Annotated in this window: 84 protein-coding genes (1 of these 84 cut by a window edge); 54 read left to right on the top strand and 30 right to left on the bottom strand. The window is 40.0% G+C overall.

Features of this window, described 5'->3' with window-relative positions:
- Window positions 1-358, top strand: the final stretch of a protein-coding gene (locus BM015_RS05765) for an SDR family NAD(P)-dependent oxidoreductase (protein WP_090655816.1). 437 nt of this gene lie to the left of the window's left edge; 358 of the gene's 795 nt are visible here — the last part of the coding sequence; its start codon lies off the left edge, out of view; its stop codon occupies window positions 356-358.
- Window positions 359-426: 68 nt separating this feature from the next.
- On the opposite strand, the gene BM015_RS05770 is transcribed toward BM015_RS05765, so the two are convergent.
- The 5 genes from BM015_RS05770 to BM015_RS05790 all read right to left on the bottom strand — a co-directional run bounded on the left by BM015_RS05770 (window position 427) and on the right by BM015_RS05790 (window position 6,048).
- Window positions 427-2,025, bottom strand: coding sequence for a L,D-transpeptidase family protein (locus BM015_RS05770; RefSeq protein ID WP_090655821.1), 1,599 nt, complete (start codon window positions 2,023-2,025; stop codon window positions 427-429).
- A gap of 92 nt (window positions 2,026-2,117) precedes the next feature.
- The gene (locus BM015_RS05775; RefSeq protein WP_090655824.1) at window positions 2,118-3,308 is read right to left on the bottom strand and encodes an acetyltransferase domain-containing protein; all 1,191 of its coding nucleotides are present in this window, start codon (window positions 3,306-3,308) and stop codon (window positions 2,118-2,120) included.
- Between the two features lie 145 nt (window positions 3,309-3,453).
- The gene (locus BM015_RS05780) at window positions 3,454-3,663 is read right to left on the bottom strand and encodes a dodecin family protein (protein ID WP_090655827.1); all 210 of its coding nucleotides are present in this window, start codon (window positions 3,661-3,663) and stop codon (window positions 3,454-3,456) included.
- Window positions 3,664-3,808: 145 nt separating this feature from the next.
- Window positions 3,809-5,302, bottom strand: coding sequence for a sensor histidine kinase (locus tag BM015_RS05785; RefSeq protein WP_090655829.1), 1,494 nt, complete (start codon window positions 5,300-5,302; stop codon window positions 3,809-3,811).
- 38 nt (window positions 5,303-5,340) lie between these two features.
- Complete coding sequence (locus BM015_RS05790) at window positions 5,341-6,048, bottom strand: response regulator transcription factor (RefSeq protein ID WP_090655832.1); 708 nt, start codon at window positions 6,046-6,048, stop codon at window positions 5,341-5,343.
- Window positions 6,049-6,739: 691 nt separating this feature from the next.
- Between BM015_RS05790 and BM015_RS05795 the strand changes: the two genes are divergently transcribed.
- Window positions 6,740-8,023, top strand: coding sequence for an NAD(P)/FAD-dependent oxidoreductase (locus BM015_RS05795; RefSeq protein ID WP_090655834.1), 1,284 nt, complete (start codon window positions 6,740-6,742; stop codon window positions 8,021-8,023).
- Window positions 8,024-8,173: 150 nt separating this feature from the next.
- Here BM015_RS05795 and BM015_RS05800 read toward each other — a convergent pair whose 3' ends face one another.
- Together BM015_RS05800 and BM015_RS05805 are read right to left on the bottom strand one after the other, a co-directional pair.
- Window positions 8,174-9,595, bottom strand: coding sequence for an MFS transporter (locus BM015_RS05800; protein WP_090655837.1), 1,422 nt, complete (start codon window positions 9,593-9,595; stop codon window positions 8,174-8,176).
- 486 nt (window positions 9,596-10,081) lie between these two features.
- Window positions 10,082-12,379: a DUF5703 domain-containing protein gene (locus BM015_RS05805; protein ID WP_090655840.1), complete on the bottom strand. Its 2,298-nt coding sequence runs from the start codon at window positions 12,377-12,379 to the stop codon at window positions 10,082-10,084.
- A gap of 221 nt (window positions 12,380-12,600) precedes the next feature.
- Here BM015_RS05805 and BM015_RS05810 point away from each other — a divergent pair, with 221 nt between their 5' ends.
- The 36 genes from BM015_RS05810 to BM015_RS05985 all read left to right on the top strand — a co-directional run bounded on the left by BM015_RS05810 (window position 12,601) and on the right by BM015_RS05985 (window position 73,031).
- Window positions 12,601-14,985, top strand: coding sequence for a glycoside hydrolase family 2 TIM barrel-domain containing protein (locus tag BM015_RS05810; protein WP_245751244.1), 2,385 nt, complete (start codon window positions 12,601-12,603; stop codon window positions 14,983-14,985).
- A 393-nt stretch (window positions 14,986-15,378) separates the two neighbouring features.
- Complete coding sequence (locus BM015_RS05815) at window positions 15,379-16,383, top strand: glycosylase (RefSeq protein WP_218148438.1); 1,005 nt, start codon at window positions 15,379-15,381, stop codon at window positions 16,381-16,383.
- Window positions 16,384-16,638: 255 nt separating this feature from the next.
- Window positions 16,639-17,085, top strand: coding sequence for a MaoC family dehydratase (locus tag BM015_RS05820; RefSeq protein ID WP_090655845.1), 447 nt, complete (start codon window positions 16,639-16,641; stop codon window positions 17,083-17,085).
- Window positions 17,082-18,242, top strand: a complete 1,161-nt coding sequence (locus BM015_RS05825) for an extracellular solute-binding protein (RefSeq protein ID WP_090655848.1) — start codon at window positions 17,082-17,084, stop codon at window positions 18,240-18,242. The genes BM015_RS05820 and BM015_RS05825 overlap by 4 nt, the downstream gene beginning before the upstream one ends.
- Complete coding sequence (locus BM015_RS05830; protein ID WP_090655852.1) at window positions 18,239-19,411, top strand: CaiB/BaiF CoA transferase family protein; 1,173 nt, start codon at window positions 18,239-18,241, stop codon at window positions 19,409-19,411. Before BM015_RS05825 ends, BM015_RS05830 begins: the two co-directional genes overlap by 4 nt.
- Window positions 19,408-20,553, top strand: coding sequence for a CaiB/BaiF CoA transferase family protein (locus BM015_RS05835; RefSeq protein ID WP_090655856.1), 1,146 nt, complete (start codon window positions 19,408-19,410; stop codon window positions 20,551-20,553). Before BM015_RS05830 ends, BM015_RS05835 begins: the two co-directional genes overlap by 4 nt.
- Window positions 20,554-20,575: 22 nt before the next feature.
- Complete coding sequence (locus tag BM015_RS05840; protein ID WP_245751246.1) at window positions 20,576-21,418, top strand: amidohydrolase family protein; 843 nt, start codon at window positions 20,576-20,578, stop codon at window positions 21,416-21,418.
- 93 nt (window positions 21,419-21,511) lie between these two features.
- A complete protein-coding gene (locus BM015_RS05845; RefSeq protein WP_245751248.1) occupies window positions 21,512-22,591 on the top strand; it encodes a Gfo/Idh/MocA family protein in 1,080 nt (359 codons plus the stop codon).
- A 203-nt stretch (window positions 22,592-22,794) separates the two neighbouring features.
- The gene (locus tag BM015_RS05850) at window positions 22,795-23,703 is read left to right on the top strand and encodes an AraC family transcriptional regulator (RefSeq protein WP_090655862.1); all 909 of its coding nucleotides are present in this window, start codon (window positions 22,795-22,797) and stop codon (window positions 23,701-23,703) included.
- A 191-nt stretch (window positions 23,704-23,894) separates the two neighbouring features.
- The gene (locus tag BM015_RS05855; protein WP_090655866.1) at window positions 23,895-26,630 is read left to right on the top strand and encodes an alpha-d-galacturonidase; all 2,736 of its coding nucleotides are present in this window, start codon (window positions 23,895-23,897) and stop codon (window positions 26,628-26,630) included.
- A 6-nt stretch (window positions 26,631-26,636) separates the two neighbouring features.
- A complete protein-coding gene (locus BM015_RS05860; RefSeq protein WP_090655868.1) occupies window positions 26,637-29,444 on the top strand; it encodes a glycoside hydrolase family 95 protein in 2,808 nt (935 codons plus the stop codon).
- Window positions 29,441-31,213 (top strand): glycoside hydrolase family 2 protein, encoded by a 1,773-nt coding sequence (locus BM015_RS05865; RefSeq protein WP_090655871.1) that lies wholly within the window; start codon window positions 29,441-29,443, stop codon window positions 31,211-31,213. Before BM015_RS05860 ends, BM015_RS05865 begins: the two co-directional genes overlap by 4 nt.
- An 89-nt stretch (window positions 31,214-31,302) precedes the next feature.
- Entirely contained in the window at window positions 31,303-32,994 is a 1,692-nt protein-coding gene (locus tag BM015_RS05870; protein ID WP_177191826.1) for a malectin domain-containing carbohydrate-binding protein, read from the top strand.
- A gap of 6 nt (window positions 32,995-33,000) precedes the next feature.
- Window positions 33,001-33,654: a DUF3826 domain-containing protein gene (locus tag BM015_RS05875; RefSeq protein ID WP_090655877.1), complete on the top strand. Its 654-nt coding sequence runs from the start codon at window positions 33,001-33,003 to the stop codon at window positions 33,652-33,654.
- Window positions 33,655-33,812: 158 nt separating this feature from the next.
- Window positions 33,813-37,025 (top strand): SusC/RagA family TonB-linked outer membrane protein, encoded by a 3,213-nt coding sequence (locus tag BM015_RS05880; RefSeq protein WP_090655881.1) that lies wholly within the window; start codon window positions 33,813-33,815, stop codon window positions 37,023-37,025.
- Window positions 37,026-37,036: 11 nt separating this feature from the next.
- On the top strand, window positions 37,037-38,839 hold the full coding sequence (locus tag BM015_RS05885; RefSeq protein WP_090655884.1) for a RagB/SusD family nutrient uptake outer membrane protein: 1,803 nt from the start codon (window positions 37,037-37,039) through the stop codon (window positions 38,837-38,839).
- Window positions 38,840-38,983: 144 nt separating this feature from the next.
- Complete coding sequence (locus BM015_RS05890; RefSeq protein ID WP_245751249.1) at window positions 38,984-40,654, top strand: pectate lyase family protein; 1,671 nt, start codon at window positions 38,984-38,986, stop codon at window positions 40,652-40,654.
- 20 nt (window positions 40,655-40,674) lie between these two features.
- The gene (locus BM015_RS05895) at window positions 40,675-43,824 is read left to right on the top strand and encodes a DUF6298 domain-containing protein (RefSeq protein ID WP_090655887.1); all 3,150 of its coding nucleotides are present in this window, start codon (window positions 40,675-40,677) and stop codon (window positions 43,822-43,824) included.
- 72 nt (window positions 43,825-43,896) lie between these two features.
- Window positions 43,897-45,282, top strand: a complete 1,386-nt coding sequence (locus BM015_RS05900) for a glycoside hydrolase family 140 protein (RefSeq protein WP_090655889.1) — start codon at window positions 43,897-43,899, stop codon at window positions 45,280-45,282.
- Between the two features lie 35 nt (window positions 45,283-45,317).
- Complete coding sequence (locus BM015_RS05905) at window positions 45,318-46,232, top strand: glycoside hydrolase family 43 protein (protein ID WP_090655892.1); 915 nt, start codon at window positions 45,318-45,320, stop codon at window positions 46,230-46,232.
- 2 nt (window positions 46,233-46,234) lie between these two features.
- A complete protein-coding gene (locus tag BM015_RS05910) occupies window positions 46,235-46,993 on the top strand; it encodes an SGNH/GDSL hydrolase family protein (RefSeq protein ID WP_090655895.1) in 759 nt (252 codons plus the stop codon).
- Window positions 46,993-48,843 (top strand): exo-alpha-sialidase, encoded by a 1,851-nt coding sequence (locus BM015_RS05915; RefSeq protein ID WP_245751251.1) that lies wholly within the window; start codon window positions 46,993-46,995, stop codon window positions 48,841-48,843. Before BM015_RS05910 ends, BM015_RS05915 begins: the two co-directional genes overlap by 1 nt.
- A 2-nt stretch (window positions 48,844-48,845) precedes the next feature.
- Window positions 48,846-50,396: an MGH1-like glycoside hydrolase domain-containing protein gene (locus BM015_RS05920; RefSeq protein ID WP_143075765.1), complete on the top strand. Its 1,551-nt coding sequence runs from the start codon at window positions 48,846-48,848 to the stop codon at window positions 50,394-50,396.
- A gap of 73 nt (window positions 50,397-50,469) precedes the next feature.
- A complete protein-coding gene (locus BM015_RS05925; protein ID WP_090656200.1) occupies window positions 50,470-51,132 on the top strand; it encodes a DUF3826 domain-containing protein in 663 nt (220 codons plus the stop codon).
- Between the two features lie 5 nt (window positions 51,133-51,137).
- Complete coding sequence (locus tag BM015_RS05930) at window positions 51,138-52,211, top strand: sialidase family protein (RefSeq protein ID WP_090655898.1); 1,074 nt, start codon at window positions 51,138-51,140, stop codon at window positions 52,209-52,211.
- A gap of 29 nt (window positions 52,212-52,240) precedes the next feature.
- The gene (locus BM015_RS05935) at window positions 52,241-53,818 is read left to right on the top strand and encodes a sodium:solute symporter family protein (protein ID WP_090655901.1); all 1,578 of its coding nucleotides are present in this window, start codon (window positions 52,241-52,243) and stop codon (window positions 53,816-53,818) included.
- A 63-nt stretch (window positions 53,819-53,881) separates the two neighbouring features.
- Window positions 53,882-54,838, top strand: coding sequence for a dihydrodipicolinate synthase family protein (locus BM015_RS05940; RefSeq protein ID WP_090655904.1), 957 nt, complete (start codon window positions 53,882-53,884; stop codon window positions 54,836-54,838).
- 5 nt (window positions 54,839-54,843) lie between these two features.
- Window positions 54,844-56,244, top strand: coding sequence for a DUF4974 domain-containing protein (locus BM015_RS05945; RefSeq protein ID WP_090655906.1), 1,401 nt, complete (start codon window positions 54,844-54,846; stop codon window positions 56,242-56,244).
- A complete protein-coding gene (locus tag BM015_RS05950; RefSeq protein WP_090655909.1) occupies window positions 56,244-57,104 on the top strand; it encodes a sugar phosphate isomerase/epimerase family protein in 861 nt (286 codons plus the stop codon). Before BM015_RS05945 ends, BM015_RS05950 begins: the two co-directional genes overlap by 1 nt.
- Before the next feature lie 35 nt (window positions 57,105-57,139).
- Window positions 57,140-59,911: a glycoside hydrolase family 2 protein gene (locus BM015_RS05955; protein WP_245751253.1), complete on the top strand. Its 2,772-nt coding sequence runs from the start codon at window positions 57,140-57,142 to the stop codon at window positions 59,909-59,911.
- A gap of 191 nt (window positions 59,912-60,102) precedes the next feature.
- Window positions 60,103-62,616, top strand: coding sequence for an L-rhamnose mutarotase (locus tag BM015_RS05960; RefSeq protein WP_090655915.1), 2,514 nt, complete (start codon window positions 60,103-60,105; stop codon window positions 62,614-62,616).
- Window positions 62,617-62,622: 6 nt separating this feature from the next.
- Entirely contained in the window at window positions 62,623-63,711 is a 1,089-nt protein-coding gene (locus BM015_RS05965; protein ID WP_090655918.1) for a Gfo/Idh/MocA family protein, read from the top strand.
- A 2-nt stretch (window positions 63,712-63,713) separates the two neighbouring features.
- Entirely contained in the window at window positions 63,714-65,291 is a 1,578-nt protein-coding gene (locus BM015_RS05970; protein WP_090655921.1) for a sodium:solute symporter family transporter, read from the top strand.
- Between the two features lie 143 nt (window positions 65,292-65,434).
- Window positions 65,435-67,552 (top strand): alpha-L-rhamnosidase-related protein, encoded by a 2,118-nt coding sequence (locus tag BM015_RS05975; protein ID WP_090655924.1) that lies wholly within the window; start codon window positions 65,435-65,437, stop codon window positions 67,550-67,552.
- 2 nt (window positions 67,553-67,554) lie between these two features.
- Complete coding sequence (locus BM015_RS05980; protein WP_090655927.1) at window positions 67,555-69,564, top strand: aceric acid hydrolase; 2,010 nt, start codon at window positions 67,555-67,557, stop codon at window positions 69,562-69,564.
- A 188-nt stretch (window positions 69,565-69,752) separates the two neighbouring features.
- Window positions 69,753-73,031: a glycoside hydrolase family 2 TIM barrel-domain containing protein gene (locus BM015_RS05985; RefSeq protein WP_090655930.1), complete on the top strand. Its 3,279-nt coding sequence runs from the start codon at window positions 69,753-69,755 to the stop codon at window positions 73,029-73,031.
- 121 nt (window positions 73,032-73,152) lie between these two features.
- Here BM015_RS05985 and uxaC read toward each other — a convergent pair whose 3' ends face one another.
- The 3 genes from uxaC to BM015_RS06000 all read right to left on the bottom strand — a co-directional run bounded on the left by uxaC (window position 73,153) and on the right by BM015_RS06000 (window position 77,821).
- Window positions 73,153-74,571 carry a glucuronate isomerase gene (uxaC, locus tag BM015_RS05990; RefSeq protein ID WP_090655933.1) on the bottom strand — a complete coding sequence of 473 codons (1,419 nt, stop codon included), beginning with the start codon at window positions 74,569-74,571 and terminating at the stop codon, window positions 73,153-73,155.
- A 72-nt stretch (window positions 74,572-74,643) separates the two neighbouring features.
- A complete protein-coding gene (locus BM015_RS05995; RefSeq protein WP_090655936.1) occupies window positions 74,644-76,296 on the bottom strand; it encodes a UxaA family hydrolase in 1,653 nt (550 codons plus the stop codon).
- The gene (locus BM015_RS06000; protein ID WP_090655939.1) at window positions 76,286-77,821 is read right to left on the bottom strand and encodes a tagaturonate reductase; all 1,536 of its coding nucleotides are present in this window, start codon (window positions 77,819-77,821) and stop codon (window positions 76,286-76,288) included. Before BM015_RS06000 ends, BM015_RS05995 begins: the two co-directional genes overlap by 11 nt.
- Window positions 77,822-78,185: 364 nt before the next feature.
- On the opposite strand from BM015_RS06000, the gene BM015_RS06005 reads away from it, so the two are divergent.
- Window positions 78,186-79,220 carry a LacI family DNA-binding transcriptional regulator gene (locus BM015_RS06005; protein ID WP_090655942.1) on the top strand — a complete coding sequence of 345 codons (1,035 nt, stop codon included), beginning with the start codon at window positions 78,186-78,188 and terminating at the stop codon, window positions 79,218-79,220.
- Between the two features lie 171 nt (window positions 79,221-79,391).
- Here the strand turns inward: BM015_RS06005 and BM015_RS06010 are convergent, their stop codons facing one another.
- Both BM015_RS06010 and BM015_RS06015 read right to left on the bottom strand, forming a co-directional pair.
- Window positions 79,392-81,284, bottom strand: coding sequence for a glycoside hydrolase family 88 protein (locus BM015_RS06010; RefSeq protein ID WP_090655945.1), 1,893 nt, complete (start codon window positions 81,282-81,284; stop codon window positions 79,392-79,394).
- 199 nt (window positions 81,285-81,483) lie between these two features.
- Entirely contained in the window at window positions 81,484-83,103 is a 1,620-nt protein-coding gene (locus BM015_RS06015) for a glycoside hydrolase family 28 protein (RefSeq protein ID WP_090655948.1), read from the bottom strand.
- A gap of 325 nt (window positions 83,104-83,428) precedes the next feature.
- On the opposite strand from BM015_RS06015, the gene BM015_RS06020 reads away from it, so the two are divergent.
- From BM015_RS06020 to msrB, 3 genes are all read left to right on the top strand, one after another.
- Window positions 83,429-84,727, top strand: coding sequence for a spondin domain-containing protein (locus BM015_RS06020; protein ID WP_090655951.1), 1,299 nt, complete (start codon window positions 83,429-83,431; stop codon window positions 84,725-84,727).
- A 60-nt stretch (window positions 84,728-84,787) separates the two neighbouring features.
- Window positions 84,788-85,498, top strand: a complete 711-nt coding sequence (gene msrA, locus BM015_RS06025) for a peptide-methionine (S)-S-oxide reductase MsrA (protein ID WP_317040519.1) — start codon at window positions 84,788-84,790, stop codon at window positions 85,496-85,498.
- 208 nt (window positions 85,499-85,706) lie between these two features.
- A complete protein-coding gene (gene msrB / locus BM015_RS06030) occupies window positions 85,707-86,237 on the top strand; it encodes a peptide-methionine (R)-S-oxide reductase MsrB (RefSeq protein WP_090655956.1) in 531 nt (176 codons plus the stop codon).
- A 15-nt stretch (window positions 86,238-86,252) separates the two neighbouring features.
- Here the strand turns inward: msrB and BM015_RS22050 are convergent, their stop codons facing one another.
- The 13 genes from BM015_RS22050 to BM015_RS06095 form a co-directional block, all read right to left on the bottom strand.
- On the bottom strand, window positions 86,253-86,624 hold the full coding sequence (locus BM015_RS22050; RefSeq protein ID WP_143075766.1) for a DoxX family protein: 372 nt from the start codon (window positions 86,622-86,624) through the stop codon (window positions 86,253-86,255).
- Between the two features lie 70 nt (window positions 86,625-86,694).
- Window positions 86,695-87,258 carry a Crp/Fnr family transcriptional regulator gene (locus tag BM015_RS06040; protein WP_090655963.1) on the bottom strand — a complete coding sequence of 188 codons (564 nt, stop codon included), beginning with the start codon at window positions 87,256-87,258 and terminating at the stop codon, window positions 86,695-86,697.
- 87 nt (window positions 87,259-87,345) lie between these two features.
- A complete protein-coding gene (locus tag BM015_RS06045; protein WP_090655966.1) occupies window positions 87,346-87,693 on the bottom strand; it encodes a DUF488 domain-containing protein in 348 nt (115 codons plus the stop codon).
- Between the two features lie 2 nt (window positions 87,694-87,695).
- Window positions 87,696-88,085, bottom strand: coding sequence for a group III truncated hemoglobin (locus BM015_RS06050; protein ID WP_090655969.1), 390 nt, complete (start codon window positions 88,083-88,085; stop codon window positions 87,696-87,698).
- 4 nt (window positions 88,086-88,089) lie between these two features.
- Window positions 88,090-88,380, bottom strand: coding sequence for a cupin domain-containing protein (locus BM015_RS06055; protein WP_090655972.1), 291 nt, complete (start codon window positions 88,378-88,380; stop codon window positions 88,090-88,092).
- A gap of 54 nt (window positions 88,381-88,434) precedes the next feature.
- Window positions 88,435-89,571 carry a copper-containing nitrite reductase gene (nirK, locus tag BM015_RS06060; RefSeq protein ID WP_218148439.1) on the bottom strand — a complete coding sequence of 379 codons (1,137 nt, stop codon included), beginning with the start codon at window positions 89,569-89,571 and terminating at the stop codon, window positions 88,435-88,437.
- 69 nt (window positions 89,572-89,640) lie between these two features.
- A complete protein-coding gene (locus BM015_RS06065; protein WP_090655975.1) occupies window positions 89,641-90,408 on the bottom strand; it encodes an ABC transporter permease subunit in 768 nt (255 codons plus the stop codon).
- Window positions 90,405-91,118 (bottom strand): ABC transporter ATP-binding protein, encoded by a 714-nt coding sequence (locus BM015_RS06070; RefSeq protein WP_090655978.1) that lies wholly within the window; start codon window positions 91,116-91,118, stop codon window positions 90,405-90,407. The genes BM015_RS06065 and BM015_RS06070 overlap by 4 nt, the downstream gene beginning before the upstream one ends.
- Complete coding sequence (gene nosD, locus BM015_RS06075; protein WP_090655981.1) at window positions 91,115-92,359, bottom strand: nitrous oxide reductase family maturation protein NosD; 1,245 nt, start codon at window positions 92,357-92,359, stop codon at window positions 91,115-91,117. Before nosD ends, BM015_RS06070 begins: the two co-directional genes overlap by 4 nt.
- Before the next feature lie 38 nt (window positions 92,360-92,397).
- On the bottom strand, window positions 92,398-92,832 hold the full coding sequence (locus BM015_RS06080) for a nitrous oxide reductase accessory protein NosL (RefSeq protein WP_177191827.1): 435 nt from the start codon (window positions 92,830-92,832) through the stop codon (window positions 92,398-92,400).
- The gene (locus BM015_RS06085; protein ID WP_090655987.1) at window positions 92,829-93,425 is read right to left on the bottom strand and encodes a hypothetical protein; all 597 of its coding nucleotides are present in this window, start codon (window positions 93,423-93,425) and stop codon (window positions 92,829-92,831) included. Before BM015_RS06085 ends, BM015_RS06080 begins: the two co-directional genes overlap by 4 nt.
- A gap of 234 nt (window positions 93,426-93,659) precedes the next feature.
- Window positions 93,660-95,660, bottom strand: a complete 2,001-nt coding sequence (gene nosZ, locus BM015_RS06090; protein WP_090655990.1) for a Sec-dependent nitrous-oxide reductase — start codon at window positions 95,658-95,660, stop codon at window positions 93,660-93,662.
- 21 nt (window positions 95,661-95,681) lie between these two features.
- Window positions 95,682-96,161: a c-type cytochrome gene (locus BM015_RS06095; RefSeq protein WP_090656209.1), complete on the bottom strand. Its 480-nt coding sequence runs from the start codon at window positions 96,159-96,161 to the stop codon at window positions 95,682-95,684.
- Between the two features lie 154 nt (window positions 96,162-96,315).
- Here BM015_RS06095 and BM015_RS06100 point away from each other — a divergent pair, with 154 nt between their 5' ends.
- Both BM015_RS06100 and BM015_RS06105 read left to right on the top strand, forming a co-directional pair.
- Complete coding sequence (locus tag BM015_RS06100; protein WP_090655994.1) at window positions 96,316-96,909, top strand: Crp/Fnr family transcriptional regulator; 594 nt, start codon at window positions 96,316-96,318, stop codon at window positions 96,907-96,909.
- A 45-nt stretch (window positions 96,910-96,954) separates the two neighbouring features.
- Entirely contained in the window at window positions 96,955-98,187 is a 1,233-nt protein-coding gene (locus tag BM015_RS06105; protein WP_090655997.1) for a hypothetical protein, read from the top strand.
- A gap of 85 nt (window positions 98,188-98,272) precedes the next feature.
- Here the strand turns inward: BM015_RS06105 and BM015_RS06110 are convergent, their stop codons facing one another.
- Window positions 98,273-98,737: a pyridoxamine 5'-phosphate oxidase family protein gene (locus BM015_RS06110; protein WP_090656000.1), complete on the bottom strand. Its 465-nt coding sequence runs from the start codon at window positions 98,735-98,737 to the stop codon at window positions 98,273-98,275.
- A 196-nt stretch (window positions 98,738-98,933) separates the two neighbouring features.
- Here BM015_RS06110 and BM015_RS06115 point away from each other — a divergent pair, with 196 nt between their 5' ends.
- Together BM015_RS06115 and BM015_RS06120 are read left to right on the top strand one after the other, a co-directional pair.
- A complete protein-coding gene (locus BM015_RS06115; RefSeq protein WP_090656004.1) occupies window positions 98,934-99,719 on the top strand; it encodes a universal stress protein in 786 nt (261 codons plus the stop codon).
- Window positions 99,720-99,725: 6 nt separating this feature from the next.
- Window positions 99,726-100,091 (top strand): hypothetical protein, encoded by a 366-nt coding sequence (locus BM015_RS06120; protein WP_090656007.1) that lies wholly within the window; start codon window positions 99,726-99,728, stop codon window positions 100,089-100,091.
- Window positions 100,092-100,228: 137 nt separating this feature from the next.
- On the opposite strand, the gene BM015_RS06125 is transcribed toward BM015_RS06120, so the two are convergent.
- The gene (locus BM015_RS06125) at window positions 100,229-101,554 is read right to left on the bottom strand and encodes a Gfo/Idh/MocA family protein (protein WP_090656010.1); all 1,326 of its coding nucleotides are present in this window, start codon (window positions 101,552-101,554) and stop codon (window positions 100,229-100,231) included.
- A 507-nt stretch (window positions 101,555-102,061) separates the two neighbouring features.
- Between BM015_RS06125 and BM015_RS06130 the strand changes: the two genes are divergently transcribed.
- Window positions 102,062-102,724, top strand: coding sequence for a peroxiredoxin (locus tag BM015_RS06130; protein ID WP_090656013.1), 663 nt, complete (start codon window positions 102,062-102,064; stop codon window positions 102,722-102,724).
- Between the two features lie 129 nt (window positions 102,725-102,853).
- Here the strand turns inward: BM015_RS06130 and BM015_RS06135 are convergent, their stop codons facing one another.
- Window positions 102,854-105,340, bottom strand: a complete 2,487-nt coding sequence (locus BM015_RS06135) for a DUF5686 family protein (protein ID WP_090656016.1) — start codon at window positions 105,338-105,340, stop codon at window positions 102,854-102,856.
- Window positions 105,341-105,559: 219 nt separating this feature from the next.
- On the opposite strand from BM015_RS06135, the gene BM015_RS06140 reads away from it, so the two are divergent.
- The 6 genes from BM015_RS06140 (at window position 105,560) to BM015_RS06160 (ending at window position 111,278) form a co-directional block, all read left to right on the top strand.
- Window positions 105,560-106,117 (top strand): YciE/YciF ferroxidase family protein, encoded by a 558-nt coding sequence (locus tag BM015_RS06140; RefSeq protein WP_090656212.1) that lies wholly within the window; start codon window positions 105,560-105,562, stop codon window positions 106,115-106,117.
- Window positions 106,118-106,162: 45 nt separating this feature from the next.
- On the top strand, window positions 106,163-106,333 hold the full coding sequence (locus BM015_RS21520) for a hypothetical protein (RefSeq protein WP_177191828.1): 171 nt from the start codon (window positions 106,163-106,165) through the stop codon (window positions 106,331-106,333).
- A gap of 75 nt (window positions 106,334-106,408) precedes the next feature.
- The gene (locus tag BM015_RS06145) at window positions 106,409-107,380 is read left to right on the top strand and encodes a YihY/virulence factor BrkB family protein (protein WP_090656019.1); all 972 of its coding nucleotides are present in this window, start codon (window positions 106,409-106,411) and stop codon (window positions 107,378-107,380) included.
- 128 nt (window positions 107,381-107,508) lie between these two features.
- On the top strand, window positions 107,509-109,602 hold the full coding sequence (locus BM015_RS06150) for an endonuclease MutS2 (RefSeq protein WP_090656021.1): 2,094 nt from the start codon (window positions 107,509-107,511) through the stop codon (window positions 109,600-109,602).
- 17 nt (window positions 109,603-109,619) lie between these two features.
- Window positions 109,620-110,015, top strand: a complete 396-nt coding sequence (locus BM015_RS06155; protein ID WP_090656024.1) for a response regulator — start codon at window positions 109,620-109,622, stop codon at window positions 110,013-110,015.
- A 78-nt stretch (window positions 110,016-110,093) separates the two neighbouring features.
- Window positions 110,094-111,278, top strand: coding sequence for an acyl-CoA dehydrogenase family protein (locus tag BM015_RS06160; protein ID WP_090656027.1), 1,185 nt, complete (start codon window positions 110,094-110,096; stop codon window positions 111,276-111,278).
- A gap of 66 nt (window positions 111,279-111,344) precedes the next feature.
- Here the strand turns inward: BM015_RS06160 and BM015_RS06165 are convergent, their stop codons facing one another.
- Both BM015_RS06165 and BM015_RS06170 read right to left on the bottom strand, forming a co-directional pair.
- On the bottom strand, window positions 111,345-112,031 hold the full coding sequence (locus BM015_RS06165; protein ID WP_090656030.1) for a 2-C-methyl-D-erythritol 4-phosphate cytidylyltransferase: 687 nt from the start codon (window positions 112,029-112,031) through the stop codon (window positions 111,345-111,347).
- Between the two features lie 130 nt (window positions 112,032-112,161).
- Window positions 112,162-113,670: a serine hydrolase gene (locus tag BM015_RS06170; protein ID WP_090656036.1), complete on the bottom strand. Its 1,509-nt coding sequence runs from the start codon at window positions 113,668-113,670 to the stop codon at window positions 112,162-112,164.
- 281 nt (window positions 113,671-113,951) lie between these two features.
- Between BM015_RS06170 and BM015_RS06175 the strand changes: the two genes are divergently transcribed.
- On the top strand, window positions 113,952-115,316 hold the full coding sequence (locus BM015_RS06175) for a dipeptidase (RefSeq protein ID WP_090656039.1): 1,365 nt from the start codon (window positions 113,952-113,954) through the stop codon (window positions 115,314-115,316).
- Window positions 115,317-115,343: the final 27 nt, after the last annotated feature.

Here is a 115,343-nt window from a genome sequence, read left to right on the forward strand (position 1 = left end):
AATTCCTGAAGAGATGATACATTACGGCATGACCAAAACAGCGCAGCTTGCTGTAAGCCGTGGCCTTGCTGAACTTACAAAGGGTACCAATGTTACGGTGAATACTATATTGCCCGGCCCCACAAAATCTGAAGGCGTTGGCGGGTTTATTGAAAGCCTTTCCAAAGAACAAAACAAACCAATTGACGAAGTGGAGAAGGATTTTTTTAAAACTATGCGCCCCACATCAATTATACAACGCTTTGCAACCACAGAGGAAGTAGCCAACCTTATAACTTACATTGCAAGCCCGCTTTCATCTGCAACAAACGGCGCTGCATTAAGAGTTGATGGCGGCGTTATAAAAGCTGCCGTATAAATTATTGTATAATAAATAAGCCAGGAAAATTGTATTATTTCCTGGCTTATTATTTTAACCGGTTTATATCAATTCTGCACGAGCATATTGTATAAACGGTCATCGTTTTTATAAATGTCTTTTCTGAAATTCACTTCACCGTTACCATCAATATAAGCCGTAAAATAACCGATATAAACGGGTATGGTTTGCGTGAGTGTAACCCATTTTTCTTTGCCTGCCCGCATAGCTGCATCTATTTTTTCAGGCGTCCATTCAGGGTTTCGCCTCAATACTCTTATAGCAAGATCACGTGGTTTTGCCACGCGGATACATCCATGACTGAATGCACGATTGGTTTCATTAAACAAAGATTTGGAAGGCGTATCGTGCAGGTAAATATTGTTTGAATTGGGAAAAAGAAATTTTACAAGGCCAAGGGAATTTCTTGGCCCGGGCTTTTGCCGCACATGACCGCCATTCCATTCCATGTTATGCGCAGCAAGATAATTTTTATTACGCGCCATGCCGGGTTTTATCTCCTTATTAATAATGCTTTGCGGCACATTCCAGTAAGGGCTGAATACAACATATTTCATATCGCCGCTAAAGATTACTGTTTTTGTCATGGGCGTGCCAACAACAACGCCGCACCTCCAAACCGGTTTTGCATTTTCATAATACACCAGCGTATATTCAGGAATATTTACAAGAATAAATTCTTTGGTTACAGTAGTGTCTTCGGGTATCCATCGCAAACGCTCCATGTTTACCATTATTTGTTCAATGCGCTTTTTTGCAGGGATATTCAGCTCTGTAATAAGATCGTTGGAGAGCAGAGAATCCTGTTTTAAACCATATACATCTTTAAGCCTGCGCACAACACCCGCAAGGTTTTTATCATAGATGTTGCCGGCAGAATCAGCAGCCAGAATATATCCTAACTGTATCAGCCTTTTTCGAACGATTGCAACTATCGCTGAAGAATCTTTTTGTTTGATAGATTTTTTTATAGCGGGGATAATTATTTCATCATCTTTCGATTCAATATCCCGGTAATGTGCAAGGGCCTTTTTTAAACCATCGTATTGAAGGCCTATTACATCGCCTCTCGGTTCGCCAATGTTGCCTGAGCTTAAATTATTGGCAAGCAAGGTGGAATAAGATAATTTTTTTCGCGGCAGGTACCAGTTAATTGAATCTGCTTTGCCATTAAGCGTTCCGGCATATATTTTCTTCGCATAATAAAAATATTCGCCTGTAAGCATTAATTCGGTTGTAATATCAGGTGCACGCAGGTCGGTTGTATGCAATAATTCTTCAAGTGTGTCTTTATATGGAATATCAGCCGTTACGCCTTCTTGCTTTACTTCGTTAAGGCTGGAAGTAAGCGCACTTGCCGTTTCAATCAGGCCGTTCTTATCATACCATGCATAGTTATAATTATTGGCACGATAAAATGTGTCAAATTCTTTACTGAACTGTTTAAAAAGCGGCATGCTGTCGAGAAACTCCCGTATGTGATTACTATCGAATTTTATTCCTGAATTAAGGTTAAAACTTCCCGGCGCCATCTCTTTGTGAACAGTTTTTTCTTTGGAGGCTTTATCCTTATTTTCAGAATTGCAGGAATAAAGAAATAATAGCACTATACAAAATGAACCCAATGCGAATTTGAATTTGAGCATACATGCATATTTAAAAATATTCTTTGTAATTGAAAACGATTATAGGTGAAAGTATTTATAAATCAAATTCAGTTTAAACATTTGCGGCGGGGTTACAGGTAACTCAACCACCATTGTGAATGGGTTTTCCGGTAAGTATCAAACCATTTGCAGGGTTTATATAAAACAAAAATTACCGTTATCCATAAAACATATACTATTCCCAGGCTAAAACCAAAATGCTGCGGGCGAAACAGGAACGGCGAATTCATATCAACAATATCTTTTGACGTGTGGCCTGAAACAAAAAACAGTATAACGCATATAACATGTATCAGGAAAAAATGCAGCACATAATAAAAGAATGGCACCCTTCCATACATAGCTGCAATGCCGGAAAATTTATTTTGAACTGTTTCTGTTAATGCAAGCAAAACAATTACCGGTCCAAGCGTCATACATAAATAACAAAGTGACGGCGGATATTTTGATGTATTTAGAAAAGATAAAAATGTATAAAGGCCATTCTTTTGTATTGACCAATGGCTGGGGTCTCCATATAGATTAACGTACCTTAAAACGATAAAGAAAATAATAACTGCAAAGCCAATAGTGAGTATTGTTTTTCTTCTTTTAACATCATCGGGCTCCTGGTATAATTTGCCGAAGCCATATCCTAAAAACATTACACCAGTCCACGGAAGAATAGCATACAGGTCAAGTATAAAACGTGTTTCGCCATATTTAAAAACAGTGCCGAAGGCTGTGAACAAAATGCTCCATATTACATGCCCGGGCCCCTGTTGCGGCAACTGAACATAATCAAGTATATTATGCCCGAAAAATAAAACAGCGCCAATTATAACAATCAGTTTTATGGAAGTTCTTACAAGCAGCCCCATCAATATCATGCTCCATCCTATTACCCAAATAACCTGCAAAAAAATAATGTTGTAAAGCGGGTTAAAAGAAAATATAAGCGACATAATTACTATTTCAACAATCAACAGCCATAACCCTCGTTTCATTAAAAAGATGCTTAATTCCTTCCGGCTTTTACGCTTGCCTGCAAGAAAAGCAGAAGTGCCTGATAAAAACACGAATGCCGGCGCACAAAAATGTGTTATCCATCTTGTGAAAAATAATATGGGTGTTGTTGTATCAAAATTTAACGGGTCTTCAGTCATGGCGGTAGCATGAAAAAAATCGCGGGTATGATCAAGCGCCATAATAAGCATTACGATGCCGCGTAAAATATCTATTGACTGAACGCGTTGTTTTGTTTGCTGTAAAGCAGGTAACATAAATGGTGTTTGGAATGGCAAGGTAAACATTCATTCACTGCTATATTATTGGTTTTGCTTGTAAATAAAAAATGCACGGATATAATTATCCGTGCACTGTTGATGTTGACCGCAGGCGTTATCCTTCACCTGCTACCACTTAAGACTATCTTTGTTCATCGAGTCGGAAAGAAATTTTGCATATTACACCATACGTGCTGATCTTGCCATCTTTTACATGTGCTTTAATATTTTTTACAAATACGGAATCAATATTGTGCACTGTTTTGGAAGCTTCCTGCACTGCTGACTGCAGCGCATCTTCAATGCTTTTTTCTGATGAAGCAATTACTTCGATAACTTTTACAATTGGCATAGAGCAATGTTTTAAGTGAATTAATTCATTCAGAATAGCAATTACTATACCGTTATTTTATACTTACCGGTGAGATTATAAAACCGCTTAGCGATTCATGAAGAACATTTGGATTTATAATGTTTAACAGAAGAGAACACCAGGCTTATATATAATTAACCGCAGTGGAATTTATAGTGGGCAACACAAACCTGAAAGCCGTTCCTTTCCCCGGTTCGCTCATTACTTCAATTGTAGTTTGATGCAGCTCTAATATTTTCTTTACAATGGCAAGGCCAATGCCAATGCCTTTTTTAGACGAGGCTTCTTTTCCAAGCTGCTTATAACGTTCAAAAATGTAAGCCTGGTCTTCAGGCGCAATGCCAATGCCGGTATCGGCAACCTGTACTTTAATGCCGGAATTTGTTTCTGATAACTGGATGGTAATGTTACCGCCATCAGGCGTGAACTTAAAAGCATTATCCAGCAAATTTTGAAATACTCTTTCCGTTAATGCAATATCAGCAAACACCCGCGGAAGATTCGATGGCGCCTGCATGTTTAAATGAATATTTTTTTCGCCGGCTTTTAACTGGTAGCTCATTAAAATATCGGAAGCAAGCTCACCAATGAAAAATGCTTCTTTTTCAGGCGTTACCAAATTGGCTTCCAGCTTGGCATATTGAAATAACTGTTCAACAAGCCCTGATAATTTTTTGGCGCTGTCGTGCACAATGCCCAGGTATTTTTCTTTATCATTTTCTGAAAGCACATTTTTTTTCATCATTAATGTTTCCACATATCCCTGCATGATAGAAAGTGGAGTGCGCAGGTCGTGCGATACATTTGCAATTAACTCCTGCCTGAATTTATCGGTGGCCGTTATCTTATCAAAATTATCAACGATCACATCCGCCATTTCATTGAATGTAGTGCTCAGCATTCCCAAATCGCCTGAAGCATTTCCTTCAATGCGGGCAGAATAATCGCCTTCCTTAAAACGCTTTACCACCGAAGTAATTTTAGAGATACTGCCTGTTATTAAAAAGAAAGTAACAACGCCAACAAAAAATGCTACCAATAATGCTGCAAAGAAAATATAAGTGCTGAGGCGGAAATAAAATTGGCTGTTTATTGAGCTTAGAATTTCTTTTTGTTTTTCACTTGCCAGCACTGCATAAACATAACCTGTAAGCCTTCCGTTTTCATATACAGGCGCGGCTGAAAAAATACTGGGCTTACCGGGTTGTTTTGGATTATCACCCATAGGCCGGTGCATGGCATCTGCAGCAAGCCATTGCTTAACGGTATTAATGTTTACATGATGCACCTGCACCGTTGTGTCAGGCACCACATAATCTGTGATATTGCCTGCCGTATCCAATAAATACACTTCCACGCTTGGGTTGGCAACCATGGTAGAATGTATGATGTCGTGCGTAACGGCCGTATCTGGTTTGCCGTTTTTAAGAGGTTGTGTGAATGTGGCAAGATGCTGCGCTATATCTCCATACAATTCCTGGTGCGCTGTAGTATAATACGATTTGGAAAACCGGGAAGCTATCATTACAAATACAACACCCAATACAACAAGCAGTGCTGTGAATACGGCTGTGATCTTCCAGAACAATAAATTGCCTTTTATTTTTTTTGCCGGCATTGTATCATTTTTATAAACGTGCAGTAAGCCGCAAACGCTTACAATTCTTCATTAAACCTGTAACCAACACCCCATGTAGTTAAAATGTATTTTGGATTGGAAACATCATCTTCAATCTTTCCGCGCAAACGGTTAATGTGGCTATTCACCGTATGCTCATAGCCTTCAAAATCATAGCCCCAAACAAGGTTTAATAAACGTTTGCGGCTGTAACTTTTGCCGGGGTTGGAGGCCAGCAATGCCATCAGTTCAAACTCTCTCGGCGAAAGCTCCACCCTCATATTATTAAGCGTAACTTTTCGCTTGTCCAGGTCAATTTCCAGGCCGCTATATGTTATAACAGAAGATGCAGGCGCTGCATCCTGCAAAGCATCGCTGTCTTCTTTCCTGCGAAAAATAACTTTGACCCTTGCAATAAATTCTCTTACGCTGAAAGGTTTGGTGAGGTAATCATCGGCGCCTGTTTCAAGGCCCATTACTTTATCAATTTCTTCTGATTTCGCTGTAAGCATAAGGATAGGTGTAAGCCTGTCGGTTTGCCTTATCTTCCTGCAAATTTCCATGCCGTTAAGGCCAGGCAGCATAATATCAAGAATAATTAAATCGAATTGTTCTTCTTTGGCAATTGCCAAACCTTTTTGGCCGTTGGTTTCAGATACAATCCTGCAGCCCAGGTCGTAAAGATGTATGGTGAGCAGTTCCACGATGTTGGCATCATCTTCTATTATTAAAACTTTTTTATCCATAATTACATGCACAAAGTTGATGAATAAACCTAACCAGCATTCACTGTGATACTTTTGTTATAAATCAGAAAAACACAGGCGTTATTGTAAGCTCTTTCTATCGTAAAAAACTTTTTTTTTAAAATTACGGTTTAAACCGCCTGAATGAAATAGCAGTTGTAATCATGCATGGTTTTTATCCCGGTTGCTTGCTGAACATTAAGTACGAAGTCAGTTTGCTTATTTTCTTTCCGTAAATGAAACACATCACAAAAAACGAAATTCATTCATGTATTTTTTTCTGCGATTTGCTTTTGTTCGCTTATGTTATTATTTATTGTTTTATTGTTATTGCATAATGTTAAAGCTAACATTATTGCAACGAAAATCATTTTAACCATTACCTGTTATTTTTTTAACGGTTTATAGTAAAGTATCACAGCGCCAAAGCTGAAAGCCTTTGTCTGTATAGGTTCATGTGTAATTTATTGGAAACGTGGCATGATAATACCAGTGTATTATTATTAAATAATCAAAAAATTCTGGAAATGAAATATGTGAGGTTTACACCCTTACAAAGGCTGAAAAATATTCAATACATAAAAGATGAATAAATTTATACCGGCTGTTACTTTTTGATAATGAAATATTTGACTGGTTTTTGTTACGGAATATTGTTCAGCCATTTTCTTTAAACAAAAATTTTTTTTCAATGGCTTCTTCAGGTATTAAACATGTAGTAGTAATTGGCGGTGGCTTTGCAGGGTTGAACTTTATTAAGGCGCTGGCCAATGATAAACACTATACAATCACGCTGGTTGATAAAAATAATTACAACCAATTCACACCATTGGTTTACCAGGTGGCGACCGGCTTCCTTGAACCTTCCAATATCAGCTACCCGTTCAGGAAGTTTCTAAGAAAAAGAAAGAATATCAGGTTCCATTTAGGTGAACTAACAAAAATTGATGCAGCGGCGCATAGAGTTTATATAAATAATGTCATACTTGAATATGACTATCTCGTGCTGGCATTTGGTTCCATATCCAACTTCTTTGGCAATGATACTTTGAAGAGTAATACAATACCCATGAAAACTTTAACGGATGGGCTGGGCATGCGGAATACTTTATTGCAATCGCTGGAAGAAGCCTGCAATACAACGGATGAAACGCTGCGGAAAAAATTATTAACGATTGTTGTGGCAGGCGGCGGGCCCACAGGCGTTGAAGTATCAGGCATGTTGGGCGAAATGAGAAAGGACATTATTCAAAAAGATTATCCTGAATTAAAGAATGCAATGGGTGATATTTATATTGTTGACGGGGCGAAAGCATTACTGAGCCAGATGAGTGAACAGGCGCAGCTTGATGCAACAAAAACGCTGGAAAAATTAGGCATAAAAATCATTACAAACACATTCATCAATAGCTATGAAAACGATGAAGTGAAATTATCGGGTGGCAACATTATTCAAACAAAAAATCTTATCTGGGCTGCCGGTGTAACGGGGAATGTAATTGAAGGTATTCCTCCATCTGCTTACGGCCATGGTAAAAGAATAATGGTGGATGAATATAATCATGTAGCAGAGCTGGATGATGTGTATGCCGTTGGTGATAATTGTTTGCTTGCAGGAGATAAAAAGTTTCCAAACGGGCACGCACAGTTGGCGCAACCTGCCATTCAGCAGGGGAGGCATCTTGCAAAAAATTTTAAAGCCCTGGCAAAAGGAAAAGCGCAACAGCCTTTTGCTTATTATGATAAAGGCGTAATGGCTATTATAGGGAAAAACTATGCAGTGGTTGACCTTACAAAACCAAAAATGCATGTAAAAGGTTTTCCCGCATTGTTTGTTTGGCTGTTCATACACATTGCTTCTTTAATTGCATTTGATAATAAATTAAAGACCTTATACAATTGGATAATAGCATATTTTACAAAAGACCAATCGCTGAGAATGGTAATTAAAACAAATGATAAAATACAGCGCTGAATTGTTTCTTATGCAGCAGTATGGCCTCCTGCATCAGCACATTTTAAACACATACCGATGGGATAATTTCGAACCGCGGTTTGAAATTGCAACAAAAAAACTATTGGCTTCCTGTAGCTTCACAGCCAGGTATAAATTTGTTCAGTCAATTTATCTGATGCTTGTAACACTATTCTCATTCGGTACCAGTATTTTCATTATTACCCAGGCAAGTATGTAAGCTACCGCACAAAACGAAAACATAATCGTATAACCAGTCTGGATATGTCCCAGGGCTTCATAATGATCAAAAAGTGCCCCGCCCACCTTGGAGATTACCACGCCGCCAATACCACCTGCCATACCGCCGATGCCTACCACTGAGCCCACCGCTTTTTTAGGAAACATATCTGAAACCGTTGTAAAGATGTTGGCGCTCCATGCCTGGTGTGCAGAAGCCCCGATGCCTATTAATATCACCGGCACCCAATAACTGATATAACCCAGTGGCTGGGCTGCCAGCACAACCAAAGGAATGAGTGCAATTACAAGCATAGCCTTCAGGCGGGCATCATAGGCAGCCAAACCTTTTCTCATAAAATAAACCGGAAACCATCCTCCTCCTATGCTTCCAAACATGGTCATGCTATACAACGTTGCCAGCGGCAGCATAATCTGCGTTTTCTCCATGCCATACTGCGCTTTCAGGTAAGCCGGCAACCAGAAAAGAAAGAACCACCATACCCCGTCGGTTAAAAACTTGCCCACCACAAAAGACCATGTTTGCCGGAAGCCAAGCAATGAAATCCAGGAAATTTTCTGCTGTTCGCTATTTGACTCCGTGTTTGTTTCCCGGTTCCTTTCTTTATCTGCCGCCTTATCATCTTTATCACTGTTGATGTAATCCAATTCCGCTGCAGACAAACGTTTTTGTTTTTCCGGTTTATTGTAAAGAAAATACCAGAAAAAAAGCCATAAGAATCCCACGCCTGCAACCACCAGGAAAGCCGCCTGCCAACCCCAGTTTACTTCTATCCAGGGCACAGTTAGCGGTGCCAGTATAGCCCCGATATTAGCGCCTGAATTAAAAATGCCGGTAGCTAAGGAACGTTCTTTTTTTGGAAAGTATTCAGCAGTGGCCTTAATGGCAGCAGGAAAGTTTCCTGCTTCTCCAATGGCCAGCACCATGCGCCCAAACATAAAACCAACCACCGATACAGAGAGTGAAGTAATACCCAGCAAACCAAAAAAAGTAGCGAGGCTTTGTCCTATTGGAATGGCTAGCGCATGCAATAATGCGCCCACCGACCATATAATGATGGCCCAGGTATAACCTCGTTTTGTTCCTAACCTGTCAATAATACGGCCGGCAAAGAGCATGGCAATGGCATAAGCAAACTGGAAGATGGAAGTGATGTTTGCATAATCATTGTTTGTCCAGTTATATTGTTCTGCCAGGCTTGGTTGCAGCAGGCTCAGTACCTGCCTGTCCAGGTAGTTTACTGTAGTGGCAAAAAACAGCAGGGCACAAATTGTCCACCGGTAATTCCCTGTTTTTGCAGTGTTTCTTTTTATGTTTAAGTGGCCATTCATTTTTTACTTGTTTATATAATTACATCAACTCCATTGTTTTTTTAAGTGTTGAATGCTTTTAATGTTCGCGTGTTTTCATAACAGCTTAAGATGAGACGGCAACGCATTTTAATTTAAACTGTGCTAATGCTTAATTATATGCTCATAAGCATTGCTATAATCATTTTATTAAAAACTTAGAATAATAAATTGCAAATACAAACCTGGAACAGTTTCGATAGTTATATAGCAATACGTTCATCAATGTTGAAGCAAGACTATATATCTTTTGATGATTGGCAAAAGGAATGAGACGCTTTATTTACGGAAACGATTGCGATGGTATGGACGTTGATAGGTTCATAATTTTAATTGCAATTGAAAATTAAATCTGAACGAACATTAGCAGCCGTAATGTGTGTTTTTAAGTTACCGGAAGGTTTAAAGGAGGCTACTTCCCGGGTGCCCAGCTTTGAAACAAAAAAACTCTGCCAATGGATTTATTAATTACTTCAGCAGCACCCGTACATATTTCCTTCTTTCAGCAGGCATTACATTTAACGAAATTAATTTTCCATCTTTCAAAGCCGCTTCTACTGTTGTATTATGTGGTGCATGCAGCTTAAATGAAACGTCTTTATCTTTTGGCCATGCGCGAAATAAATAAATGTTCTCATCATCCGCCTGTAGCAGCATTTCCTGCAAACCTATCATGGCAGTACCGCCCCAATTCATATCGGGTGTCCAGTCATATCCCGGCCCAAAGAATGCAGCAAACCGGTGTTTACCTGAAGTAAGCTTCTCCTTTGTCAGATTAAATGCTTCATCTGTTAAACCAAGCCTTGCAGCAAATATATTTTCCTGCCGCCACCCTTTTGCGCTTTTATTATTCATTACCTGCGGATCATATTTGTAAGTGTTGATAGCAGTATCCAAACCTGGTTTTCCAATGCCATAAATGCGCCAGGGAAACACAGGATATAACTGTGGAATTTCTGTATTATTAATGCGTTGCCAGGTTTGTGCCGGCGCTATTGTTGTATGCCCGTTAATATTGGTAAATGGGATAGGAGGAATGCGTTTCAATATAGAATCATATTTTTTATACAAAGAGGAATCAAGGTATGATGAAGGCAGTGCAAGCAGCTTTTGTAAAATAGTTTGCATGGCGGCTATAACCGTTGTTGAATTATACGTCATCTTATACGTTTCTGCTGCCGAAGTTGGATAGAAAATATAATGGCCGGTGCTGTCGAAAGCTTTAACGCCGCGCTGTTTGGCAAGCATAGTATAATGCTGATCAAAAAAATCAATACAGCTTTTTACAAATGGAATGTAAGAAGATATGTCATCATTGTTATAATGCCATGTTTCCAGCATCATGTTGCAGAATTCAAAAACGGTTTCCCATGTATATTCAAGCCAGGCATTGTATTCAACGCCTTTATCAGAATTTTCAGGGCGTTTTAAACCATATTCAAAAACATTCGGCAGGCCAAAATTTTCAAGCTGCTCTGTGAAGCAAGCTCCATCATGGTTCCAGTAAACCTTACTTCTCAGTTCTGCATTTTTTTGAATTCTTGTATAGAAATCAAACTGGGGTTTCATCATATCAAAATCGCCGCTTTTCAACATGCCAAAGTAAACCAGGCGCTGGTTTTGAGCCGTAAATGTTCCCCCGCCCCATAGCCTGAAATCGGGCGAAAAATGATAACTGCTTTCTACATACACCGGGTCGAATGTGAACAGCCCGCCGTTAAATTTTGTAGGGTACTTCCCATACACATTACAACCAAGCATATAACGCAGCAACTGGTAGTTAATACTCATGGCGCTATCGGCGCCGTTTATATAAATATAGCTCTTGTTCCAGTATGTATGCCACCAGCTAACTGTTTCTGCAAAAGCATCTTTTTGTTTTTTTGCTAATTGGTAAATTTCAGTAAGATCATCCATCCATGTTTGAATGTCTTTTGTTTGTTCAGCGTTTAAAACAACAGTTATGTTTTGTTTGCGTACCGGTTTTGTTGTTTGTAAAGAATAAGACTTATAATAGCTGTCGGCATATTTTCCTGAATCTATTGCTGAAGCCCGCATACCGCTTGCCAGCATCATCCCGCCAAACGTATTGTTGATAATGGGGTTGAATAATTCAGGTTTCACTGAATTCATACCTTCTTTTTCAACGGTATAGTCAAAAATGTTTTGTACATCATTTCTGTTGCGGTGATAAAAGATAACGGCATTATTATAATAAGCAACTGAATCTTTATAAGTAATAACATCAAAAGACTGCTTCACCTTATAAGAAGTTGAGCGAAGCTCCGGCGCTTCTGTTATTATATGATCTTTATATCGCCAGGTTTCAAAAGAAGCCTGTATGTTCACTGGCCTTTTGCTTTTAACATCAGCATGAATAACCGGCTTAAAAACATCAACCCATACAACAACTTTAATATCTTTTGTTGTAATCACCACATTACCATCTTTAATATTTAAAACTTGTTTAAAGGATGCATCATTAAATGGATCAGGTGAAATTTTTATGCGAATGCGCCCTGGTTTAAACATGGCATTGTTTTCATCAAAGGTCCCGCCCTGTGCCATATAAAAAAGTATATCGCCTTTTTCAACCCAAACATTTAAACCAATATTACCACCGCCGCAGGGCATAGATTCAGATGCATTTTTACTCTGCGTATTCCATTCAACATTGCAGGAAGTTATGCCTGCATTTTGGCTAACTGCTTTCTGGCAAATCAATATCAGCAATAATTGCAAACCTGTATATAAAATAAACCGCATAAGGCAAATCATTCTGATTCAATATTACAAATACTTGGCAAGTAATAAAATGCATTCCTGCGCATAGTTAAATAATCCATGTGTTCAGTTATAACTTCCATTGGCTAAAGTATCTGCCCATTCTACTTTTACATCACAGTAGTTAATACTAAAATTTTTTACAGCAATCGATACCGGGGTAGTGAGTCTTCGCTTGCCCTTTTTTATTTTTATGTTTATGTATGAAAAAGATTTTTGCTATTGCCATATTGATTAGCAGCTTTGGTCATATGCATGCCCAAACCAATAACTATGTTTTATTTGATGATGACTGGCTGTTTTATCGTGGCGCCGCCCAGGGGGCTGAAGCCATAAATTTTGATGATAAAGATTGGCGTAAAACAGATTTACCACACGACTGGAGCATTGAAAATATTCCCTATACAAATTCACCTTTTGCAAAAAATGCAACAGGCCAGGCAAGCACGGGGTTTACAGAAAATGGCATCGGCTGGTACAGGAAATTATTCACCGTTCCTTCTTCATACAACAATAAAAAAATTTATATACAGTTTGATGGTGTATATATGAATTGCAAGGTTTGGCTGAATGGAAAAAGTTTAGGCAGGCATCCTTATGGCTATACATCTTTCTATTTTGATATCACTGATAAATTAAGGAAGGACACAGTTAATATACTTGCTGTTGAAGTGAAAAATGAAGGTGAGAACAGCAGGTGGTATGCGGGCTCAGGCATTTACCGCCATGTATGGTTAAGGGCTGTTGAACCTGTTCATATTGATAATTGGGGAACATATATTACAACGGCAAACGCAACCGGTAAATCTGCAACAGTAAATATTATTACATCAATAAAAAATGCTTCATCAAATAATAATGCTGTTAAACTTGTAACAAATATTATAGATTCGTCCGGTAAGCAGGTTGCTGTTGTTACAACGTCTCAAAACATAAGCGGGGATAGCGTTTCAGCTATCAGCCAGTCTGCACAAATTAATGAACCTGCATTGTGGTCTGCTGATCATCCATCCTTATACAAAGCGCTGACTGAAGTATTTGTTGACGATAAAAAAACAGATACCTATATAACTTCTTTCGGCATCCGCACTATTTCTTTTTCTGCAGATAAGGGCTTTTTGCTTAACGGTGTTTCAACAAAATTAAAAGGAGGCTGCATTCATCATGATAACGGCCCGCTTGGCGCAAAAGCTTATGATGATGCCGAAATAAGAAAGATAAAATTATTGAAAGATGCGGGCTATAATGCCATTCGCAGCGCACACAATCCGCCTTCACCTGCATTGCTCAATGCCTGCGACAGTTTAGGCATGCTGGTGATTGATGAGGCATTTGATACATGGAACGATCCGAAAAACCCGCTTGATTATAATTTATATTTTAATGACTGGTGGCAGCGTGATATAAAAAGCATGATTGAACGCGACCGCAATCATCCATCCGTTATTATGTGGAGTATAGGCAATGAAATTCCCCACCGCGAAAAACCTGAAGTGGCCGTTGTTGCAAAAAAATTGTCAGCTTATGTAAAGCAATTGGACAATACAAGGCCCGTAACTGCCGGTGTAAATGGTATTGATAAAGACAAAGATGATTTTATATCGGCGCTTGATGTGGCCGGCTACAATTATGCTGTTGATAAATATGAAAGCGATCACAAACGTTTGCCTTCTCGCATTATGTTTGCCTCAGAGTCTTTTCCGTTGGATGCATTTGATTACTGGATGGCTGTGAAAGATAATAATTATGTTATTGGTGATTTTGTATGGACGGCGTACGACTATATTGGCGAAGCAAGCATTGGCTGGCTGGGCTATCCGCAAACGCAGGCATTTTATCCCTGGAACCTTGCTTATTGCGGCGATATTAACATCTGCGGATGGAAGCGGCCGCAATCTTATTACCGCGATGCTTTATGGAAAGAGAACCAAGTTTCAATATTTGTTGAACCGCCAACAGCTTCATTCCCTGCAAATAAAAATAAAGCAGGCTGGAGCCGCTGGGAATGGAATGATGTTGTTGCAAGATGGAACTGGAAAGGCTATGAAAATAAGCCTTTGAATGTAGTTGTATATTCATCCTGCGATGAAGTGGAATTGTTTTTAAACAATAAATCTTTAGGCAGAAAAAAAACAACGAGGGCTGAAAAATACCTTGCAATATTTAGTGTGCCATACACAACAGGCGAATTGAAAGCGATAGGTTATACCAACAATAAAAAGGTGAATGAATCCATATTAAAAACGGCAGGCAATGTAACGGGGCTAAATATTACAGCAGATAGACAAGTTGTGCGTGCTAATAACCAGGATTTGATTTATATAAATATTGAAGCGATTGATAAAAACGGAACCATTAACCCTGAAGCGAATATGCCGCTGACATTTAACGTAAGTGGCGCAGGAACAATTGCTGGTGTTGGCAATGCTGATCCAACAAGCGTGGAAAGCAATCAATCGAATAAGCGCAAAACCTGGCGCGGCAAATGCTTGCTGATTGTAAAATCCGGAAAGCAAAAAGGGGAAATTCACATTACTGCAACATCGGGCAATATTAAAAGCAGGGAATTAATAATTAAAGTTGATTGATGTTGTTGTTTTATAGATAAAGTTGTTTATACTTATTTTAACCGCATAGAAACAAAGTAATTACTCAGGGAAATGTATTTAGCATTAAGTAAAGTACAAAGTGCATCAAAGCATTTTCATCAAAGATGAAAACCTTTGTGCCGCTTTTGTCCTTGCCTATGCTAAAAAACTATATATCTATGTGGTTTGTTTCAAAAGTTTAAACAGGCCCGATGTTATAATTCCGGCCAATGCAAAAACCGGTTCAGCTTTATAGCAACTACATCAATTGGTTCAATAGGTATTATTTGAAATGAATAAAACATGAAGCATTTAATAATTGTTATAATAAGCTGCTTATTTTTTCAGCATATCATCGCTCAATCAAATTATAAACCCGTTAGTCCGCAAATAATGCAACAAGTTTATGAAGAAGTGAAAACACCTTATAAATATGGGCTTGTTGTAACAGCGCCGGACTCAGCCGGTAAAACAGACTGCCCCACTGTTTTCAGGCACAACAATGCATGGTATATGAGTTATATTTTTTTTGATGGCAAAGGTTATGAAACATGGCTTGCGCAAAGCGATGATTTATTGCATTGGAAAACTTTGGGCAAACTTTTATCTTTTTCAAAAGATACAAGTTTATGGGATGCGCAGCAGAAAGCGGGTTATGCTGTACTGCAGGATGACCAGTGGAATGGCAGCTATCAGTTATTGCAGTATGATGATAAATACTGGATGACCTATATCGGCGGAAAAGAGAATGGATATGAAGCAGGTGATTTAAGTATTGGCATAGCTTATACAAATATTGATATTTCGGGGCCGCATGAATGGCAAACGCTGCCGCAGCCTGTTTTAACCAAAAATGATAAAGATGTGCGCTGGTGGGAAAACAGGAAGCTGTTTAAAAGCACGGTGATTTGGGATAAGTCAAAAACAACAGGCCATCCGTTTGTAATGTATTATAATGCTAACGGCGATACAACACACGTAGCTAAAACGCAGTGGTTTGAGCGTATCGGCATGGCGGTATCTGATGATATGAAACATTGGGAGCGCTATCAAAATAATCCTGTATTAATGCATGAACAAGGCATAACCGGCGACCCACAGATACAAAAGATTGGCAACCTGTGGGTGATGTTTTATTTTGGCGCTTTCTGGAAAAATAAAGATGGCGCTTTCAACCGCTTTGCCTGTTCGTATGATATGGTGCATTGGACAGACTGGACAGGCGATGACCTTATTAAGCCATCCGTAGATTATGATAAACGTTTTGCGCATAAATCTTTTGTGTTGAAATATAATGGCATTGTATATCATTTTTATTGCGCGGTTGATGATAAGGATCATCGCGGTATTGCTGTGGCAACATCAAAAGACTTTGGCAAAAGCAATCTTCATTTCTAAATGTTTATATTGATGTACACCACTTGTTTAGCATGATAAAATGTTGTTTAAAGAAAAGGGATACCGAAAAAAGTATCCTTTCGTTTGAAAGCTTATTAATAACTGCCTGCAGGTTTAAAGAAAGCAGTTTCTATGATTAACAATAATCTCCTGCGATGGCCTTTAGTAAAATAATCCATCTCCTTATTATTATCTGTCATTGTTTACGGATTAGGCCCAACGTACTTTGTAACTGATTTTTATGATGATATAATTATGTTGCAATTAAAGTATTTTGACGATTATGCCATTGATGAAAAACGCACTTCTCAAGGGCGCACCATAACGGAAACCGATATTATTTTACATGCGGGCCAAACAGGCGATTTCTTCCCGCACCATGTTGATGAAGAATGGTGTAAAACGCAACCTTTCAAAAGAAGGATTGCACATGGCACACTTATTTTCAGTATTGGCATTGGCCTTACTGCGAATGTTATCAACGAAGCTTCTATGACGTATGGTTATGACAGGCTGCGTTTTATCAACCCAGTGTTTATCGGCGACACTATTCATGCGGTGGTTACCATCTCTTCAAAAAAAGAGCATAAAAAACCAGGGTATGGATTGGTAACAGAAAGGGTGGAAGTGGTTAACCAGGAAGGCGCAATTGTTATGGCCTGCGAACATCTTTTATTGGTTAAGAAAAAGATATTGGAATGACTGAATTGAAAGGCATAACCTGGAACCATAGCAGGGGTTTTACGCCATTGCAGGCATGTTGCCAGCGTTACCAGGATAAGTATAAGAATATACAGGTTGAATGGCATAAACGATCGTTGCAGGCTTTTGCAGATTTTTCTGTGGAGGATTTATCTAAGCAATATGATGTTTTAATAATAGATCATCCTTCAGTTGGTGAAGCGTTTCACAGCAATTGTTTTATTCATTTCAATGAATATATAAACAAAGATGTATTAAATGAACTTGCTGCAAATTCCACCGGCTTATCTTATCAAAGTTATACATATAAAAATGCACAGCTTGCCTTGCCCGTTGATGCGGCAGCGCCGGCGAGCAGTTTGCGTAAAGACTTATTTCTGCAACATAATGAAGCCGTTCCGCAAACATGGGAACAATTAATTGCGTTAGCTGATAAAGGCAAGGTTGCGCTGCCTGCCATTCCTATTGACATGCTGATGAATTTTTATATGCTTTGCATTGCCTGTGGCAATACACCTTTTTCAAACAATAAAGAAGTGATTGACGATGAAACAGGAGAAAATGCCTTACAATTAATGGCTGGATTGTACAGCAGGCTTGATGAAAAAATGTTCCATTGCAATCCGATAGCTATTGCTGAACTGATGAGCTTAACGGATGAATATTGGTATTGCCCGTTCAGCTATGGTTATTCAAATTATACACGAAAGAATTATGCTGAAAAGCTTTTAACATACAATGACGTTGTTAGTTATAGCGGCGCCAAACTCTGCCCAACCTTAGGCGGCACCGGCATTGCTGTTTCTGCACACAGTAAACATATTACTGAAGCGGTACACATTGCAATGATGCTGGCTTCAGAAAGTATTCAATCAGGCCTGTATGTTGAACATGGCGGGCAACCGGCACACATAAAAGCCTGGCAGAGTGATTACGCAAATAACCTTACCAATAATTATTTTATTGATACATTACCTGCACTTCAAAGGGCCTGGCTGAGGCCGCGTTATCACGGCTATTTGCAATTCCAGGATGAAGCAGGATATGTTTTACATGAGCATTTACATAAGCAAACATCATCTTCTAAAAACATAATGCCGCTATTAAACAAATTGTACAGGAAAAGTCAGGCTAATGAAAAATCAATAACAGTATGAAAAACCGTTTACCATTAAAAGGCGTTACCATACTTGAGTTCAGCCAGTATTTATCGGGCCCTTCTGCCGGCTTAAGGCTTGCAGATTTTGGGGCGCGTGTTATAAAAATTGAGCGCCCGGAAACAGGTGATGCAGGCCGAAAGCTTGCTATTAAAAACATGTGGGCAGGGAGCGATTCGTTGTTGTTCAATACCATTAACCGCAATAAAGAAAGCGCTGTTGCCGATCTTAAAAATGAAGATGACCGCCTGTTTATACAGGCGCTTATAAAAAAGGCCGATGTAATTACGCATAACTTCAGGCCGGGTGTTATGGAAAAATACGGACTTGGTTATAATGAAGTAAAAAAGATCAATGCTTCCATTATTTATGCAAGCATTAGCGGTTATGGAAACACAGGCCCGTGGAAAAATTTGCCTGGCCAGGATTTATTACTGCAGGCAGTAAGCGGGCTGGCTTATACAACGGGGAACCATAGCGATGCGCCTGTACCATTTGGCCTGTCAATTGGCGATTATATGGCGGGCTCACATTTGGCGCAAGGTATTCTTGCAGCGCTTATACGCAGGCATAAAACCAAACAGCCTGCATTGATTGAAGTGAGCTTGCTGGAAAGCATTCTTGATTTTCAATTTGAATTACTTACTACATTTTATGCAAACGGCATACAGCCCAAACGCAGTGAAATAAGTAACGGCAATCCTTTACTGGCGCCGCCTTACGGTATTTATAAAACGAAAGACGGTTACATTGCCATTGCAATGACCAATCTTGATGTGTTGGCGCATGCATTGGATTGCGATGCCATATTGCTTTATGAACAGGAGCATGTTTTTATACAGCGCGATGCCATAAAAAAATTATTGGCAGATCATCTTGCAACACACATAACAACTTACTGGCTTGAAAAATTACACCGGCAAAAAATATGGGCCATACAGGTGCTTAACTGGAAACAGTTGCGGGCAGAAGAAGCATATAAAGGCTTAAAGACTGAACAACACGTTGAATTAAACAATGGCGGTTCATTCATCACAACAAGGTGCCCGGTAAAAATAAATGGCGAATATTTATTTTCTGCAGCAAAAGCGCCTGCATTAGGCGAACATAATCAAAAAATAAAACAGGAAATAAACAGCACAATTAAAAAGATTAAAAGTATAGCATGAGATTACTGGAAGATATACTGGTATTGGATTTCAGTCAGTTCTTATCAGGCCCGTCAGCGAGTTTAAGGCTGGCTGATATGGGTGCACGGGTTATTAAAATTGAAAAGCCTGCAACCGGCGACATCTGCCGTTATTTGTATGTGTCTGATACAAAGATTGAAGGCGAATCAACCATCTTTCATGCCATTAACCGCAATAAAGAAAGTTATGCGGCTGATATAAAAAACGAAACTGATTTCAGCAAAATAAAGCAGCTTATAAAAAAAGCCGATGTAATGATGCATAATTTCAGACCGGGTGTTATGCAGCGGCTTGGCCTGCATTACGAAGCTGTTAAAGAAATAAATCCCAATATTGTTTATGCGGAGATAAGCGGCTATGGAGATGCAGGCCCATGGAAAAACTTGCCGGGACAGGATCTCTTATTGCAGTCCGTATCGGGATTAACCTGGCTGAGCAATAATAAAAATACCGATCCAACACCTATGGGTGTTGCAGTTGTTGATATTGTTGCCGGAGCACATTTAACCCAGGGAATACTGGCAGCATTATATCAACGCACAATAACCAATGAAGGAGCGCTGGTGCAGGTAAGCATGCTGGAAAGTATTTTGGATTTTCAGTTTGAAGTACTCACCTGCTTTTATAATGATGGCGGGCAGTTGCCTGCACGTTCTGCTGTAAACAACGCCAATGCCTATATTGCCGCGCCGTATGGTATTTATAAAACAGATGATGGTTTTCTTGCGCTGTCAATGACGGATATTCTTCAGCTTGGCAAACTGCTGCAATGCGATGCCTTGCTGCATTATACTGATGCATCACAATGGTATAATAAACGCGATGAAATAAAATCAATAATAGCTGAACGGCTGATGGATGGTTCAACTGATACATGGTTGAATATATTGCGCACAAAAGATGTATGGTGTGCGAAGGTGTTAGATTATGAATTGTTGATGCAGGAAGAAGGATACCAGTGCCTGCAAATGGAGCTGGAAGTAAAAACATCAGCGGGCTTAACTGTTAAAACAACACGTTGCCCTATCCGTGTTGATGGCAAGTTGTTAACTTCACATAAAGGCGCGCCTTTGCTGGGTGAAGATACATTTGCTATAGATAAAGAATTCTGCATACGGTAAGGCGCATTAATCGCTAATTTTTATGATTGATACGCATGTGCACACATGGAATTTTAAACGTGCTGAATACGAATGGCTGAAGCATAATACCACTATACTCAACCGCAATTATTTGATTGACGAACTGGAAACAGAACGCAAAGCAGCAGGCATTACAAAAGGTGTATTGGTGCAGGCTGCAAACACCATCGAAGAAACTAATTACCTGCTGGAAACAGCGCTGAAAACGGAATGGATTAAAGGCGTTGTTGGCTGGTTGCCGTTAACGAACCCTGAACAATCGGAAAAAATTTTATCATCCCAATATATACACCAATCCTACATAAAAGGCGTTCGTCATTTGATACATGATGAACCTGATGCCAGGTGGTTATTACAACCGGAAGTACTGGAAAGTTTGCAGTTGCTTGTAGATTACAATTTAACGTATGATGTAGTTGGCATTTTAGATGAGCATTTAAAATGTGCTGTAACAATAGCTGAAAAAATGCCTTCCTTAAAGCTGGTCATAGATCATCTTAACCATCCGCAGGTTGGTATAAATGAACATGCAAGCAACTGGTTTGCATTAATGAAAGAAGCCGCACAGCATAAAAATATGTATGCAAAAATTTCAGGGCTTGGCACTTGTATTGAAAAAAACAATACATGGAATGCAGATGACATAAAACCATATATTGAATTTGCATTGGAAACGTTTGGCACTGACCGCTGCTTTTGCGGCGGCGACTGGCCGGTATCGTTGCTGGCCGGAAGCTATGCACATACATGGAATGTTTATAAAGAAGTGTTGTCATCGTTGCTTTGTGAAGATGATCTTAAAAAAGTGTATGATGAAAACGCCGTATTATGTTATAACCTCTAAAATTTTATTTTAGCTGCCATTAAAAAAGCCAGGCCGGTTTAAAATATAAACCGGCAAACAACATAAAACAATCATTCAATAAAACGATTATAATTGTCATCGCCGTTCACAATAAACCAGTCAGTGCACATAGCCAAAGAAACGTTGCCAATTTATATTATTGGTGCGGGTGGCATTGTGCGGGATGCACATTTGCCGGCTTATAAAAAAGCCGGTTTTACCGTAGCAGGTATTTATGATATTGACCATACAAAAGCGCATGCGCTTGCAAAACAATCCGGCATACCAACTGTATTTGAAACGATTGATGAAATGCATGTCGCTGCGGGTGTTGGCTGTGTGTATGATGTAGCGGTGCCTGCCAGTAAATTAATGCAGGTATTGCAGCAACTGCCTGCGGGCTGCAATGTGCTCATGCAAAAACCAATGGGCGAAAACCTTGCTGATGCAAAAGCAATTGTTGCATATACCGAAGCCAATAACATGCGGGCGGGCGTCAACTTTCAATTACGTTATGCACCATATATCAATGCAGCACGGAGTATTATTCAGCAAAAGCTGATAGGCGATATTTATGATATAATGATTAACATCAACGTATTTACGCCCTGGCATTTATGGAGCTTTTTGTTTGAATCGCCGCGTGTTGAAATACTTTACCACAGCATACATTATATTGATCTTATACGAAACATTTTAGGTAACCCTGCGGGTATGTTTGCCCGGACATTCAGCCATCCCGTAATGCGGGAATTATCGTCTGTGCGCAGCGATATTTTAATGGATTATGGCCACGAAATCCGCGCTGTAATTCATACTAACCATACGCATGATTATGGTTTGCACAACCAGCATTCCTTTATAAAAATTGAAGGGGCCAGCGGCGCTATAAAAATCAATATTGGTTCATTAATGAATTACCCTGCGGGCGTAGATGATGCGTTTGAATACATTATTAAAGATGAAAGCAATAGCAACGAATGGCAACAAATTAAATTGGAAGGTTCCTGGTTTCCCGATGCGTTCATGGGCTCGATGAATGAATTGATGCTTGCGGCTACAGGTAAAAAATCAATGCCTGGCAATTCGGTGCAGGATGCATTATATACCATGGCTTGCGTTGAAGCTGCGTATGAATCTGATAAGCGGGCTTCCGTTACATTAAATATTTAATTTTCGGTTACGGGCTTCTGTGCGTTGTGGCAGCTTCGTTGCGTCGCATTACCGTCATCTGCATATTTTTGTGGCAACTGCGGGCTGCTGTTCCAGGCATTATATTAGTATCAGGAAATCGCTGTTAAACAGAGGCACAAAAGTTATAAAACAATATTCCATCTTTTTGCTTAAGCTTGCATTACTTTCAAATTGATTGCTGTATGACTGCAAACCAACAGGCAGGCTCACAAAAAAATATTTGGTATGGATTGGGCCGTCAAAGAATTGAGATACCAAAATCCGTTTTAAAAGCATTGATTTCAAAGAATGTTTTTATGAGCAATCTTTACCTGCATGGGTTGGGATATTATCCAAAAGCGGAAGGCCATTATACCTATCGCAAGAAGGGCCTGAAAGAAAATTTTCTTTTTTACTGCACAGATGGTTCCGGTTTTTATAAAATAAAAGATAAGACCTGTAAAGTTGCCGCCAACCAGTTTTTTTTCCTGCCGCAAAATGTTGAGCATGCTTATGGAAGCGATGAAAAAGATCCGTGGACAATTTACTGGATACATTTTGGCGGCGAAGGGTTAGCCGCTTTTAATGCAATGAATATTATTGAAAAGCATTTTGAACCGGCACACATAAAAAGCAGTGAACAAATATTTGCTTTGTTTGAAAAGATGTATAAAACCCTTGAACTTGGTTACAGCTATGAAAATCTTTTGTTTGTAAACATGTGCCTCAGCCAGTTTATATCTTACTTTATATATAATGGCAAACATTTTACATCGAAGCAAACTGATACAAACGATTGTGTAGATAAAGCCATTTTATTTATGCAGGAAAATATTTATAAGAATATTTCTTTACAGGAACTGGCCAGCACCTATAATTATTCACCTTCCCGCTTTTCAGCATTATTTAAACAAAAAACAGGTTATGCGCCTATTGATTATTTCATACAAATGAAAATGCAACGCGCCAGCCAAAAGCTCGACCTGAGCAATGATTCAGTAAAAGCCATAGCCATAGAAATGGGTTTTGATGACCCTTATTATTTTACACGAAGGTTTACAAAAATTATTGGTGTTTCCCCAACCAAATACAGGAGTTTGCAGAAAGATTAGGCTGTGAATTGTGAGCTTCACGCCGCAAGCTGCAAGTTGTGCACATCAAATTCCGGTTATCACAACATTTCAACAAATCAACCCGATCAACTTCTCTCTTTTTAGTAAGATAATCCATGCTTCTGCCTGTATATGTTATTTTAAGGCTGATTGCAACAGCTTAGTTTAGCCTTTTAAATAACGATTGTATTTTGAAAAGGATTTTGCTAAACGTTTTATTCTTCTGTACGCTGCACTGCGTAAATGCTTCTGCGCATAAATATGCTGTTTATACAGAACCTCAACAGAACGCAAGGATTGAATATGGCATCTCTAAATTGCAGGCTGCATTAAGTTCAATTAATAGTAATGTAATTGTTGTTCACGGACAATCAAAAGACTTGCAGGCCAATTCAATTGTAATTGGTTTTATTAATGATGAAATTGTTCAGTCTGCAATTAAACAACAGGGTTTTAAAATTGATGAAGCGCCCGGCAAAGAAGGCTTTATTATCCATTCTTCCAATAACATTACGGTTATTACCGGCGCCGATGCTTCCGGCGTTATGTATGGTTGCTTTGAGTTGGCAGACAGCATTAATCTCAATAAAAAATTACCTGTACAGCTTACCATAAAAGATCAGCCGCAAATGGTTATGCGTGGCGCTTGCGTGGGTTTGCAAAAGCCTTATTTGCTTCCCGGAAGAGCGGTGTATGAATACCCGTTAACAGAAGAAACTTTTCCCTGGTTCTATAATAAAAAGCTTTGGGTTCGTTATCTCGATTCACTTGCTGAATATCGTTGCAACAGTTTGTATTTATGGAATGGCCATCCGTTTGCTTCGCTGGTTAAAGTAAAAGATTATCCTTACGCTGTTGAAGTGGATGAAGCAACATTTAAAAAGAATGAAGATATGTACCGCTTTCTTGCCGAAGAAGCAGACAGGCGCGGTATTTGGCTGATACAATCTTTTTATAATATCATTGTTTCAAAACCCTTTGCAGAACATCATCATCTTAAAACGCAGGACAGGGACCGGCATATTATTCCCGTTATCGCAGATTATACAAGAAAATCCATTGCGGCCTTTGTTGAAAAATATCCAAACGTTGGTTTGCTGATAACGCTTGGCGAAGCTATGGAAGGCGCCGGCCAGGATGATATAGACTGGTTTACCAAAACAATTATTCCCGGTGTAAAAGATGGTTTAAAAGCTGCAAATATTACAACCGAGCCGCCCATTATTTTACGTGCGCATGATACCAATGCGCCGAATGATATAAACGCTGCAAAGAATTTATACAGCAATTTATATACAATGGCAAAGTACAATGGCGAGGCGCTCACAACGTACCAGCCACGCGTTTCCTGGGCTGATCTGCACCGTACATTAAGCCGTTTGGGCACCGTACAAATTGAGAATGTACATATATTGGCCAACCTTGAACCTTTTCGTTATGCAGCCGATGATTTTATTCAAAAATGTGTGCAGGCCATGCATACTGTTTATGAAGCGAATGGGTTGCATTTATACCCGCAGGCTTCTTACTGGGATTGGCCTTACACTGCTGACAGCGCTTCAACGCCTTTATTGCAAATTGAACGCGATTGGTTATGGTATAAAGAATGGAGCCGTTATGCATGGAATTGCAACCGTGACCGTGCAGGTGAAGTAAATTATTGGAGCAATCAAATTGCTTTGCAGTTTAACTGCAATAAAGATGATGCAAAAAACATTTTACTTGCTTACGAAGCCGCCGGGGAAATTGCACCGAAATTATTAAGACGCTTTGGTATAACGGATGGCAACCGCCAAACATTAACGCTTGGCATGCAGATGACACAACTGGTAAATCCTGAACGTTATGGCTTATTTAAATTATTATATGAATCGGAAGCGCCGGAAGGTGAACCGCTTGCCGAATATGCGCAGAAAGAATGGGAACATCAGTTGCATATTGGCGAAACGCCGGTGAATGTTATTAATGATGTAAAGAAAGCTGGCGATGAAGCAGTGGCTTTTATCAATAAAATAAATACCGTGCCATTAAATAATGATGAGTTTAAAAGAATAAAGAATGATATGTATTGTTACCAGGCGCTGGCATATCATTATGCTTATAAAGCGCAGGCTGCACTATATGTGTTGAAATATAAATACTCGAATAACACACAAGACCTCGACAGCGCTTTATTGCCTTTGCAAAAAAGTGTTGAATGGTATAAAACATTAACGCGGTTAACCAACACTACTTACCGTTACGCAAACAGCATGCAAACAGCGCAGCGAAAAATTCCGTTTCGTGGTGTTGACGCTACGTTTATAAAATGGAATGAAGTATTGCCTGCGTTTGAAAAAGAACTGCAGGTGTTTACACACAAGCTTGATTCATTAAAACATCCTTCAGCAAAAGAAAATACGGGCGTTACATACCTGCAACCCGCTGATGTTACAATTAAGAATGATAATATTATTTCTTATCCGTTAACCAGGAATGCGCAGCCTTTCATCAATAATTCAACTGCTGTAATAAATATTGCACCGGAATTAAAAAACATAAAAGCTATTAAAATTGATACTGCTTTTCAAAACAACAATGAAACCCTACTGCGTTTTCATAACGATAAGCCTGTGAAATTTTTAGTTGGCTATTTTGTTTCGGACGATAAAACATTCTTAAAAGCGCCTGAGCTGGAAACCAATGCCAACGCTAATAATCATGGCGAAGCAGATGTGGCCATTGCCAATGCGCTGGTGATAGAAAATATGCCTGCGGTGAATATTCACACCTATCTTTTTAATGCAGGCGATAATGAGCTCCTGTTGCCCAAAGGCAAAGTGTTATTACTCGGCTTTATTGATGCCGCTGAACTTGTAAAACCTTTTGATGCCGGATTAACGCCATCCGGTGAATTAAAAAATGTTGACTGGTTATTTGAAAACTGATGAAGCATGTGGAAGTATAAAATATTCTATATCGCAATATTATTTTTATGCAGCACGCTAAGTGCGCAGCAACCATTAACGCTTTGGTATGATAAACCCGCAGAAGAATGGACTGATGCTTTGCCGCTGGGAAACGGCAGCCTGGGCGCTATGGTATATGGTGGCGTAAAAGAAGATCATATTCAGTTTAATGAAGCTACATTCTGGAGCGGCGCGCCACGGGATTATAACAGGAAAGATGCCTATCAATATCTTGAACCCATAAGGAAATTATTAGCTGAAGGCAAACAGGCGGCAGCAGAGCAACTGGCACAGGATCATTTCATGGGAAAACGCAGCAATGAAGATAATTATGCTGCACAAAAAAAAGAATGGCTAAGTAAAGTAAGAACCGATACACAATATGCTGCCGCATCTTTTGATGACAGTAAATGGAAAACCGTTCAGTTGCCCACCAATGCAGGTTGGGAAAAAGAAGGCTGGGTTGGTTTGGATGGCAGCGTTTGGTTCAGGGCGGCATTTAATGTGGATGATAATTTTGATAACGAAGAATTTGTTATCAATCTCGGCAAAATCCGCGATGTTGATTTTACTTACATTAACGGCAAACTGGTGGGCACAGGCGAAGGTTCCAATACTATCAGAACTTATACATTCAATAGCAGCATATTAAAAAAAGGGAAGAATGTTATTGCAGTGCAGGTATTGAATTTTTATGATAAAGGTGGCTTCGCCGATAAAACCATCAAGCCGGATTATTTTACTATTCAGTCAGCTTCACATAAAGCCATTCAGTTAAACCATACCTGGAAATATTATATACAGGACAACAGGCCGCCTGCATTTCCTGCATACAACGCTTCTTACCTCGCTTTTGCAGATGTTTTTTTTAAATGGAATATAGATAACAATGCAAGCGGTTATAAAAGGGACTTGGAATTAAGTTATGCTTTGCAGTCAGTAAGTTTTACTGCAAATAATATTCATTACAGGCGCGAATATTTTATCAGTTATCCGCAGCAAGCAATGGCTATGCATTTTACGGCTGATGCAAAACATGCAGTAAGCTTAAGCGCTGTTTTCAGAACGTATCATCCTAATCATACTATCAAAAAAATAAATGATTCAACACTTGGCATTTACCTGCAGCCATCGGATGGCATATTAAAAGCAGCAGCTTATTTATCTGCAAAAATCATCAATGGAAAAATAAATGTAACCGATACATCTTTAAATATTGATAAAGCTGATGCTGTTACTTTTTATCTTGTTGCGGCAACTTCATTCAGAAATTATCATGATGTTTCCGGTAATCCCGAAGACAGTTGTATAAAAAGGCTGTCGGCTTTACAACATTATTCTTATCCTGCAATTAAAGCAAGGCATGTAAATAACTATCAAAAATTATTCAACACATTTTCTGTTTCATTTGGCAATATTGATAATACCCTGCCGGCCGATAAAAGACTAATGCAACCCGATAAAGCCAATGATGTTTCACTCATTGCTTTGTACATGCAATATGCACGTTACCTGCTTATTTCATCTTCAAGGCCGGGCGGCCAGCCTGCTAACCTGCAAGGCATCTGGAACAATGAACTTGCGCCGCCATGGGGCAGCAAATACACCACCAATATTAACCTTGAAATGAATTACTGGCCTGCCGATGTTTTAAACCTTTCAGCATGCATGCAGCCATTCATCAGCCTTACAAAAGATGTAAGTGTAACCGGTGAAACAACTGCAAAAAATTATTATAATATTAATGACGCATGGGTGCTGCATCATAACACCGATATATGGCGTGGCACGGCGCCTGTAAATGCATCTAATCACGGTATTTGGGTAAGTGGTTCGGGCTGGCTTGCAACCATGTTGTGGCAACATTTTTTATATACGCAGGACACAATTTTTTTGCGAAACGAAGCTTATCCTGTTATGAAGAAAGCTGCTATGTTCTATCATCATTTTTTGGTGAAAGACCCGGCAACAGGCTGGCTGATCAGTACGCCTTCCAATTCCCCCGAAAACGGCGGCCTGGTTGCAGGCCCCACGATGGATCATCAAATAATAAGGCAACTGTTTAATGATTGCATTGAGGCATCAAAAACATTGAATATTGATAAAGCATTTTCGGATTCTTTGCAACAGCAATACAAACAAATAGCGCCTGATCAAATAGGCAAATATGGCCAGTTGCAGGAATGGCTGCAGGATGTGGATGATACAAGCAACCACCATCGGCATGTTTCGTTTTTATGGGGTGTTTATCCTGGACATGATATAACGTGGAAAGACAGCGTGATGATGAATGCAGCAAAACAATCTTTATTGTATCGCGGCGACAGCGGCACAGGCTGGAGCCTTGCCTGGAAAATAAATTTATGGGCAAAGCTGAAAGACGGCGATCATGCTTTTAAGCTGTTGAACGATTTGCTTACGCCCGCCATACAAAACGGAAAAGAAAACGGCGGCACATACAATAATATGTTTGATGCGCACCCGCCATTCCAGATAGACGGGAATTTTGGCGGCGCTGCTGGTATTGCTGCAATGCTGCTGCAAAGCGATGAAGATGGAATTGAATTGTTACCTGCTTTGCCCGCAACATTGCACGATGGAAATGTAAAAGGCATTCGCGCTGTTGGCGATTTTGAACTGAATTTTTCATGGAGGGATGGAAAGCTGCAACAGGTAAGCATTACATCAATTTCGGGATTGAAATGCACGTTGAAATATAAACAATACAGCATCCTTTTTTCAACAGAAAAAAATAAAACCTATCGCTTCAATAATGAACTAAAAGCTTTATGATTTTAAGGCCCGGAAATAAATATGATAACACCGTTTTAAATGTGAAAAAATGGCTTTTGTGTTGTGTTATGCTGCTTGCCTGCATAACAGCATTTGCTTCCGGCCACAATGAAACAAGAAAATATATTTCTTTAAACGAAAACTGGAAAAGGGCTTCCGGCAAAGACAGCAGTTTTTCTTTTACAAATGCTGAAAAGAAAAACTTCGATGATAAAGATTGGCATACTGTAAATGTGCCTGATAATGTAAATACCTATGAAGGCGTACAGCGGTTAAAGCATAACGATTTTCATGGCGATGCATGGTACAGGAAAATATTTAGTTGCGCAGTTGAAAAAGGCAAACGTTATTTTTTATTTTTTGAAGGAGTGGGTTCTTATGCAACTGTTTGGCTGAATGAAAAACTGGTTGGCAAACATGCAGGCGGAAGAACAAGTTTTACATTAGATATAACTGACTTTGTTAAAAACGGTAACGAAAACCTGCTTACCGTAAAAGCATCGCAGCCGGCCTTTATACAAGACCTGCCCTGGGTTTGCGGCGGTTGTTCTGATGAAGTTGGTTTCTCTGAAGGCTCTCAGCCTACAGGCATTTTCAGGCCCGTTACATTAATTGTTACTAACCAAATAAAGGTTATGCCTTTTGGCGTGCACATCTGGAATGACAGCACGGCAAACGAAAAATCTGCTTCTTTATTCATTGATACGGAAATAAAAAATTTCAAACAGCAGCAGCAAACGGTTACTGTTCAGCAGCAATTAAAAGATGCAGCGAATAAGATTGTATTCACCGTTGAGCAATCAATAAATATTCCCGCTGGTTCAGGCATCACGGTTCATCAAACAATCAAAAATGTAAAGAATGTAACGCTTTGGAATTTGCAGAACCCATATTTATATCATGTTGTAACTACCATCAGCCAGCATAATAATATTGTTGATGCAGTGAGCAACGATTTTGGAATACGTACTATCAGTTGGCCCAATGCAGCGCGCAAACAATTTTTACTGAACGGGCAGCCTGTATTTATAAACGGAACTGCGGAATATGAACATCTTTTAGGCAAAAGCCATGCTTTCAGTAGTGAAGAAATTAAAGCAAGGATAGCACAGGTAAAAGCAGCAGGCTTTAATGCGTTTCGCGATGCACACCAGCCGCATAATTTATTATATGGAAAGCTGATTAATAAAAATGGTTTGTTATGGTGGCCGCAGTTTGCAGCGCATATATGGTTTGATACACCTGTATTCTGGAATAATTTTATCCGTTTGCTAAAAGACTGGATTAAAGAGCGCCGCAATGATCCTTCTGTTATTTTATGGGGATTGGAAAACGAGAGCACATTGCCGGAAGATTTTGCGAGGCAATGTTCCGGTATAATCCGTTCGCTTGATCCCACTGCATCATCCCAGAGAAAAATCACTACATGCAATGGCGGAACTGGCGCTGATTGGAATGTGCCGCAAAACTGGTCGGGCACGTATGGCGGCGATACTGCTAAGTATGGTGAAGAGTTGAAGCAGGAAATATTAGTGGGCGAATATGGGGCATGGCGCAGCATTGGGGCGCATGCTGAAACCGATACTGCAAAAGGCATTAAGCTTACTGAAAATTATATGTGCAGTTTGCTGGAAACAAAACTGCGTTTGGCCGAATCTGTAAAAGATGAAGTGGCGGGTCATTATAACTGGCTATTGTATTCACACGATAACCCCGGGCGTGTGCAAAGCGGTGAAAGCATGCGTGACATAGCCGCATTGGCCCGGTAAACTATAAAGGTTTATTTACATTATGGGGCGAGCCAACAGATGCGTTTTATATGTACCGGTCCAATTATGCGGATGCGCAAAAAGAACCGATGGTTTATATTGTTTCGCATACATGGCCTGACAGGTGGACAACAGCCGGCATTAAAAATAATATTACCGTTTATTCAAACTGCGATGAGGTGGAATTGTTTAACGATGTAAATGCTACATCGTTCGGCAAACAAAAGCGCAACGGCATTGGCACACATTTCACATGGAATAATGTAAATATTCAATATAATATTTTATATGCAGTTGGTTATGTAAACGGCAAAGCGGTTGCAAAAGATAAGATTGTATTGCATCATTTGCCGGCAGCGCCGCACTATAAAAATTTGTTTGCGGAAAAAAGTAATGATGTTATTGCCCCAGATAAAAACCTGAATTATATCTATCGCATAAACTGTGGCGGAAATAATTATAAGGATGTATTTGGAAATGAGTGGCTGGCGGATGTTCCATTTGCTTATAATAAAAAATTTGGCTCATTATCGTGGGCGGATGATTATACCAATGTTCCCGCGGTGTTTGCAAGCCAGGCAAATAATAATGATGCCGTTGAAGCCACAACTGCATGGCCGTTGTTTCAATCATTCCGTTATGGTTTAAATAAGCTGCAATACAATTTTCCTGTTGCAAATGGAGATTATGTTGTGGAATTATATTTTGCAGAACCGTGGTACGGCTTAGCCAATATTAATGCAAAAGGCTGGCGTTTGTTTGATATAGCAATCAACGATGCTGTTGTTGAGAAAAATACTGATTTGTTCAATGAAGCGGGTTATAACCACGCCGTAAAAAAATCTTTTAAAATTCATGTGAGTACAGGAAAGATCAATATCTCCTTCCCAAATGAAAAGGCAGGGGAAGCGGTTGTTATGGCCATTGCAATTGCTGCAGAAAACAAACAGCTGGAAACAGTAACATCAGTGCAGGGGATTATAAAAAATCTTTCGTCAAATGTTCCTGCATCTGTTCAATACTGGATGAACACGGGTGATATGTTTTTTTCAAATCAGCCTTATTCATTCAGCGAACTGCCACCTGCTTTGTATGGTGCGGAATGGATACAATCAACATTCGATTCAACGCAATCTTTATACAAATACAATTTTACTGTTTCACAAAAAGCAGATGTATATGTTGCCTGTGAAGACACTTCGGCCATTATAAATACAAGTGGTTTTGGCGCCACAAATTCGTGCATGCAAACAGGAGGGTTTTCGCAAAAAAAGCTGGCTGTTTATAAAAAACGGTGCAACAAAGACGAAGAAGTTTTTGTCCAACTAAAGCAGCCTTGCATTATTGCCGTGAACGAAGCCGTTGATATTGCCGCCTCTTACGATTTGCGCAGCTCAGTTAGTTATAATTTAAATAATGCTTTGATAACAGGGGCCGGCTTTACAAAAGATTCCATGTATAATAAATATGCGGTGCGGTTCAATAACCAGTCAGGTGATACTGTTGCATGGAAAATCTCGGTTGGCGTTGCCGGTATGTATGCTATAAAACTACGGTATAGAACGGATGACGATGAAGAGAAGCAGTTGAAAATGCAGATAACAGATGCGGAAGGTAACCTTATAAATGAAAAGCCACTGAAGATTCCTTCTTATCAAAAAGAAAAATGGGGAACTTATGAAACTGATACCGGCTCGTATATAAACGCAGGAAACTACAACATTGTTTTTCAAACAATACATGCAAAAAACCTGAGTGTCTCATCAATAGAAATACAATAAATTATTATGAAAAAAAGACTTAAATTATTAGGCGCAGCCATTCTGGTTCTTTCAATAAAAACGTCCGCTCAAAATAGTGAAATAGTGCAGGATACCGCTTACATGAATGTAGTGCAGCAAAGGGCTGCAAAGATTGTTGACAAGATGGGCCTTTCTGGCGCTGCGCAAAAAAAATCTATTCAAAACAAAATTGCCTGGCAATATTATAACCTGAATGAAATTTATAAAAAGCGTGACAGTGCTTTATCGATTCTTAAAACAGATACAGCAAACAAAGCCGCAAGAAAGCAGCGAATAACAGAAGCTGCTGAAAAATCTGTTGATTCATTGCATCCCGTTTTTCTCACGGAGCTTGCAAAAGAGATAGATACAGTGCAGGTGAATGCTGTAAAGGATGGTATGACTTACGATGTGCTGCATGTAACATATAAAGCTTACCAGGAAATGTTACCTGATCTTACAACCGGGCAAAAACAACAAATTTATAATTGGCTTGTAGAAGCCAGGGAACATGCAATGGATGCTGAATCTTCAGAAAAAAAACATGCCTGGTTTGGAAAATATAAAGGCCGCATCAATAATTATTTATCTGCACAGGGTATTAATATGAAGCAGGCAACATTAGACTGGCAAAAGCGGATAAGAGAAAAAAGAGAATAATTGTCTTTTATACAAATAGTAAAATAATCCATCAGCATAGTGAAACCTGTCATTCTTTTCACATGCCGGTAACGCTACCTTTAGTGTATCAAATTGTAAGAGAAATTTGATGAATGATGTTGCTTAAATTTTACACTAACAAACCATCTTAATTAATTATGAAAAACGTGTTGCTTGCCACCAGCCTGTTTTTTTCGGCTATCATCAGCGGTGTTAATGCACAGTCAGGAAACTCTTCTGACACGTTGCCAAAAGCTGCTTCAGGTGTGAGAACAATCACAGGTGTTGTTTCAGACGATGCCGGAAAACCTTTGCCCGATGTTACGGTACGCATTAAAGGTACCGGCCAAACTGTTGTTACAGATAAAGCTGGGAAGTTTTACCTCGTTACAACAGATACTTCAAGCACTTTGCAAATAACGCATATAAGCATGGCTTACGAGGAAGTGCGCACAAAACCGGGCGTTTTAAATATCACAATGCATCCTAATGACAATTCATTGAATGATGTAATAGTAGTTGGGTATGGTACGCAGCAGCGTTCTAAAGCCTTGGGTGCCATCAACACTATAAAAGCAGATAAGCTTAATGAAATGCCCGTTACCAATCTTGGCTCAAGTTTACGCGGCCGCATACCGGCATTGTCTGTTAGCGGCGGTAACGCAAGGCCCGGCGCCGATGCAACATTAACTATCCGCAACCCTGTTATCCTGTCAAAAGATGGTGGCACATTAAGTCCTTTATATATTATTGATGATGTTATTAGAACAGAAGATGATTTTAATTTACTTGATCCTTCTGAAGTGGAAGATATTTCTTTTTTGAAAGATGCAGCAGCAGCCATATATGGCGTTCGCTCTGCCCAGGGCGCCATCGTTGTAAGAACAAAAAGGGGAAAGGTTGGCCGCACACAGGTTAATGTAAACAGTTCTTATACTACCAATGATGCCACAAGCCTGCCATCAATGATGACCGGTTATGAACTGGCTAATTATTTGAATGCTTCAACGCAGGCAAGCAAAAATTTTGTTGCTGATGGCAGCAGCGGTTATCTTGAGTCCAGCAGCTATTATACAGATGATGAACTGGAATATTTCAAAAACCATAATTATAACTGGCTCGACCACGCATGGAAGCCTTCCAATACATACAGAACAACAGTAAGCGTAAGCGGCGGATCTGACAAAGCCACTTTTTTTGCAAGCGCATCTTATGTAAAACAGGATGGCAATCTTGACAGGATTAATTATGATAAATGGACATTCAGGGCTAACACCGATGTAAACCTTGGCGCTGGTTTTAAAGTAGGTTTATCATTAAGCGGCAATCTTAATCATAACAATCAATATTTATTAAAACAAGGTGGTGAAAATCCAGAAAATGATGTAAAGGGTTTATTATATACGCCTGGTTATACGCCGCCTTATATAAATGGATACCCGGTTCGTTTATCTCAATCAAGCAATCAGAATACGATAGATGCATTTCACTATTTTGAAGTGCAGCGATTAGATAATTTTAACGACAGCCGCAATAACAGTTTCAATGTTGTTGGAAGCCTTCAATATGATGCGCCATGGCTGAAAGGCTTAACGGCCAAAGTACAGTACAGCCGCCTTCTCGACAATACTTTTCCAAAGCAATACGGCACACAATATTATTTGTACAATTTTGAAATGACGGGCGAGCATAGTCATATCTATTCAGATAATGTTATACTAAGCAATACCTCGCCGGTTAAAGTAAGCAACGGCAACCGCATTTACATAAAGCCATCTTACCGCGATGCATACCAACTGGATGCTTCTGTAGGTTATAATAATCATTTTGGCAAACACAATATATCAGCATTGGCCATTGTTGAGCAAACAGAATTTAAATACGATGATGTGCAAACTGTAGTTGAAAGCCCTACACCCGGGGCTCCGCCTGATGGCCGTTTTGCTTTTGGTGAAGAAGATGTTTATGAAACAGAAAGTGAGGGCGGTTTGCTGGGCTACATAGGAAGGATTAATTATGATTATGCAGGCAAATACCTGGCGGAATTCCAGGTGCGTTATGATGCCTCTACCAACTTTGCACGCGAAAACAGGTGGAAGCCTTTTGGTTCGGTTTCTGCAGGCTGGGTTATATCGCAGGAAAATTTTTTAAAGAACAGCAATGCCATCAATTTTCTTAAACTCCGTTTATCTGCAGGTAAGTTAGGTTCTGATAATACAAAAGCTTACGGATATCTACAGCGCTATACACCGTTGCAAAATTATGGTGCAGTGTTTGGCGGCAACGGCGATCTTATTTTAGGAGTTCGCAACGAAGCCATCCCCAATCCTGATGTAAGGTGGGATGATGACCTTAAACTTAATGGGGGTATTGATGCACGTTTCCTCAATAACCGCTTATCAGCAACTATTGATGTATTTCATGATCATCGTTACAACATGCTTACGGCTTTAACTGCCTCAGTGCCTATTCTCATTGGTTCAGCCATTGCTTCAGAAAACTATGCAACCATTAACGCTTACGGGTATGAAATTTCTGCAGGATGGAATGATAATATCGGTAAAGACTTTTCTTATCATGCCAATGCATTCTTTACATGGAGCGATGCAAAATCAATAAAAGTAGATGTGGCTGCAGGCAAAATAGGCACGTATGAAGACCCCACTGGCAAAAGCACTGATATGGGCGTGCAGGGCTATGAATATATCGGCATGTTTCGCTCACAGGCAGAAGTTGATTCCTGGCTTGCCAAGAATCCCGATTACACCATTTTTGGTAAAACACCTATGCCGGGCATGTTATATTATAAAGATATACGCGGGCCAAAAGACCCTGAAACAAATCAGTACGCACCACCGGATGGCAAAATTGATGAAAACGACCAGGCCTTTATCACACCCAGGTCAAGTAATCATTATGGTTTTGGTTTAACGCTTGGCGGCGCATACAAAGGCCTGCAACTGGAAATGGTAATTTCAGGTTCTTTCGGCGGGCAGGGTGTTGTTGAAAGCGCAGCAAGAAAACTGGGTACGGCTACTTCTACACGGCCTGAATTCTGGAATAATGTATGGACACCGGATAACACCAATGCGGCTTATCCTAATCCTTATTACAACAGCGATTATGATGTAACTTCTTCTTTCTGGTTCAGAAGCTCCACGCAAATAAGAATGACGAATATTAATCTTTCATATACGCTGCCCGCCAGGTGGACAGACAAGATAGGTATGCAATCCATTAAGGTGTATGCCAATGCTATCAATGCATTCAACTTTTATAACCCTTACAGTTATAAGGATAATTATCTCGGTTCTTTTGATGCATATCCTGTTTTAAGATCATTTTCTTTCGGTTTAAACTTAGGCTTCTAAAAAATCTGACAATGAAAAAATTAAATATATTTTTCACGCTTGCCATTGCAGCATTGATACTGATTGTTTCATCATGCTCCAAAGTGCTTGACAAAAGAGATCTTACTGCATTGCAACCGGATCTTGTTTTTGGAGACTCCAACCTTTCTGTTGGTTACATTGATTATGTGTATAACCAGAACCTGCCTGTATGGGGCGGTACAAGCGGTACACTTGCCGACAGGAGCGATGAATCTTACGGCGATAATAAATATGTGGAAGGCTCAATTACAATTGACGATGTTACTGACTTCGGCACATCACTTACTGCAACCAGCAGCCCCTGGTATAAAATAAGGGCTATAAACGATTGTATAGAACGTGTTGAAGCGGGTTCCATCAGCCAGACTTTAAAAAATGCAATAAAAGGCCAGGCTTATTTTTTTCGTGCATGGCGATATTTTGAACTGGTGAAACTTTATGGCGGCGTTCCGTTAGTGCTGCACACATTGCCTGCTGTTGGCGATGCCAACAAAGAAGCGGCTATGTTGCCCCGCAATAAAACATCAGAGTGTATTGCGCAAATAGTAAGCGATCTTGATTCATCAGCTTTATTATTGCCTGGCAAATGGAGCAGCAGTAATGATTGGGGAAGAATAACCAGCGGCGCTGCCAAAGCTTTAAAAGGCCGTGTGTTAACTTATTGGGCAAGCCCTGAATTTAACCCCACACAATTAGCTGACAGATGGGAAGCGGCTTACCAGGCAAATACAGATGCAAAAACAACGCTGGAAGCAAATGGTTTTGGTTTAAATCCTGATTATGCCAATATGTGGTATGAAGAAGTAAATAATCCTGAAGCTGTTTTTGTAACGGGATATAACAACTCCAGCGACGATCAGTTTAAAAAGAATAATCCTTTTGATAATCCTACAAGGCCAAAAGTTGCAGGCGGTTCGGGCAGTTCCAACCAGCCGGTAAGGGAACTGGTAGATGCTTACCCGATGAAAGATGGCAAACAACCGGGCTCAGGCATTTATGCTTATAATGCGCAAACTTTTTATAACAACCGCGATCCGCGTTTTTATGCAACCATCGCTTATAATGGTTGTACCTGGACGCTCAATGGAACAGAATATCCGCGCTTCTGGTTTTATTATGCTGAAGGCAGCACGTATGCACCTTTCACTGCCGATTCAAAAGAAACCTCACCCACCAATACAGGCTTCTTCTGCCGCAAGGCAATTAATCCTGACCTGCCGGTGAGTGCAGTGCCTTATTGCGGTACAGACTGGATGGAAATTCGTTTTGCAGAAGTATTGCTGAACCTGGCAGAAGCAGCATGCGGCACCAACCGTTTAAGCGAAGCTTACACACTGCTGGAAGCTATTCGCAAAAGAGCAGGCATTGAAGAAGGCGCTGACGGTTTATATGGTTTACAGGCAGGCATGTCGCAGTCGCAAATGCGTGATGCTATTTTGCTGGAAAGAAAAATTGAGTTTGCTTTTGAAGGCAAAAGATATTGGGATATGAGAAGGTATAAATTATTTGAAACGGTGTTGAATGGCAAAAGAAGAACGGGTACAACGTACACATTCCAGCCTTCGGCAGATATTCCAACGCATGATGATTTTCTTGCAGTACGCGATAACATTACGCTTGATTCAGCTTATAACAATAATATGTTGCTGCAGCCAAAAGAAATGGATTCTTACGACATCAACTGGCAATCGAATTATTATTTCTTTGGCCTGCCGCAGGCATCGCTGGATAACAATCCTTCACTGGAGCAAACTACCGGGTGGCCAAATGGCACATTCGATCCGCTGCAATAGTTATCATAACGTAAAAGAACTTATTCATTTATTAAACAATACAAATATTCAAACACCCGCTGCATAAATAAATAACGTTTTCCGAAGCCAGGCATCTCTCTCCACTTGTGGAGAGGGAACGAGGGTGAGGGCTAAATTTTTCTCATGATGACAACAAAAACAAAAAACATTACGATCTTATTATTATTGATGTTAGGTTCTTTTAATTACGTAAAGGCGCAATATCCTGATATACCGCATGACGTTCAAAGATGGTCTGACTCATTACTAAAAGCAGCAGCCAGGCATTCAGATTCTGCATGGGCTATTGCAAAACCCATCGTTGAAGAAGAAGCAAGGCATGGCAAGCCTTATATACCCTGGGCTGCACGTCCTTATGATTTGCCGCAGGCTGAAATACCGGCATTTCCGGGCGCGCAGGGCGGCGGCATGTACAGCTTCGGAGGCCGCGGCGGAAAAGTAATTGTAGTAACCAATTTAAATGATGATGGCCCCGGCAGTTTTCGCTGGGCATGCGAGCAGGGTGGTGCCAGGATTGTGGTGTTTAATGTTTCAGGCATCATTCATTTAAAAAGCCCGTTGATTATAAGGGCGCCGTATATAACTATTGAAGGGCAGTCAGCGCCGGGCGATGGCATTTGTGTTGCAGGCGAATCCACCTGGATCAATACACATGATGTTATCATTCGTTACCTGCGCTTCAGGAGAGGTGAAACAAATGTTGGAAGGCGCGATGATGCATTGGGCGGCAACCCGGTTGGCAACATAATGATCGACCATGTTTCTGCAAGCTGGGGCCTTGATGAAAACATGAGCATGTACCGCCACATGTATAACGACAGCACCGGCGCCATTGAACAAAAATTGCCTACAGCAAACATTACCATACAAAACTCTATTTTTTCTGAATCGCTGGATACATGGAACCATGCATTTGGTTCAACATTGGGCGGCGAGAATTGCTCCTTCATGCGTAACCTGTGGGCTGATAACACAGGCCGTAATCCATCTGTTGGTGAAAATGGCGTTTTCAATTTTGTAAACAATGTTGTATATAACTGGGTACACCGTTCTATTGATGGCGGCGACTACACAGCCATGTATAATATCATCAATAATTATTTTAAGCCCGGCCCGCAAACACCGAAAGACCCAAACAATCCTGTTGGCCACAGGATTTTAAAACCGGAAAGCGGCAGGAGCAAACTGAGTTATCACGTGTATGGCCGTTGCTATGTAAATGGAAATATTATGGAAGGTTATCCTGCAATAACAAAAGACAACTGGGCCGGTGGTGTGCAGGTGGAAGACGAGCCTAATACAGGAAAATACACAGCCAATATGAAATGGGATAAGCCTTTGCCCATGCCTGCAATGACCATAATGAATGCGCAGGATGCTTTTAATTATGTTACCACACATGTAGGTGCAACCTTGCCTGTAAGAGATGCTGTTGACAAGCGTATATTAATGCAGGTGAAAGAAGACAAAGCAATATATGATGAGCATTATGTGCCCGATACAGCAAAACAATTCAAGCACCGCCGCCTGCCAAAAGATTCATATAAAACAGGTATCATAACAGATATTAAACAGGTGGGCGGTTACCCTGAATATAAAGGCATACCCTATAAAGACAGCGATAATGATGGTTTACCGGATGATTATGAAAAAAAGAATGGTCTTAATGCAAACGATCCGAAAGATGCAGCAGCCATAACCAAAAATGGTTATAGCAATATTGAAAATTATCTTAACGATATTGCAGATAAATATGAAAAGCCGCTGGTAATTAATGCTGAAGCCAAAAATTAATTTAATGCTCTGCCATCATCATGCTGATTAACAAAAGAATTGCTGCAAATAATATTTATAAAATTTCATGCGCTGCCTTGCTTGCTTTGTTTGCAATAACGGCAGCGCATGCACAAAAAAATAAAACCTGCACAGAACTTGTTTGCTTTATTAACGATAGTGATTCGCTGGCTTTTAATAAAGATTCGCTTGGCAACCGCATACCCGATTTTTCTTATGCAGGATATGCCGCCGGTGAAAAACCAATACCGGATGTGCCGGTAAAAATTGTGGTGCCTTTAATGAGTGCTGATGCCACAGCCGCCATTCAGCATGCTATTGATTATGTAAGCAATTTACCTGTTGATAACAATGGCTTTCGCGGTGCTGTTTTATTACAACCGGGAACTTATTCGGTGAAGGGAAGTTTGCATATAAACAAAAGCGGTGTTGTATTAAGAGGCAGTGGCATGTTGCAGAACGGAACCATATTATTTGGAGCAGGCACAGACCGCGCAACATTGATTGAGGTAGGTGGAAAAGACGATAAGGTTTTGTCAGATTCAACAATCATAACGGATAAATATGTGCCGGTAAACAGCATGCAATTTACAGTTGCGAATGCACCGGCATTTAAACAAGGCGATCACATCATCATTCATGTTCCTTTTTCGCAGCAATGGATAGATGTTTTACATACAAAAACTTTTGGGGGCGGTTTATCAGCATTGGGCTGGAAACCCGGCGACCGTTTTATTGATTGGGACAGAACCATAACATCTGTTAATGGCAATATTATTTCAATTGATGCGCCGGTTACAACTTCAATTGATGCATCATTAACGCAAGCTTCAGTTAGAAAATATACCTGGAATGAAAGGATAGAAAACAGCGGCGTTGAAAACATGCAACTGGTTTCTGATTATGATAAAAGCAATGTAAAAGATGAAGCGCACCGTTGGTTTGCCATTAATATAAATAATGCTGAAGATGTTTGGGTGCGGCAAATAACTTTCAAACATTTTGCAGGTTCGGCTGTGGCATTATGGCAATCAACCAAAAGAATAACGGTTGAAGATTGTGCATCATTACAACCTGTTTCTGAAATAGGCGGCTGGAGAAGAAATACATTCTTTACCAATGGCCAGCAAAATTTATTTCAGCGCTGTTATGCACAAAATGGTTTTCATGATTTTGCTACAGGCTTTTGCGCCGCCGGCCCTAATGCGTTTGTGCAATGTGAATCCGATCATCCATACAGTTTTAGCGGTGGCATTGATAGCTGGGGTGCAGCCACTTTAATGGATGTGGTAAATGTTGATGCGAATAATATCAGCTTTATGAACCGCGGGCAGGATGGGCAAGGTGCAGGCTGGTCATCTGTGAATGGTGTGCTGTGGAATTGCAGCGCTTCCCGCATTGATTGTTATCAGCCGCCCACTGCGCAGAATTATGCATTTGGTTCATGGAGCCAGTTTGCCGGCGATGGCTATTGGGCTGAAAGTAATAACAGCATTGAGCCAAGAAGTTTATATTATTATCAGTTGCAGCAACGCATTGGTGATGCCGCTAAAGAAAGAAGTGATCTTTTATTGATAACAACAAACGCTACCAGCAGCCCCACCGTTGAACAGGCGGCAGAATTATCTGAGATAGCAAAGCAGCCTGCAACAACTTTATTGGAATGGATAAATAAAGCGCCTGTAAGAAATCCAATCAATATAAAAACAGGTGGCGCTATTACAAGCGATGAAATTTATCAGCAAAAAAATATCGAACAAACAATTACAGCGCCGGTTAAATTAATAAACGGGTGGCTGGTAAGAAATGATACGGTTGTTACCGGCGGCAGAACAGATGTGCCCTGGTGGAATGGCGGCGTTGATCCTAAAAGCCTGTTGCAGGCAAAACCGCATATTACCCGTTTTGTTCCCGGAAGAAACGGCGCCGGTTTAACGGATGATCTTGATAGTGTTGCAGTTTATATGCATGATAATAATATCGCTGCCATAGATCATAATTATGGTTTATGGTATGAAAGAAGGCGTGATGATCATGAACGCATACAACGCGCAGATGGCGATGCATGGCCGCCGTATTATGAGTTGCCTTTTGCAAGAAGCGGTAAAGACACGGCTTATGACGGATTAAGCAAATATGATCTTACAAAATACAATCAATGGTATTGGAAGCGGCTGCAACAATTTGCAGATAAAGCCGATAAAGACGGGCTTGTATTATATCATCAAAATTATTTTCAGCATAACATAATTGAGGCAGGTGCGCATTATGCAGATTTTCCCTGGCGCACCGCCAATAATATCAATCACCTCGATTTTCCTGAACCGGTGAATTATGCAGGCGATAAGCGCAATTTTATGGCGGAACAATTTTATGATACCACAAATGAACGCCGCCGTGAATTGAATATTGCATACATCAATCAATGCTTGAATAATTTTTCCGGTAACAGTAATGTTATTCAATTTATATCTGCTGAATACACCGGCCCTTTGCATTTTGTACAATTCTGGCTGAATACAATCCATGCATGGGAATCAAAAAACAATAAACATGAATTGATTGCATTAAGCACAACCAAAGATGTGCAGGATGCAATTCTTGCTGATAAAAAATATGCAGATGTTGTTGACGTAATTGATATACGTTATTGGAATTATCAGAAGAACGGCGATCTATATGCGCCAAAAGGCGGGCAGCATTTAGCGCCGCGCCAGCATGCAAGATTATTAAAACCAAAATCGGCCACATTTGAAGATGTATATCATGCCGTGAGTGAGTATAAATTGAAGTTTCCTTCAAAAGCGGTTATTTATAACGCGGGTAATTTTGATCATTTTGGATGGGCTGTATTAATGGGCGGTGGCTCTTTGGCTGATATTCCTGCATTGCAAAACAAAAGCTTTTTAAAAGCTGCATCTGTTATGAAACCCCGGGCAGTAACGGATAGCACACAGCTTATGTTGAGTGATAAAAAGGGCTATATTATTTACAGCCATAATAACAGCCAACAAATCAGCATTGATAAAAACATTGCATCCAAAAAATATGATGCGGTTTGGATAGAGCCATCAACAGGCAAAACAATTCGTGAACAGAAAATAAAAATTACAGCAGGCGTTGCCATTGAAAAGCCCGTTGCAGGCGATGTGGTGTTATGGCTAAAATAAAAGCAGTTGCCGCTTTAATAATGTCTTTGGCTTAATTATCCTGTGCTTTGATTTCTTACTTAATCAATAAAAATGTTCAATAAAAAAATCATACCCGTTTATATTTTTCTTATCGCATTTGCTTTACAGGCTAATGCAAGCCCGTTGCCTTTATTAAAAGTCTCTTCCGCTAAAAGATATCTCGTAACAAGCGATGGCAAGCCATTCTTCTGGATGGGCGATACCGGCTGGCTGTTGTTAACCAAACTGAACAGGGAAGATATGTCATCGTACTTCAAACAAAGGAAACAACAGGGCTTTAATGTAATACAGGTAATGCTATTGCATTCACTGGAAGCAACAGATGTTTATGGCGATTCGGCTTTGCATAATCAAAACGTTTCAGCGCCTGCAGTTACAACAGGTAATGATTTTATTCACGCTGAACAATATGATTACTGGGATAATGTTGACTATGCGGTGAAAGCAGCGGAAGCAAACGGTTTGTACATGGCGCTGGTGCCGGTTTGGGGAACAAATGTAAAAGCTGGAGGCGTTAGTATTGATGAAGCGAAAGCCTATGCCAGGTTTCTGGCAGATCGTTATAAAAATAATTCAAACATTATCTGGATGAATGGCGGCGATATTGAAGGTGATATTCATGAAGAAGTATGGAATGCCATTGGTGAAACTTTATATCAATACGATAAAAATCATTTGATAACATTTCATCCGCGTGGAAGAAATGGTTCTTATAAATGGTTTAATGATGCTTCATGGCTGAGTTTTAATATGGTGCAATCGGGCCACCGGAATTATGCGCAGGATACGGCCGTAAAGGATTTGAAATATGGTGAAGACAACTGGCGTTATATCAATGATGCTTATCAGTTGCAACCTGCAAAACCGGTGCTTGATGCGGAGCCATCTTATGAAGATATTCCGCAGGGTTTGCATGATACAACACAACCGCGCTGGCAGGCGGCAGACATAAGAAGGTATGCTTACTGGAGCATTTTTGCAGGCGCCTGCGGGTTTACATACGGGCATAATTCCATCATGCAGTTTAAACGCATTGGCGATACAAACGTTGCTTACGGCGCCGATAAAAACTGGCAGCAGGCTATGAATGCAACAGGCGCTAACGAGATGCAATATGTTGTAAAATTGATGCAGTCAGTTGTATTCGAAACAGCAAAACCGTTTCAGGATATTGTAAAGAACAGCGGTGATAAATATGAACGGCTGGCCGCTTTGCGGGGAAAAAATTTTGCTTTTGTTTACACGTATAACGGGAAGAATATTGAAGTGGATATGAATATGCTTGATGGGAAAAAATCAAAAGCCTTTTGGTACAATCCGCGCAATGGAGATAAAATATTTATTGAAACCATTAACAATAGCGGCGTACATGCATTCAACCCGCCGGGCGATAAGAAAGATGGTAATGACTGGATATTAATCCTGGAGAAAATATAGTGAAGTGTAGTAATAAACATATCAGTTTTGTTTGTATGGTGATGATATGCTGCTCGTGCGTATCATCCAAACAGGCATGGTTATATACTTCGTTTAAAGAACCCGCGAATGAAGGTTTGAGATTGATGTACAGTTACGATGCAAAACATTGGGCTTACTTCGATCATATTTTTTTAAAACCGCTTGCAGGAAGGGATAAGATCATGCGCGACCCATCAATGATAAAAGATAAAGATGGCGTGTATCATTTGGTGTGGACAACCGAATGGAAGAACAGCAACGGTTTTGGCTACGCCAGTTCAAAGGATTTAATTCATTGGAGCGAAGAAAAATATATACCTGTAATGCAGCAGGAAACCACAACCGTAAATGTTTGGGCGCCTGAATGGTTTTATAATGATGTGGATGACAGTTACATGATTGTATGGGCTTCTACCATTCCTTATCGGTTTGATAAAGGCATCGAAGACGAATTCAATAACCATCGTTTGTATTACACAACTACAAAAGATTTTACTCATTTCTCACCGGCTAAATTATTTTTTGACCCGGGGTTTAGTGCTATCGATGCCACTATTGTTAAACGTAATAATAAAGATTATGTATTGGTGTTTAAAGACAACACGAGAAATGAACGGGATATTAAAGTGGCGTTTGGCGAAACACCGGTTGGTCCTTTTTCAAACATATCCAAACCAATAACCGCAGGGTTTACAGAAGGCCCGACAACGGTACACGTAAAAGATGAATGGCTGATATATTTTGATGCTTACCGCAACCAGGATTTTGAAGCCGTTAAGACAAAAGATTTCATAACTTTTACAGATGCAACAAAAGAAATTTCAGTACCGCAGGGCCACAAGCACGGAACAATTTTAACGGTTACAAAAGCGGATATAAAAAAAATACAACGTTCTTTAAAACATATTGATTCAACTCAAATACAATAAATATGAGCAGTATAAACAACAGGCGGCAGTTTTTACGTAATGCAACGCTGGCGGGCATTGCAGCTTCAGCTATTCCATCTGCTTTAAAAGCATCAGCATTTAATAAAACAAATAAAATTCAATTAAAAACTAATGATATTATTCTTTTCCAGGGCGATTCAATAACGGATGCCGGAAGAAAAAAAACGGATATGGATGCCAATGATGCTTCGGCATTGGGCAGCGGTTATGCGCACCTCGCGGCTGCCGATTTGTTATACCAGTTTCCTTCACTAAATCTTAAAACATATAACAAAGGTATCAGTGGCAATAAGGTGTACCAGTTAGCTGAAAGATGGGATGCTGATTGCCTGCAAATAAAGCCAACCGTATTAAGCATCCTGGTTGGTGTAAACGATTTCTGGCACACACTGGTGAACGGTTATACAGGAACACTGGAAACATATAAGAACGATTATAAAGCTTTGTTGAAACGCACAGTAGATGCATTGCCAAACGTAAAACTCATCATTGGTGAGCCTTATGCATTAAAAGATGTGAAGGCTGTTGATGATAAATGGTTTCCGGCATTTGATGGTTACCGGCAGGCTGCAAAAGAAATTGCTGCAGAATTTAATGCCTTGTTTATTCCGTATCAATCTGTTTACGAAAAAGCATTGAAGCTGGCGCCGGCTTCCTACTGGACGGCAGATGGTGTGCATCCTTCTGTTGCGGGCACACAATTAATGGCAGCGGCCTGGATGCAAACAATAAAATCATAATGAAATCATTCGCTTTACATAGCATCATTTGTTTACTGGCGTTTACTTGCTTTAATGCAGCAGCACAGCAGGATACTGTAAAATACGTTGGCAATACTTTATCTAATGTTGATTACCATCATGGCATGCTGCAGCCTGCAGTTGGCGTGCATAATATTCAAATTTTTCGTGCTAACCGGGAGCACCCTAAAGAAGCGGAAGGCTTTGGCTGGACGTATAATCATGCACCCATGTTGTGCTACTGGAACAACAATTTTTATGTTGAATATTTAAGTGATTCTGTTGGCGAAAGCGTTCCGCCGGGCCATACATTATTATTGCATTCCAAAGATGGATATAACTGGTCGAAACCTGAAGTGATCTTTCCCAAATACAAAATTCCGGATGGCACAACAAAACCGGGCAATACAAATGTTGCAAAGAATTTGTATGCCGTAATGCACCAGCGCATGGGTTTTTATGTGTCAAAAGATAACAGGTTGCTGGTGCTTGGTTATTACGGAATTTGCCTGGATGCGCATGACGACCCGAATGATGGCAATGGCATTGGCCGCGTGGTGCGTGAAGTGCATAAAGATGGCAGCTACGGGCCGATATATTTTTTGCATTACAATCATAACTGGAATGAAAAAAATACGAGCTATCCTTTTTATACAACATCAAAAGACAAAGGTTTTATTAAAGCCTGTAATGAATTAATGGCAACGCCATTAATGATGCAGCAATGGAACGAAGAAGCCGACCGTGGCGACCCGTTGATTCCATTGCAGAAAGAATACAAAGCTTTTAATTATTATCATTTGCCTGATGGCCGCGTAGTGGGTTTATGGAAATATGCCTTAACATCCATCAGTACAAATGAAGGAAAATCATGGCTGTATAATCCAATAAGAGCCCCGCATTTTGTGAATGCAAATGCAAAAATCTGGGGGCAAAAAACGTCGGATAATAAATATGCAACGGTATATAACCCTTCGGAGTTTCGCTGGCCGCTGGCCATTTCTGTAAGTGATGATGGGCTGAATTATAAAAATTTATTGTTGGTTAACGGGGAGATTACACAAATGCGTTATGGCGGCAATTATAAATCTTATGGGCCGCAATATGTGCGCGGTATTATTGAAGGCAACGGCAAACCGCCTGACGGCAATATTTGGGTTACCTACAGCATGAATAAAGAAGATATATGGGCGGCCAAAATCCCTGTTCCTGTTACATCAACAACAGCAAATGATGCTGCTGATGATTTTGATAATATCAGCGATCTTTCACAACTTACTCAATGGAATATCTACAGCCCGCTGTGGGCAAGGGTTTCAGTAAATAAAACAAAAGAAGGCAAGCAAGGCATACAACTCAAAGATCACGACCCGTTTGATTATGCAAAGGCGGAAAGAATTGTTCCTCCAGCAGAAAGAATGATTGCAGATTTCACTATCGTTCCATCACAAAACAATACGGGGTTATTACAAACAGAGTTTTTAAATGCGCAAGGTTTGCCAGGTATAAGAATAAGCTTTGATTCCACAGGCGAATGTTATGTGAAATCAGGTTACCGCAACAGGAAATTGTTTGATTATAAAGCTGACTCGTCTTATACATTTCATATTGTGCTGAATACCTACTCAAGGTTTTATTCAGTGGAAGTGAATGGTAAAAGCTATGGCAACAACATCATGTTTGCGCCGATTGATTCTGTTGAACGCATTGCTTTCAGAACGGGTGCTGTAATCCATTTTCCTGATGCTGATACGCCGACAGACCAGGATTTCGACTTGCCTGATGCAGGTAAAAAAGATAAACCCGCTGCTTTTTTTATTACATCATTTAAAACAAAGAAGACTAAATAATAATGCTGAACAGGCAAACGATATGGTTGTTGGTTGTTATTGTTTTTTGCAGTTGCGCTTCAACAAAAAACATTGCTGTTGCTGAGCAGCATAATGTTTTAAACACAGATGACTTTAAACACTATGTTGATTATTTCAACAACATGGAAGATGAAAATATTAAAGGCGCTATACCCAATGATTCTTCCTGGCAATGGGTGAAAGCCAATATCCCTTTGTTTAATTGCCCGCAACAAAATTTTGAAGAACTGTTTTATTACCGCTGGTGGACGTTGCGTAAACACATCATACAAACACCTGCAGGTTATGCGTTTACAGAGTTTTTAGTGCCACGTTCTTACGCAGATAAATATAACCTCATTGGCAGCGCTATCGGCCATCATATTTATGAATCGCGCTGGTTGCATAATAAACAATATTCGGAAGACGATTTAAAGGTTTGGTACCGCGGGCACGATGGAAAGCCCATGTTAAAGCTGCATTCGTACAGCAGTTGGAACATAGATGCATTGTATAACCTGTATAAAGTATCCGGCGATAAAAATTTTATATTGGATATGCTGCCTGATATGGAAACAGATTATGCAAGATGGGAAAGCGAAAAGAAACTGCCTTCCGGTTTGTTTTGGCAAAGCGATGTAAAAGATGGCATGGAAGAAACCATTAGCGGCGGCAGGCACGAGCAGAATGCAAGGCCAACCATCAACAGCTATATGTATGGCAACGCAATGGCTTTATCAGAGATGGAAAATATTGCGGGCCATAATGATAAAGCTGGTTTGTATTTATCAAAAGCCGATACGATACAAGGTTTGATTGAAAAATATTTATGGAACAATACCGATAATTTTTTTGAAACAGCAAAAAAAGGTTTGAAGAGTGCCAATGTGCGGGAAGAAATTGGGTTTATTCCCTGGTATTTTAACATGCCATCCGAACAATACAATGTTGCCTGGAAGTATTTAATGGATTCATCAAAATTCCTGGCGCCGTTTGGTATCACTACTGCGGAGCAAAGCGATTCTGCATTCAGAACGCATGGCTGCTGCAAATGTGAATGGGATGGTGCTGTGTGGCCGTATGCTTCTTCGCAAACATTAACGGCAATGGCCAATCTTTTAAACAATACAAAGCAGCCGTACGTAAACAAGCATGATTATTTCAGGCTGATGAATGTATATGCAGAATCACAGTACTATCGTGGCAGGCCATATATTGGTGAATACCTTGACGAACAAACCGGTTATTGGTTAAAGGGCGACCAGGAACGCAGCCGTTATTATAATCATTCCACATTCAACGATCTTATTATAACGGGATTGATTGGTTTGCGCCCCCGTGCAGATGATACACTGGAAGTAAACCCTTTAATACCGGAAGATAAATGGAAATGGTTTTGCCTTGATAAGGTTGTATATCATGGTAAAACAATAACGGTTATTTGGGATGCAGATGGCACGAAATACAATCGTGGCAAGGGTTTGAGCGTATGGGAAGATGGTAAGAAATTAATGAGCGCTGAACATATTCAAAGACTTGTTGGAAAAATATAATTACCTGTTACCGGTTTATAAACATTAAAGCAACTATGCTTTTTCAATGAAAAATAAAAATATGAAGCATTTAATGAAGATGATACTACCGATGCTGCTATTGTTGTTTGCTTTTAATGCAATGGCGCAAACAGATGCTGATGCAAAGGCCAATGAAGAAATTAGAAGCAAGGCCGCTGAATGGGTGGCTTCACTCAATTTGAATGATGCAGCAAAAGCGCAACGGGTTACAGATGTTGTTGCAACACATCTTAAAACTATTCGCGACTGGAACAATACACATCCTTTTACAACAGTTCCTGCCGGCATCAATCCAAGAACAGGGGAAATGTTGAGTGAGCTTGACAGGCAGGTTATTGCCAATTCAGCTATGCCCAAATCTATACATGAAAACCTGATGAATGGCTTGCGTAAAGACTTAACCGAAGAACAGGTAAATGCCATGCTTGATAAATATACTATTGGCAAAGTTGCTTTTACCATGAAAGGTTATAAGGCTATTGTGCCTGATCTTACACCAACAGAAGATTCTGTGCTTACAAAAAATTTAGAGCTGGCGAGAGAACAGGCTGTTGATTATAAAAGCATGAAACAGATCTCTGCTATTTTTGAAATATATAAAACAAAAAATGAACAGTATTTAAACACACATGGCCGCGACTGGCATGCATTATTTGGCGCTTATGTAAAGGCGCAGAAAGCAAAAAAGGCTGCTCAAACGTCTAAACAAAATTAATCGCAATGAAATATTTTCTATCCATAATAAGTATGTGTTTTATGCTTGCAGCGCCGGCACAAGACATTAACTGGAAACAAGGTATTATAACAGATGAATTTATTTATGACACCGCGCCTTATCCTTCCTGCCATGCATCAACAATTGCAGAAACGCCTGCAGGACTGGTGGCTGCATGGTTTGGGGGGACAGCAGAACGCAATCCCGATGTTTGTATTTATGTAAGCAGGATGGTGAATAATAAATGGCAAACACCGGTGCAGGTAGCTGATGGCATTGTGAATGACAGCTTGCGTTACCCATGCTGGAACCCGGTGCTGTATCAGATGCCTGGCGGCGAATTGTTGTTGTTTTATAAAATAGGGCCAAGCCCTTCCGCATGGAAAGGCTGGTTGAAAAGGTCAGCAGATAACGGCCTTACATGGAGTGCCGCAGAAGCTTTACCCGAAGGTTTTCTTGGGCCGATAAAAAATAAACCTGTGATGGTTGGCAACAAATTAATTTGCCCGTCAAGCACCGAAGGCAATGGCTGGCGTGTGCATCTTGAAGTAACGGCTGATGCAGGCAAAACATGGTCAATGATAAAACTGGACTCTTCCATAGAAGCTATACAGCCTTCTTTACTTACCTATAAAGATGGCCGCATGCAGGTTGTATGCAGAACAAAAAACCGCTGTGTTGCATCATCATGGAGCAATGATAATGGCAAAACATGGAGCGCTTTAACCTGCACTGAATTGCCTAATAATAATTCAGGCACTGATGCCGTAACATTAAATAATGGCTTGCAGTTGCTTGTATATAACCATGTATTGCCGCCTGCTGATGCAAAGAATGGCAAAGGTGCAAGAACGCCGCTGAACATTGCTTTATCAAAAGATGGCAAACAATGGTATGCATCGGTTGTGTTGGAAGATTCCCCCATCAGCCAGTATTCTTATCCTTCAGTGATACAATCAAAAGACGGCATGATACATATTGTTTATACCTGGCGCCGCAAAAAAATAAAATATGTAAAGATTGACCCTTCAAAATTGCAGATGGTTGAAATGGATAAATCGGGCTGGAATAAAATGTAACAGTGTTGTATTCATCAAATAAATAGATAATGAATAACATGCCCTTGCTTGATATCATTATAATTCTAATTTACCTGGCTGCCATGGTATTGGTGGGTTTTTATTTTTTACGGAAAAATAAAAACGCTGAACAGTTTACAAAAGCATCAGGCAAAATACCGGGATGGGCAATCGGGCTTTCTATTTATGCAACATTTTTAAGCAGCAATACCTTTTTAGGTGTGCCCGGCAAAGCATTTGGCAGCAACTGGAACGCTTTTGTATTCAGCATTTCAATGCCTTTTGCAGCATGGATTGCTTCTAAATATTTTGTGCCTTTTTACAGGAAATCAGGCAATATTTCTGCATACGAACATTTTGAAAAACGCTTTGGCGCATGGGCCAGAACATATACTGTTATTTGTTTTTTACTTACACAACTGGCGCGTATCGGTTCTGTTTTTTTCGGCATTGCTTTAAGCCTGCAGGCATTAACCGGTTACTCCATGTCAACTATAATGATTGTAGTTGGAATATGCATTATTGTTTATACGGTAATGGGTGGCATTGAAGCGGTGATATGGACGGAAGTTGTACAGGCGATCATTAAAACATTGGGCGCTTTACTTATTCTTTACTTGCTGTTAAGAGGAATACCGGGCGGCATTACCACCATGATTGAAATTGGCAAAAACAACCATAAGTTTAGCCTTGGAAGTTTATCGCCCAACTTTACAGAATCTACATTTTGGGTTATACTTTTTTATGGCTTTTTCATTAACCTCAACAACTTTGGAATAGACCAGAATTATGTGCAGCGGTATCATACCGCAACCTCAGCAAAAGAAGCAAAAAGGTCGGTTTGGCTATGCGTGTTTTTATATGTTCCGGCTTCGTTGCTGTTTTTTATTATTGGCACATCGTTGTTTGCTTTTTATCATGTTCATCCCGAACTTATAGAATCGGTGAGGCAGCAGGCAGCCATAGAAAAATTAACAGGGTCAGCTTCAGCACGGGACATAGCCAGCCTTGCAGCCAATTTAAAACCTGATGATTATGGCGATAAAGTATTGCCGCATTTTATGGTAACCCAATTACCTTCCGGCGTTACAGGACTTATAATTTCTGCAATTCTTTCTGCGGCCATGAGCACCATCAGCTCCGGCATGAATGCATCAGCAACTGTGTTTACAGAAGATATTTACAAACGATATTTTCATCGAACGCCTAACGAAAAACAAAAATTACGCACGCTTTATATTTCAACTATTGTTTTTGGATTGATGGGTTTAAGTACCGGTATTGCCATGATTGGCGTAAAAAGTTTGCTGGATATATGGTGGACACTTTCGGGCATTTTTGCCGGTGGTATGTTGGGTTTGTTTTTATTAGGAATAATAAGCAAAAGGGCCACAGGCCACGCAGCATTAACAGCAACCATTATTGGTGTAGTGGTGATTTTATGGATGACATTTTCGGCAAACATTCCTGCCAGGTATGCTTTTCTGAGGAACCCGCTGCATCAGAATATGATAATTGTAATAGGCACGTTAATTATTTTTTTAATGGGGCTGTTGCTGAGTGCAGGGAAAAGAAAAGTAAGCACAACTGTGATAAATGAAAATTAAATAACTGCATGGAGCATTGTTTTATGCATCTGCTTTAAATGATAAATAATTAAAAATATTAGTATGAATAGTGATGAGAAAAAGTTTGTTCCGGTAATGATAACGCCGTTTAATTTAAAAGCAAAAATTGACTTTGATGCTGTTTCAGCATTGATAGATTTTTACCTGGCTGCCGGTGTAAAAGGTTTTTTTGCCAATTGTTTAAGCAGCGAAATGTATAGCATTACCGAAGATGAAAGGCTTGAGCTTACAAAGCATGTTGTTGACTATGTTAATGGCCGCGTACCAATTGTGGCCACAGGCTCTTTTGGTTTAACGTTGAACGACAAAGCAATATTTACAAAGAAAATTTATGATACAGGAATTGATGCAGTAATATTAATTACGGGCCATTATGCCAAAGTGGAAGATAATGATGAAACATTGCTGCGCAATTTTAAAGCCATGCTTCAGTTAACGGGCAATATACCGCTTGGTTTATACGAATGCCCTGCGCCATACAAGCGCATTTTAAGTGCGCCTATTTTTAAAACTTTACTGCAAACAAACCGGTTTGTTTATCATAAAGACACTTCTATTGAAATAGCACAGGTAAAAGCAAAGCTGGATATTTTAAAAGATAACGATACACTTGAATTTTACGATGCACACACGCCAAACGCTATGTATTCTTTACAGATGGGCGCAAAAGGCATGTCTTCTATTTCGGGAAATTTTTATCCGGAAATACTTGTTTGGATGTGTAACAATGCAACTAACCCGGATAAACAGGAAGATGTAAAATGGCTGCAGCAGGAATTAACAAGGGTTGACCCTATCATTCACAATGCATACCCCATGAGCGCAAAATATTTTTTGCAAAAAAGAGGCTTGCCGGTGCGCACCATAAGCAGGGCGGTTGCAGTGCAGTTAACGCCGCAACAAAGAAAAACGCTGGATGAAATTCATGACAGTTTTTTAAGCTGGTGTGAAAGGCTGCAGATAAACCCTGTTCATATTACAGATGCCATACAACATTAATTTAAATGAAAAAGTACTATTTATTACTGTTGTTGCTTACAGGTGCATTTGTTTCAAAAAACTTTGCACAGCAAAATTCAGATGATGCATACACCAAACCGCTGGTGGATGTATTGCACGCAGTGGAACAACGTTTCAATATTTCTATCCGTTATCCTGATAGTTTGGTGAACGGCAAAACGTTAACGTATGCCGACTGGCGTTTCCGTGCAGATATTGATGAAACATTAAATAATATACTCACGCCGCTGGACCTGGTTGCAGCTAAAACAGATCCCGGCAAATACAAGATAAAAGCTTATGAATATTACAGAACGTCTGTAGAAGATGGCAAAGCAAAGCTGGAATATTTATCATCAAAATATCATGATAAACAAAGCTGGGAATTAAGAAAAGATTCTTTGCGTGGCTGCATGTTATCAGCTTTGCAGTTATCGCCCATGCCGCCAAAACCAACAACTGCGCCCATCATCAGCAATAAAAGAAAGCTGGATGGTTACAGTATTGAAAATATTGCTTTTGAAGTGTTGCCCGGCGTGTATATCTGCGGCTCTTTATATCAGCCAATAAATATAAAAGGAAAGATACCGGTGGTGCTTTGCCCTGATGGGCATTTCGGCGGCCATCGCTATCGCCCCGATTGCCAGCGCCGTTGTGCAATGCTGGCAAAGATGGGTTGCATGGCCATCAGTTACGATTTGTTTGCATGGAATGAATCTTTGTTACAATTCAATGAAGCCGATCATCGCCGCCCGCTTGCCATGACGGTGCAGGCATTAAGCAGTATGCGCATCCTGGATTATATGTTGGCATTAAAAAATGCAGATACAAACCGCGTAGCAATAAACGGTGCATCCGGCGGTGGCAGTCAAACTATGTTGATAACCGCATTGGATGACCGCATTAAATTAAGTGCGCCAATAGCTATGTTATCGTGTTATATGTATGGCGGCTGCCCCTGCGAAAGCGGCCAGCCTGTTCATCTTTGCGGTGGCGGAACAGATAATCCTGAACTGGCTGCAATGGCTGCACCACGCCCGCAATTAATTGTTTCAGATGGCGGCGACTGGACAGACCATGTACCCCAGATTGAATTTCCTTACCTGCAAAAAATATATGGTTATTATAATGCAGCAGGCAATGTAGAGAATAATCATTTTGCTGACGAAGGCCATGATTACGGGCCGAACAAACGCCAGGCGATGTATCATTTTATAGCAAAACATTTCAAGCTTGATTCAACAAAACTGCTCGATGCCTCCGGCAATTTTAATGAGCATGGAATAACCATTGAAGATAAAAAAGCATTGTATGTTTTTGGCGATAACGGGGAACGCCTGCCTGCTAATGCTATTCACGGTTATGATAAGCTGGAAATGATATTTAATGAACTGAAAAAGCAATAATGAAATTTTTCGCAATACTATTTTTAGGTTTGATATTAAGTGAAAGTTGCCTCGCACAAACTTCATCGCAGACATATAAAATTGGTTTAATTGATTTGATGTTGCTGAAGCGCCAGAAATTAGGTGCATTGCCGCTTGCCAAAGAACTCGGCGCAGATGGTTTGGAAATTGATATGGGCGGATTAGGCAACCGGCCAACCTTTGATAATAAACTCGTCATTGATTCTATACGTGAACAATACATGCAAACTGCAAAAGAAGCAGGTATAGAATTTTGCTCATTGGGTATGACAGGTTTTTACTCGCAATCATTTTGCAACCGCCCAAACATAGATAATACAATTGCTGATTGCATTAAAACCATGCAGCAAATGCACATTAAAATTGCTTTTTTACCAATGGGCATTCAATGTGATTTGGTGCAGCATCCTGAAGTAAGGGATTCTGTAGTAACAAGATTGAAAAGAGCAGGAGCAATGGCGGAGAAAGCTGGTGTTATCATCGGTATTGAAACATCGCTGGATGCAACTGCCGAAGTGCAATTGCTGAAAGATATTGGATCGCCTGCCATTAAAATATATTTCAATTTTGAAAACCCTTTAAGCAATGGCCGCGATTTGTATAAAGAAATGGAGATATTAGGCCGCGATAATATTTGCCAGATACATTGCACCAACAAAGACAGTGTTTGGCTGCAATACGATAAGCAAATTGATATGCAGAAAATAAAATCCATTCTTGATAAATGGCAATGGAAAGGCTGGCTGGTAATTGAACGTTCGAGGGATGCAACTGATCCGAGAAATGTGAAACGGAATTATGGCGCTAATGTGAAATATGTGAAGAGTGTGTTTCAATAAAATTATTCAAATGTTTTAATCCAACCTTCATTCAATTGTATAAAAACAAACTGCATATCATCTTCATTATTTGCTGCCTGCATTTTTTTATGCAGGCAAATGCACAGCAGACTGAAAAAATTTATCTCTCCGGCACAGGCAATGATGACACAAAAACCTGGGAGTTTTATTGCACCGGCGGCATGAACGCCAACAAGTGGACAACAATCAATGTGCCTTCCTGCTGGGAACTGCAGGGCTTTGGAAAATATGATTATGGCTTTGCCAAAGATAGCGTTCGCGGAAAAGAAAAAGGTTTATATAAATACCGCTTTAATATCCCTTCATCTTATAAAGGCAAAAAAATAAATATTGTTTTTGAAGGCGTGATGACGGATGCAGATGTAAAGATCAACGGCAAACCTGCAGGCGCTATTCACCAGGGCGCTTTTTATGCATTTAAATATGATATAACCAGGCTTCTGAAATATGGAAAAGAAAACCTGCTGGAAGTAACGGTTTCCAAACAATCATCTAACACATCTGTGAATGCAGCCGAACGCGAAGGCGACTTCTGGATATTCGGAGGCATTTTCCGGCCTGTATGGCTTGAAGTGTTGCCGCAAGATCATATTGAGCATGTTGCCATTGATGCAAAAGCCGATGGCATGTTTAATGCGCAGCTTGCAGTAAAAGGAATTGATAAAATATCCGTTCAGTTATTCGATGCAAGTGGCGAAAAATTTGGTGATGCTGTTTCTGTTGTTGCAAACGATTCATTCGTCAATGTCAAAACACAATTCAATCAGCCTTTATTATGGACGAGTGAAACGCCTCATCTTTATAAAGCTGTATTCACCGCTTATAAAGATGATAAGCCGGTGCATATTGTGGAACAAAAATTTGGTTTCAGAACTGTTGAAGTAAAGTACAGGGATGGCATTTATGTGAATGGCGTTAAGGTAAAAATGAAAGGCGTTAACAGGCATTCTTTCCGGCCTGAAAGCGGCAGAACAATGAGTAAGCAAAACAGCATAGAAGATGTGTTGCTGATGAAAGATATGAACATGAATGCGGTGCGAATGAGCCATTATCCGCCCGACGATCATTTTCTTGATGTATGCGATTCGCTTGGCTTATTTGTGATGGATGAATTAACGGGCTGGCATCATTTTTATGATACGCCAACCGGCACAAAGCTGTTGAAGGAAATGACAGAGCATGATGTGAACCATCCTTCAATCATTATCTGGTCTAATGGAAATGAAGGCGGGCATAATACAAATTTGGATAGTTTGTTTACAATTTTTGATATACAGCGCCGGCCTGTAATACATCCCTGGCAATTGTTTGGTGGGTTTGATACACAGCATTACCGTGAATATAATTATGGCATTGGCAATTATGAAAATGGCAATGATATTATAATGCCTACAGAATTTTTGCATGGCCAGTTTGATGGCGGCCACGGCGCAGGCCTGGAAGATTATTGGGAAGAGATGTGGCACAACCCGCTGAGCGCAGGCGGTTTTTTGTGGGACTTTGCAGATAATGCAGTTGTTCGTAAAGACCTGCATGACTCGCTCGATACAGATAAGGATAGGGCCGCCGATGGCATCCTTGGCCCGCACCATGAAAAAGAAGGAAGCTATTATACCATCAAAGAAGTATGGAGCCCTGTTTATTTTGAGCGAAGGATTATAACACCTGCTTTCGATGGCAATTTTAATATTGAGAACCGTTATCATTTCACCAATATCAATCAATGCAGTTTTAGCTGGGCACTGAAAAACTTTGATACAACAATATCGAAAGAACAAACAGGCACGGCGATATCACCTGACATAAAGCCAAATGAAAAAGGCGTATTACATATACAACTTCCGCAGGATTGGAATAAATATGATGTATTGTATGTTACGGCTAAAGATGCTTTTCAGCGTGAAATATTTACATGGAGTTTTCCCATCAGTACTCCTGGAACAATTGCGGCAAGACTGGTGACTACAGAAAGCAATGATAGCATACAGGTAACTGAACAGGATTCAGTATTGCAGGTAAAAATAAAAGACATAACCATTGCCTTTAACAGCAATAACGGTTTATTATTATCTGTTGAAAATGCTAAGGGTAAGCTGCCTTTAAACAATGGCCCGGTAGTGCAACAAGGTGTAAATGATTTTAAAGGATTTAAACATTATTTCGACGGAAAAAAATTAGTATTTGAATCAATATTTGACCGGAAAGAAAGTTATAACACATTGAAGTGGACCGTTTATCCTTCGGGCTGGATAAAGATGGAAGTAAACTATTTCCCGTTGGAATACTTCACTGATTTTGATGGCGTTAATTTTTCATTTCCTGAAAACGAAATCAAGTCGGTTAAATATATGGGTGATGGTCCATACCGCGTTTGGAAAAACAGGATGAAAGGAACCCGGTTTGATGTATGGAACAAAGCATATAATAATACAGAAACAGGAGAATGGCCCTGGGTTTATCCTGAGTTTAAAGGTTATTATGCCAACTTTTATGAAGGCCATTTCTTTACAAAAAGCAACAACAGTTTTATTGTGGCTGCTGAAACAGAAAACCTTTTCCTGCGCTTGTTTACGCCGGCATGGAAAACAGATCAATGGCATAATTATGAGCCGATATTCCCTTCAGGCGATATATCTTTTATGAATGCCATCAGCAGCATTGGCACTAAAACGCAGCGCAACGTAACTACGGGGCCAATGGGTGAAAAAAATATTTTTTATGATTATGAGAAAGACCCTTCAAGGGCGTTGCACCTTTCTCTTTATTTTAATTTTTCAGCTGAATAATAACGAAGCTGGCTGATGAATACAATAACCATAAGCAATATTTGAAGGGTTGAATATTTTTGTAAACGGCAGGGCAGTATTTTTGCCTGCACTCCTTTGCAGTAAAATCATCCATCATTACAGTAAATAGAGTTATTTTTTAAGGCAGTATGCGGTTCTACATTTGAACAGGTAACAAAGGAGCTTGCATAATGAAATATACGATTGCCTGCCTTTTTCTTTTATTGTTTGCCACTATTGTGCAGGCAGGTAATATTTATGTAAGTATAAATGGTGCGGATAATAATGCCGGCACAAAAGAAAAGCCATTGGCCACTGTTGCAATGGCGTTGCGCATGGCAAGGGAATGGCGGCGGTTAAATAATCCATCCTCCGCAAATGGAATACATATAATTGTTAGTGGCGGCATATATTATTTTGATGAATCATTATTCATTCGCCCGGAAGATAGCGGTACAAACAATAGTCCGACCTATATTGAAGCGGCAGGTAATGAACATCCAATATTCAGCGGAGGCATACAAATAAAAGGCTGGCATCTTTTAAATAAAAATGTTGAAGGTTTGCCTGTTGATGCCAAGGGAAAAATCTGGGTAGCTGATGTGCCTTTTGTCCAGGGAAAGTTATTTGAGTTCAGGCAGCTTTGGATAAATGATGCTAAAGCCATTCGTGCAAAAGATACAAAGGGCGATGGCATGAACAGAATTTTAAACTGGAATAAAGAAGATGCATCGTGCTGGATACCCACACCAAAATTCACCAACATTCAAAATGAAAATGGTATTGAGTTTTTCATCCAGCAATGGTGGGAGATTGCCGTACTGCGAATAAAAAAAATAGAAGTGCATGGCGACAGTACAAAACTTTTTTTCCATCAACCTGAAAGCCGCATTCAAAATGAGCATCCGTGGCCTGCGCCCTGGATGTCACATGAAACAGGCAATTCGCCTTTTTACTTAACCAATGCAATACAGTTTTTAGATGAGCCCGGCGAATGGTATCTTGATGTACAACATCAGCAATTATATTACTGGCCGCGCAGTAATGAAGACCTTTCAACTGCACATATTACCGCTCCTTTTTTAGAAACGCTTGTGCAAATACAAGGCACCGTTGATAATCCTGTTCAAAATATTTATTTCAATGGAATTTCTTTTGAACATACCGGCTGGCTGCGCCCTTCGCAACAAGGCCACGTGCCGCATCAGGCGGGTATGTATATGACCGATGCTTATCAATTAAACCCTGCAGGCACTAAAGAAAAACCAACACTTGATAACCAGGCGTGGATTGGCAGGCCTGCCGCTGCTGTTCAAATAAACTATGCTGATAACACGGGCTTTGAAAATTGCAGGTTTGAACACCTTGCATCAACGGGTTTGGATTATAATAAAGGTGTTCATAACAATACAGTCAATGGAAATCTTTTTAAAGATATTGGCGGCAGCGGCATGCTTGCCGGTGTATTTGCAGATGATGGGATGGAAATTCATTTGCCCTATAACCCTAAAGATGAGCGTGAAGTTTGTGATGGTATGCATATAAGCAATAATCTTATAACTGATGTTACCAACGAAGACTGGGGCTGCGTTGGCATTGGTTTGGGATACACAAGAAACTCAGTCGTTGAACATAACGAAATAGTGAATGTGGGTTATACCGGCATCAGCATGGGATGGGGCTGGAGCGCTGCGCCAAATGCAATGAAGAATAATAAGATCACCGCCAATAAAATTCATCATTACGGCAAACATAATTATGATTGCGCCGGCATTTACACTTTAAGCGCACAACAAAATTCATTTATTGAAGACAATTATATTGACAGCATTTTTAAAGCGCCGTATGCGCATCTTCCTTCGCACTGGTTTTATTTATATACCGATGAAGGTTCGTCTTACATCACCATAAAAAACAACCGGACGCCATCAATAAAATATTTGCAAAATAATAATGGCCCTGGCAATATATGGAGCAATAATGGCCCGCAGGTAAATGATTCAGTAAAACAAAACAGCGGTATTAAACCGGCTTATCAATGGCTGTTAAAAGAAAGAACAGCAAACGCTGTTCATCAGCCCATCAATCAGCAACACAAAGAAGTGATTGAGGTTGTAACCAAACAAAACGAACAATTAGATGTAAATAAATTAGAACAACTGCTTGCTGAAAATAATATCGGCAGGAATACGGTTTATCAATGGCAAAATCATTACGTAGCATTTGATTATATGCAAGATATTGGCGCTGTGCAATCGAAGCTGCGCAACGCTTTTCCCGGCGCAACAGTAAAGCCTTATTTCAATATGTATTATCAGTTCAGCAAACAAAAATATTGCGCTGATACAAGCGTTGCAAAAGCATGGGACAACATTCTTCTCACGGCAAATCTTGTTGACGATAAAAAAATGCAACAGGAATATTTGGATTATCACGCAACACAATTTGAAAAATGGCCTGATGTGGCAAAAGGTTTTTGCAATGCCGGTTTTCAGCAACTGCTTTGTTTTAAAAACGGCAGGCAACTGATATTGATTATAAGCATTCCAAAAGGTGAAAGCCTTGATAAGTTGAACCCAAAAACAGTGGAAAATAATCCGGAGATGGTTGAGTGGAATAAATTAATGAGTAAATACCAGCAAGGCATTGAAGGCACAAAACCGGGTGAAGTATGGGCGTTTTTAAAACAACTGGAAAACAATTAAGAATTCATGTTAAATATTGGAATATTAGGTTTAGGCGAAGGGCGCAGCACAATATCTGCTGCACTGCAAAGCAGTAAATGGAACTTAAAAACCATTTGCGACCGCAATGAAGCGCTGTGTAAACAACGCGCTGAAGCATTCAACTTTCATCATTACACAACCAATTATGATGATATGCTGAATGATGAAAGCATTGATGCCATTGCCATTTACACGCCGGACCATTTGCATGCGCAACACGTTAAACAAGCCTTGCTGCATAATAAACATGTTATCTGCACCAAACCTTTTATTGATGACCTGAAAGATGCCAGTGAATTATTACAACTGCAGCAACAAACCAATAAGAAAGTTTTTGTAGGACAAAGCTCAAGGTTTTTTGAACCGGCCAAACGCCAGCGTAAAGATTTTGAAGCCGGAGAAATTGGTGAATTAATAACCATTGAAAGCCATTATAATGCAGATCACCGCTGGTTTTTAGAAAAACCCTGGGCATTGGAGAAATCATTCAAGTGGCTGTATGGCGGCTTAAGCCATCCTGTGGATTTTATACGATGGTATTTGCCCAACATTCAGGAAGTGATGGGTTATGGCATGATAAGCGCCAACGGCAAAGCAGCGGGCCTGAAGCATGAAGATGTTATGCACTTTATTTTTAAAGCAGATGATGGCCGCATAGCACGGGTAAGCGGCAGTTATACAGGCCCCATTCAACCGGCGCAAAGAGATAGCGGTATGACCTGCATTCTTCGTGGCACAGAAGGCGCCAGCCAGACCGACTATCATGAACTGCGTTATGCCATTACTGATAAAACGGGTGAAGAAAAAATTGTTACATGGGGCGATGCAACGCTTAAATATTATTTCCGTTTTGAAGGCCAGAGCCATCATGCAGGCGAGTATCAAAACTATCTTGAATATTTCGCAGATTCTATTGAACAAAACTTCTCTGCATACCCCGATATGCGTGAAGGCATCATCACCATTGCAGTATTAAAGGGAATGGATAAAAGTTTGCAAACCGGGAAGCCAATAATAATAAAAGAAATTCTTGAACAATATAATCTCGGCGGGCTCATAGCTCACAGCTACTAACCATGAATAATATCTTATCCAAACTCCAGCCATTAGACTACGCTATTGTAGCAGCTTACCTTTTGGTATTGCTCTTCATTGGCTACAGGGCAAGCTTTGGTAAGAAGAAACAGGAAGAAACATTATTTCTGGCAGGCCGTTCACTCAACTGGTACAGCATCGGGTTTAATATGTGGGGCACCAATGTTGGCCCTTCTATGTTGCTTGCATTTGCAAGTATTGGTTATACAACAGGTATTGTGGCCGGCAATTTTGAATGGTATGCATTCGTGTTCTTATTCTTAATGGCGATGGTGTTTGCACCGCGTTACCTTGCTAAAAAAGTCACTACCATGCCGGAGTTCATGGGCAACCGTTATGGCGATAGCACAAGAACAATTCTTGTGTGGTATGCACTCATCAAAATACTTATCTCATGGCTTTCGTTGGGTTTGTTTGCCGGAGGTTTTTTAGTAAGGCAAATTCTTGGAATACCCATGTGGCAATCTGTTACGGCATTGGTTGCATTCGCAGGTTTGTTTGCTTTTGCCGGTGGCTTAAAAGCCATTGCAAGGGTAAATGTTTTTCAGATGATACTGCTCATCGCTGTATCATTCATGCTGGCTATAATTGGCGTACATAAAGTTGGCGGCATTGATGCATTGTTTAGTAAAGCGCCGCAACATTACTGGAACCTTGTTCATGCGGCTGATGATAAAAACTATCCATGGCCGGCTATCTTGTTGGGCTATCCTGTTGCGGCAGTTGCCTTCTTTTGTACCGACCAGGCAATGGTGCAATCTGTGCTTGGCGCACGTAACCTGGAACAAGGACAGTTAGGGTTAAATTTTATTGGCTGGTTAAAAATATTATCCTTGCCCTTGTTCATTGTCCCGGGTATTGTTTGTTATGAATTATTCCCTAACCTCAGCGATCCCAATGAAGCCTATATGACACTTGTTACAAATCTTTTCCCGGCAGGCTTAAACGGATTGGTCATTGTTGTTTTAATTGCGGTGCTGGTAGGCAGCATTGGTTCATCGCTCAACGCATTAAGCACCGTTTTTACAACAGACATTTATGTAAAAAAAATAAACCCGGCAGCATCCACGCAGCAAATTATAAAAGTTGGCCGCATCACTATTATTGCAGGTTGCCTGTTCGCTATTCTCATGGCAGTTGCCATCGACAGTATTAAGGGCCTCAATTTATTCGATGTTTTCCAGGCCGTGCTTGGCTTCATCGCGCCACCATTATCCGTTGTATTTTTACTTGCCGTTTTCTGGAAACGCACCACGAAAACAGCCATCAATTTCACGCTCTCTATTGGTTCGGCCATCAGCCTCAGCACCGGCATCATTTACCTTTGGGTCTTTCCTGCAAAAACATACAATATCTGGCCGCATTATCTTTTATTATCGTTTTATATTTTTTTATTGCTGTTCATTATTGCCGTTATTATCTCGTTAGCACAACATAAAAAAGCAACAACATATATCGATACATCCATCTTGCCCAAACCCACAAAACGTGTTTGGATAGCATGGGCTTCATTAACTATAATCATGATTTTTTTATACATCTATTTCAACGGATTTTAAACATGCGCCAATTAAAGAATCATCATTTTTATGTTACCGGCAGCCGTACTTCGTGGCATCTTCGTTGTGTCACTCCCTTGTACCGCATTTTTTTATGGCATCAAAAAACCAGCTTTACCATTCTATTCATCTTATGTATCAGCATGTCATCATTTGCTCAGCAGGCAACATGGATATGGTATCCCGGCGATTATGAAATATGGCTCAGCAATAAAATGCAGAACCGGCGCACAGAACGCGGTACTTTCTTTCCGGTGTTCTGGAAAATGGACAACCATTATGTACTGATGGATTTTTATAAAACATTTACGTTACAACAACCTAAAGAAGTAAACATTTATGCCGAAGGTACTTATAATGTAAAGCTGGATGGCAAAGCATTTGAAGGCATGCCATCAGTTATAACCGTTCCTGCAGGTACGCATAAAATCAATATAAAAGTATTTTCACAGGCAACTGTCCCGGCCATATTTGTTCAGGGTAAAACCATTGTTTCCGATTCAGGCTGGCTGCTCACTTTTGAAGACAAAGAATGGATTGATGAAACCGGTAAAACATCAGACATCTCTGCAACGCAATGGGTAAACGCAGATTATGGCAGCTTTAATAATCCCTTATCGCCACCATCAAAATTCAGTTTACCAACGCAGCCACAGGCGCCTGTTTCAATAATTAAAAACGGCAACACATCATTAATAGATTTTGGTAAAGAAACTTTTGGCTTTCTGCAGCTGCATGGCATAAAAGGCAAAGGCAACATCAATATTATTTATGGTGAAAGCAAGGAAGAAGCTAATAGTGATGATCATGCTGAAACGCTTGACAGGATTCAGTTTAATTCAACCGTAAATACAGATTCAACCCTGCCCTTATCAAAAGCATTTCGTTATGTAAAGGTTGAAACAACATCTGGCATTACTGTTGATTCTGTATCAATGTTGTATGAATATGCAGATGTAAAAGATAAAGGCAGCTTTGCCTGTTCAGATACACTTATCAATAAAATTTATGATGTTTCAAAATACACATTGCACCTTGCAACAAGGGAGTTTTTTATTGATGGTATTAAACGCGACCGGTGGGTTTGGAGCGGCGATGCTTATCAAAGCTACCTCATGAATTATTATTTGATGAATGATGATGAAACCGTTAAACGCACCATTTATGCACTGCGGGGAAAAGACCCTGTAACCGCACACATCAACACCATTATGGATTATACCTTTTACTGGTTTTTGAGCGTGTATGACTATTATATGTATTCGGGCGACAGTGCATTCATCAAACAAAATTACCCGCGCATGCAAACGCTGATGGACTACTGTTTATCACGCCGTAACAAAGATGGCCTGATGGAAGGTTTGCCCGGCGACTGGGTTTTTATTGATTGGGCAGCCGGTTTAAGCAAACAGGGCGAAGTAAGTTTTGAACAAATGCTTTTTTGCAGAAGCCTTGAGACAATGGCGCTTTGCGCAACCATTAATAATGATGCAACGAATGCAAATAAATACAAACAACTGGCTGCCGATATAAAACAAAAACTTTTTTCTTACTATTGGAATGAACAAAAGAAAGCATTGGTGCATAGCCGCGTTAATGGTGTGGCATCAAACAATGTAACTCGCTATGCAAATATGTTTGGCATCTTCTTTAATTATTTTACGCCGGCACAAAAACAGGAAATAAAAACATCTGTTTTATTAAACGACAGCGTGCAGAAAATAACAACGCCATACATGCGCTTTTATGAACTGGAAGCCTTATGCGCATTGGGCGAACAACAACATGTATTGCAGCAAATGAAAGATTACTGGGGCGGCATGTTGCAACTTGGCGCTACATCTTTCTGGGAAGAATATGACCCTTCCAAAAAAGGCGCAGAACATTATGCAATGTACGGAAGGCCGTTTGGTAAAAGCCTTTGCCATGCGTGGGGTGCAAGCCCGATTTATTTATTGGGGAAATATTATCTCGGTGTATCGCCAACATCATCTGGTTACGCTACTTACAAAATTGAACCATCTTTAGGCGGCTTGCAATGGATGGAAGGAACGGTGCCAACGCCGCATGGCAATATTGCATTGCGTTGCGATACAAAACAAATAAAGATCAGGTCAACTGAAGGTGAAGGAACATTGCGTATAAAAAGTAAAACAATACCTAAAGGGAATAATATATCAGTAAAAAATATTGATGATAATATATATGAGATATCTATAAAACCGGGGATTGATTATATAATAAACTATAAAGGATTGTAAATATGAAAGGATGGTTATGTTGTTTATTAATATTTACAAATACGGTTGTATTTGCACAAAAAGATTTGGTAAACACCGGTAACAGTAAATACGCAAAACTTTCCGGTATGCCAATGGACGCTGTTCATTTTACAAATGGTTTTTGGAAAGAACGTTTTGATGTTTGCAAAGATTCTATGCTGCCGCATTTGTGGGATGTTTATACAAATAAAAATATCAGCCATTCATTTGAGAATTTTAAAATAGCTGCCGGCATTGATACAGGCAGTTTTTCCGGTCCTTCTTTTCATGATGGGGATTTTTATAAAACGCTTGAAGCCGTGGCAGCGATGTATGCTGTTACAAAAGATAAAAGGCTCGATACCATGATGGATAACGCGATTGCCGTAATTGGAAAGGCGCAGAGAAAAGATGGATATATCTACACTAAAAATATCATTGAACAGCATACAGCCGGCGATACGAAAATGTTTGATGATAAGCTCAGTTTTGAAGCATACAACTTTGGCCATTTAATGACGGCAGCCTGCGTGCATTATCGCGCCACCAATAAAACATCTTTATTAAACATTGCAAAAAAAGCAGCAGATTTTCTTACCCGGTTTTATGATAAAGCCACGCCGGAGCAGGCACGCAATGCTATTTGCCCTTCGCATTATATGGGTTTAATTGAGTTGTTCAGAACCACCAGTGATGAAAAATATTTAAAGCTTGCGCAACGGTTAATTGATGTGCGTGGAACCGTTCCTGGAACAGACGATAATTCAGACCGCGAACCGTTCAGAAATATGGATCATGTGGCCGGCCATGCGGTTAGGGCCAACTATTTGTTTGCGGGCGCCGCCGATGTATATGCTGAAGATGGCGATAATACTTTATTAAAAACATTGGACACTTTATGGGATAATGTCATCAATCACAAAATGTATATTACCGGTGGCTGCGGCGCTTTATACGATGGCGTTTCGGTGAACGGAACATCTTATAATCCTGATACAGTGCAGCGTGTTCATCAATCGTATGGCATGAATTACCAGCTTCCCAACTTAACAGCGCACAATGAAACCTGCGCCAATATTGGCAATCTTTTATGGAATTACCGCATGTTGGATATAACCGCTGATGCAAAGTATGCAGACATTATTGAGCTTGAATTGTATAATGCTATTTTAAGCGGTGTAAGTTTAAGCGGCACAAAATATTTTTATACAAACCCTTTGGCTTCATCAGCAAAGTTTCCATACCAGCTAAGATGGGAAGGTGAAAGGCAAGGTTATATTGCCCTGTCAAATTGTTGCCCGCCCAATGCCTTTCGCACCATCGCAGAAGCAGGTAATTATATGTATGGCTTATCTGATTCAGGTTTGTATGTGCATTTATACAGCAGCAATACTTTATCTGCGAAACTGAAAGATGGCTCGCCTGTGCAGTTGGAACAGCAAACAGGCTATCCATGGAATGGCAATGTTTCCATAATGCTGAAACAGGCTCCTGCAAAGAGTTTCAGCATATACCTGCGTATTCCCGGCTGGTGTAAAAAAGCAACGATTAAAGTAAATAATGAAACAGTGTATGATAATTTGAAAGGAGGTTTTTATCAACCTGTAAGCCGTAAATGGAGAGAAGGCGATAAAATTGAATTAATAATGGATATGCCTGTTCAGTTGTTGGAAGCCAACCCATTGGTGGAAGCAACACGCAACCAGGTGGCTGTAAAATGCGGGCCGGTGGTATATTGTTTGGAAGCAGCTGATCTGAAAGATGTGAATGTGTTTGATGTAGCCATTCCTGCAAATATTCAGTTTACAGCGCAACAACAAACAATTGATAACAGCAATATGCTTACTTTAAAAGGCCAGGCGCAATTAATACAACATGGCAACTGGAATGATGCTCTATATAATGAAATCAGCAATGAAACAAAACCGGTGAACCTTACCTTAATCCCATATTATGCATGGGCTAACAGAGGTCGTGGTGATATGACGGTGTGGATGCCGCTGATAAGATGATGTATGGAGTTCTTCTATTGCAAGCCTGAGACCTGGCGCATAAAGCCCGCGAGGCCCGGAGACTTCGCAAAGCAGCAGCAGCCTGGATAATGATGCCATAGCTGCTATGAAAAATTATAGTACAAGTGTTGCGACGCAACCGTGATGCCACAAGGATATTGGCTGATAACATAAAAATAAAATGATTCGTGAAACGAATAACCACAATTATATTAGTACTTATATATTCAGCAGTGCAGGCGCAACTGGTTGATAAAACACCTGCGGCCATTCCTGTTGTTCCATCGGTTTATAACCGCGAACCTTTTGAAGACCCGCTGGTAAGTGGTATTAACCGGGATGCATCAAGGGCAACGGCATATTCATTTGAAAATATTGATGATGCTTTCACCTGCAACCGCGACAGTTCATCGCGTTATATAAGCTTGAATGGCGAATGGAATTTTTCATTTGCATTAAAGCCTGATGAAGCGCCAAAAGATTTTTATGAAAAAAAGGTGCAGGGCTGGAAGAAAATTATGGTGCCATCCAACTGGGAAATGAAGGGTTATGATAAGCCGATCTATAAAAGTGCGGTGTATCCTTTCAGGCCCGTGGACCCGCCAAATGTGCCAAAAGATTATAATGGTGTTGGCTGTTACCAGCGCACATTTGTATTGCCATCTGCATGGAAGAATATGAATGTGACTTTGCATTTTGGTGGTGTAAGTTCTGCTTATAAAGTATGGGTGAATGGAAAGTTTGCGGGCTATGCAGAAGATAGTTTTCTGCCTTCTGAGTTTAACATAACGCCGTATTTGCAGGATGGTGAGAATATTATTTCTGTGTGGGTGATAAGATGGAGCGATGGCAGTTTCCTGGAAGACCAGGATCAATGGCGGCTGAGCGGCATTCATCGTGAAGTTTACCTGATGGCAGAACCCAGGCTGCGTATTGCTGATTTTTTTTATCAAACAAAACCTGATGCAGATTATAAAGATTGGTTATTGAGTATTCGTCCGCGTATTGATAATTATACAGGCAAAGCGGCTGATGGTTATTATTTAAAAGTGCAGTTATTTGATAATAAAAAGCAGGCTGTTTTATTAAAACCACTGTCTATTTCGGTGGATTCTGTTGTAAATGAAATTTATCCGCGTCTTGATAATGTAAAGTTTGGTTTATTAGAAACAAAGATTGCTGATCCAAAAAAATGGAGCACGGAAGAACCCAATTTATATACGCTGATATTGAGTTTGGAAGATACGCTTGGTAACATTTTAGAAGTAAAATCATGCAGGCTTGGTTTTCGTTCCATTGAATTTTCAAAAGAAAACAGCAAGCTGTTGATTAATGGAAAACTTACCTATTTATATGGCGTAAACCATCCGGACCATTCGCCTGTAAATGGCAAGGCATTAAGCCGCGAAGAGATGTTGAATGATATACGAACGATAAAGCAATTCAATTTTAATTGCATCCGCTTCAGCCATTATCCACCCGATCCGTACATGCTTGATCTATGTGATGAATTTGGTATTATGGCAATAGACGAAGCCAATCTTGAAACACATGGTTTAGGTGGAAAGCTGAGTAATGACCCGCAATGGGCGGGCGCTTATATGGAGCGCATTACACGCATGGTTTACCGCGATAAAAATCATCCTTCTATTATCTTTTGGAGTTTGGGTAATGAGGCAGGCCGCGGGCCTAACCACGCGGCGATGGCCGGCTGGATTCATGATTTTGATATAACAAGGCCGGTGCATTATGAACCGGCGATGGGCAGCCCGAAAGAACCCGGTTATATTGATCCTTCGGATCCGCGTTATCCAAAATCCAATGATCATTCACACCGTTTGCAGAACCCTTTGGATCAGTATTATGTTGATGTGGTAAGCCGCATGTATCCGGCGTTATATACAGCGCCGTTATTAATAAATCAAAATAATGGAGATAAGCGGCCTATATTTTTTTGCGAGTATGCGCATGCCATGGGCAACAGTGCAGGCAACATAAAAGATTTTTGGGAACAGTGGCGAAGTTTACCGAGAGTGATTGGAGGTTGTATATGGGAATATAAAGACCAGGCTTTGATAAAGAAAGATAGCACGGGCAATGCATATTATGCTTATGGCGGTGATTTTGGTGAGCAATATTATGACGATTTTACAATAAAGGGTATCGTTGCTGCAGATGGCAGGCCTAAATCGCCGATGTATGAATGTAAAAGGGTTTTCCAGGGAATTGATGCTGCATGGAAAGACAGTACAAAAGGACTGATTCATTTGATGAATCGTTATGCTGTTATGAATACGAATGAACTGGCGCCAAAGATTGTTATAAAGAAAGATGGTGCTGTAATTGTTGATAAAGAAATTCCACGCATTGATTTGGCAGCAGGTGATGATACTGTTATTGATGTGAGCGGTTATATTCCCTCCATAGATGAAGGCAGTGAATATTTTGTGGAGTTACATTTTATGTTGGCTGAAAATAAACCCTGGGCAGAAAAAGGCTTTAATGTTGCTGATATGCAGTTGCAATTAAACCAACCCAAATATATTATACATAAAGCTTCTGCATCAAATATCAAATTGAATGAAAATGATAGCACTTATGTAATAAACGGAAAAAACTTCTCTGCCCGGTTCAATAAAAATAATGGCGCTTTATCATCATACATCGTTAATGGTGAACAGCAAATAGTTCAACCTTTATTACCGCATTTTACAAGGCCACTGACTGATAATGATAAACGTGGATGGAAGCCTCAAAAATTGTTGCATCAATGGTATGAAGCAAAACCTGTTTTAAAAAGCATGCAGTCAGACCATATAGCAAGCAACCGGATAAAAATTACGACCTTATATACGATTATAAAAGATTCCGCTGAAGTAAAGATTATTTATACAATTGCCGGCAATGGCGTAATCAAAGTTGATTATAGTTTGATGGCCGATACATCTTTACCGAACATTCCAAAAGTGGGCATGCAATGCGGTATTAATAACAATGATTCTTTGATACAATGGTATGGCCGTGGCCTATATGAAAATTATATTGATAAGAATTACGGCTTTGATGCTGCTATTTATCAATTGCCTTTATCAGAATTTGATGAGCCTTATGTGGTGCCACAGGAAAATGGCAACAGAACAGATGTGCGCTGGATGTGCATGCGTAACACATCATCCAAACAAGGTTTATTGATTGTTGCTGATAGTTTATTAAGCATGAGCGCATGGCCTTATACAGAAGAAAATATAAACAATGCGAAACATACCATTGATTTAAAAAACCAGGGCTTTATTACGCTGAATATTGACCTTATTCAGATGGGCGTTGGCGGCAATGATAGCTGGAGCCCGGTTGCTGCGCCGCTGGAACAATACCAGGTAAGAGCAAAGGATTATAAATATAGATTTTATATATCGCCCTATAACCCGGAAAAAATAAAAAATCGTGTAAGCATTATTAGATTTTGATTCTTTGAAAAAGGGCAAAGGGATGTTTGCTTGCCGGTTTTTATGCTACAGAAATAATTACCAGGAAAGTGCAGAAGATTTCTTGCCGCCCGGAAAATAAACGCCGGCGGGTTATTGCAGATTATCTCATCTGTTCATCTAATTCAAAATAATTCTTGGCGTTATTATAGCATATATCTTCTATGATTTTCCCCGTCCATTCAATATCATTTGGCAGTTCCCCGCTTTCAATTTCTTCACCAAAAATATTGCACAATATGCGCCTGAAATATTCATGCCTGGGGTAGGAGAGAAAGCTTCTTGAATCGGTAAGCATGCCAACAAACCTGCTTAATAAACCCATATTTGATAAGGCGTTTATCTGCCTGGTCATGCCATCTTTCTGATCGAGAAACCACCAGCCAGAGCCCCATTGAATTTTACCGGCAACAGAGCCATCATTATAATTGCCAATCATGGTAGCCATCACTTCATTGTCGGCAGGATTAAGGTTATAAATGATGGTTTTTGCGAGCTTATTATTTTCATCAAGCGTGTTCAAAAATTTTGCAAGCGCTTCGGCCTGCGCAAAATCGCCAATGGAATCCCAGCCTGTATCGGGGCCCAATTGCGATAACATGCGTTTATTATTGTTGCGCAATGCACCCAGGTGATATTGCTGAACCCATCCTTTTTCATGGTCCCATTCTGCAAAAAATAAAAGCATGGCGCTTTGAAATTTACGCTGGTCTTCCCCGCTTATTTGTTTGCCTGCCCTCAGCTCCACAAAAATGTTTTTTATATCAGCCAGCGTAAAATCATCTGCATAAATTCTTTCCAAACCATGATCGCTTACTTTACAACCCATCTCGTTAAAAAAGTCATGACGTTTTTTTAATGCACCCAGGTAAGTGTCGAAGTTTGATATTTCTGTGTTAGCAACAGCAGCAAGTTTATTTACATAATCATTAAAGGCGCTTACATTGTTAACCGTCATTGCTTTATCCGGCCTGAATGCAGGATATACTTTTACGCCAAATCCATCATCGCTTATTTTTTTATGATACCTTAAATCATCAAGCGGGTCATCGGTTGTGCAAACAACCTTCACATTCATTTTTCTCAGCAAACCCCTTGTTGAATATTCTTTTGTTGAAAGCAATGCATTGGCTTCTTCAAAAACGCGTTTTGCAGAATGCCCGTTTAGTATGACATTAATATCAAAATAGCGCTGCAGTTCAAGGTGCGTCCAGTGATATAAAGGATTACGCAATGTGTAGGGGACAGTGGCTGCCCAGCGCTCAAACTTTTCCCAGTCGCTGCTGTTGCTGCCTGTTATAAATTTTTCATCAACGCCATTGGTGCGCATGGCACGCCATTTATAATGATCGCCATACAACCATGCATGTGTGAGATTTTTGAAATTAATATCTTCAGCTATTTCTGCAGGAGGAAGATGACAATGATAGTCTATAACCGGCATCTTCTTCGCGTAATCGTGATATAATAACCTGGATGTTTCTGTGGTTAACAGGAAATTGTTATCTAAAAAATGTTTCATTGTTTATAAATTAAGCTATAACAGATCAATCTTTGTAAATCAACAGGCATCGGGCAAACGTTTAAACGTTTATTACAGGCTCACACCGCGTTTCCATGGAATAAAATCATCCTGCTCATTTTTTACGGCGCAAACTTTTATATCGCCTGATGCAACTTTAATTACATAATCCAGTATGCGTTCACCGGCCTCTTCAATTGTTTCTTCGCCTTCAATAATAGTTCCTGCATTAATGTCAATTATATCCTGCATACGGTTATACAATTTTGTATTGCTGGATATTTTTATAACCGGCGTAACAGGGTTGCCTGTTGGTGTGCCGAGCCCTGTTGTAAATAAAACAATATTGGCGCCCGCAGCCACTTCGGCTGTTGTGCTTTCAACATCATTGCCCGGCGTACATAATAAATTCAAGCCCTGCTTATTTACTTTTTGAGGATAATCCAATACGTCAACAACAGGAGAGGAGCCGCCTTTTTTTGATGCGCCTGCACTTTTAATTGCATCTGTTATCAGGCCGTCTTTTATATTGCCCGGAGATGGGTTCATATAAAATCCGCTGCCCGCGTTTTCTGCAAGCTGGTTATAGGTTTTCATTAAATGCATAAAACGTTCAGCGTTTTTTTCATCGGTACAACGTTCACTTATTTCCTGCTCCACGCCACAAAGCTCCGGGAACTCAGATAGGATAACGGCACCGCCGCATGTTACCAGAATATCTGATGTATAACCAATGGCGGGATTAGCACTGATGCCGCTGAAACCATCGCTGCCACCGCATTCCAGGCCTATGATTAATTTATTGATGGAAGCAGGTTGCCTTGTTATTTTATTCGCTTCTGCAAGGCCTCTGAATGTTTGTTTTATTGCCAGTGAAATAAAATCTGAGCCTTTACCGGTTTGTTGCTGGTCAAGAATAAACAACGGTTTATTAAAGCCCGCATCGCGTTTGGCTATTTCTGCTTCAAGGGTTTTTACTTCTGCATTCTGGCAACCCAGGCTTAAAACCGTTGCACCTGCAACATTCGGATGTGTTATATAACCGGCAAGCAAACCGCACAATGTATTTGCATCCTGCCTTATGCCGCCGCAACCCAATGTATGTGTAAGAAATTTTATGCCATCGATGTTAGAAAATAATTTGCCTGCATCATCATCTTCTTCTTCCAATACATCAATATTAAAATCATCCGCCAGGAAATCTTTGCCTGATACGTAGGCCTTTTTTAGTTTATGGGTAAGCGATGAATATTTTCCTTTGGCTTTATAACCCAGTTCTTCCAGCATGGCTTCTTTCATCTTTTCCACATTGCGGTTCTCGCAAAAAACCATCGGTACCACAAGCCAGTAGTTAGCTGTGCCTACGCTGCCATTACTGCGGTGATAACCCATGAAAGTCTTGTGTTGCCAGTTGCTTACATCTGGTGCGACCCAATTATTTTTTTTTGTTGACTGATGGAATGCATCAGTAGCATGCACAATATTTTCTGTTGATATGCGGCTGCCTCTTTCAATATCCTGCACCGCTTTTCCAACAGTAATGCCATACATGGTTATTACATCGCCTTTTTGCAGGTTTGTTGTTGTGAACTTATGTTTGGCAGGCACATCGTTCTTTAATAAAAAAACGTCTTCTTTAAACTGGATTGTTTCGCCCTGCTTTATATCTCTAAGCGCCACCAATACATTATCGGCAGGATGAATTTTTAAAACACTATGCTTCATTTGACACCTTTCCTCCATACGATAAACGGGTGATCACATATTTAAACTCGCTGCGGTTAAACTGCTGCAAAAAATACTGCACTAACGCTGCAAAGCCCGGGATACTTGTAAGATCAATATCCCATAGCGATTCATTGCTCAAAATTTTTTGTGCAACTGTATCTGCAGAATCATTTTGCCAGTATGAATAAAAAAGCGCTGCATCAGGATCATCTATTTTATACTTCCTGTTTTGCGACCTGCCGTAATAAACACCGTCAATTATTTCTACCGGTTTGGTGAATAAAATATAGGCGGCAAAGCCTGCTGACATATACGATGGCACTTTGCCTGTTTTTTTATAATAGCTTAAAATTAATGGCAGGCAGCGCATTTTGATTTTAGCTGTATAATTCATGCTTATGCTTAGCCATTTGTGCTCGATATAAGCATTGCAAAAGCGGTCGATAACATTGGCGGCAAAAGACGCGGTGTCTGCACGGGTGATAGTTTCATCAATAATGCAGTCGGCAATTTCTTCGGTCATTAATTTTTTTATGAAGTTGCAGATAGCTTCTTCCCGCATTGATTCATACACCAGGTCAAAACCTGCGAGGTAAGCCAGTGCGCAACTGAATGTATGGGTTGCATTCAGCAGGCGCAATTTTAATTCGCGGTATTTATTAATGTCAGGTGTTATAATAACGCTTTTGTCTGTTGTATAAAATGAGAGTATTTCTTTTGTCCGTTCAGAAGATGATTCAATGGCCCACAAACTGTACGGTTCACTCATTATTGTCAATGTATCTTTATAACCAGCTTTTTGTTCAAAAGCAAGCTGGTTCTGCTTTTTAAGCGCACCTGGCACAATGCGGTCAACCAGTGAATCGCAAAAATCATTGGCAGTATCAAGCCATTCAACAAATGCCGTATCCAGCTTATTTATGGCAGCAAGCTGCAAAACAATCTTTTTTAATTTTTTGCCATTGTCCGTTATCAATTCAGTTGGAATAATTACAATCCCGCTTTCGGGGCTGCCATTAAAATGCTGAAAGCGTTTGTATAAAAACGCCAGCAACTTGCCCGGGAAAGATTGCGGCGGCGCGGCATTAATATCGTCATCTTCTTTTAATTCAATACCTACTTCGGTTGTGTTTGAAATAATGATTTGCATGGCTGCGCTTTCTGCATACTGCATTATTTCATGCCAGCTTTGCTGCGCTGCCAACACTTTGCTGATAGCTGCATTAATAATATATTCCTCAATATCTTTTCCGTCAACTATGCCTTTAACGCATTGCGTATATAACCCGTCTTGTTTTGTAAATTCCCCAACATCTTCACCTGTTGATTTTATAACCACAACGCGGCCGTTAAACACATGTTGCTTATTGGCTTTATCAATATAAAAATCAGGCAGGCCGCGTAATAAAACGCCGGTGCCAAACTGCAGCACTTTTTCGGGTAAATCAAACACCGCGGCATCGGGCGCATTAAATGTTTCGGGTGTGTGTTTTTCTAATATTAATCTTCTGTTTAATTGCATAAAAAAAATTTATAAACAACTGCCGGCAGCCAATTGCGGTAGATTTAAGTGATGTGAAAAAGAAGTATCTGCTGAAAGCAATAGTACATACATAATTGAATGAAACCATTGAAAAACCTGCCTTTTTCTACGGAAACGTTTTCTAAAATAGCAGCAGTAACTTATTTAAACCGGGCAGCTCTCAATACATGATAAAACCTATAATTTTATACTGTACGCGGCTCTTTTGGGCATTTTAACTGTTTAAGCCCGGAGTTAAATAAGGCTAACAACGTTTATGCAGGCATGAATTTTAAAAATGATACTTTAGCTTTATTGGTGGCCGGAAACAATAATCCGGCAGGGTGGAGAAAATATAAACCGCATGAAATACGAAGCTGCCAAATTAAAGGACATATCTAAGGTGCTGGGACTGTCTGTATCAACAATAAGCCGTGCACTTAACGATAGTTATGAGATAAGCGAGAAGACCAAAAAACTGGTGCGGGAATACGCGGAGAAAATTAATTACCGCCCTAACCCGGTTGCTGTGAGCCTTCGTGAAAAACGCAGCCGTTCCATTGGTGTGATAATAGCCGAGATAGCAAACAGTTTTTTTTCGCAGATGATTAATGGCGTTGAATCGGTGGCGCATGCTAAGGGGTATAATGTTATTATAACTCAAAGCCTTGAAAGTTATGAAAGGGAGCTGAGCAATCTTGAATTTCTGGCATCGCGTTCGGTTGACGGGTGCCTTATTTCCGTATCAACAGAAACAAAAAATTTTGATCATATTACGCGGCTGCACAAAAGAGGTTTTCCCTTTGTATGTTTCGACAGGATAATTGATGATATAAAAACACATAAGGTTTCAATTGACAATTTCAAAGGCGCTTATGATGCTACTAAAGAACTGGTGAAAAGCGGCTTTAAGCGTATTGCCATGCTGGGCAATGCCGAACATTTATCGATAACGCAGGAAAGGCTGAGCGGGTATAAAGCAGCTTTAGCAGATGCAGGGCTTGTGTTTGATGAATCGCTGATACGCTATTGCCTGCATGGCGGTATGATATACGGTGAGGTGGAGCAGGCTATGAATGAACTGATGAGCCTGCGTAAAAAGCCCGATACTTTTTTTGCCGCTTCTGATAAACTCACCACCAATTTTGTTCGTTATTGTAAAGCAAAAAAAATAAGCATACCCAATAAACTCGGGCTGGTTGGCTTTAGCAATCTTGATCTTACGGATTTGCTTACGCCGGCGCTTTCAGTTATTCGCCAGCCGGCTTTTGAAATGGGTGAGGCTGCTGCTGAATTATTGATAAAACTGATTGAAGCCAAGCGCCCGCCTGCTGATTTTGAAAACATGGTTCTGCCGCCGGAATTACTGATACGGGGATCATCGGAGAGAAAGAAGTGAAGAATGTGAAAGGTGAATCGACAAACGTGAATCGTCAATCGTGAAAGCTTCCAGGTTCCTGTTGTTATTTGTTGAAGCGTTTAATTTTTAAAATAATTATTATGATACTAAATACAATTACGAACCTGGAATAATCACAGGCTTATATTCACTATTCACGATTCACGTAAATCATTGTTTTATCAGCCACTTCGCCAGTTCTTCTGCCGCCTTATAATTCTCAAACTCTTTTGGCAGTTTTCTTCCGTTAGTATATTCATTATATAACCAGGGATCACCCACCGCAAACACAGTGCCTTTACCATATTTAGCAACGGCCATGATGTTTTTATCTTCTTTTGTAAGCACAGCTTTTGCCGGGGATTGGAGTTGCAGGGTGGATAATTCTTTTATGTAAATCTTTTTGGTTGATTTAAAAATTGGATTGTTTGCATTAATGTTTATAGCGCCCATTTCAAACTGTGCGCCTGTAACGCGGTTATAGGAACCTTCATTAAAATGAATGCCAAATGTGGCAGCGAGATTGTTGAAATGTTCAAACTCTGCATTGCCCGAATCGTTGCCTAATAACAATAATGTGCCGCCCTGTTTTACCCAATCGCTGATAAGTTTTATATCATCTGCCTGTATATAGTTTGGATTGGGGTTTTCTTTCGGCGTATCAGGATCAACAATTATATACATGCTGGCTTTGCTTAAAATGGCAGCCGTAGGTTTTTCAGCAGAAAATGTTGTAGCCACGCCATATTTATTAAACACATGGCCTAACAAAGAATAGCCATTGTTATCATCTTCATTCCATACATAATGATATTGAATTGTATCATTTGATGCCGCATCATATTTTTTTTCATGGTTGAAATAACCATCTAATAAAACGGTTTTGCCCTTGCCCAGATTCATTGTTGGTATCATATCCATTTCAGCGCACATTTGTATAAAAGCCCCAACACCTTTTAAATCATCCCGCACCACTTTTTCACGCAGGTAATATGCATAACTGCCATCGCGGTAAGGATTGCCGCCAAGCCCGCTTACACTTACCGTTCCATCAAGATGAACCAGCCCGTTTGCATCTTTTACTACAAATTTTTTAATGATGCCTTTATAACCTTTTTCAGCAGCAGGCAGGTAAGATGATGGGAGATAACCAAGCCTTGTGCCTTTTGCCAAAGCATATACAAACATGCACGATGCGGATGCTTCAAAATAATTGCCCTGCCTGTTGGGAAAATTCAAAACATCCCACCATAAACCTGTTTTGTCATCCTGCACTTTTACAACAGCCGCTGCAAAGCGGTTGAGTATATCCACCAATTCTTTTTTGTGCGGATTATCGTCAGGAAAATATTGCAGCACATCCACCAATGCCATTCCATACCAGCCCATGGCACGGCCCCAAAAATTAGGTGATGTACCGGTTTCTTTATTGGCCCATTGCTGTTCTTTCGATTCATCCCAGCCATGATACAACAAACCTGTTTTTGTATCTCTTGAATGCTTTTCCATAAATATAAACTGGCTGGCTATATCATTAAATGCCGTATCATCCTGCACCCGCTGCGCATACATGGCATAAAACGGTTCGCCCATATATAAACCATCAAGCCACATTTGCCAGGGATATACTTTTTTATGCCAGAAACCACCTTCATGCGTACGCGGTTGTTCACGTAACTGTTCTCTTAATAATGACGCGGCTTTAAAATATTTTTCCTTACCGGTAACATTATACAACATCAACAAAGCATTGCCATTTTTTATATTATCAATATTGTATTTTTCTTTGTCGTATGTTTTTATGGTGCCATCGTCATTTACATAATGGTCAATATTTTTTTGTATGTAATTAAAATAATCTGCGTTGCCCGTGTTTTTCCACAATGCCTCAAGCCCGCCATATACAACGCCCTGGTCATACGTCCACACACGTGCCAGCGAATCTTTCCATACAGTCATCACGGTTTTTGCCATTGCTTCGCCGTAGGATAAGTTTTGCTGTGCTTTTGATACGCCTGCAGCGCAGCAAATCATAATTGCGATAAAAGTTTGTTTGTATTTCATTCAACTAATTATTGTTAACCCTATGGGTTTATTTTTTAGTATGTTACCAGCTTTTGTTCTTCGTGGCATCGTCCCTTGTGTCACTCCCTTGTACTGCATATTTTCATGGCAGCTTTGCGTCATCGTGCCTTTATGGTTTATTATTTTTTGGGCCACGGAGACTCAAAGGCACGAAGAAACACCATACTTATACAATGTATTATTCTTTCGTTAAAGCAGATTCTTCTGTTCCGTTAAATGCCGCCAGTTGTTTGGCATTGGAAGTATTGCTGTTTACAATTTTAATATCCTTTGTTTTTTCACCTGATAACTTCATCAGCAATGCTGCGTTATCATTATAACCAATATTGTCAAACAAAATTTTATCGCTATTAATAACATGAATTACCGGCGATGTTTCTTTTGTTACCAGTTGAATGTTTTTAAAATTAATGCCTGTTGCTTCAGAACATTCAATGCCTTTATTTGCCTGCAATACCATGTTGCTTAAATTAATATTGGAGATATGCATTTCCGGCAATCCCCTTATAAAAATGGCTTCTGATGCACCGTTGCAAACAACATTATCAAAGTAAAAATCTTTAAACACCGGCGTGCCTGCATCAACAGGTTTATATTCCACCTGCGGAATGCCGTCAACTATTTTAGGCGAAGCGAAATAATACATATCAAACAATATGGCTTCATTCACTATGTCTTTCATATTTATGTCAGATGCATAAATGTTTTCTACCACGCCACCGCGGCCGCGTACTGTTTTAAAACGCAGGCCAATATCCGTTCCGATAAATGTGCAATCATGCACGTAAATATTTTTTGCACCGCCGCTCATTTCACTGCCAATAACAAAGCCGCCATGTGCATGATATACCACGCAGTTTTTTATTTCAACATTTTGCGTGGGCATGCCGCGTTTACGGCCTTCTTCATCACGCCCGCTTTTTATGCAGATACCATCGTCGCCCACATCAAATGTGCTGTTTTCAATTAAAACATTACTGCAGCTTTCCACATCAATGCCATCACCGTTTTGCGCATACCATGGGTTTTTTGCATAAATATTTCTAACCGTTAAATCTTCACACATCAGCGGGTGCAAACACCAGGCCGGTGAATTTTGAAATGTCACGCCTTCCAGCAAAACCCTTTTGCATTTTGTAAATACAAGCAGGTTAGGCCGTAAAAAATCTTTAATAGAAGCATAATCGTTTAAAGTTTTACCTGCTTCAATCACACCCGGTTTTTTTGTTTTTGTGCCACGCACATAACTTTCAGAAGGGTACCATTGTTTGCCATCATCACTTACAATGCCGCCTTTCTTTAATAAGTTTTCCCATTCCGTTTCAGATAATTTATCATGGTTTACAGCCCGCCAAACGCCGCCGTTGCCATCAATAATACCACTGCCGGTTATAGCAATATTTTCTGCATTGGTTGCAGATAAAGGTGATTGATTCCGATACGCAGGCAAGCCTTCATAATTGCCTTCTACTAATTTATATTGCGTCTTATCATCAGTAAACTGCAGCAATGCATCTTTGGCCAGGTGCAGGTTTACATTCGATAATAAAACAATGGGGCCTGTTAACCAAAATCCTTGTGGTATTAACACTACGCCGCCACCTTTTTTATTGCAATCAGCAATAGCATCGTTAATGCTTTTTGTATTCAGCGTTAATCCATCTGCCCTGGCGCCATAACTGGTTATATTAAACGTATCCGTTTTAAAAACTGTTGGTGCAGGGGCTTTTATGTTTTGTGCTGTTAATGTTGTGCAGCTAACTGTAAACATTAAAAAAGCCAGGCAATATTTTATCATCAATCGTTGATTTTATTAATAAACATTTTCTGCATATTTCTTAATAAAATCTGTATCCAGCTAATTTAATTACGGAAACGTTTTCCGGTTTGAAAAGCCCTGCCTAACTAATGCTGACTGGCACAAATAGTTTTATATAAATGCTTGCATTTGTATCCGGAGCGCCTTATCGTAATCAGGTATTGCACCATTATATTCTGCTTCCTGGAAATGAGAAGACTACATAATCCACCATTGCCCTGCTTTCCGTGATACTTTTGTTATAATTCCGCAACTGCTTTGGGATACCGTGTTTGTTTTTTTGTGCTATCAAAATAAAATAACAATGAAAACAAACACTATCAAAACATGCATTATGCTGGGTATATCAGCTTTATTGTTTGCTTCCTGCAAAAAAGATGATGCACCTCCTGCGCAGGCTAATACCATCACCATCGAAAATGTATTGGACAGCAAACCGCTTGTTGAATCCGGAACCTTCCAGGGAACGGGAACACCGCCGGTAATATTGCCGGGCCAATCCACATCTATTACTTTCTCTGCAGCCAGGAATCAATATATCACTTTTGCAACCATGTATGGCTGGAGCAATGATTTATTTTTCGCCCCCGAAAACCCCGGCATTAAATTATACAATGATGATGGCACGCCAATAACAGGCGATGTTTCATCTCAGATAAAATTGTGGGACAACGGCACCCGCGAAAACCAAACACCCGGCATGTCTGTTACACATCCCGGCACGGCTGAAACCACCGCTAAAAATATTAAAGAAGTAAACGGAACGGATGACTATGGCCATACTTATCTTCCGGCATCTCAACTGATGAATGTATCGCTTACTTACGACGGTAACTCCATGTTTACGCTTACCATTAAAAATAATTCAGGCAAAACACAAAACGAAACGCCATTCAGCCCCGGTGTTTGGGCTATTTCTTATGTAGCGGGTGGCGGCCAGTTGCTCCCCAATGCTATCTATACATCAGGCCAGCCCACTGCAAACGGGCTTACCAATATTGCTGAAATGGGCGATAACGCTGTTTTAAGCAGCTACCTTTCTGGCCTTACCGGCATTTTTACACCATTATCCCCGGTGCTGGTTGTGGTATATAGCGGCGCCGAAAACCCGTTTTATAAAGTGGGTGAAAACGACAGGGGAGAAGGCCTGAAAGATCTGGCGCAAAAAGGGAATGCTGATATATTAGCCGATGCTTTAAGAACAAAGCCCGGCATTAAAAATGTATATGTTTTAAAGGAAGCTACCAACACCGTATTGCTGCCAAAAATTAATGGCGCTGATGGCGGAAAAGTCTCGCAGGCCTTATCTGTCAGTAAAGGAGACAGGGTTGCTATTGCTACGATGTACGGCTTTTCAAACGACTGGTTTTTTGCCACAACCGGTAATGATATAGATGTCACACAAAAAGGAGATGTATCTGCCACTATAGGTTTATTTGATGACGGAACGGCTGTAAACCAGTTTCCCGGGGCGGGCATTACGCAGTTTAACCTCGCTGGCACACCGCTTGATGAAAGTAAGCCTATTGAAGCAGTGCCCAACCCCAATGCATTTACAACGCTGCCTGCAATAAATGATATTATTAAAGTAACGATTCAATAATTTTCAGCAATAGCCAAAGTGCAGCCAACCTTTGGCGTTACTGCCAATAAAACTTAGCACATGAATATCATTTATTTGATCTTTATAAAGCATTTCAAAAAAGCAGCCGTTATATTTTTTGCAATTCCGTTTGCAGCATGCGGGCAACAGGCATCGCTTATCAATCAAACAAAAACATTTGAAAAAATGACACAAACAAAAAGAGAAAATGCAGTAAACAGTAACGGGACACATGCAACCGACACTGCAACCTTTGCCGCCGGATGTTTCTGGTGTGTGGAAGAACAGTTTAAACAATTGAATGGTATAATATCTGTAACATCGGGCTTTACCGGCGGCGATGTGGCGAACCCCAGCTATAAATTAGTTTGCACCGGCACAACCGGCCACGCAGAGGCTTGCAATATTGTATATGATCCTTCAAAGATCTCTTATGATGAATTACTTGCCGCATTCTTTGTGGCGCATGACCCCACGCAGCTTAACCGGCAAGGCAACGATGTGGGCACACAATACCGCTCAGCCATTTTTTATCATAACGATGAACAAAAAGAGCTGGCTGAATATTATATCCATAAATTAGATGAAGAAAAGGCTTATGATAAAAAAATCGTTACAGAAGTAAGCCCATACACGGTATTTTATAAGGCGGAAGATTATCACAAGGATTATTACGATAATAATATGGATCAGCCTTATTGCCGGCTTGTAATAAAGCCTAAATTGGACAAGTTTCGCAAAGTGTTTAAGGGAAAGCTGGTTAATGAATGATAAGTAAGGAATAGTGAATGGTGAGCAGTGAATGATACAGAAGGATTTTGATTGTATAATTAAATGCAATACCCGTTTATAAAAATTAAACGTGATTGCAATAACGATCAAGTTTCAAGCTTCAGGGTTTATGACCTAACGAATGACAGTTCACCACTCACTTAATTATATTAATAAAAACAGTCTTGCACTTTTTAACTGTAATAAAATGAAACCTGTATTTATAACCTGCCTGCTGTTCTGCATATTGGCAAGCTGCAGCAGCAATGCACAACAAAAAAACAATGATATGATGACAAAAGAAGATCACGTAAACAACCCATATTATTCCCGCACAGATACAATGCATTTAAATGTAAGCGATGCAGAATGGAAGAAAATTTTGCCTCATGATTTATATGCCGTTGCCCGTGAGCAAAACACGGAAATGGCTTTTACCGGCAAGTATTGGAACTCCGATGAAAAAGGCACTTATTATTGCGCTGTATGCGGCAATAAACTGTTTCGCTCCACTGCAAAATTTGCAAGCACCTGCGGCTGGCCCAGTTTTTTTGAAACAGAAAGAAAAAACAGTGTTATTTATAAAGAAGATAATTCGCATGGCATGCACCGCATTGAAGTGGAATGCGCCCGCTGTAACTCACACCTGGGGCACATTTTTGATGACGGCCCGGCGCCTACTTACAAGCGTTATTGTATGAATTCTGTTTCCCTTGATTTTGTGCCTGATGGTATGTGAGTATCATAAGTTTTCTTAATTGAAAAATAGCCGGCCATACGCAATCAAAATGCAAAACAGGAAAAGAATAAGATTAGTAAGAACATTTTTAATCTCGTTTCTTTTATAATGTATGCTTGCTGCAAAAGGCATAATGAAAGCCAGGCAAAGGGCTGCAACAGGTGTTAACCAGGGTGTGATATGGAAATACACAGGTGCAATTAATCCTGCCGCACCTGCTATCTCCGAAACACCGATAAATTTTATAAAAAGGGCAGGAAGCCCTTCTACGCCTGTTTGGCCTTTTGCCACCAATATCCGCTCTGGCAATATAGATTTACAAATACCTGAATAAAGAAAAGTTATTGCTGTAATTATTTGTAAAATCCAAAGAATAGTGTTGTTCATAACCTTTGTATTTTTTGTAATACAAAGGTGAAAACAGCAGCCGGCAAAACCTTTGACATTTATCAAAAAATCAGATCTGCGAACGTATTCTGCTCAAAGTTTCCTGTGTAATGCCGAGATAGGAAGCAATCATGCCAAGCGGCACTCTTTGTATAAAAGAAGGGCTTGTTTTCATTAATACCTGGTAACGTTCCAACGCGGTTGCAAAATGCAAGTCGTCAAATTTTTGCTGTAACTGCACCAATCCAAATGATACAAGTTTCCTGTAAAGGTTTTCTATATCGTGGTATTTGCTGCAAAGATTGTCAAGATCATTATAGTGAAGTGCATAAAGAACGGAATCTTCCAAAAGTTCAATTCCGCGCCTGTCTGGCTTTCGGGTAATAAAGCTGATAATAGAAGATGCAAATGAATGTTCATCGCTTATCCAGTCTGTAACATCTTTACCATCTTTCAGATAGTAAGTCCGCGTTAATCCACTGTCTATAAAGTAAGTAAAATTGCAGGTGGTATCAGGCTTAACAAGAATATGCCCCCTGGGTAATATCAGCTTTTTTAAATGTGCTGCCAGCGCCTGCCGGCCTTGTGCAGACAGGCGGGTATATTGAGAAACCGTTGAAAAAAAATTATCCATTTCTGCAATTCAAAATTTTTACAGCAGCATTAAACATTACAATAAATCAGGTGTTTGTTCGGTTATTATTTTTCGTAGATGGCTGCCTTATTTTTTATCTAATAATTCTTTCAACGCTGCTGCCTGGCTATGTATTTCATCTTTGGCGCCGTAAACCAGCGTAACGGTTTTATGCTTTTTTATTAGCTGCTTTAATTCATCAAGCGCTGAAGATTGCTGCAGCTCTGCTTTGTATTTTGTTTTAAATGCTTCCCATTTTGCCGCATCATGGTTAAACCATTTACGCAGGACAGTTGATGGTGCAATGTCTTTCAGCCAGATATCAACATGCATGTCTTCTTTCTTAATGCCACGCGGCCATAACCTGTCAACCAGTATCCGAAACCCGTCTGTCTTTTCTTTTTCTTCGTAAGCCCTTTTTAACCTGATATTCATGTTTAGCGCATAATTTTAAATGGTGATGCAATTTTTGTTTCCATTATGGCGGCAATGCTTGCTGCTTTTTCTTTTACTATATCAGCTTTCTTTCCTTCAAATAATTCATCAACCGTTCCAGTAAACAACAGCAGCCAGCGCTGAAAATGTTCCTTTGTAAACGGCACCTGTTCATTAAGATGTATATGCACGCTCATAGGATTGCCCACATATTTATTGGTGAGAAAAATAATATTCTCCCAAAAATCATACATCACCGGTAAATGCTTTTCCCAGTTCACTTTTGCTATATCATTAAAAATAAACCCAATCACATCATCCTGCTTTACCTTATCGTAAAAGGTATTTACCATGCGCTCAACATCGGCCCTACTTTTAATATCCTGTTTCATAGAGTTATTTTATGATTAATATTATAGCATCTGTCACAGCTTTTACATCGTGTGTTTCAAATGCTTTAAAAGAAAACATATCTCCCTTTTTTAACTCATATACTTTTTCTTTTAAGGTGAAAATAATTTCGCCTTCGGCCACCATTAAAAATGCATCAGTTGCTGAATGATGCGGCTTCAGCATTTCTTCTTTTTTCAATTGAAGCAGCACTGTATGAAAGCGCTCGTTTTTATAAACCTGCTTCGATTTTATTTTTTCAAAATCTTCCTGCTGGTATATGTTCCCTAAAATCATTTTATCAATTAAAATTTACTATACATACTACAGTTAAATAATCTAATAAACTAACTACTTTATGGGTGATGGTTTTTCAATTTGCTTCATATAAGAACTATCCCATTGCCCGGCTACTTTTATCTGAGCTATTGCGCCATAATCAAAAGCTTCTATAAGGTTGTGGTTTAAAAACACATAGGTTCCCGGTTCCCTGAATTTGTATAAAGCAGCGGCTGCAGAACCGCCCGGCACTGCCCATGTTTCAAAATCTGTATAAGGCCTGTTATTAAATTTTCCGCCGGGCCAGTAAAGATCGGCATGGCCGCCAATTAAATGAAAACGTGTATCGCGGTTGGCCTGCGAAGTAATGAACAAAACTTTTTCGCCAACATTGGCAGTAAGTGCATTCTTACCTAACAGGGCGCCTTCATGCCCGTTAAAAACAATGTTGGTGGGCATGAGTGTTTTTATTGATTCGCCTGCTGCCTGCACTGCCTGCTGCGGCGTTGCAATATTTATTATTTTACCGTCTTTGTCTTTAGGCAAATAAAAATCCTGTTCAACAATGTAGTAGGCACGGTCAAATGTTACTGCATTGCCATTCTCATCTTTTAAGCCATCGCGTGGCAAAACCATTATTACGCCGTTCATACCTGCCGTAACATGAATAGGCACCATTGTTCCGCCCGGTGCACAGTGATATACAAACACACCCGGCCTTGTGCACCTGAACCTGAACTTAGCTTCCTGGCCGGGGTTTACGAGCGTTAGATCGCCGCCGCCCATAGCTCCAGTGGCTGCATGAAAATCTATATTGTGTTGTTGAGTATTAGTGGCAGGGTTTTTTAAAGTGAGGTCTATAAAATCATCCTGGTGTGCAACGATAATAGGCGCTGGTACTGTGCCATTAAAAGTGAAAACCCATGCAGAATCGCCGGGTGCTACTTCAATTTTTTTTTCTTCAGCCGTTAAAGTAACATCAATAACTTTTGGGCCGTCTTTATCAACCTGCTCAAACTTTGGCAACATGGGAGGTGGCACCAGTTCTTCAGTTACATGTTTAAGGTTATCACCGTTTCCGCTGAACTGTGCATCAATAACCGAAGTGTTATTGTTTTTACATGCAGTAAAAAAAAATAACACTGCTATTGTAAATAACTTAAGACCATTCGAAAACCCTTGTGTTGAAAAAGCCTGTTTTTGCATCATTCTTCAATTTAAGCGTGAGTAATATTGTTGAATTTATGCAGCAGGAGATGTTCAAATTTATACCATGCTTTATAAATCTTTCTTTTTAAATTTTTTCATGCTTAACCAAACTGGTATAATCACCCATAGCAATAAAACAGTAACTGCAACAAACGAGCCTGTTTGCGATCCGAAGAAATCTTTAAATATAGCGCCTGTATAACCCATCAATGCAGAAACGTCCATGCGTAATAAAATTAAGATGCGGCAGAGGTCAACCGGGTTAAATGCGCTGGTAAATACCATGAATTTATCAAGCGGGTAATCTTCAAACTGGAAAAGAATAAACAATATCAGCCCGTCGAATATCAATGCAAAATATAACCACAATAAAATGGTAATGCCAATGCCTTTTGCTTTATCGCGGGTAAGCACGGCAGCGAGCAATGCAATGGCAACAAATATTATGGATAAGATTATGCCTGCGCCCAGCATAATAAAACCTGTAGCGGAAGGCTGGTAAATAATAATAGGAATGCCTGCACCAATAAAATAAGCAATGCTTAATGCGGCTGCCAGGCCATAAAACAAACTCAGCCAGATGGATTTTCTTTTTAAAGGCTGGCTTACGAGCAACTCAATAAATTCTGCGCTGTTATAAATGTAAATGGCTGAAAAAATAACAGACATAAGCGGCACAATAAGCAGCGTAATATTTAACAGGCTTAGCATGCCTTTGGAAGCATCATCCTGGAGTGCAAATACACTGAATGAAATGATCAGTAATAAAACCGTATATGCCAGTACAATTTTATTGCGCAGAATATCAGCCGTTACATATTTAATTATCTTTTTCATGAACGTTGATTATGCATGACACTTACAATGGCCCTTGCCAGTTTTTGCTGGCCGGTTTCATTGCGGAGTATATTAATATTTTTATGGAACAAAAGCTTGCCTTCCTGCATATATATTACCTGTGTTACCAGCTCATCAAGATCGCTTAATATGTGTGAGGTAATGATTACAAGCCTGCCTTTTTTAATCTGCGCTTTAATTTTCTCTTTTAAAATTTCGGAAGCAACAGGGTCTAAGCCTGCAGTGGGTTCATCTAAAATCAATACATCCGTATTAAATAAAAAAGCCAGCGAAGCGCTTACTTTTTGCCTTGTGCCGCCGCTTAGTGTGCGCATTCTTTTTTTCAGCATTGCATTCAATCCAAAACTTTCAATCAGCTCTTCATCAAAAGCGGTATTGTAAGGGCTGCGAATATCTTTTATCATGGCTATCACCTGCCCGATGGTCATGTTTTCAGGATAGCGGCCTATTTGCGGCATATAGCCAATGTGACGGCGGTATTGCCAGTCGCGTAAAATATTTTTATCATTGAATGTAATAAAGCCGCTATCGGGCACCACCATTCCTAATATCGATTTTATTAAAGTTGTTTTGCCGCTGCCGTTTGGCCCCATCAGCGCAATACATTCGCCTTTCATAAAATTTACCGAAACGTCGTCCAGCGCTTTCAGCTTACCAAAACGTTTGGTGAGGTTGCTTGCAATAATCATAAGGCTAATGGTTTCATTAATGGAAAATTATCTTTCAGGTTTTCCGGCGTAATACCGGGCAATACTTTTTCTGTTTTATCAAACAGCGTTACCATAAAACTTCTGAACAGCACCATCGCCGATGGATTTTTTTCTACTATCATTGAAAACAAACTTACGGGCCGGTAAGGCACATCGCCAATGCGGTCTTTATTTATATCATAACCTTCATATTTGTCCCAATAATTATGATCGAATGTGTTGAGCACCAGCGAGCCATTGGTAGCAATATCAAATGTGTTGTTCTGAAAATTATTATAGAGGATATGATTGTCGCTGCAGCTTGCCTGCACACGCATAGCCCATCCATTGCTGTTAAAAACATTCTTCTCTACTTTAATCCTTGTTGTGCCTTCTGCATGAATACCAATTGTGTTGTTTGTAAAATGGTTATGATAAATATAGCCGTCTGTAATCTCTTTCAGTAATAAGCCATAAGCGCCATCGCCCCAGTTTTTAATAAATGAATTGCCTGTCATTTTTACGCCATGTGAATACATAACCGCAACGCCTGAACCATTTTGTTTAAAGATGTTTGAAATGTATGCATCGTTATGTGAGAACATGAAATGCAAACCATAACGAAGATTATTTTCAGAAATATTTTTTTGAACGATGGAATTGGTTACAAACTCAAAATAGATTCCATCGCGATGGCCTTTGATGGTGTTATCTGTAATGCGCAGATTGTCGCATTTCCAGCAATGAATGCCGTTGCCGCTGCTTGATTCTTTGGCATAAGCCTTCAAATGATTGTTGGTGATAATACAGTTATTGCTGTATTGCGTTAACACGCCCCAGTAAGCATCATCAATTATATTGTTTGAAATAGTTACATTATCTGCATGAAAAATTTTAATGGCGGCAATATCATTTACATCAGACTTTCCTGAATGCTGCAGCCTGAAATTATCAATTACCACATTAGGCGCTTTAATTAAAATGATCTGGTATTTGTTTTCACCATCTAAAACAGGTTGCTGAATACCTTTCAATACAATAGTTTTATCAATTACAATTTCCTGTTCTTTATACAACCCTGTTTCAACTAAAATTGTATCGCCGCTTTTACAATGCTGCAATGCTGCTTTAATTGAAGTAAATGGTTTGTTTTTACCAACAACCAGCGTAGCTGCATTTAACTGGGCTGCATAAAAAATGCAGCCTGCAAAAAAGAAAACTATGACTGAAAAAATTTTCATTGATTTTAATCATCAGTAACCGGTAACTGCATATTGATTTATTTAATGAGCTCATCCCAGTTTAAAGGCATGCCGCCAGGCAGCTTATTCATTACCATAGCAAGACTGTCGCGGTTATCGAAAGCTGCAATATTACCGTTCATGGGGCTGTGCAAAAGATCGCTTTTATACAACAGTAAACTTTCGTTTGCTTTTATAAGATCATGGCTGCCGCTAAAGTTTACGGCATACATATCTTTAATATCGCTTTTTGCAATGTTGCTTTCTTTTAAAAACGACATGAGGCAATGCAGGTCATCAAACTTATACACCTTGCCTTTCGTGGTAATTATTTCGCCCCCAAACTGTGGATCGGATATTGTCATTTTACAAAAGCTGCATGGCTCTTTGCCGAGCTGAAAAGGCTCAGGCCCTGCAGATGTGCATGCAACCAGTAACGATAATGTTATGATTACAGCAACTATGTTTTTCATAATAACTTTTTTTCTTTTTTTGAAATGATAATCTGAAACGACATGCAAAGCACCAGCAAAACAGCGGCTGCAATAAATACCCATCCACCAATATCCGGGATGGAAAATGCGCCAAAATTTAGTAACTGCTTATAACCGAGCAAAGGTGGCTGGTAAGCCATGCCGGGCACACGTATCGGCGCTTCTGAATTAAGATTGTGGCCGTAATTATATTCCCATCTCCAGAAATCAAACATGGCTACAATACAAAATGCAACAAACAAAACTGTTGTGAAGTACAACATGCTTTTCCGGTTGCTGATGGCTGTAACAAATACCAGCACTGCAAAAAATATAATACAGTAAGGCAATATGGTAAACTCAATAAAATCGTTGGCGTGCAAGGTCCTCATGCCTATGTAATGGTTAAGCCCGTTAATAATTTCTACATCGCCGCCAAGCTTTCCTGCAAATATCTGCAGTGCCAGCCCTTCAGGATACTGAGGCGCCGTTAATTCTATTTTCCATATAGGAAAAAATAAAACCAGCACCAGTAATAAGGCTGAAAGAAAAGTAAGTGATCTTATCCAGGGCTTTAACTTGTTTTGTTTCATCCGTATATTTTTTTATTCCTTTTTAGCCTGATGGAACGCCCTGAGATACATAATTCCTGCATGATTAAAATTTTATATGGGCGTTTCATTGAGCTTTAGGTTTTATTAAAACTTACAGGCGGCGTTTTAAACCATTTCATTGCTCCACATGCATCAGCTTTTAGTTTAAAAAGAAGGGTGAGAATTATGATGAAAATTGTGCGGCTGAAACACAACATTCTCACCCTTGCAATATTATTTACTGATAGTAGTTGTGTCTTTACCACCCGGAGCTTTATCGCCTGTGCCAAATGCCAGGGGCACTTTGCTTCCTTTGGGTGAGATGCGTATATAGCCGGACATTTCCTGGTGCAGGGCGCTGCAGAAATCAGTGCAATAGAAAGGATATATTCCAACTTTTTCCGGCACCCATTTAAGCGTGCGTGTTTCACCCGGCATTATCAGCAACTCCGCTGTACTGGCAGCTTTAATGGCAAAGCCATGCGGTATATCCCAATCCTGCTCCTGGTTAGTAACATGAAAATAAACTTCATCGCCCACCTGCACGCCTTCAATATTATCCGGTGCAAGGTGAGAACGTATTGCCGTCATATAAACATGAACCTTATTGCCTTCACGCACCACTTTGGCATTGGGCTCGCCCTTGGCGGCATAAGTGTTTTCATTTTGCATGATATCATAAAACTTCTTGCTCTTATCTTTTATGAGGCTGGCTTCAATAGCCTGTGCATAGTGCGGCTCGCCGATGGTTGGAAAATCGAGTATCAGCTGCATCTTATCGCCTGATATATCATATAACTGTGCACTCTGCGCAAGTTCCGGGCCTGTGGGCAGGTAACGGTCTTTGGTGATCTTGTTATAAGCAATAACATATTTTGCATTTGGCTTTTTGGTATCGCCGCCCGGAATGCTTAAGTGGCCGATGGAATAATAAGTGGGCGCACGGTCAAGCACTTTCAGGTCTTTAATATTCCATTTCACAATTTCAGATGAAATAAAGAATGACGTATAAGCGTTGCCTTTGCCATCAAACTCTGTATGTAATGGGCCAAGGCCTGGTTTCTGCACTTCGCCATATAAAACATCTTCATATTTTAATACAGGGATGTTTTCGTAAGTACCATCAAATTTTTTGTTGTTGATGGCATTCATCATTTTACTGAAACTCAATACAGGTATTAATGCCGCAAGCTTGCCTGAACCAACAATATATTCTCCTGTGGGGTCAACATCGCAGCCATGCGGAGACTTAGGGCAAGGCATCATATAAGCTATGCCCGGCAATGCCATTGCATCTAAAACAGTAACTTCTGTTTCTATGGTTGAAGTGGCCGTTTGTGTTTTTTCATCATACACATTATGTGCATATTTCACCTGTTGCTTCACACCCTTGCCCTGTTGCAGGTATTCTTCTGCTTTCTTCCAGTTAATAGCCATGATAAAGTCTTTATCACGCTGTGATGCGTTTACTTCCAGCAATGTATGCGCCTGTTCTGTATTGTAGCAGGAGAAGAAGAACCATCCATGTGACGGGCCTTTACCGGCATGGCTCAGGTCGAGGTTAATGCCTGGTATTTTTAACTGGAAGGCAATCTTCATGTTGCCGGAATTTTTGTCAACGCTTACAAAGCTTATCGTACCAAGGAAATTCTTTTTATAAGAATCGATTGGCACGTCACCATCTGCATTATCGGGCGGTACGCTGAAGCGGGTGCCTGCAACAATATATTCTGTATTTTCTGTGGCGAAAGGAGAGGAGTGGTTACCTGCACTGTTAGGCAGCTCCAGTATTTCAGCCGTGTTATAAGTGCTTAAATCAATACGTGCAATACGGGGTGTGTTATTACCGTTGCCAAACACCCAGCGCCCATCAATTTCGCCGTTTGTTTGTGAAGCTTCTATATGATGCAGATCATCCCACGGAATGAAACCGTGTGAAGTGTTGAGCATGGGTTTTGATTCTTCACTGTAACCATAACCGGCCTGCGGGTCAACAGAGAACACGGGTATTACGCGAAGCAATCTTCCCGAAGGTAATCCATACACGCTCATTTGCCCGCTGAAACCGCCGGAAACAAAATCGTAAAATTCATCGTACTTGCCGGGTGGCACATACGTTTTTTGCGCAGCATCAGCGCTTACCGCATTGGCAGTATTTTTTGGTTTGCATGAGTAAGCACATAGCATTAGTGCTGCCGCCAGTGCAAGTGCTGCCGGCACATTTGATAGTTTCATATATCAGGTTGTTTTTATTTTTTATTTAGCGCCATCATTTTTACGCATGAATTCGAGGATGTGGCGTGCATCATCATCTGTAAGATTTTGGTTAGGCATTCTTACGAGGCATATTTCGAGCTGTGATTGTAATGCGGGGTCTTTATCAATCATGGCATCAGGATTAGTAATAAAATTCATGATCCATGCAGGCTGATGCCTTTCGGTAACACCGGCCCAGCCCGGCCCAACTAATTTTTCATCGGTAAGCTTGTGACAGGCAGAACATTTTACATCGAATATTTTTTTACCTGCATCTGCCATTGTTGCATCCAGCGGGCCAACCTCAACATTTGAGAATTTTCCTTCACCGCGGTGTGGATCATAGTCTGCTAAAGATTTGGTACCTGCATTCTGATCAGTACTGTTACTATCAGCATTGCTATTGTCATTGTTGCCGGCACCGCCTGAGCAGGCGTACAACAAGGCAGAGATAATTGTAATTGCAAGCATTTTCTTCATAGTTGTGTCTGTTTGTTTTAATAATATGCAAAGTTTAAAATCCAAGGGGCTTTTAGTTATGACTGAAATCATAAAAACAATAAGTAATGGCATGATTAATGTCAACTTTTTATAATCCGATTGCATAAATTTGGAATACTGAAAGCCACACTCAATGATACAGGAAGATATTTTGCTTACTTATGGGGCAACATTTAGAAAATATACGAAAGATCAATGTATTTTTTTTGAAGGCGATGAGCCCCTGTTTTTTTTCCAGATCTCAAAGGGGTCTGTGCGTATGGTAAATATTTTCAGGGATGGGAAAGAATTCATACAAGGTTTATTTAATGAAGGACAAAGCTTTGGCGAGCCCTCTTTATTAATAAACTCCTGTTATCCTGCTACTGCTATTGCCAATGAGGATACCGTTATAATAAAAATGACAAAAGAAAATTTTTTGTACCTGCTGCGCAATAACGATGAGATATTATATGATTTTGCAACAATGCTGGGTGCAATGCTCTATATGAAAACTGCTATGACAAAAGAAATTGCCAGGGAAAGGCCGCATCATCGCATAGCTACTTTATTGCACATGCTTAAAAAACAAAGCGGCTGCCCTAAAGAAAAAACATTTAAGATTGAATTATCGCGCCAGCGTATTGCGGATATGCTTGGCTTGCGCGTGGAAACCGTTATACGCAACATGAAGAGGCTGGAAGAAGATGGGTTTATTGCTATCAAAAAAGGAAAAGCATATATATGATTAAGATCATAAAAATGCTATACAGTTGTTTTTTTCTTTGCCGCAATGACTATAAGCTTATATAAATGGCTGCGCATTGCAGTTTTTAACCTGTTGCTTGTGGCTTTTCTTGGCCTTGTTATGCGGTATAAAATTGCTTTTAGCCTGCCCTTTATTACTCAAAAATATTTTCTAAATGCGCATTCGCATTTTGCATTTGCAGGCTGGATTACGCAGGCCCTTATGACTTTTATTGCATTTTATATTGCAAAGAACAAGGCATCTTTTTCACTTAAAAAATATAACCGTTTATTGTTTGCTAATTTGATAACGGCTTATGGCATGCTGTTTTGCTTTCCGTTTGAAGGCTACGGATTGATGTCGATTATTTTTTCAACGTTGTCAATTTTTGTATCGTATGCATTTGCTATTGTGGTATGGCGCGATTTAAACAGGATTAATAAAAAAACTGTTACCCATGCGTGGATAAAGGCCGCTTTAATCTGGAGTGCGCTATCATCAATCGGCCCTTATACGTTAGCCTATATGATGGCAACAGGGCACATTTATCAAAATATATACCTGGCATCAATTTATTTCTACCTGCATTTTCAATATAACGGTTGGTTCTTTTTTACGTGTATGGGCTTATTCATGAATAAGCTGCCGGAATTGCTGTTCTCTGTCAAGCTGAAGAAAAATATTTTTTATGCATTTGCGTTTGCCTGCCTGCCAGCTTACTTTCTGTCTGCATTATGGCTTCCTATTCCAACATGGATTTATATTATTGTTGTAGCAGCTGCTTTTGTGCAGGTTATTGCATGGGGTGCATTATCTGTAAAGCTTGTTTCAAACCGCATTGCCATTTTTTCACAACAGCATAAGCCTGTTACATGGCTTTTTGTTTTGCCGGGAATAGCGCTAAGCATAAAACTATTGCTGCAGTTAGGTTCTACCATTCCTGCATTAAGCACGTGGGCTTTTGGTTTCAGGCCCATTGTAATTGGCTACCTGCACCTTGTGTTCCTTGGCATATTCAGCATATTTATCCTGGCATATAATTTATACAATGGGTATTTTGAATATAACAACCGGTTTGCACGGGGCGCATGGATTTTTATAGCGGGCATTATTTTAAATGAGGCGCTGCTGATGCTGCAGGGGCTTGATGCCATTACTTATACAGGTGTTCCGTATATAAACGAACTGCTGCTCGGTGCTGCAATTGTGATGTTTGTTGGCATACTTATTTTGAATATGGCAACTGTTTCCAGTAAGCAAAACAAGGGCAACATTTAATCTTAATGATTTTAATGGTTGCCCTTATAAACATGATCAGTGAATTGTCAGTGGCGAGTGTGGAGGATTGTATAATAATAACTATTCAATAGCGCACTTCTTCCGTTCTTTCATACTTACCGGTTTTCATGGTAAGCTTAATGCGAAATACAATCCCTTTTATTTCATTCAGGTTTTCCGGAACAAATGGCCATTCTTCTGTAAGCTGCACTGTTTTGCTTGTTATTACAGGCAAATTGCGGTTAAGCAAGATTTGCAGTGCCTCCCGACGTTCTTCTTCCCCGGTTATTTCTTCAAATTGGCCCCATGCAATCACACATTGCCAGTTGCCCATATTTTCCATCAGGTAAGTTTCAAAACAAACTTTTGGGTTTTGCCGCATCATATTTATTTTCATTCCTTCCTCTGTGTGCACATACACATAACCGTTTTCATAAGCATAGCTTACAGGAACTACATACGTAATATCGTTTGCATTACAGCCAATGTGCCCGATTATCTGATGTCGCAGAACGGTTTCGATAGCATCATTTCCAAGGTTACCAAACATATTTTTGATTTTAGGTAAAAGTACCTTGCTGTTTACGTTGCATTTGTGATGAACATCAATTTAACTGCTGATAATGATCATTGGCCTGCTGCCTGGTAAACTGTTGTGGAAATATGATATTAATCATCCCGCATTTTGATGCACATCATATTGAAGGGAAAGGGACGGATATAAATTCGTTGCTCATTTTTTATACATGCAATCGATTATAACGCCCACCGATTTCTCGCAAGCTTCATTAAACGCTGTGAATTATGCAGCGGACACAGCACTTGCCTTAAATGCCAGGCTCGTGGTTTTGCATGCAACCGGCACGCCCGGCACCGGCAGTATTTATTCGGCATTTGAACATGATGAAATTGATGAAAAATTAAACAGGCTAAAAAATGATTTAATAAAAAGAACGAATAAAAAAATACCAGTGCACACTAAGAAAAGCATTGGTTTTACGGAGAGCGAGATCATTAACGTATGCAGGTATCAAAAGCCACTGGCCGTAATTATGGCTACAAGAGGTGCAAACTTCAAGAAGCATTTTTTTATGGGCAGCATTACGGTTTATCTTTCAAAAAATCTCGAATACCCTGTAATTGTTGTGCCCCGCGATCTTGAGCATAAACCTATTCAAAAAATATTGATGGCAACAGACCTTGAGAATATACACGGGTTGCCAATAGAAAGAATAAAAAATATTGTAACGGCTTTTAATGCGCAGCTTGATGTTGTGCATGTGTGTAACGGAGAAGAAAAGCAGGAGATGGCTTCAGGCCGCATGCATGAATTAACTGGTTACCTGAGTGGTTGCAATGCGCATGGTCATATTATTTACCATAGAAATGTATATGAAGGGATTATAGATTTTGCAAAAGAAAATAACGCTGATATTATTTTAACCTGCCCCAAAAAGCATAGCTTCTTTTACAAAAGCAAATCGAAGCAGTTAATATTTAAAGCGCCATTTGCAGTAATGACACTTCAATAAAATGTAATGAAATTGTTTATAGATAAAGAAAGCAGGGTAGGTGATGTAAAAAAAATATTTACAAGCTGCTACCCGTTTTTAAAAATAGAGCTGTATAAAAAATCTTTTGCCAATAATTTCATTGCCGTAAAAAAAGAACCGCTGGCTGCAACGGTGAGGATAAATGAATTTATGCATGCAGCTAATGAAATTGTTATTGACATAAGCCATAATGTTACAGTTGCAGAATTGGAAAGCCAGTTTGATGATATTGGCTTTATTACAGAAGTTTTCAGGAAATCTGGCAACGTATGGATAGCTTCTTCTTTAACTGACAACTGGACGCTGCAGCAGCAGAATGCAGAAGGTAAAGAAATAAGCAGCCATTTTTAAAGAGTTGTTAGTTGTTGCACGGGAAAAAGCAAAGAAAAAGCACAATAAAAAAACCGCAACCGGCATAACAATTTTGTACAAACTTCTTTAGCTGCACTTCAAAAAACAATTCATGCATTATGTGCACTTATCGTTGTTCACCCTGCCAGATATGCATTCGCCTTTTCTTCTTTAAACCTTGCATTTTTGCCATCCCAATGCAATGTTTCATCCGGGAACCTTGCTGCAATCACGCCTAATAAAATAACTTCCGTAAGCTTTGCAGAGTATGAAAAAGGTGCACTGCATTTTGTTCTTCCCAGGCAGGCATCCACAAATTCATGATAATGTTTCGGGCTGCCCTCCTCATAGCTGGCAGCAGGCTTGCCTGCTTTTCCGTCCGGGTCATATTTATTTATATCAATTTCCCGGAAAGCGCCATCCACTATCAGCTTAGGCATTTTCATGAAATGCGGCAATAATAACCGCTGGCCATTTTCTCCTATAAACATAGCGCCCTGATCCGGCAATTTTTCACCTCCGGGAAGTATTAACTCATCCTGCGCTTCCGGCGCACCTTCACCATCGTACCAAACCCATTCGAGCGTTTGGGCAGTGTACTTCGTTTCGGGGAAAGTATAAGAAACATGATTTTTTTCAGGATGGCCAAAATCGGTTGGCTGCCTGCAGGAATTTTTTACTGTAAGAGGAACAGTTAATTGTAATGCATTATAAGGTGTGTCAAAAATGTGAACGCCCATATCGCCCAAAGTACCACAACCATAATCAATGCATTTTCTCCAGTTGGAAGGATGATAAAATCCCTCTTTGTAAGGTCTTTTGCGTGCAGTGCCCAGCCATAAATCCCAGTTCAATCCTTCCGGTACAGGATCGCTGCCTTCTGGCGCCGGGCCATCATAACCCCACACTTTTGGCGACCAGGCAATTACTTTTTTAACTTTTCCAACAATGCCTTTTTGAATTAAAATGGTAGCCAGTTTATATTCATAAAAAGAATGCACCTGTATGCCCATTTGTGTTACCAGTTTCTTTTGGGCTGCCACTGCATCCATCTTTCTTGAGTCGGAAATGTAATGGGTTAAAGGTTTTTGGCAATACACGTTTTTATTCAGTTCCATAGCCATTAACGAAACCGGCGCATGTGCATGATCCGTTGTGGATACAACCACTGCGTCTATACTGCCGCCGATATTTTTGAACATCTCTTTATAATCAGTAAATGTTTGCGCATTGGCATAAGTGTTTTTAATCTCATTTAATTTATTTGCATCAACATCACAAAGAGCCACTACTTCCACATCGGGATGAGAAGCAATATCATGCAAATCACTCAAACCCTGGCCTCCTAAACCCACCTGTGCTATCCTTAATTTATTACCGGTAACAATTGCCCGTGAAGGAAAGGGCAGGAGGAAAGCCATGCTTCCTGCAACTGTGGTTTTTATAAAACTTCTTCTTTTCATTGTATTGTATTGTTTGAATGTTTACATTTTCTGCTAATAGTATTTCGTAACCGGAATGCCTGTTAATCCGGTTATCAAACTAAATTTTAATTTGTAATATACAGTATCTGTGTAAATGAAAAAGAAACCGTGTGAATTCTGTATAAAATTTCTCAACAGGGCCGGCTACAGGATTCATTCAAAAACAAAACAACATATTACCCCGGAGCTCCTGCTATTCCATCAACCCTTCTTTTGTTTCATTTATTTTTTTTCATTATGTATTTTTGTTTCTACTATGTAACTTTGGATTGAGCAAGACCATTATTAAGCGACTGTTATAGGATATATTGCACCACGTGCAGCAAAGAAACCTGATTGCTATAAAAACACCTGTTACACATCGCTTCATAACATAGTTTCCTGGCAGTGCCGTAACACAGCAATGCGAAGGTGAACATCAAAACATCTTTTATTATTATATTGATGCAAATTTTTTTATTATCGAACAATTAAAAAATAAACAACATGAGTATCCGACTTGGTGACACCGCACCAGACTTTAAAGCAGAAACAACAAAAGGCCCTATCAATTTTCATGAATGGATTGGCGATGGCTGGGCTATGCTTTTTTCCCACCCCAAAGATTTTACCCCGGTATGTACAACCGAATTAGGATATATGGCAAGAATAGAACCTGAATTTACCAAACGCAATTGCAAGATCATTGGTCTTAGCGTAGATCCGGTGGAAAGCCATTTAAGATGGGAAAAAGATATTGAAGCAACACAGGGCGCTGCTGTGGGTTACCCTATGATTGGCGACCCGGAATTGGCTGTAGCAAAATTGTACGAAATGCTTCCGGCAGAAGAACCCAACACTTCAGAAGGAAGGACGCCGGTTACCAACCAGACAGTTCGTACTGTTTTTGTAATAGGGCCTGATAAAAAAATAAAGCTGCACCTTACTTATCCAATGTCAACCGGCCGCAACTTTAATGAGATTTTACGTGTGCTTGATTCTATACAGCTTACTTTGGCACATAAAGTTTCCACACCGGCCAACTGGAATAATGGCGAAGAAGTAATTATTCCTGCTGCATTATCAGAAGAAGAAGCAAAAGCAAAATATCCTGATGGCGTGAGAGTGGTTAACGCTTACCTGCGTTATGTGGCACAGCCGGGAAGCTAATATTACCGGATAAATCTTTAACTCATAAGTTTAAAAAGTTTTTTTTAGGCTTATGAGTTTTTTATTTTTAATAGCATACTGCAGCGGCTCTAAAACGGAAAATCAATATCAAACCTGAAATAAAATATTTTACAGTGAGAACTTGAACCCGAAGAAAACACCGAACCTGTCAACACGCTCAGTTGGCAAAGGGCGTGGGAGTACACGCCAGATAAAATCAACACTGAAGAATTTGAAAATATTATCAACGCCAGTGCCTACTTCAAGGTACATTTTATTATCGAGCGTTTTAAAAGGATTGCCTGGTACAAAATTGAGTTTATAATTGGCATCAGACAGGCCGCCGATTATACCCTTGGCTTCCCAAAACTGGCGCAGCTTTAATTTGCGGGTAAGCTTTGTATAGCGGAATATGCCTGAGCCGATGTTATGTTCAATATTAAACCCGGCATAACGGTCAGTAAGGTATTCAAACCTGTCGATAAGATTAAATGAATATTTGCTGTAATAATACCAGTTATTACCGGGCAGAATGGCCAGCATTTGATAAGGCGCAGTGCCAAAAACTTTTCCTGCAAACACATTATAATACAAAGTGCCGTAGGGAGCAATTTTAAGGTAATCTGATACCGAAATATTTATTTTATCGTACCGGTAACTGCTGTTAAATGCACCCGGAAAAGCATGTGTATAATTTAACTCAACAACCGGGTAGTTACTGCCGAGGTTATATCTTTCAAAATTATCTTCAATAGTGCGTTCCTGGTATGCATAGCGAAGCCGTAAACCTGTTTCAAATGTGCTGAAGGGGTCGCCTGTTTTTGCAGGAAAATAATTAGCGCCGGGAAGGTTTAATACAGCTTCATACTGCCTGCTGCTTGCCGTAAGGCCAATGCCAAACCCACTGAACGTTTCACGATAGTATTCAAACTTTTTTTCTGTAACCTGCTGCAGCCTGTACTCCATGCCCGGCTTGCGAAGAAAGAATCCGAACACGTTATCGGAGCCAAGCTGATCATAAACAACCTGGCCGTTATCAATATCTTTCTTATAATAAAAATCAATATAACTCCAGGGTGAACGGCTGAGCATATATTTCGCTTCAGCCTTGCCTTTAAAGGTTTTGTCTGCAAAGCCATAAGCCAAATAACCGCGCAGGTTTAATTTCTTATTAAAACCGCGGTTGGTAGCCAGGTCAAAACGCATTCTTGTGCCTTCATACGTATTGCCCGATACCCAGTAATACCACGGGCCTATGCGCACATTACCAACATCGAGGGTGCCCGTTGTAAGAAAATTAAATGCATGCTGGTACCGTATATAAGTTTTATTGTTGGTTAAAGTGTCCAATACTTTATACACAGTTTGTTCATTGGCATTTAAAGGTTCGTGCCTTCTTTCCTGCCAGAAAGAATCGGGCTTGTTTTGAGCTCCGCGTTTTAATAAAATATCTTCATTCGATTTGTTGGAATCGAGCGCTGCTGTAACAATGTTACTGTTAAGCAATACATTTTTATAGGTGGTGGTTTTACGCGCCTTTAACCCAAGCCTTTTTTTACTGATGGGTGTAATGTCAGCCACAAACTTATCCTTGTATAAAAACCAGGTGCTGTCGTTTACCAGCTTAAATTCCTGTATCAGCGTTAATCCCGTAATGAAATTAATGTTGGCATCTGTGGCAGGGCGCAGCATTATTTTTTGTATGGAAAAACTGGTATCGTGCACCCAGCAATCCCCTTCAAAAAACTCACCGCCCGGGCGGTTTGGCTTAAAAGCAAAATGCACCAGCCTTTTACCTGCCAGGTATTGTGTATCGAGTAATTTGAAATTATAGAAATCATCGCCATTATCACTAAACGGCCCCACATACTCCCGGTTAAAAACAGGAATAGTGTTATCATAAACATTTATGTTTTGATAAGTGTTGCCCAACTGCTTTATATAGCTTTCGTTTTCTATACCGTTGGTTATAGTAGCCTTTATTATTTCACGTGTTTTGCGTGGGGCTTTCTGGTAATAATAATCAGAAAGTGTTTCGGTTAAATATACAGGCAGAAAAGGTTCTTTTTCCGACGTGCTGTCAACATAATCCAGCACAAATTTTAAAGGTTTCAGGAGGAAATTTTTACCCAGTTTTTCTTTGTTCACATTATCAAGGTCAAGTTCCAGCTTATTATAAACCTCATAGCCGTAATTACTGAATTGCCGCCGGTCGTTTTCCGGTTTGTGTGCAATAATTTTTCGCCAAAACCATAAAGCACGGTTATATTTTGTTTTTACCACCACTTCATCTTTTGACTGCATAACCGTAAGATGCACGGTGATAAAAGAAGAATCTTCTATATCGGCCACAGGTATTTTTGTGGGTTCATAACCAACGCTGGTGATAGTAATGGTATCAACGGCAGTGCGGCTGTTTAAAGTAATGGAAAATTTGCCAAGCGAATCGGTAAGCATGCCGCCATTTTGTATAGCAAATTTCACAGAAACAAAAGGTATTGGCTCATCGCTTTGTTTATCCAATACTTCGCCCTGGATTATTTTGGTTTGGGCAACAGCATAAAACGGCATAAAGCTCATAAGCGCCGGTATAAACTGCAACAACACCTTTCGCATGTGGCAAAATTATTCTCAAACACGCAAATGTGTAAAGAATTATCAACCGTTTAACTAATTGTGTAAAAGGCCGTTTTGAAAAGTAAGCAAAAGTTATAAGATAAACACAACAGGAAAAACATCTAAAAAAAATTATAAAGATGCCTGTGTTACTATGCATGAAAATTAAAAAATGTGGTTTGGTATGGAATTGGTTTAATTAATCGGAAAAAAGAATTTATGAAAAACGAATCCACATCAAAAACCACTTCACGTACTACATCTAAAAGCGCTTCTAACGGGTCAGGCCACAAAGAAAATCTTTCAAAGATTTTTGAAGACACGCTGAAAGACATCTATTGGGCAGAAAAACATCTTTCCAAAGCATTACCCAAAATGAGTAAAGCTGCCTACGATGAGCAGTTAAGTGCGGCTTTCGACAATCATTTAAAAGAAACAGAAGGGCATATTGAAAGGCTGGAACAGGTGTTTGAACAACTTGGTAAAAAAGCGCAGGCAAAAAAATGCCCTGCTATGGAAGGCCTGGTGGAAGAAGGCAAAGAAGCAATAGAAGAATACGATAAAGGTTATGCACGGGATGCAGCCCTTATCATCGCCGCACAAAAAGTAGAGCATTATGAAATTGCAGCTTACGGTTCTTTAAAAGCACATGCAAAAATGATGGGTGAAGATGAAATTGTTTCTTTACTTGAACAAACAGAACAGGAAGAAGGCAATGCTGATAAAAAGCTTACGCAAATTTCAAAAACTGTAAATGAACAGGCCTACAGTGCATAATGCAAGTGAAATAAATTTATTATTGAATCATTTAAATTAAATATTATGAATAAGAAGATAATTGCAGGCGCAGTAATTGCATTGGCAGCCGGTATAGCCACATATATCTACAGGCGTAACAAAAATAAAATAAATGAATATGCAGCAGATGCATACGATGAAATAGGAGATACAATGCATGTTACAGAAGACAGGCTTGAAACAGCTTTCTCTTAATTGTTTTCCAACCTTAGATTAAAACAGAACCCCGCCATCGGCGGGGTTTTTGTTTGAACACTATTAAAAAAGGTAATGAAAAAGCGTTTGTCTGTAAAAGGGTTGTTTGAAGTTTTTAAAGAATCATTTAAAGGATTTGGAAATGATAAAGTAACCAAGCTTAGCGGCAGCCTTGCTTATTACACCGTTTTTTCATTAGGCCCGCTAATGGTAATTATTATTTCTTTATGCAGCATTTTTTTAGGCCGCGAAGCCATTGAAGGAAGAGTGTATGATCAGCTTGTAAATTTTGTGGGTGCCGATACCGCTTTGCAATTACAACAGGTAATTAAAAATGGTTTCATAAATGGTAAAGGCGCTTTTGCGGCCATTATTGGCGTTATCACTTTATTAATAGGCGCTACCACTGTTTTTGGGGACATCCAGGATTCCATTAATAAAATATGGAACCTTAAACCCAAGCCTAAAAAAGGCTGGCTTAAAATGCTTCGCAACAGGTTTTTATCTTTTTCAGTAATAGCAAGCCTTGGTTTTTTATTGCTGGTATCGCTGGGTATATCTGCCATTATAGAAACTTTAATGAGCAGTTTTAAAACCCGCTATCCAGATGTAGCGGTTCACATTGTTTACATTATAAACCTGGTATTAACATTCGGCATAACGACGCTGATATTTGCAGTAATATTTAAAGTGCTGCCTGATGCACAGATTAAATGGAAAGATATAATGTCCGGCGCTGTTGCCACTTCTGTATTATTCATGTTGGGCAAATTCGCCATTTCATTTTATATAGCTAAAACAAATGTAGGCAGCACGTATGGCGCGGCAGGTTCCATTGTAATCCTGCTGGTATGGGTATATTACTCTTCAATTATTCTATATTTTGGCGCGGAATTCACAAAGGCTTACGCTGTTAAATATGGCTCTTCCATTCATCCTAACGATTATGCGGTTACCATGAAACAGGTGGAAGTTGAAACGGGCGAACAAACTGTGCAATCAAATGAAAAAAAGGATGTGGCTGCAAATAAAAAACAAGTGAAATAGTTAAATATATTTCTGGTTTTCAGGTTCCGGGCATTCTAAGTTAATCACATGATTTAAACATTATATCTTGCAGCATTTTGTAACTGCTACTTGTATCTGTAGCTTAGTAGTTTGTTTTATTTGAAGTGATGAAATTATACCCGGAATCAGCAGAACAACAGCTTGAATTTTCTAAAATAAAAAACCTTTTAGCCGCATATTGCGATACTGATTATGCAAAAGAAAAGGTATCGCAGCTTCGCATTCATACCAAGAAAGAAATCATACAGCTCCAGTTGCAGCAGGCCCATGAATGTAAACTCGTAGTGGAGCAAGGCCAGTCATTGCCCAATAATTTCAGTTTAAACCTAAACCGCAGTTTAAAATTATTAAGTATAGAAGGCGGTGTATTACAAACGGAAGATTTTATAAACATCCGCAAACTGGCTGCCAATACAGAAAGAATATTCCGCTGGTTTGATGCGGAGCGCAGGCTGGCCTATGCCGCGTTATATAAAGTGCTGGAAAATTCTTACTATGAAAAAACCATCATGCAAATGATTGATGAAATATTTGATGATGGCGGCAATATAAAAGATAATGCCAGCGAAGCACTTCAAAAAATAAGGCAAAACCTTTTTCGCAAACGCAATGAATTAAGGCGTGTATTTGAGAAAGCCGTAGCCCGTTTGAACAGGGCCGGATACAGTGCGGAAATTGAAGAAAGTTTCAGCAATGGCAGGCGGGTAGTGGCTGTTTTTTCAGAATATAAACGGCAGGTAAAAGGCATTTTGCATGGCGAAAGCGACAGCCGTAAAACAGCTTTCATAGAACCCGAAGAAACCATAGAATTAAATAATGAAGTTTTTTCGCTGGAAAATGAAGAGAAGAAAGAAATCTACCGGATTTTAAAACAGTTAACGGCGAACCTTTCCGTTTACGGCGGCCTTCTGTTGCAATGGCTGCAGATTGCCGGTGAATATGACTTTATAAATGCCAAGGCAAAATTTGGTATTGATATAAAAGGCAATTTTCCAAATATTTCAGATAAAGCCATCGTTGATTTAAGGGAAGCATATCATCCGTTATTACTGCTGCATAATAAGCAATCGGGCAGGCAAACCATCCCGGTTACATTAAGGCTTGATGAACAAAACCGCCTGCTTGTTATAAGCGGCCCTAATGCCGGTGGTAAAACTGTTACCATGAAAACCATCGGGCTTAACCAGGTGATGCTGCAAAGCGGGTTGCTGGTGCCGGTGCACCACGATTCTGAAATGGGTATTTTCAAACAATTATTTATTCACATAGGCGATACGCAAAGCATAGAATTTGACCTGAGCACTTATTCTTCGCATTTGCTGCACATGAAATATTTTATTGAACATGCAAATGGCAAAACATTGTTTTTTATTGATGAACTGGGCAGCGGCACAGACCCTAATCTTGGCGGTGCTTTCGCAGAAATTATTTTAAATGAGCTTAACCGCAAACATGCTTTCGGAATAGTTACAACTCATTACCTTAACCTTAAAACGTTTGCCAATAAAACTCCTGGAATTATTAACGGTTCCATGATGTTTGATGAAGAAAACCTTCAACCTTTATTCAAATTATCTGTTGGAAAACCGGGCAGTTCTTATACCTTTGCAATAGCAGAACGCATTGGTTTACCCAAACACCTCATTGCGAATGCTAAAAAGCTGGTTGATGAAAATCATTTCCGTTTGGATAAGTTGTTAAACAGAACGGAAAAGGATCTTCAAACATTGCAAAAGGAAAAGCTCGATCTGAAAAAGTTATTGTCCGAAAATGAGCAACTGAAAAAGCAATTATCAACTGAATTAAGTAGGGAAAAGCACAGGCAGCAAATTGAAGTGTTAAAACTTCAGAATAAGGTTACTGAAGAGCGGATAGCTTATCTCAGGGAAATGGAGCGTAAGCTTAAACAGATTGTTTTAGATTGGAAAAAGACCGAGAATAAAAATGAGGTAATTAAGCAGTTACAGGAACTTTTATTTAAGCGTAAGGATAACCAGGTTAAGAACAGGCTGGAAAAGAAAATTGAATCAAAATACAGGGAATTACAAACGCCTGTTTCAGTTGGTTCAAAAGTAAAAATGAAAAAGAATTTCCAGGTAGGCGAAGTAAAGGAAATACGCGGTAAAAGGGCTGTAGTGCAAATTGGAATGGTTCCAATTAATATTGATTTGAACGATCTCGTACCCGTGGAAGAGAAATAAGAGGAGTAATAACACATATGCCAGCTTTTGATAAAGTATTATTTATTGATGACGACATCATAACGGTAAAGATTTGCGAACGCTTAATAAAGCTTACGGACTTTGCTGCTGAATTTGTTTCGTGCGAAGACGGTAGTAAGGCGCAAACTTTTTTAATGAAAAATACCGATAATTTGCCCGACCTGATATTCGTTGACCTGAATATGAGCGTGATGAACGGGTGGGAGTTTATTGAGTGGTTTAATGTTTGGTCTGAAACAATAACTAAAGACATTCCCGTATATATATTTTCTTCGAGTTTATACAAGGAAGATTATGACAGGGCCAGCAGTTATAAAACTGCGGGCTTTATTATAAAACCCATTACTGTTGAACATCTTTCAAAAATAACAGCCAAATATGCTTCCACGTAATTTATGTTATAAAGCCTTTGCTGATACCGTTAACTAGCTACCTTTGCCGGGCTTTATTTACTTATTAAAAAACACGCGATGGCTTCCAGGACCGACAATTTTCAATCGCCGGATTATTACCTTATAGATGAACTGTTAAGCGATGAACACAAGCTTGTTCGCGATACAGTACGCAATTATGTAAAGAAAGAAATTTCCCCCATTATTGAAGACTATGCGCAGCGCGCAGAATTCCCGGAATTTATAGTAAAGCAAATGGGTGAACTTGGCTGTTTTGGCCCAACCATTCCGCCTGAATATGGCGGCGGCGGTTTGGATTATATCAGTTATGGATTAATGATGCAGGAACTGGAGCGCGGCGATAGCGGTGTTCGCTCAACAGCAAGCGTACAGGGCAGTTTGGTTATGCATCCCATTTATGCTTATGGCAGCGAAGAGCAACGTAAAAAATATTTACCTAAGCTGGCAAGCGGCGAATGGCTGGGATGTTTTGGCCTTACCGAACCCGATTTTGGGAGCAATCCTGCGGGTATGGTAACGAATATTAAAGACGATGGCGATCATGTAATACTAAATGGCGCTAAAATGTGGATAAGCAATGCGCCTTTTGCGCAGGTGGCGGTTGTTTGGGCCAAAGATGAATACGGAGAGATACGCGGTTTAGTTGTTGAGCATGGTATGGAAGGTTTTACAACGCCCACAACGCATGGCAAATGGAGCCTGCGTGCCAGCGCTACGGGTGAACTCGTTTTTCATGATGTGCGCGTGCCCAAAGAAAATATTTTTCCAAACGTAAAAGGTTTAAAGGGGCCGCTTGGCTGTTTAACCAAAGCCCGTTATGGCATTGCCTGGGGCGCCCTTGGTGCTGCTATGGATTGTTATGATACAGCGCTCCAATACAGCAAAGAACGCGTGCAGTTTGATAAACCTATCGGTGCATTCCAGTTACAGCAAAAAAAGCTGGCTGAAATGATAACCGAAATAACAAAAGCACAACTGCTTGTCTGGCGGCTTGGTGTTTTAATGAATGAAGACCGGGCAACACCTGCACAGGTAAGTATGGCCAAGCGCAACAGTTGCGAAATAGCCGCGGATATTGCCCGTAATGCAAGGGCCATGCTTGGCGGCATGGGTATTACCGGCGAATACAGTATTATGCGCCACATGATGAACCTTGAAAGCGTACTCACTTATGAAGGCACACATGATATTCATTTGCTTGTAACCGGGATGGATGTAACGGGTTTTAATGCGTTTAAATAATCAGGTGAACGAAGATTAGGGATGTAAGATTTGCAGATTTTTTTATTGCCTCAATGTAGTTACGTTTTAAACCTGCTTTAATGCAGAACGTTCTTCCAGTATGCGTTCTGCAATCATCATGTCAACCGGCCTTGTGATTTTTATATTATCATATTCACCTTCCGTTAAAAAAATTTCAGTACCATAAGTTTCCACTACGGTTGCTTCATCTGTAAAAGCATCTGTATATTCCTGTTCAAAAGCCGGCAGAATAATATTGCTTAAAAATGTTTGCGGGGTTTGAATAATGCGAACATCTTCCCGCTTTGCAACGGTATGACAGGCATGATTTACGATGCGTATGCTGTCTGTTGCAGCAACAGCAGGAACAGCGCTTCCATGTTCCAATGCATTTTTATAACAGCGCTGAATTAATGGCACTGAAACAAGACAGCGCACAGCATCATGCACAAAAACCACAGATTCTTCTTTAATTTCTTTAAGGCCGCATTGCACGGAATGAAAGCGTGTATCGCCGCCTGTAATGATATTTATCCGGTCCTTTACTTCAAAGCTCTCAATAATAGCCTTGCCTTTTTGAATATGCTGGGCGGGTAAAACCAATATGATTTTTAAATCACTGTATGCCCGTAAAAAGGTGTCGAGTGTGTACCATAAAACAGCTTTTCCTTTCAGCAGCAAAAATTGTTTAGGTATAATATTGCCCATTCTTTTACCAGATCCGCCTGCAACTATTACCGCATATTTTTTCATTCAAAAATGTTTGTTTTTTTCAATTGCCTCATAAAGCCGTGCTATGTACATCGCCTTGTGTGAGGAAGATTATTATGCCGGTTTCATCGGGTAAAGAAAACGATTATTTCTTACTGATAATGGTGCAATACTATTGTTTGGTGAATGTGTAAGGGTCGGTCTCAAGAAAGTCGTTCACTTTAATATCAACTGAAACTACTCTGGCGCCGTCTGTTACAAAGTGCACGGGGAAAATTCCATAGGCTGGATTACTGTATTCAAGCAGCCACTCATTGCTATCCATGTATTCAATTTTTGCAGTGAGGTTATGCTTGTTGAATTTTAAAACCATATCTCCGCCAACAATTCTTATCGACATATCCCCGAAAACAGGATTGGTATAATCGCCTGTGTAAACGCTCAAGGAAAGCGGTGTTTTTTTATTCTTAACCCTTGCTTTATATGACTCTATTTCACTAAGCCTGCTGTTGCGGGCTTCAAGATAATTTGGCAAAGCCAGGGCGCTGTAATCTTTTGAAGGCAAACCAAAATATGCATCCAATATTTTATAGCGAAGCAATTCAAAAAACGACTGGTTATCGTTGTTTGTAAAAATTGCAATACCAAGGTTTTCTTCCGGCACAAAACAGGTATTGGTTACAAAGCCATCAGCGCCGCCGGTGTGTTCAAATACCTGTTTGCCGCCATAATCGCTCATAAAAACGCCCAATCCATAACCGAAATAATGATAAGGCAGGAAAGCATTTTTGCGGCTGGTAATAATCGTATTCATATCCCTTGTGGTGCGAATGGCCGGCCAAGGAATAATCTGCTTGTCATTATAACGGCCACTGTCAAGCTGCATCAGCAACCATTTTGAAATATCTTTCACACAGCTTACGATAGAACCGGCAGGGGCCATATTGTCAATATTATCATAAGGCAGTTTCTGTAAAGTTTCACTGAACGAATTACTATAAGGTGTTGCGGCGCCGGGCATTTGCTCCATATTATTACCAAGCGTGTGCGTGTTTTCCATGCCTAATGGCTCAACAATATTATCATACACATACACTTCCCATGGCTTGTGTGTAACTTTTTCAATTACCTGGCCCGCAGTTAAAAAACAGGTATTGCAATAGCCCCATTGCTGCCTGAAATTGCCTGTTGGTTTCAGCAGGCGCATTTTATACATGAGCGAATCCCTTGAATACTGGGAATTCCAGAATGTAAAATCGCCCTGGAAAGTTTTTGTGCCGAGATGATGAGAGAGCATATCCCTTATGGTTACCAGCTCGGTTGTTGTGCTGTCATACACCCGGTACCAGGGGAAATATTTTGTGATTTTATCATTTAATGAAAGTTCATTTTCATAGTCAAGTTTTGCAAGCGATGTGCCGGTAAAAAGCTTGGTGTTGCTTGCAATCATAAAAAGCGTGTTCTCGTCAACAGGCTCTTTTGTTTCAAGATTACGAACGCCATAACCTTTCATTAAGACTACTTTGCCATCTTTTACAATTGCAATGGCAAGACCGGGAATCTTCCAGTCTTTCATGCCTTTGTTAATATAACTATCAATACTATCTTTTACAAAGGAGGGTTGAGATTTAGCGTACGTGATTCCCAAAAGCAGAAGGATACAAAGCATTGTCTTTTTCATGATAGCAATTAAGCTTGAAAGATAATAATTTAATAAAATTGCCCTCCCTTAGCAAAAACCGTACGCAATTTTCTGTTTTACCTGTTGCTTAACTGCTGAATTCCGGATAATTATTTTTCATGCGATATTTTGCCTTCATGCAATAAACGGGTACTCTCGCTTTTGAACCTGCCGGTGTGCCGTTATTATTTTTATGTGTATTTTAATGAGAAGGCCATACAGCAAGTGATTGTTCGCTTTGCCGCTTTCTCTTATCTTCGTTACACTTCTAAATTTTTTTTATGAACCAATGGAAAGAATATCAACAACAGAATAAAGAGCGCTTCTTAAATGAATTAATTGATTTGCTGCGCATACCCAGCGTAAGCGCACGCAGTGAGCATAAAGATGATATGCTGGCCTGTGCAGAAGCTATGAAGCAAAAATTAATTGATGCAGGCGCTGATAAAGCTGAAGTATATAAAACGGCCGGCCATCCTATTGTATATGGTGAAAAAATAATCGATGCATCAAAGCCTGCCGTATTAGTGTATGGGCATTATGATGTGCAGCCGCCCGATCCGCTGGAACTCTGGCACAGCGGGCCGTTTGAACCGGTTGTAAAAGACGGGAAACTATATGCCCGCGGCTCTGCCGACGATAAAGGCCAGGTATATATGCATGTGAAGGCGTTTGAAACAATGACTGCCACTAACTCGCTTTCAACCAATATTAAATTTATTATTGAAGGCGAAGAGGAAGTGGGCAGCCCGAACCTTGCCACTTTTGTAAAAGAACATAAAGATTTATTAAAGGCCGATGTAATTCTCATAAGTGATACCTCTATGCTAAGCCTTGATACACCAAGTATGGATGTTGGCGTGCGTGGCCTGAGTTATATTGAAGTTGAAATAACCGGTCCTGACCGCGATTTGCACAGCGGTGTATATGGCGGTGCTGTTGCCAATCCTATTACTATACTTGCGCAGATGATAGCGAGCCTGCACGATAAAAATAATCACATAACTATACCTGGTTTTTATGATGATGTGGTGGAATCTTCTGCTGAAGAAAGAAAACTGATGGCTGAAGCACCATTTGATGCGGAAGCTTATAAGAAGGACCTCGGCATAAATGAATTATGGGGTGAGAAGGGTTATACAACCAATGAACGGACAGGCATTCGTCCTACACTTGAACTGAATGGTATATGGGGTGGTTATACAGGTGAAGGTTCCAAAACTGTTTTGCCTTCAAAAGCGCATGCAAAGATCAGTTGCCGGCTGGTGCCCAATCAAAAATCAGAAGCAATAACGGAATTGCTCATTAATCATTTGAAGAAAATTACACCGCCTTATGTGGATATAAAAATTATGGTGCATCACGGTGGCGAACCATATATGACGCCTATTGAAAGCAAGGGTTATAAAGCGGCTGCAAAAGCCATTGAAACAACTTTTGGAAAAGCGCCGATCCCCGTACGCGGCGGCGGAAGCATTCCTATCTGCTCATTATTTGAACAGGAACTTGGCATAAAAATTATTTTCATGGGCTTTGGTTTAGACAGTGACAACCTGCATAGCCCGAATGAAAAATTCGATCTTGCCAATTATTATAAAGGCATTGAAACCATTCCATATTTTCATAAATATTTTGCGGAAGAATAAAAGCTATTGTTTAAGTTATGTATCATA

Origin of the sequence: Parafilimonas terrae (genome assembly GCF_900115755.1) — a bacterium.
Taxonomy (GTDB): domain Bacteria; phylum Bacteroidota; class Bacteroidia; order Chitinophagales; family Chitinophagaceae; genus Parafilimonas; species Parafilimonas terrae.

Bases quoted from the DNA above. Each gene is read 5' to 3' on its own strand.
- BM015_RS05770 (WP_090655821.1), bottom strand. From the start codon at position 2,025: ATGCTCAAATTCAAATTCGCATTGGGTTCATTTTGTATAGTGCTATTA.
- BM015_RS05775 (WP_090655824.1), bottom strand. From the start codon at position 3,308: ATGTTACCTGCTTTACAGCAAACAAAACAACGCGTTCAGTCAATAGAT.
- BM015_RS05780 (WP_090655827.1), bottom strand. From the start codon at position 3,663: ATGCCAATTGTAAAAGTTATCGAAGTAATTGCTTCATCAGAAAAAAGC.
- BM015_RS05785 (WP_090655829.1), bottom strand. From the start codon at position 5,302: ATGCCGGCAAAAAAAATAAAAGGCAATTTATTGTTCTGGAAGATCACA.
- BM015_RS05790 (WP_090655832.1), bottom strand. From the start codon at position 6,048: ATGGATAAAAAAGTTTTAATAATAGAAGATGATGCCAACATCGTGGAA.
- BM015_RS05795 (WP_090655834.1), top strand. From the start codon at position 6,740: ATGGCTTCTTCAGGTATTAAACATGTAGTAGTAATTGGCGGTGGCTTT.
- BM015_RS05800 (WP_090655837.1), bottom strand. From the start codon at position 9,595: ATGAATGGCCACTTAAACATAAAAAGAAACACTGCAAAAACAGGGAAT.
- BM015_RS05805 (WP_090655840.1), bottom strand. From the start codon at position 12,379: ATGCGGTTTATTTTATATACAGGTTTGCAATTATTGCTGATATTGATT.
- BM015_RS05810 (WP_245751244.1), top strand. From the start codon at position 12,601: ATGAAAAAGATTTTTGCTATTGCCATATTGATTAGCAGCTTTGGTCAT.
- BM015_RS05815 (WP_218148438.1), top strand. From the start codon at position 15,379: ATGCAACAAGTTTATGAAGAAGTGAAAACACCTTATAAATATGGGCTT.
- BM015_RS05820 (WP_090655845.1), top strand. From the start codon at position 16,639: ATGTTGCAATTAAAGTATTTTGACGATTATGCCATTGATGAAAAACGC.
- BM015_RS05825 (WP_090655848.1), top strand. From the start codon at position 17,082: ATGACTGAATTGAAAGGCATAACCTGGAACCATAGCAGGGGTTTTACG.
- BM015_RS05830 (WP_090655852.1), top strand. From the start codon at position 18,239: ATGAAAAACCGTTTACCATTAAAAGGCGTTACCATACTTGAGTTCAGC.
- BM015_RS05835 (WP_090655856.1), top strand. From the start codon at position 19,408: ATGAGATTACTGGAAGATATACTGGTATTGGATTTCAGTCAGTTCTTA.
- BM015_RS05840 (WP_245751246.1), top strand. From the start codon at position 20,576: ATGATTGATACGCATGTGCACACATGGAATTTTAAACGTGCTGAATAC.
- BM015_RS05850 (WP_090655862.1), top strand. From the start codon at position 22,795: ATGACTGCAAACCAACAGGCAGGCTCACAAAAAAATATTTGGTATGGA.
- BM015_RS05860 (WP_090655868.1), top strand. From the start codon at position 26,637: ATGTGGAAGTATAAAATATTCTATATCGCAATATTATTTTTATGCAGC.
- BM015_RS05865 (WP_090655871.1), top strand. From the start codon at position 29,441: ATGATTTTAAGGCCCGGAAATAAATATGATAACACCGTTTTAAATGTG.
- BM015_RS05870 (WP_177191826.1), top strand. From the start codon at position 31,303: ATGGTTTATATTGTTTCGCATACATGGCCTGACAGGTGGACAACAGCC.
- BM015_RS05875 (WP_090655877.1), top strand. From the start codon at position 33,001: ATGAAAAAAAGACTTAAATTATTAGGCGCAGCCATTCTGGTTCTTTCA.
- BM015_RS05880 (WP_090655881.1), top strand. From the start codon at position 33,813: ATGAAAAACGTGTTGCTTGCCACCAGCCTGTTTTTTTCGGCTATCATC.
- BM015_RS05885 (WP_090655884.1), top strand. From the start codon at position 37,037: ATGAAAAAATTAAATATATTTTTCACGCTTGCCATTGCAGCATTGATA.
- BM015_RS05890 (WP_245751249.1), top strand. From the start codon at position 38,984: ATGATGACAACAAAAACAAAAAACATTACGATCTTATTATTATTGATG.
- BM015_RS05895 (WP_090655887.1), top strand. From the start codon at position 40,675: ATGCTGATTAACAAAAGAATTGCTGCAAATAATATTTATAAAATTTCA.
- BM015_RS05900 (WP_090655889.1), top strand. From the start codon at position 43,897: ATGTTCAATAAAAAAATCATACCCGTTTATATTTTTCTTATCGCATTT.
- BM015_RS05905 (WP_090655892.1), top strand. From the start codon at position 45,318: ATGGTGATGATATGCTGCTCGTGCGTATCATCCAAACAGGCATGGTTA.
- BM015_RS05910 (WP_090655895.1), top strand. From the start codon at position 46,235: ATGAGCAGTATAAACAACAGGCGGCAGTTTTTACGTAATGCAACGCTG.
- BM015_RS05915 (WP_245751251.1), top strand. From the start codon at position 46,993: ATGAAATCATTCGCTTTACATAGCATCATTTGTTTACTGGCGTTTACT.
- BM015_RS05920 (WP_143075765.1), top strand. From the start codon at position 48,846: ATGCTGAACAGGCAAACGATATGGTTGTTGGTTGTTATTGTTTTTTGC.
- BM015_RS05925 (WP_090656200.1), top strand. From the start codon at position 50,470: ATGAAGATGATACTACCGATGCTGCTATTGTTGTTTGCTTTTAATGCA.
- BM015_RS05930 (WP_090655898.1), top strand. From the start codon at position 51,138: ATGAAATATTTTCTATCCATAATAAGTATGTGTTTTATGCTTGCAGCG.
- BM015_RS05935 (WP_090655901.1), top strand. From the start codon at position 52,241: ATGAATAACATGCCCTTGCTTGATATCATTATAATTCTAATTTACCTG.
- BM015_RS05940 (WP_090655904.1), top strand. From the start codon at position 53,882: ATGAATAGTGATGAGAAAAAGTTTGTTCCGGTAATGATAACGCCGTTT.
- BM015_RS05945 (WP_090655906.1), top strand. From the start codon at position 54,844: ATGAAAAAGTACTATTTATTACTGTTGTTGCTTACAGGTGCATTTGTT.
- BM015_RS05950 (WP_090655909.1), top strand. From the start codon at position 56,244: ATGAAATTTTTCGCAATACTATTTTTAGGTTTGATATTAAGTGAAAGT.
- BM015_RS05960 (WP_090655915.1), top strand. From the start codon at position 60,103: ATGAAATATACGATTGCCTGCCTTTTTCTTTTATTGTTTGCCACTATT.
- BM015_RS05965 (WP_090655918.1), top strand. From the start codon at position 62,623: ATGTTAAATATTGGAATATTAGGTTTAGGCGAAGGGCGCAGCACAATA.
- BM015_RS05970 (WP_090655921.1), top strand. From the start codon at position 63,714: ATGAATAATATCTTATCCAAACTCCAGCCATTAGACTACGCTATTGTA.
- BM015_RS05975 (WP_090655924.1), top strand. From the start codon at position 65,435: ATGTCATCATTTGCTCAGCAGGCAACATGGATATGGTATCCCGGCGAT.
- BM015_RS05980 (WP_090655927.1), top strand. From the start codon at position 67,555: ATGAAAGGATGGTTATGTTGTTTATTAATATTTACAAATACGGTTGTA.
- uxaC (WP_090655933.1), bottom strand. From the start codon at position 74,571: ATGAAACATTTTTTAGATAACAATTTCCTGTTAACCACAGAAACATCC.
- BM015_RS05995 (WP_090655936.1), bottom strand. From the start codon at position 76,296: ATGAAGCATAGTGTTTTAAAAATTCATCCTGCCGATAATGTATTGGTG.
- BM015_RS06000 (WP_090655939.1), bottom strand. From the start codon at position 77,821: ATGCAATTAAACAGAAGATTAATATTAGAAAAACACACACCCGAAACA.
- BM015_RS06005 (WP_090655942.1), top strand. From the start codon at position 78,186: ATGAAATACGAAGCTGCCAAATTAAAGGACATATCTAAGGTGCTGGGA.
- BM015_RS06010 (WP_090655945.1), bottom strand. From the start codon at position 81,284: ATGAAATACAAACAAACTTTTATCGCAATTATGATTTGCTGCGCTGCA.
- BM015_RS06015 (WP_090655948.1), bottom strand. From the start codon at position 83,103: ATGATAAAATATTGCCTGGCTTTTTTAATGTTTACAGTTAGCTGCACA.
- BM015_RS06020 (WP_090655951.1), top strand. From the start codon at position 83,429: ATGAAAACAAACACTATCAAAACATGCATTATGCTGGGTATATCAGCT.
- msrA (WP_317040519.1), top strand. From the start codon at position 84,788: ATGAATATCATTTATTTGATCTTTATAAAGCATTTCAAAAAAGCAGCC.
- msrB (WP_090655956.1), top strand. From the start codon at position 85,707: ATGAAACCTGTATTTATAACCTGCCTGCTGTTCTGCATATTGGCAAGC.
- BM015_RS22050 (WP_143075766.1), bottom strand. From the start codon at position 86,624: ATGAACAACACTATTCTTTGGATTTTACAAATAATTACAGCAATAACT.
- BM015_RS06040 (WP_090655963.1), bottom strand. From the start codon at position 87,258: ATGGATAATTTTTTTTCAACGGTTTCTCAATATACCCGCCTGTCTGCA.
- BM015_RS06045 (WP_090655966.1), bottom strand. From the start codon at position 87,693: ATGAATATCAGGTTAAAAAGGGCTTACGAAGAAAAAGAAAAGACAGAC.
- BM015_RS06050 (WP_090655969.1), bottom strand. From the start codon at position 88,085: ATGAAACAGGATATTAAAAGTAGGGCCGATGTTGAGCGCATGGTAAAT.
- BM015_RS06055 (WP_090655972.1), bottom strand. From the start codon at position 88,380: ATGATTTTAGGGAACATATACCAGCAGGAAGATTTTGAAAAAATAAAA.
- nirK (WP_218148439.1), bottom strand. From the start codon at position 89,571: ATGATGCAAAAACAGGCTTTTTCAACACAAGGGTTTTCGAATGGTCTT.
- BM015_RS06065 (WP_090655975.1), bottom strand. From the start codon at position 90,408: ATGAAAAAGATAATTAAATATGTAACGGCTGATATTCTGCGCAATAAA.
- BM015_RS06070 (WP_090655978.1), bottom strand. From the start codon at position 91,118: ATGATTATTGCAAGCAACCTCACCAAACGTTTTGGTAAGCTGAAAGCG.
- nosD (WP_090655981.1), bottom strand. From the start codon at position 92,359: ATGAAAATTTTTTCAGTCATAGTTTTCTTTTTTGCAGGCTGCATTTTT.
- BM015_RS06080 (WP_177191827.1), bottom strand. From the start codon at position 92,832: ATGAAAAACATAGTTGCTGTAATCATAACATTATCGTTACTGGTTGCA.
- BM015_RS06085 (WP_090655987.1), bottom strand. From the start codon at position 93,425: ATGAAACAAAACAAGTTAAAGCCCTGGATAAGATCACTTACTTTTCTT.
- nosZ (WP_090655990.1), bottom strand. From the start codon at position 95,660: ATGAAACTATCAAATGTGCCGGCAGCACTTGCACTGGCGGCAGCACTA.
- BM015_RS06095 (WP_090656209.1), bottom strand. From the start codon at position 96,161: ATGAAGAAAATGCTTGCAATTACAATTATCTCTGCCTTGTTGTACGCC.
- BM015_RS06100 (WP_090655994.1), top strand. From the start codon at position 96,316: ATGATACAGGAAGATATTTTGCTTACTTATGGGGCAACATTTAGAAAA.
- BM015_RS06105 (WP_090655997.1), top strand. From the start codon at position 96,955: ATGACTATAAGCTTATATAAATGGCTGCGCATTGCAGTTTTTAACCTG.
- BM015_RS06110 (WP_090656000.1), bottom strand. From the start codon at position 98,737: ATGTTTGGTAACCTTGGAAATGATGCTATCGAAACCGTTCTGCGACAT.
- BM015_RS06115 (WP_090656004.1), top strand. From the start codon at position 98,934: ATGCAATCGATTATAACGCCCACCGATTTCTCGCAAGCTTCATTAAAC.
- BM015_RS06120 (WP_090656007.1), top strand. From the start codon at position 99,726: ATGAAATTGTTTATAGATAAAGAAAGCAGGGTAGGTGATGTAAAAAAA.
- BM015_RS06125 (WP_090656010.1), bottom strand. From the start codon at position 101,554: ATGAAAAGAAGAAGTTTTATAAAAACCACAGTTGCAGGAAGCATGGCT.
- BM015_RS06130 (WP_090656013.1), top strand. From the start codon at position 102,062: ATGAGTATCCGACTTGGTGACACCGCACCAGACTTTAAAGCAGAAACA.
- BM015_RS06135 (WP_090656016.1), bottom strand. From the start codon at position 105,340: ATGCGAAAGGTGTTGTTGCAGTTTATACCGGCGCTTATGAGCTTTATG.
- BM015_RS06140 (WP_090656212.1), top strand. From the start codon at position 105,560: ATGAAAAACGAATCCACATCAAAAACCACTTCACGTACTACATCTAAA.
- BM015_RS21520 (WP_177191828.1), top strand. From the start codon at position 106,163: ATGAATAAGAAGATAATTGCAGGCGCAGTAATTGCATTGGCAGCCGGT.
- BM015_RS06145 (WP_090656019.1), top strand. From the start codon at position 106,409: ATGAAAAAGCGTTTGTCTGTAAAAGGGTTGTTTGAAGTTTTTAAAGAA.
- BM015_RS06150 (WP_090656021.1), top strand. From the start codon at position 107,509: ATGAAATTATACCCGGAATCAGCAGAACAACAGCTTGAATTTTCTAAA.
- BM015_RS06155 (WP_090656024.1), top strand. From the start codon at position 109,620: ATGCCAGCTTTTGATAAAGTATTATTTATTGATGACGACATCATAACG.
- BM015_RS06160 (WP_090656027.1), top strand. From the start codon at position 110,094: ATGGCTTCCAGGACCGACAATTTTCAATCGCCGGATTATTACCTTATA.
- BM015_RS06165 (WP_090656030.1), bottom strand. From the start codon at position 112,031: ATGAAAAAATATGCGGTAATAGTTGCAGGCGGATCTGGTAAAAGAATG.
- BM015_RS06170 (WP_090656036.1), bottom strand. From the start codon at position 113,670: ATGAAAAAGACAATGCTTTGTATCCTTCTGCTTTTGGGAATCACGTAC.
- BM015_RS06175 (WP_090656039.1), top strand. From the start codon at position 113,952: ATGAACCAATGGAAAGAATATCAACAACAGAATAAAGAGCGCTTCTTA.